Raw genomic sequence first — 115,343 nt, 5'->3', positions numbered from 1 at the left:
GAGCCGGCGGCCTCAAGGACCCCGTCGATGATGGCCCACACCTCGGGCGGCAGTGCCGGGAGACCGGGAAGTGGATTGCTGGGCGCCGCGTTGGGAACCTGGTGAGGTTGTGCGGACGGTGTGGCGGTGCCGCCGATGACCAAAGACTGTTTCGGCTTGGCGAAGCTACGGCAGCTCCAGCCGATCGAGTAATACCCGCTCGGAATGGCTGCCATGGTGACGGTGGTCTGAGCCCGCGGCGAGACCCGGAAGGTGTTGGTCTGGAAATACTTTGGACCGTCGCCGAAGACCTGACACGACACAGATCCGTCGCCCTGGTTGCTCACCGTGAAGACGGCGGTATTCGGGGCCGGGGACGCCACCGCCAGAGTTTCTGACGTGACAGCGGAAGCGTTGCCGGCTGCAAGCGCCAACGCCGCTCCGACGGCGACTGACGCTGTCGCCGCTTTGATTAGCAATTTCATGAAGGGCTCCTTTGAGAGGACGAAAAATCACAATGTGACTTAATTGGATTGGCCAATCTGTCATACGAACGCGCCACTTGAAATGTGGGGAACTGGCAGATGATGGCTGCACGCGACACGCCTGACAGTTGAGTAAACTAATCGACTTCCGATCGAAGAGCTGTACCTGGCCGTCGCACAGTAACGACTCGGTGCGATAAGACCCAAGTAGCGCCACGCCCGGTGTCTTGCGTGGCGTGTTGCAGATGCTAGCGTTAAGCGAAGATATCCGGCTTTCTGGCCGCACCTGCTTGTATTCCTCTGCTCGCTAATGTCTCTGGAAGGCTCGCGTAGAATCCCTTGATTCGCATGGAGCTGACTATTCCGTCTGGCATGCAGCCAATGGAAAACGAGCAGCGCCCCTGGTGCTCCCAGATACCGGCAACGTAAATTCCTTTGGGAGGGTTTCCAAACATTGAAAAGGACATGCCCTGGACTTCGATCTCAGGCTCGATCTGCGCGGGCGCTGATCTTGGTCGCATTGGATCCGGAGTCCTCACCGACATGGAGTCAGCCGCATGCCAGTTCACCTTCGACATTATGTCCGAGAGGAGTGCTGGCTGTAGGACGTGGAACGGCGCATTGGTGTCTATCCATACCCCTGGCATTAGCTTACCTCTTCCAGAATCCACCATGAGAGTTGCACAGCAATCCCGTATTCCGACATTTGCTGCAATTGGTTGCGCCAAACATCCCACTGCCGCCGCCCCGGCCCTTGCATGCCGAACAATCATTTAGTGCGCGAAAACATTTTTCACACGAGCTCATCGACCACTCCTTATGTGCGCGAGAATAGTTCCGTCATAGTAGCTAGAGCAATTTCTCGATCGCCATCGTCCGAACATACGATCCGTTGAAGGTTTGCCGCTTCGCGTGGTCAGGAAGACGTTGTGGTGCAGACTATTCGCGCTTGTTCGGGCGAGAGTCGATCGGGACTGCGAATTGCAAGAATCTGGCCGCGACTGTGAGTAGCGATCTGCGGCATGCGGTGTCGGTGATCTCCGCCGCCGTCGGCCGCGACGAAAGGCATCGCGGTCCCCACCGAGGAACAGGTACTGCGCCTGTTGCGAGACGGGCGTCGCGGAACGTTGAAGAGTGAAGCGCCGCATCCGGTCCCTGAGCGAGGTCCCCGACCGTCGAGACCGGAACCACAACTTCCGTGGCCGGGTCGGCGAGTCTTGGTGCTGGGTGGAGAGCACGATGAGGCCGCTTCCGTACGGGCTCGGCCGGTCGATCGGGGCGCACGTCCGTCGGCCAATCTCAGTGCCGGCGTCACCCACGTCGTACTTCTCGACGGAGGTGAGAAGGACCCGCGGATGAAGCGCGTCCGTGAGCGCGGCCTGCCAGCGATGTCCGGCTCTGAGGTCCTGGCGAAAGAACGCCGCCGATTTATCTGCGAGCGCAGCTGGCGAGGCACGACACACCGCGACGGGCCTGGGTCGCGGGGCAGTCATCGATATGCCGGATTGGTCACTGAAGTTCAGTCTGGACGTCAATTGGAGTGCAGGCACTGACCGCGAGTTCGATGTCGACATTGTCGCGTTCGCCTTGGGTATCGGCGAGCGAGTGGGTTCTGACGACGACTTCGTCTTTTGCATCAACCAGCGAGCGCGGGTTGGGGAGTGACCTTGTCGGTGGACGGAGCCTGCGAGCAGGTGTGCGGCTCGACCTGGTACACATCGACGACGGCGACGTCCAGCGGATAGCGAATGCTGCCGCGATCGATGGGGATGGCACATTCGGAGTTGTCGGCGCGCTCGCCATCGACATGTCGACCGACGATCAGGCTATCGCCTCGTCGGTACTCCATCCGGGCACGACGGAACTAACCAAGCTTGTCGCCGGCGTCAATCGGCGTTAGGCGTGTGGCAGCTACGCGCAGTGGATCAGGGATACGACTGTGGGCTTGCCGAATTGGTCAAGGGGTACGGCGTCGACGTTGAGCCGTGAAGAGTGAGCGGCACAGTCAGTAGGCGCTCATATTGCGACGATGATATGGATTATGGTCCTGCCAAGTTGAGTCACTGCGCCACGATTAGGGTTGGTCGAACTTGCGCGGCAGGATCGCGAAACCCCATCCGCATGCTCTCCGGTGTGGTCCGTGGCCATTGGCGCGATCGTATGACGCGGGCGATGCCTTTAACGTGTAGAGACTAAGAGTTCTGTTGGCGCGAGTAGGAGCAGATGCTGTTCGCGGCGGGCGAAATCGTGACCGCTCTGTCGGAGCAGGCGGCGCGACGAGAATGTGAGTTTCCGATGGCGTCGTACGAGGTCCGAGGACTGTTTGGGTCGACAAGAGCAACCAGCCGTGGCTGATCCCATGGTCAGAGATCTCTACGCCGTGTTGAATGTGTCTGGGCTTCAGGACAAACCGAGGTCGCTCGCCCGTACGTCGGATCCGGGACCGTCCGCGACCGACGGGCCGAGAACGAAAGAGGACGGATGATAACCACGTACGAGGGCATGAATTGCATAGTTGTGCTCGACACCGATTCGCAGACCCTCACGCTGACCCACAGCGGTATGACGACGCCGAAGCACAAGAAGGAGTCCTCACCTTGGGTTATACCTCTCGGCGCCATCGAGTCGATCGAGTGGAAAGAGAAGTCGGCTGTTGCACGCGGGTACATGCGACCACTGCTGGTCAACCGGGTCGGCTGGGCGAAGACGCAGCTCGAGGACGTCAACGCGTTTTTCGCAGGCAAGCAAAAACTGGGTGAGTTCGTCAAACAGGTCGAAGGCGCGCGCAGCTTTTCCGCGAGTGTGGGCGACTTCGATGCTGCGCCGGCAGAGTCGACCGCGCAACGCCTGCAGAAGCGCACCGACGAACTCCAGCGCCGCTCGGACGAACTGAAGGGGCGCTCGGATGTACAACGGTCAGCTCGTCAGACACTGCGGCCCGACGTTCAGGCGGCCAAAGATCGAATGCAGGGCACATTTGGCACGAGTCGGGAGTTCAAAAACCTCGAATCACACCTCTGGGAGGGCGAGACGGTCGAGATGGCTTGTGGCGGCCAGTATGGCAACGGTCAAGGGATTTTGGTCCTCACAAACACCCGCCTCCTGTTCACTTTTCACGGGATCACCTCGCAGACAAATGAAGACTTTCCGTTCAGCAAGATCTCTTCGATTCAATGGTCCGCAGGGATGCTGATGGGCACCGTCACAATCTTCGCGAGTGGTAACAAAGCGGAAATTAACAATGTAAGTAAGTCCGACGGGAAGCCCATCGTCGACCGCGTACGCGGGATCATCAGCGGACAATTTGAGCCCGAACGAGCGGGCGCAGCCCGTACGGCACCTTTGGCGGTTCCGCACGCTGCACCACCTGCGCCGACACCTCCTCCTCCGCCGCCGTCTGTCCCGGCGGGTTGGTATCCAGACTCGTCCAATGCGCTGATTCAGCGGTACTGGGACGGTGCGCAGTGGACCGAGCACACCGCGCCGCGGGCGCCCCAGTAATGACCAACGCGTGCTCCGATCAGGCATTGTGAGGTACCGGGGTGAACGGCGTATTCGTCGCCGGCGTCAGGTGTCTGTCGAAGAATCAGCACTGCAGAGAATCGAGGGATCGAAATGAGGCGTTCCGCAGTCGGAGTTGTCATCCTCGTGGGGTTGAGCGTGAGCGGATGCGCATCGTCCACTCAAGGTGTTGTTGGACTATCTAGTTCTTTCAGCTCGCCCATCGTGTCCGCCGCTTCGTCGGCAGCTCCTCCGGCTGTTCAGGCAGTTGTACCCCAAGTCGTGCCAGAATCCACATTCAGCAAGCCCGCTACAGCTGTGGCGGTCAAGGAAGTTGGCGAGGAGGCAGGGGTTGGCTGCACCAGCGATTTGAAGTCGGACTGCACAGTACTTTTCATCGTCACAGAGCTCGGCTGGGGCTCAGAGGGTTGCAGGCGGCCGGTTGTCGATGGCCAGGCGCACCTCCGTGTCACGATCGAGACCGTAGCCGCGCCTCATATGATCGATGAGCTGGATGCCACTTCGTTCCTCGTCGAGAACTGGGGAACGGTGGATCGAGACGGGTTTGCGAGTTCAGTGGCGCCCGTCGCGGGGTGCGGCCCGGAGCGTGGTCCATTCACTGCACCAGTTGAGGCCGGACTGAACCAGCGAAGCTGGGCCGTTTTCAGCGTTCCGGCAGGGGCTCCGACGCTCTATCTCGCGCCCCCATCCACCGGCGGGCGTTGGGAATGGAACATTCCCCCGGCACAGTGATTGGCGACCGCCGATAACGGCCACGAACATTCACTCGGCTCGCGTGGTCGGCGGGAATTCCAGGCCGTAAACGGCAACGCTACGAGTCACCGGCGTCCACCGTCAGGCGCAGAATGTTTAATCGCGTTTAACTTGGGTACGTTCGTCACCGAATTGAAGGAGTGATCGCGCTTGGCTTTTCATCCACCCGGACCACAAGCCGCTCCAGGCTGGTACCCGGACCCCGGTGCGCCGGTAATGCGGTGGTGGGACGGCCAGAATTGGACCTCGCACACCCAACCGTTGCAGAACCAGGCGCCAGTGCCCGAATGGCAACCTGTTGGCGCCGCGAGAAGCCGGACCGGCACCCGCGTCGGAATCATCGGCGCGGTCGTCGTGCTGGTCATTGCAGCGCTGGTCGCAGTGTCGATCTTCGCACTGAACGACGACAGCGAGACGACGGCCAGCGATGACCGACCGCCAGTCGCCGACAACGGCCTGCCATTGGCCGGTGATCCGTGGGCGCAGTCGCAACAGGTCGACCTCATCGAAATCGGTGACCCGCCGGAGTTTCCGGCGAGTCTGGACCAGTGGTCTTTGACGCAGTCGTGGGACGTCACACAACGGGCATTCGAGAATCAGGAGACACCCATACCAGGTCCTGACTTCAGTACCTTCCCAGCCACGATGAACGGCTGCGACAATCAGCGGTTCCTCGTTCGATGGCGGGTGCTCAATCCGAATGCGACGGTGGTTGCTTCGCTCGCCGACGCCAACGGAACCGCGGTCAACAACGCCACGGGCTCGTCGGGTCGAATGGATTCAGATGGCTGCCTCACACCGCAGTTCGAGTTTGCCGAAAGTAGTGACGCGTCGAATCTGACGGACATCGCGGTCTCGGTGCAACGCTGGAGCCCGGCCCCCTGACCTCAGCCGACGTCGTGCGCCGCGAACCGTCTTGAGAGGGAGGCATCTTCGCCATGACTTTTGAGCCACCACGGGCGACGCCGGGATGGTACCCAGACCCGCAGTCCGCGGGAATGCGCTGGTGGGACGGACGCAATTGGACTCAGCACCACTCCCCGCCACCAGAACCCCTATCGCCGCCACCCCCGACGTACAGCTATCCGGTCGCGGAACAGAATGCATCTACGGCCGGATACGCAGTCCCACTCCCGGATCCGTATCGGCGCGCCTACCGCAGTCGACTGGTGACGCGGCTCATCGGTGCGGTGCTGGTCGCGCTGGTGTCTGGCTTTCTGGTCGCAGGGGTGTTGAATAACGCGATCGCGGTCGTGGACGGCAGCGATGAGTCCGAGGTTTACGTCGGACTGTTCGTGCTTCCAGTCCTGTTGGCTGGTTTCTGGTACCTCGCGAAGCTGGCAGCAGGCGGCGTCGCCACCTATGCGGTCTACTCCGGCCAAAGCGACCCTCGCGTCACGAAACGCACGACTATAGCGGTCGGGAGCATCATCGCTGGACTGGTGGCGATTGTTCTTGTCGTGGTCGCTCAGTTCAATGCCGGTCCGACAATTTCCGGGTCTGAGCTGCAATCAGAGCTTCGGGGAAATCTGGCCGCGGCAGAAGGCTCGCCTGTCATCGTGAGCACCATACGGTGTCCGGCATCGAGGGATTACGGAGACGGAGACCAGGCTCGCTGTACCGCGTCTACCGGAACCGGTAGTGCCGTCGTCTTCCTGGTGACTGTCATGCGCGACGACGGGGAATGGCACTACACCGTCGACGTCGAATAGGGGTTCGGCCTTGGCGTGGGCCGGCCGTGAATAGAGGACTTCGCGCAAGGACTTTGATGTGCGAGACGCGTGTCGCGCCGCTGCATACTGATCGGATGGTTCTTGCGCCAGTCGTGCACCGTCAGTTGCAGTGCGCGCACTGCGTCGGGATCGGTCGCCGACCGCGACTTCGTGCCCGAGAAGGACGACGTGGTCGTCGAACGCTGAAATGCAGCTGGCGCGATCTCGCTGGGCAAGACCAGACGCAGAGAGCTCGGGTACAGCGCCACGGGGGGAACCCGCTGTTCTCGACTACCCGCAATCCGTGGAACCTCGATCTGACGCCCGGGGGATCGTCGGCGGGGTCTGCGGCGGCGTTGGCGGCTGGGATCGAGCCGTTCGCGCTGGAGATCGTGGGTCGGGCGGTAGCGTCGCTGCAGAATGTTTTGGGGTGTCACGTGACGGAGGCGCATCCCGGGTGGCCGGAGCCGGGCAATGAGTTCACGGCGTTGATCATTTGTTCAGCGGGTAACAGCAGTCATAGCCTGTCGACTAAAAAGGTCTAGCGGTTAACAGAGTCGCGACGAGCAATACCGCTGTGAAGCGAACACGCCAGCGTCAATTTCATATCGAGAATTTTAGAAATCGACGCCGAATGCTCCTCCCAATTCTGTGTCGAGGATTACTCGTCGGACTGCTGCTTCGTACCAGTTGCTATCGAGTATTTCGGCGGGCACATCATTTGTATTTAGAGTGGCGATATATTGACCCTGGGACTGCTCAACGGTTTGATTTGCCAAGTTAAGTGCTCCGGCAACCTGGCGTGGGTCGACACCGTCAAACACCACAGAGTCATGAATCAAGAACTGTGGGTGATGATTTTGTCTACTCTCTCGCATAAGCGTGAGATCGAAGGCGAATAGTTGCATTTTAGTCACGCCGCTGCTGGAAGAGCCTGAGACTTTAGTTGCGAACTTATAACCTAGCTTATCGACGTCAACAGTTATCGATGCTGACCGCCCGTACAGATCATTTATTATCTCGCCGAACCGCGCATTGACTGTGTCCAGAAAAGCGCGATCGCTGTTCAATCCTTCGCGTGCGTCGCGTCGGAACGTCGCCTGACGGACGCCCAATGCGTCTTTTGCGGCGTTGACGCTCCTCACGAGCTCGATTGCCTCTTCCGTCGATACTAGCCGCGATTCCGCTTCATTTACGCGACGTTGGAGTTCCAGCAGGTCTTCTAAACCGCCACCGCTCGATATTTGCCGCAGCAACTCGCGGCGGTAAGCGTGCATGCGGTCGATCTCGGGCTGGCGCTCCAAGATGCTTATCTCGAGTCGACCAATTTCCGATTCAATGAAACGCCGTCTATTCATCGATATCGATCGGTGGAATGATTCCACTTGGTCATACCGGCGAAGAGCGCCCTCCGAAAACACGAGTCCGAGCTCGCGATAGATCTCACCGAGCGCAAGTTGTTCGCTCGTATCGTCTAGCTCGCCGGTTTCCTCGAGAGAATCTCGGTATAGCGCTAGTAATCGTTGATCGGAGATTTGTTTGTCTGACATCTCGGTCAGATTCTTGGCGAGAACATTTGATTCCGTGATTGTGCCTTGGGGATCGTCCAATACCGTGAAATTCGCTGCTCGTCTCTTTACATCTTGAAGTTCGCGTTCCAGTTCCGCGCGCCTAAGAAGGAGGTCTGACTCGTCGTCCATTAATCCGGGAACAAGTTGAACCTCCCGCGCGTAGCTAAGTGCAGCGAATGCATCAGCGTCCCGCTCCATTCGCGACATTTCTTGCGTGTATCGCCAATTGAGACCGAGGAGAAATGCCACGTGCTGTCGGCTGCTCCACGCGGGCTGCTGGGCCATGATTTTGGTTGGGTCCCGAGGCGCATCTAATCGAATGACATACGAAAGCAGTGTCCTAGCCGAAATCCCGTGCGCGCCGGGAGGGAATACTTCGGTGAGGCCGAACAAGCCTAATCCCAGAAGAAACTTCCAATCGGGGAGTGAAATTGTGTTATCCTCGCGCATCAACTCCTGAATTGCTTCATGCGGCGAACTGTTGGCGAAATCAACAGCAATGCGGCTTCCGCCTTTGGCGTCGCGTGATGCAAAAATTCGGGAACCAAGTAGATCAAACTCCAAGGTAAATGACCAGCCGGCCTCCGCTAGAGTCTTAAACGAGCTAGGGCGTGCCGATCCCAGGCAGTAGTTGATGGCTTGGAGTATGCTCGTTTTTCCCCGCGCGTTGCGACTGTGCTGAGAAGTAGCATTCGGGTCGCGTTCGGCAACAATTAGATTGATACCTTGGACGAATCTGACGGGCGTAAACTCTGACTTATTTGAGCTAATCCTCCAAAGCATCGATTTGCCTCCTTTTAATAATGTTGTCGCCGTCCAGCTCGACTATCTCCAGAGCGTAGAGGGTGTCCAACATGAGTACGAATCTATTAAACGAGACGGTGGGAAACGCGACTCTGCATCGCAGCCAACATTGCGCTACCGGACTATTGTCCGATATATTGGCGTAGAGTTTCTCCGCTTGCGTCAGGAGAGCGTGTTCGACACTAACGTGTTTACTGGGAAGTAGAAGGCTCATGCTCGAATATTTCGCATATGGAAAATAGATGTACGACTACAGCGAGCGATGCAGCCTGCACCTCTGGGGTTAGCCGCGGGCCGCATTGTGCATAGGTAGTTCCTACTATGTTTGAAAAAAGATCATCCCCCGAAACGCCCTCTGCCACACCACTATAGTAGACTGCTCTGAATCTCGACGTTAAACGGTTTGAAAAACCAAGTACGATCTGATCCATCATTGATAGGAATTTTCTGACCTCTCTGTCCTGAGCCATGCCCAGCTCGATAAAAGATCGAGTCAGAGGGCCAAGGTCATTGATTTCGACCTTTTCATAGATCTCAATTGCTTCCTCGATTTCATCAATTTCCCCATCGGCGACGTCCACTCCCATTACCAACCCGTCGCACACCATCTGAAGTTCCTTATATCCAACTGTTCCCATGGCGTATTCAGCGGCGCGGTCCATTGCGTCTTCATGTGACTTTTTAGTCTTACGGAGCCAATCTGTGGTATGAAAGGAGAGTTGCGAATCGATAGCGTCATGGTGGTCTCCGCACAGCAGTATTAGGTTCGACGAGGACCTACGTTCGGCACTTGTCATCGACGGATCGTACCGGGGTCCTTCGGGGCTTGCAGCTGTAATATGACCAACCTTCGCTGTATTCTTATCAAGATCATGATTGTCTCGACTAGCAACAACTAAGGGCTTGCCGCAGTTGTCATATGCACACCGGCCACCGCTACGCCCAAATAGCATTCTGACCTGGCTCTGGAGCGGATCCTTCTCGCGGTTGCTCAAACCTGCACCCCGCCTGTCGTGGCAGCCACCGTACTACCAGGCGGCGAATACTTCGATCGGCGACGGCCGACAGATTTGAGTCCGCGGTGCGATGCCTCGAGTGAAAACCCCAATACGAGGACGGGAGTAGAATCGCAACGTGCATGTTGGTAGTCGAATCCGGAGTAAGAGGATACGAGTATTTCGGCAGATTCTCCCCGAGCGGGGTGGGAGAGAGAATTCTTGTATGCCGCATGATCTCGTCTACGTGAACGTTGCAAAAGTATCTCTTCGGGTCGGTGCTTGACAGCGTAGCTGGGATGCAGAAGGGCTCTTTGCCGCTCGCCGTTGGCAGGGGGACAGTCTTCGCTCGTTCCGATAGATGCACTCGGTCGAGGTTTGGCGCCTGAATGGTGGCGGATTTCTGGACGCGCTGGCACTTGGTTGTCGGAGCTGATGCAAATCACGGAACAAGCACCCGAAACAATTGCTGAGTTTCGGCATCTGTTGACAGCAAGGTCATTCCACGCATCCCCCGAGTTAGTAACACTTTGTATGTGTTCCGGATAGCCCGACTGAACCCCTCTGGGTTGCTCCTTTTGACCTGGCTGTCGTGATTGTACTCAGGTCTGGCCTCCCAGTGATCGGTACGCCACACCAAGTCCGGTCCGAAGATGACACCGCCGTAGTCGTATTCGAAACCTTGTGCTGTGTAGACGCATCCGACTTGGTTGAAGCCGGCAGGGTCTGACGCCCAGTAGGGCGTTCCAGGTGCACCGTCGTGCGAGGTTGGTTTCTTGTTATTCCATGGGCGTTTCCAGTCGCCGATCACGACGTCGTCGACGAGACCGCCGCCCTTCACCGGATCGCTCCAAGTCCAGCAGTAGCCGGCGGCAATCCGAGCCGAGTAGCCTTCGTCGAGAAGAGATCGCAGTTGGTGTTCGACGAGTGATGGAGACTCCGAGACGCGTACTGCGAACGCTTCGTCGCCGGTCCACTTGATTGGGCCGCCAGGCTCGAGGCCCAGCAGTCGGAGGACCCAATTCTCGTAGGCGCGGCTGCCGCCACATCGGAACTGTCCGTCGAGCGAGACCATCCGGACTTTGCAGCCCATGCGCTCGGCGGCGCCGCTGATATCCGAGACGGTGCCCCGCTCGGACGGGCGCACTACCTGGAACTCGTCGAGCAGGAAGACGGGAACGCGCGCCGCATCGATGAGCTCTTCGACCTGCGGGCGTCCTGTGCGGAGCGCCGCTTTCGTGTAACGGTTGGTCGAGGTTTCTTTGACTCGATGAGCTTCATCGTTGATGAGCACGTCGATCTCGTTGGGTTCGGCATCAATGAATTGGTTGTAATACTTGAACATCTGCTTGACCCGCGGTGCGCGAGCGCCTGCCACCCGCCGCAGAGTCATGGTGAATGCTGACGACCCGGTGGCATGCAGGGCGGTGCGGCCACGCCGGGACAGCTCTCCGAGCAAGCTCAGTGCGATGACTGACTTCCCCGAGCCAGGCCCACCGGTAACGATGATGACTTCCTTTGTGTTCGACCGGTACGACTCGTCAACAGCGCGCAACACCAACGAGTACGCGGTCTGCTGCTCGTCGAGAAGAACGAACTGCTCACGGCGTTGGACTTCGTCCGCGGCCAGGGCCATGAGCTGCTTACTGGGCCGAACGGCCGACGAGAGCAACTGGTCGGCAGCGTCGGCACCAGGCTCAGCCGTAAGCATGCTCTGGAAGTACTTGAGCAGTTCACCGCGTCGTTGCCCGGTGAACAAGCGTCCGGTGTCGGACTGGGGGAGCGTCCAGAGGTCCTGAATGTCCGCGTCGGTGGCGTTGTGCAGGTACGCGACACCCGCAAGCTGGTCGGTGCTTCCGCCGAGCGTCGCGATGAAGTCGCTCAGGTGCTCGCAGTAACGGCGAACTTGCTCGACCGGGTGTAGTCGTTCGCCGGCTCCATCGAGCAGGACGACGTCGTCAGTGCCCGCAAGAATCGATGCGCTGCTCCACTGCTTGAGCTCGACGACAACGTAGGACGGCAGCCCGGTCTTAGGGTGAACTCCACACACGACCGCATCAGCACGCTTGCTGGTCAGCGGCAACTGGTATTCGACGAGAAGCTCTGCCTTTTCGAGACCGGCATCGACAAGGTCACCGGCCAGGACTGCAAGGCTCCGATCCCAGGAGCGAACCTCAGCAGGGGACGGGTTGTAGCCGATCTGGAAACGGAACTGTTCGGTCAAGACGGGTACGAGACTCCCGGACTCGATCTGAGATCGAACACCAGCGACAGAGTTGCGGTACAACGGCAAGACGGCTCCAGGAAGGCATGAAAGTCTTCCCGCACGGGTGGAGCCTTGTCGTATAGACGCATGCTGTCGGGCCGAAGCGGATTACTGGTCGATCGTATATGCCTCGGCGAACTTTTAACGGTGGGCTCGCACGTGTGCCGAACCCAGGTCGGCGGAGCACCGGAGGGCAGAGTCCGGATTGAGTCTTTCGCCTTGCGCGATCGCGGTGCACCCGAGTTCTGTGCTGAATTACTTGGCATCTAGACGGGTTCTACGTGGGCAACCGACTCAGTCTTGAGTCGACAGAACCACATCGAGCCACGTCGTTGAGTAGGGACGCCCAGGCAACCAGTCCGTAGGGAGTAGCTGTTCGACGGCGACTTCGTCCAGCCAAACTGGAGCCGGTAGCCGTTGGACTCGAGCGAGCAGATAGTGGTCCCCCCGTGGGTCCGGGTAGCCAAGGTGAGCCAGGGCTTCACCGGTGGCGCTTTCCCAATCACCGGTTCTTTCGAAGAGTGCAAACCGAAAGCCATCGTCCTGGGGGCTGTATAGCAGCAGCAGAGGCCCGTCGAGTTCCCTTTCGCCACGTCCTATTGCGCCTCGTCGGTTACCTGACCGCAGGTTGTAAAGGCCAACCCGACTGATCCATTCCCATTGGGCGTCCGAGCGGACGTAACCGAGAAGAACGCCTGTGTCAGCCGGCGGTAGCTCTCCAACCGGAGAACCCGCCGCAGGTCGATTTGTTCCGTCTTCCGCGTATGCCCGCGCGGCCCAATACGTTGCGCGGCGACGTCTGGTTCCGGACGCAGCGACATGCTCGATCGCTCGCGTCACGAAATCCACAAGGACGGCGGTGTCATCTCCGCTTGCATGAGGTCTGAGAGGGAATGCTCCGAGCCCAGGAAGGAACTCATCCTTTCCGAAAGTGAACTCAGCGGGCGTCGAACCAGGAAACAAAACGTACGATCCTGCCGAGTCTCGAATCGCGTCCCGATACGCATGCATCTTCAGCAGGTCTGTGCGCTTGCTCGTGCCGCTGGAACGCTCTGACTCCTCTTCCTCGTCCACATCTCCGGTCACGAATGGAGTTGACCAGTCGACCCGGTACTTGGCGTCGAAGTGCAGCCACACTTCTTCGCCGCCCGGCGTGTGCACGAGGAGGCTTGCGTCGGGCCGCATTGGCCGGGTCCAGCTCGTCTTTCTGAACTCCTTGTTAAAGAAGAGATCAACGAGCACTTTTTCGCCTGCTACATCGGCTTTGAACTTTAACCGCGTCGCGGCTCCAGCTTTCAGAACCAGTGACATTCCTGTACTTGAGGGCCGGAAAAGTTCTGCGGTGATCTCGCGATCGCCGCATGCTGTTGCGACGGCACTGGCGAGCTTCACAAAAGTCCAGTACTCGTACAGCGTTGCAATGCTTTTCCGTGACACGAGAAGCGGATCGTCAAGGTCCAGTGCCAGCCCGACGGTTCCTTCTACCAGCGCCCATGCGGCGTACAGTTGGCGGTACCCTTCGCGTCGCCGCAGAACTTGGTTATCACCCGGGAATACTGAGAGCCGAGCAACCTGTCGGAACAGGGGTGCAGTCAAGAACTCGTCGAGAAGTGTCACGACCTCTCGCGCCTGCTCCACGCCGCGTCTCTTTGCGGCACCACCAAGTGCGTCAGCCTGCAAGACGACCGCGGCCGCGATGGCTCGCCAGCGCTCGAGCACGAAACGGACGAACCGATTCGCGATGGTGTCCACAGTTTCCTCGGTTCGCTCAACAAGCAATGTGCGAGGCATCGAGGGAAGCCGGCCCCGCGGTGTCGCGACCCGGGGCCCGGGCCTCCCGAGCTGGCTCCCGAGCCGGGAAGAACCGGGCAACGGTCGACCCGGGGAGCGTGGTTCAAGGTGCGATTCCCATGCCCGATGCGGGTCGCCGAAGATGTGGCCGATGGCCCATGCGAGATCTGACCCCACCAGCAAGGATTGAAGAACAGCGAATTGCTGGTACAGCAACCGGGGCGACCCGCCTGTTGCGCTGCCAAACTGCCCGGAGCTCGGAGCAAATCCCTGATGCATCGCCTCTACGGCGAGTTCCGCCAGATCCGCCAGCATTCGTCCAAACGCCTGCTCGTCGGAGAACTTTGCGCTGCGTACATCGAAGCGCCCCCGCAGTACTGCCCCGGAAACAGTGGTGACGGTGACCGAGACGACGCCGACGGACTCACCTGGGACGAGTCGTCCACTCACCCTGGATGCGTCGTCGCTATCGAACAGCTCTGCGGGTTCGACTCGTTCTACATCGTCAGCGACATCGATCTTGAATCGATAGACGGCGGCCTCACTGACAATCAAGGATCCGTCCCGAGCGCTCAGCTCGGGACCGACGTGTGAACTCGGAAGACGTGACACGACCAGCTCGCCGCGCATGTCGTCCGCGGCGCTTAGCTGGACTACTGCTGAATCCACGGCTAGTCCGTAAAGCTGACGAACTGGTTGATCTCAGCCGAGCGCAGCATGCGCCGAAGTTTTGCCGCACTGAGAGGCAGGGCAGCCGTTGCTGGGTCTACGGACGAGAATTCTCGACTCCCGTCCGGTGCGACCGCAAAGGCCGCCAATACCTTCAAGACTGGCTCAGCTCGGCGACGAGAACCGTGAATCTTCGGCAGGATCTTGCGAAGAACGATGTGATCGAGGGCCCGATCGCGGCCGTTGAGGCCCAGCTGCTCGAGAGCTGCGGCGTATCGCAAGCTCTCGTAGAAGACTCGATGCCCGAATTCGTCGTCAGTATCAGTGAGTCGCCCGTGCAAGTCGCGTAGTGCAGTCGCGATCGGCGGTCCTGATTTGTTATGCCGTTGCCACGTGTCATCCAGGACGAGCTCGACTAGTCCGCGAAGATGGGGGACCTCGCCGGGAAGGATTGCGCTCGGTCGCACGACGTCATCGGCCAGATCTTCAGTTTCTGTGCGGATCTCGAATGTCGTCGCTCGGTCTAGGACCTTGGGGGAGAACTGGTATGTGGTTTCATCGACGTTTACGGTCCCGATCACGAAGACGTTGCGTGGCAGCGCAATAAGCCGGTCATCCAGGTCTCGGAGGCGCCACTCACCATCGGGTCCGAGGGTGAGGTTAGGGAGGATGGCATCGCGGGATTCGAGACCAGATAGGAAGTCTGAGAAGTACCTTTCGACGTGCGCCAGGTTCATTTCGTCCAGCAGCAAGAGATGAGGCATGTCGGGGTCTTCGGCGGCACCCAGCAGGAACCGTAGGGTGTCGGGAACGAACCAGGCTGCTCGGCCATCTAGTGGTGGGCGAAGGGCGTCTTCGTAGCCGAACAGAGCTTCCGGACCAGTCCAGTCTGGACGGACCGCTACGGGTAGAAAGCGCCGACCACCGGGTCCGGATCCGAACCACTCACCGAGCCGTAATGCCAACTGTGTCTTACCGCTACCAGACATACCTGCGAGAATCACGAAGGGCTTAGTCACCAACGCCGCAAGGAGAGCGACGACTGGATCACCGTGGCCGGTGGGTACACGGAGACCGGATGAGTCCACTGCCAGTCGAAATGCGGTGAATATGTCCTGAAGCGAGGAGACATCGATGGGGTCGACGGTGGGTGGCCGCAAGTCTTTAATATTGCTGTCGGACAACTCGAGGACGGCATCAAGGTCGCGAAGAATCTCTGCATCTTCAGGCACGGATCCCCGCTCGTAAAACTTATGAACAATGGTGCTGGCGGCGTAGTCGCGAGCAAGAGTTCCCTCGCCGAGGTAGATCGAGTCATCGAATGCAAAGGAACGGTCGGTTAGCTCATTCGTGGCCAGCGCTCTCACCCGGGTGGCTGTCGCAGCTAGTTCCTTCAGCATGTGGTCTTTCCCGGACTTCTTAAGCTCTTGAGTACCCTGCGCCACAGTCACATAGATACCGGACATGTCCTCTCGAAAGAGTAGTACCGGATACACACCACTTTGCGTCGACGAGGTGATGCGCCCGTCCAGCAAGGCGATCCAGGGGGCTGCGGCCCAGTTACCTTGCCCGGCCGAGTATTTCACTTTGACGTTGGGGCGGGCCGAAAGCGGCCCGCTTTGTGCGATGTGCTGCTCGAGCGAGCGGAGCGTCGCGACGACTGGATGCGACCCGCCGAACTTCTCGAGCTTTGCGTCGCCGTACTCAGCCATAAAACTCTCGAGAAGGTTCTGGAGAACCGATTCGCCCTCTGTGGTGCGCAGTACGACGTCGAACCCAGCAGGTTGGTACGCGCTGCGAAGCTGAACGCCCCCGTTAAACTCGGTGTTCTTCAGGGTGCCCTCGTCTGGGTGGTCGAGGCCGTACGCGACTCCTGCGATCGCCTTCGGGTCGTACTCCCGCCCGTCGACCACAAGGGCGTAGGCCGTAGCGCGACCGAACCCGTGTTTGCTGAGGAACGCGTCTCGACCAAGCTCGTCGTACTCAGCGATCGCTCGCTCGATTGCATCCCGCGAGAGAACACCAAGAGCCATTAGATCGATCCCATCCTGAGCATGTTGGCATCTTATGCGGGCAATGGTGGAACCCCCGTTGGGCGCGCCACCCGGTCAGGTTTGAGGCGGGTAGTCATCTCGGTCGCGGTGTAGGTCGTATGGATGACATTTCCTGGTCTGACCTCGAAATTTCAAGAACTTGCCGATCTTCACGCACACGGAATCATCGACGCAGAAGAGTTCAAGGCCGTGAAGCAAGCGGCAATTGCGAGGATTGCTTAGCGATCGACGACGCGTCACGACGTGAGCTGCGACTGTTCCTATGGTTGGCGACCTCTAGGTATTCCCGCCGACACAGGCCGGCCTAGGATTTATCGCACGCTATACCATCCCCGTCGCCATCTAGTCCCGGTCGGTACCCCGGCTCTCCTGCGGAAATCGGCGCTGCGCCTGCAGCTTTCGCAGCTGCGCAGTTGGGATAGTAGACGGATGCCGGGACGTCCACCACCGGCGGCGGTGGGGGAGGCGGTGTGTATTCCAGGGTCGGAGGCGGAGGTGTGTACACGGGAGTCGATGTGCGGGGCACGGCGGGAGCTCGGGTTTGGACGGGTTCAGGGGTCGCGGTCGTGGTTGTGGTGGTAACTGGCGCGACCGCCCCACAGCCGGTCAGAACCCGGGTGATCGCTTCCTTCTCCGGCTGCGTCACCCACAGGCCGTAGGCGGCCTTCACGTCGACCTGGTGTCCCACGTAGCTGCATCGATAGGTCTTGTTGGGAGGCAACCACGTTGCGGCATCACCGTCGCCTTTTTGCTGATTGGTCGGCCCATCTGTCGCCTGCAGATTGCGCGGATCGTTTGCGAGGTCAGCCCGCTTCTCAGGAGTCAACTGTTGAGCACCGGTCTGCCAGGCGTTGGACAGTGCCACAACGTGATCGATCTGAGCCTTCTCTGATGTTCCCTCTCCGCGGACGAAAGCAATTGATGTCTTCGTGTACGGGTCGTTGAGGGTGCCGGCATCCACGGTGCACCCGTTCGAGCCTGGCTTGATGGTGGAGTTGACCAGATCGCGCCGCAGAATGTCGTTGCGGGTGTCGCAGCCGTTGTGGCCGCTCTCCACGTTGACGTCGTCGGTCCAGGTCTCGCCGAACATTGCCCGGTCATAACCGGTTTTCGGTGCTCGGCCCTTGACGGCGAGTGTGTTGAGTTTCGCGAGCGCTGCGTTCGCGGCGACTGCGGTGTCAACGGAAGCGAGAGGGGCGGGTGCCTTGGCTGCCGACTCGGAGGTGGCAGTGGTTGTAGGCGGCGTGGTCATAGCGGATGTCGAGCTTTTCGCGGCGGCTTTTGTGGAGTCCTCGCTTTGGGACCCGGCAACAGCGAACACCGCGACCACAGCCACCAGCAGCGCCGCGCTGCCCGCAATCCACGGCCACCGCTTCTTCCTCGGCGGCTGAGGGTAAGGCGAGCCGCTGGACGGCCGATCCCAGCTCGATGGCATCTGGAAGGGGTCGGACATTGCGGTGCCTTTCGAAGTGAAAACCGTTTGCTAGCAGCATGGTTCCCCCGCAGGACCAAATTCTTACATAGTTATAGCACTGTGGGTCAATTGACCCGAAATTCCGGGTGGCTGTCACATAAGCCCGCTAATGTCATGCGCAAGCGATTGGAACGTCGGTGCCACTCCACGTCCGTCGTCGAGCATTCACCTGTACGAGCGGAGGAAGAACATGTCGGTGAGCCTGGGCAAAGGCGGAAACGTATCTCTGAGCAAGCAAGCTCCGAACCTGACAGCGGTCAGTGTCGGGCTCGGCTGGGACGTCAGAGAAACGTCCGGCGTCGACTTCGACCTCGATGCCAGTGCCATTGCAGTTGACTCGAACCGTAAAGTCCTCAACGACTCGTTCTTCGTGTTTTACAACAACCTGCGCTCGCCCGACGGCGCGATCGAGCACACCGGCGACAACCGGACCGGCGAAGGCGACGGTGACGACGAACTGATCAACATCGACCTGCGTGCCCTGACTCCCGAGGTGCAATCGATCCAGTTCCCCGTCACCATCTACGACGCCGACAACCTGGGCCAGAACTTCGGCCAGGTGCTCAACGCCTTCATCCGGGTGATCGATCGCGCAGACGGCCGTGAGCTGGCCCGATTTGACCTCAGTGAAGATGCGTCGACCGAAACTGCCATGGTTTTCGGCGAGATCTACCGCCGCGACGATGAATGGAAGTTTCGGGCGATCGGACAGGGTTACGCCTCCGGACTCGCCGGTATCGCACGCGACTTCGGCGTGAACGTCGGCTGACGGAGCGGGGACGAAGAGCAGGCAGGCGCGTGTCGGACCGAAATGTTTGAATGCGTTGCGAGGCTTGCGGAGTCAGTGTCGTTCGTTCGAACTACGGACACAGGGGCACCTCACCTGAAAACATAGGAAGGTTGTCTCCGATTTTGGCTCTTTCGGACAGGACTCTTGAGCGAAGAATTTGAGACATAATCAAGTGGTTTCCAGTGGTTAATATCCTGCATTCACAGGAGTTGACGTTCATACCAGCACGTGAAAGAGGCATTGTGGCCGCACCATTCGACCCTTTCGGATCAGGCGGTACGCCTGGTCCGAGTTCCGGCCCCGGAGCCTCTCGTCACGCACCGCAAACACCGTTCGGTCAAGGGTCGTCGCGTCCCGGAACATTAGAGGTCGCCGGGCCGCCCGCCGGTCTGCTCTTTGCTGCGGGCGCGGTAGCGCTGGTGGGCCTAGTCGTGGGCATCATCGGGCGATCCGGTTGGCTGTCGATTGTGGGTTGGACGCTGTCTGGGCCGATTGCCATCGGCATCCTGGCCGCGTTCACACTCGCCGACACCAAGCGTCGCTCTGCTCCGATCTACACCAGCCCTGGCTGGACTAAGTTGACGTACGGGGTGGTCATCGCGATTTCGATCATCGGAATCGTCGTCGGCGCCTTGGGCTTCGCATTCTGGGTGGGACGTCTGTGAGCGGGATCGTGGGTCGGCTTGGGGGTGTACTGGGTCTGTTCTTCTGCATCGCTGCACTGACGGTGGCTCTGGCCCCTCCTGCCGGCGCAGACGACGGTGACGGTGCCAACCGGTTTGGCGCCTGTCTGGCTGCCCAGCGATCGGGTCAGATCCTGCTGATGATCGACGAGTCGGCGAGCCTGCAGACCTCAGATCCCGACGCCGCCCGCGTGACGGCAGCCAAGTATCTGACCGAGCAGCTGGCGCGATTCGCAGAGGATTCAGGTGTTCAGGTCGAGGTCGCGGTATCCGGGTTCTCTGACCAGTATCGCAACGTGCTCGGCTGGACGACTCTCGATGAGTCGTCGCTGCCGAACGTGGAGACGAGCCTCGACGGCTTCCGCACCCGCAACGGTGGTTTGGACACCGACTACTGGCTCGCGTTGGACGGCGCACGGTCGCAGTTCTCAGAGCCGTCCGGCGAGACCGGTGGCCAAGAGTGCCGCGCAGTCGCCTGGTTCTCCGACGGCAAGCTGGACTTCAGCCCGCGCGGTGGGGTGGACAAGCCCTACGCGCCTGGGGTCGACTTCAGCAATCAAGCAGGCGTTGACCAGGGCGTTGCGGCCGCGACGGAGAGCATCTGCCGATCCGGTGGGCTGGCTGACCAGCTCCGGTCGTCGGGAATCGTGACCTTCGGTATCGGCCTTGCCCCCGAAGGGTCATCGGCAGCGGACTTCGACTTGATGAGGTCCATTGCCACCGGCGTCCCGTCGCCCAACGCGTGCGGCGATCTGACCGCACCCATTCCAGGTGACTTCTACCTGGCTCAAGACATCGACGACCTGCTGTTCGCGTTTGATGCATTCAGCACACCCGGCCAGGCGCCGCTGGAATCAGAAGCAATCGTTTGTGCGCGAGTGGTGTGCGAAGAGGGTAAACACCGGTTCGTCCTCGACCGCTCAGTCGGGAACGTCAACGTTCTGGCCACTGCCGACGGCACCGATCTCGTACCCACCCTCGTCTCGCCGAACGGCAGTCTTCTGCCTCTGGACAACCGCAGCGGCGGAACCGGCGACCTGGGCGGGGTCACCATCGACTACAGCTGGCCGTCGCCGAAGACGGTGTCGTTTGAGATGAGCAACGTGCAGGCACCGCAATGGCAAGGCGTGTGGGCACTGGCGTTCGTTGACCCGAACGGTGCATCCGGGGCTCGCAGCAAGTCGAACATTCACATCTCGGGCAACCTGTTCCCCGCTTGGGATCGCGATCCCAACACTCGGCTCCACAGCGACGATATCGATGTGCCGGTGACGTTCAGCATTGTCGATGGTCAGAACGCCCCGGTCGACCCCGAGGATCTGCTCGGTAAGGCCACCTACTCGGCGACGCTTGTCGACAAGGACGGCAAGAGCTACCCGATCGTGTCCGACGTCCCCAAGGACTCGATCGGCGATCCAGTGACCATGGATCTCGAGGGAGTGCCGCCGGGCGGCGCAATCATGCGGCTGTCGCTGGCCATCACCACCGCCGACGCCACCGCGACCAACGGAAGACGCGTGCCGGGAACGGCCCTGACTCCCCGGTCGGTGGACATCCCCGTGACCATCGATCCGCCGGTGGGCTTCCCGTCCCTCGGTTCGAAGATCGATTTCGGAACCGTCGAGGGTTCCGGCAGCTTCGACACATCTCTGACGGTGACCGGCCCCGGCTGCGTCTGGCTTCCGCAAGAGCCGGGCGCTCAAGTCGTAGCCGCTCCTGATGGCGTTGACGGACTGTCTGTCACCTCGTCGGCAACCTCTGCGGAAAACTGCGTGCAGCTGAAGGAAGGGCAAGAGGCCAAGCTGCCGCTGACCCTCGACGTACCCAATGAGGCCAACGGTGTCGTCAACGGAACCGTCCAGGTGATGGTGTCCCCGCCGGACGAGGCCGATCGGGCCGTAGCGGTGCAGGTTCCGTTCACCGCTGACCTGCAGAAGCCGCTGAACACCAGCAACTTCCTGATCGCTCTCATCGTGGCGCTCATCCTGGGACCTGGCGTACCGCTCCTGCTGCTCTATCTGGCGAAGTGGTTCACCGCACGGATACCGGCCAGAGCGCTTCGTGCACAGCAGATCCCGGTGACTGTCAACGGTGGGTCCGTCTTGCGGGACGGTCAACCGTTCGCGATCAGAGACCGTGACCTGGTAGAGCTGGTCCGAGGCCTGGACAAACCTGCGCGGCGCCTGGACCTGGGCGGCATCGAACTGCGCACCCGTACCGGCTTGTCGCCGCTCGGCGCCGGATTCGTGGTCGCCAAGGCTGCGGGACGTTCGGGTGCGGGCAGCAAGTCTCCCGCGATGCATGGCAAGACCCCGGACGCTCGGCTGCCTCTTGCCATCCACAACAGCTGGTTCGTCCTGCACGACCCCGCGGGGCCGGCAGACAGAGCGACGGTTGTCCTGCTCGCCGGCGGCGATGCCGGTCCGCAACAGGTGAACTCTCTTGTCGAGGACATGATGCGGCACCTGCCTCGCACCCTCGAGGAGCTGCGGTCGCGGGCCAGTGTGGAGGCGCCGGCCGGTTCGAGTGGTCAGCCACCGGCCCAGCCACAGTCTTTCAATCCGTTCGGTGGCTCGGGGCCCGCTCCCGGTCCGCAGCAGTCCGGTGACCCGTTCGGATCATCGAACCGGCCGCAAGCAGGCGATCCGTTCGGTGGGCAGCCGCGATCGGGACCGCCGCAGACGCCACCACCAAGGTCCGGACCGCCACCGGGGAACACCCCCAGGCCTCCGGACGAACCATTCGATCCATTCAGTCGCTGAAGCCGACAACAACGCTATGAAGGGCTAGAAGAGTATGAGGAGATTTCTGGTTGTCGGCTGCGGTGGCTCAGGAGGCGCAACGCTGGCGTACATGATGGACCAGCTGCGTTCGGACCTGGCTGCTCACGGCGTCACACAGATCCCGGCCGGTTGGCAGTTCGTGCACCTCGATGTGCCGACCGCGCCGTCCCCCGGACCTGATGGGCTCGGAAACGTACGCGATCAGGGTGGTGCCTACGTCGGCACCGGGCCCCAGAGCGACAGCTACAAGGTGTTGGACAACGCCATCTCTCAGCGCTTGGCTTCCGGCGGCTCGCTGGACAGTCTCGCCACCTGGGCTCCGCGCGAGCCGAGCTCGGTGCACACCCCGCTGAGCACCGGCGCCGGTCAGTACCGCGCGTTGGGTCGCATGATCACGCTGAGCCGGGTCGCCAAGGTGCGGGAAGAGCTGCAGCACAGCTGGGATCGCCTCTTCCGGGTCGAGACCGAAAGCGAGATGCGCCGACTGGACATCCCGGGATCGGGCAAATATGACGCCGGCGAGAGCCCCGTGGTGCTGGTGGTGTCTTCGATGGCCGGCGGCGCCGGTGCCTCGATGGCTCTCGACATCTGCCGCATCCTGACGCTGATCCCGGGTGTCGACCCGCGGCTCATGGGTGTCTTCATGGTTGCTCCGGACATCTTCGACAGCCTCGACTCCTCAGCGATCACCGGTGTGCGCGCCAACGCCTTGGCGATGCTCGGCGAGATCGTTGCCAGCCAGACCGGAGCCGCCCGCGAACACGACGTCTCCATCCTTCGCGCCCTCGGCCAGCAAAACGGTGAAGGCGAACTGATTCCGTTCGCCCGAGTGTTCCCGGTCGGTCGCTACGTCGGCGCTGAGCGCACGCTGTTCGGCGACGGATCGCCCGAAGCCGTATACCGCGGTCTCGGCCGCGGACTGTCGGCGCTCATGATGAGTAAGTCGGCGACCCAACAGTTCGTCGAATGGGACCTGTCGAACGGCGGCGGCACCGCCGGCACTCGTGAGTTCATCGGCTGGGGCAACGGCCAGTGGGACAACCTGCCGTGGGGCTCGTTCGGGTTCGCCAGCCTCAGCATGGGCCGGGACCGTTACGCGGAGTACTCGGCGCAACGCCTGGCCCGCAGCAGTGCTGAACGCCTTTTGCGCGGACACCTCCAGCCAGGCAACCCTGCGTCCGACGACGAGCAGGCAGCCTCCATCCTGGACAGTCAGTGGCCGAACATCTGCGCTGAACTCCAGCTGCCGGTCACTGCCGGTGAAGCTGTTGTCGGGCAGTGGGTGACCCAGACCGTCCTGCCTCGTCAGGACGTGATGGGGATGTCGGCGCAGGTTGTCAACACCAACCTGCGCGGATACATCGACGAGCGTGACGGGGCGAACGCCGGACATTGGGTCTCGAGTGTGCACCACGCACTCTCGGACCGTCGGCAGGCGTTGCTGGACGGAAGCCACGAGCAGGCTTACTCCTGGAGTTACCGCTGGCACGTCACCTTCGCGCAGCGACTCGAGGGCGTGACCACGAGAGCCATTGCGCAGCTCGGCCTTCCGTATGCCACGGCACTGGTGAAGCGGGTCTCGCAGTACATGCAGAACGTGGTGCTTCCGAGCGCCCAGGATCTCGCGAAGTATGGTCCGTCCGATGTGACCGACCTGCCCGATGAGGTGACCAGCACCCTCAACGGTTTGCGCGGAAACCTGACGAGCACCTCGGAGATCCTCGCCCGCGTACTCGAGGGCAGTCAGCGAACCATCGAACGCCAGATCTACGCATCGCTGTCGAACATAGTGAGCACCGCGGCAGGAGCCATGGTGAGCGAGGTCTTCGACCCGCTGATCGACGCGCTCAACGAGTCGCACACCCTGCTACGCACCGCAGCGGGTGAGCCCATCCGCGATGTCGGTTTGGCACGTCTGCAGACCGACGAGTACGCGGCATGGCCGTCCGACTCCGACGCCTGGGTCTCAGATCGATTCTCCGAAGCCAACAACGAAGTGATGCTGACCAGTTCCGCCGACTTCAAACAGCGCTACGAGGTCGACCTGCCATTGGCGGTCGGTGCCTCCAACGCTGGAGTTCGGCAGTTTGGTGAAGCGGTGGCCCGGGCGACCACCCACGCAATCACCGGTTACTGGGTGACCAACGACGGAAGCCACGCGCCGGCAGAAGATCAGCCGGTGGTGGAGCGGACCGCCGAATGGAAGTCGCGGGCTTTTGTGACCGACCCCGCGAGCGGTGAGTCAAGAATCTCCGCGCCTGCGCGATTCGACGTACATGTGCGGCCCGCTGAATTGCTCGAACGTTCGCGAAAGTTCGTGGCGCGGACGGGGGAGTCGTTCGATCGCTTCTGCCGGGTCTCGCTGCGGGAGTATCTGACCGGCGTCGGTGAGCCTGAGTCCGAGCTGGCTCGCCGCCACCACGACATCGTCGCCAAGTTCGGTGAGGCGATCAACCTCGCTCGTCCGCTGGCCAGCGTCAACGAGCAGGCCATGCAGGCGATCCATAACACCCAGCAGATGAGCTACCGCTTCAAGTTCTCTGCCGTTCCTTTCAAGGGCTTGCGGGTGGCGGACGAGTTGGCATCGGCCTTGAACGAGTACTCGCGCATCGACAACAAGACCAAAGATGTTCTGGCTCGCGCACTCACGGACGAGTCGAAGATCAAGCGCGTCGACATCTTCGGGTCGTACCCGAACTACTCGCCACTGGCGTTCAACTCGGTTCTCGAGCCGGCAGCGCGACAGTGGCTCGGTGCGTCTCCCTCTCAGCGCCAGGCTTTCTGGCGCATGCGACGGTCGCGACCGTTGGCCGCGTCGCTGCCGATGCACCCGAATGAGCGTCGCGCGATGGTCGCAGGCTGGACCCTCGGCCGGGCGATCGGACAGATCTCCGTGCCGCCGGAACCGTACGTCGAGGCAGCACGCGTCTGGGACGGCGAGACCAGCACGTGGCGTGATTTCCCCAACCCATTGCTGACCCCGCCCTCGCAGTTCACCGCCGCGTACGACTGGATGCCTGCGGTTCTCGAGTCGATACTGCTCGCGATGGCGCAGTCTCACGAGCCGCCGGTGATGTCGTCCATGCTGCCGTACCGCGCCCTCCGTCGCATCTACGATGCGTCACCCGAGGATGAGGTGTCGGGCGTGCACGGGCTGACCGCCCGGACGCACCTGACGCGATGGCTCCGAAGCGGCGACACCGGGACAGGTTTGGCGTCAGCAGTCGAGGACTCGGGACCCGGCGTGTCGATCGACGAACGCGCGGAGAAGCTGCGGGCGTATCTCCAGAACAGCCGCGACTTCGCCGGGACGCACTACTTGCCGCCGGGGGCCCGGCCCGAGGTCGGACTGCCGCCCGCTGACGGCGGTGGTGTGTTCTCGGTGATCACTGTCCGCGAACAAGCATCGAGTACGCCGATCTTCCGCGACCTGGCGTCGGACGTGTACTGGGCCACGACCCGGATCATCGACATGATCGATGGGTGCGCCGACCAGGCCAAGCGACCGGAGTCCGTGGCACCGGGACAACCCATCGCTCCTTCGGGCGCGGCGAAGTCGTTTGAGGTTCCCAAGGGAGGGACGATCTGAGATGGCTGCAGTAACCGTTTTCATCGCGCCGCATGGCACTGCGGACGGAGTGCTCAGCGCGCTGTCGGATTTGTCGGCGGCAGCGTTGGTCGATCCCTTTGTCTGGGTGGCGGAATCGGCGACAACCGATGCCGCCCTGACGATCCACGAGGGGCGCGCCTACGACACCACCGTGCAGCAGGTGCTCTCGACTCAGCGCATCGATCTGCTGCGGATCTGTGTCCTGGTGCCGCTCGTCGGTGGTCCGGTAGCCGCGTCATCTGGTCAAGAACGACGCATCTCCGATCTCCTCGCGTCGACGTCCGGGGGTGCTCGAATCGTTCGGGTTCGTTGCCTGATCGCGCGGCCCGGAACGATAGCTGCTCAGTCGCCGGAGGTACTGGATGGCTGGCATAACATCCTCATCGCGCCTGAAGACGCGCAGGGCCCGGGCATGGGCCACATCCAGCTCGACCCGTCCACTGATCCCGTGGAAATCGGGCGGCACTGTGCGCCGGCGGTGGCCTCTCTTCTTGGGCTGTGGACAGGGCTCGACCACCGGCCGCTCGACAACTCTCCGGTGCTTCCGGGCCAAGTGATCAGACTCGCACGCTCGTTCTACCGCAAGCTCGACACCTCCGCTGCCGAGGATTCGTTGCGTGCACAGGTGCTGGCTCAGAACGGCTCGTTGCCCTTGCCGAGCGACCAACGTTCGACAGTCGTCTATATCCAAGATGTGGCGCTGGCCGCGCGGACGATGTCGGATAGCCTGTGGCACAAGTTCTCGTCGGTGCTCCATGGTCCGCGGATGCCCTACGAGGCGGAGGCCTCGTCCGAGATCGGCGTGTGGGCCGCCATCAAGATGTTCTTCTCCTTCATGGGTGCAGCGCTGCGCAATGCCCCGTCGGCTTGGTACAACCAGCTCGTCGACGGGATCTCCACCGGCATTGCTTCGACCGTGCACAGGACCATCTTCGGCGCTGCACCATCGGCGTACGACGTGGTGGCCCGCGGACGGACACCGGAAGGCGGTATCGCCGATTGGAGCGAGATCGGCTCAGCCTCCGGACAATTGAGCAGCGTGCTGGCCGATCCATCTGAGGGGCGAACCCACAACGCCTCCGCAGATCTGTCGAACCTGTGGCAGGACTACGCGCGTGCTGCTCTGACACTCGCCGATGGCGGAGCTCGTTCAGCAGATCTCGCGCCCGTGCAGGTCGGTGCGAACCGGGGCATCATCAGCCGATCGGCTGACGTGGTTCCTGGCCCAGCGCAGCGCTTCACTAGGCTCTCCGGAATCGTGGGGGCAACCATCGGTGTCGACGGTGTCGACGCGACGGATGCACTGGGCATCCTGCAGCTACGCCAGAAGTTGTCTGAGGAGGAGCAGAAAGCGAACCTTGGTCTGGAGGCACGGCGCGCCGCCTCCGACCTGGACAACTGGCACCGGGAAACCTCCGGTAGCTTCGGCGTTCAGGTCGGCCGACGGCTCGCGGACAGTTTCGTCTCCACGTTCGGCGAAGTGCAAAACCTCTTGCAACGGCTCCGAGACGCGCAGGCACCGCCACCTCAACCCACCAACAAGCATGGAAAACTCGCACGAGTCATTCAATTTGCTGCGCTGCTGTTCGTTCTGGTGGCAGCGTTGCTCGTCTGGCTGGTCATACGCGGGTCCGTTGACTGGTGGCTGGCCGCAGCGATCTTCGTTGTCATCCTCGTCGTGGCGGTAGTCGTCGGCGCGATTTCATTTATCCGGAGTCAACGAGACCTCTTCCAGCAACTGAACAGACGCAAGTCTGTCGTCTCGCAGCAAGAGGTCGATCGGCAGAACCTCCGCACCGGGCTCCGTGATCTGGAACGGCTGTCTCAGGCCTACAGCCAGTACCTGTCATGGAGCAGGGCGTTGGGAACCTTCCTAGCGCAGCCGCTGGGTCCCGATCTGGCAAACAGCAAGGCCGACCCACGGGTCGCATGGGGTCTACCGATGTCGGTGGCGGTGGGCTCTGCCCGTCCAGTGGCAGAGCAGGTTTCCACCACTGCCGAGTACGTGCGCCAAGATCTCTTCGGGCTCGGGTGGTTGACCGAATCGTGGGAAGGGCTCGTCGACAACGCGGCACCTGCCGCGGGACGCGCCGAAAGAGATGTCGATGCGGAGGTCAGTCGTTTGTGGACGGCGCCAGGCCAGGGGTCGGGGTCACCCTTGGATCGCTGGTCGTCCGCTCTGTTCAACGGGACCATCACTTCTACCGGTGCCGACCTCGTCTGGAATCGGGCACGCAACAATCTCATGGGACCTAAAGCAGAGTTGGTGCAACGACTGGTCGGAACCGTCGATATCCCAGCTGTGGGTTCGGGTCGCTCGGTCAACATCGCCGATTTCCTGTGTCAGATAGACCGGCAGACCCCGCCGACCGGAAACTTCGACCGAAAGATACTGACCGATCTGGCGACGACTTCTGGCGCCGCCGAGGTCAAGGAAGACATCAGGACGTCAGCCCGCAATGGCATTGGAATCGTCTGTGCCGCAACGCAGCTGTCGGGTGCGCTGTCGATCGACAACCTTACGCTGGATGCTCACCCTCGTGCGGACTTCGGGTGGAATGAGCAAGTACCCGAGATGCCTTCGGAACACAGGGCGCAGGTCGAACCGCGGACCGAGAATCAGCGGTTTGCTCCGCCGACAATGGGTGATGGGCTCGGATTCTGATGGCTAACACAAAACAGGAGAAGCGCGAAGCCGCGCTGTTCGAGTGGGTCGCCGCGGCCAGTGCCGCCGGACACGACGTGCCCTCGTCCGATGAGTTGACAACGATAGCGGCGAATCCAGACGTCGTGGGTGCAGCCACTGAAGGGCCTACCCTGGCGTGGAAGGCAACGATCGAGTACATCCTGCATCAGGTCAAGTTCGGGCTCGATCCGTTTGCGGTCGTTCAGAACTTGCCGCAGGAACTGTTGACGCCCGCTGAGATTGCGGCCCCGGCGAGGCACAGCCGGGGGCGCGAAAGCGTGTCCAGTCGGTCCGCCGGCTCGCTTCGACGTCCGTCGCGGACACCGGACGAAGAGCCTGCGCAGCCCCCGACACCCGAACCTGACCCTGTTGCTGCGCTGATGGATTGGCGCTCCCGCAGGATCGCTGACGGCGTCGAAGCGGCAGGCGCCATCAAAGATGCCACGCTGCGGACATTGGTCCAGCGAAAATTCATCTCGCAGGAGCAGATCCGTAAGCAGTTGCCGGGAGCAGATTCGCAGATGGCAGCGGAGATCGCGGGAGTCCTGGCGAAGTTCTTCCCATCGGAGACATCGCCTGCAAGCCCGACAGCGAACAACGAGGCGACACCTGCAACGCAGCCGAGTGAGCCCGTGAATCCCGCCCGTGCCGATGCTGTGTCGGCATCACCCGAGCCGGCCGTCATAAACGAGCAGGCCGAGACGCCCCCCGATCAGGGGCTGGGTCTCACCCATGCTGACTTCTGCGAATACGAGTACGGCGAGAACCCGATCGAACCGGGCGCGGTGACCATTACGCGCGGTCCCGGTGGCCACCGTCTGACGTGGGAGCCGTACCTCACCTCGCCGGAAGACGCGGTCATCTACCGGGTTGTTGCCAACGAGGACGTCTTTCCACACAAGCCTGAGGCGGGAGAGCTACTGCTCGCGACCACCAGTGTCGAGTACGAAGATCCTCGGTTCTTGACGTCCGCCGTTCGTACCTACCAGGTCTGGTGCCATGTCGGTGTCGATGAGCGAGCAGCCCGCTACCAGCAACCCGTCTTGGTCGCTGCCGGCGAGGTGGTCAGTCCGGTCGAGGACTTCAAACTCACCGAAGACGAAGGCCGGGTCATCGCGCAGTGGAATGTCTTCCCCGGAACGCGTTCGGTGCGGGTGTACCGCGTCCCGCTCAGCGGTGGTTCCCGAGGTATCAATGATCCGCGCCACGAGATCTTGACCAGCGAACCCAACCTGACGGGCTTCGTCGACGCCGAGGTGTCGCGCGGTGAGACGTACTTGTACCGCGCGATGGCGGAAGTAACGGTCGGTAGCACTGTCCGACTTGCCAACTCGGTGCAAAAAGAGATTCAGGTGTCGGTCGTACTCAAACCGGTACTCGACGTGCAGATAACGATGAGCACTGAACGCGCCGGCGAGTTCGAGCTTCGGTGGTCCACGCCGCCGACCGGGCGGGTGTCGATCTATCGAAGCCACACCGCTCCGCCTGCCGATCTCGAGGGGTCGGAGATGCAGGTGGATGCGCTGTCGCTGCAGGGCCTCGACGAGACCGCGCAGCTGAAACACCCGGTGGTGGCTGCAGATGCTGCGTCTTCTCGGATGGCCGGTGTGCCATGGCCCAGCAGCTGGGACCGAACGTATTTCACCCCGGTGACGATCTTCGGTAACAAGGCAAAAATCGGTGCCGTCAAGGTCCAGACGCGTCCGGTCGCGGCGGTCACAGATGCGCGGATCATCGAGCGATTTGATGCACAGATCGTCTCGTTCGGGTGGCCGGCGGCAGCAGCGAGCGTACTGGCCTGGGTTGCACCTCGATCATTACCCGCCGAGCAGGCGATTGCAGGACGCCCTGACGAAGAGATTCATCTACGCCAGCACCGGCGAGACGGCGGTCTCACTTTTAGCCGGGAGCTGCCCGCCGGCTGCATGGTCTACCTCGTGCCGGTCGCGTATTCAGGCGGAGAGCAGATACGCGGGGAGCACATTGGTATTTCGTACCCTGGCCTGACCCGCGTTCGCTACTCGTTACCAACGGTGCATGAGGGCGCGGAGGGCCGCGTTGTCGCCGTCAATTTTGCGACCGCCGTCGATCTGGACACCCCACCACCATTTGTTCTGGTGCACAACCCCGAACGCTTTCCCCTCGGTCCCCATGACGGTCAGACCGTCAAGCTGATTGCGCCGCACACGCAGCACGTCGCTTGGCAGATCGTTGTGGACCGACTTGTGAAGGGTCACGCGGACACTGGTTGGCGTGCTCGGCTGCCAATGGACTCTGGGTTCGTCCGACTATTTGCTGACACGGGCGCAGTCCAAACCTTAGTGGACGACGCTAATGCCTTCCCAGTGCGCAGAATCGCGTTGGCTGATCCGCCGCTCGACTCGCTGAGGCTTGAGCCACCAGTCGGCCCGCAGTTGTGACGGCCGGTGTGTTCGGAGAGAGAGAACCGGCCGGCGCACCCGCGGTCGGGCGATACGGGCAGCTGATCTACACCTCGTTCGACGACGGTTCCGGATCCGGTGGTGGCTGGCAGGTCAAGGATCAGGTCGGCGATCTGACCAGGTCGGAGGTGGATGCCCTGACCTCGCGGATTGTGACCAAGTTCGACGTTGATCCGCTCCTACCGCAGTACCCGACACCCGCAGACATAGAGGGCCGTCCCGCGCGGCTTGCTTACGACTCGATATGTCCGGGCGTGGGTGCCTATTGGCACACCGTGGACGCAGGCACGGACGGATCGGGTAGACCCGGAAATGTGTTCGCGCACGTCGTATTCGACGATGCGTTCTCTTCACAGCCGGCATTGCGACCGATTGAACTGTGGGATTCGCCGGACTGGTTGCGCCCGTATGGACCTCAAAAAGTTCGTGCCGCGGAGTTGCCCGGTGATCATCTGCTTCGGCCGGGTGATGTGATCACTGTCGACAGCACCCTGCACTTTCTGTTGGATCCGGACGTGTACCGCCTCGGTCTGTACCAGGTGTTGCTGGACGCTGTCTATGACGCGATGACGGGCGGCCGTTCAGTTGTCCTCCTGACCGACCCCGCTGACGCAGCACGATGGATCGGTGCGGTCAGCTACTTCATGTCCCCGGGAACGGCTCGACGATTCTCCTGGAGCACCTACGACAAACCCGATCTGGCGTTGGCTGATGCCAAGAGGCGAGTGCACCTGATCTGCGTCCCGCGCGAGTATGCCGAACTGCCCGCTGCGGACTGGATTGTGATCGACGCAGAGGAAGATCCTCAGCTCGGTGCGCTCGGCGGTGCGGGTCATGCATTGGCCAAGTCGATGTTCCCGGTGGCGGTGTCGCCGTGGTCGTTGCTGGCGCAGGCCGCCCTCGTCGATGCGCGCATCGCGAGTCGGGTGATCGAGCTGCAGGACGACATCGCTCGCGAGGTCGGTGACCGGGAGTTGTCGCCGGTGTGGCCGCTGGCCATCGCGGCCCGCACACTGCAGCTCGGGGATATCGAACTCGAGTCGGCGCAAGCAGCCACGGACGATCATCCCGCGCACCTGGGGAGCTCCGAACGCCTTCTCGAGCTCGTCGACGATCTCTACGTCGCCAATGCCCCCCAGACTCCCGATGACGCGTTGCGTCGGCTGTCCAGGATCCGGTACTCGGGAGGCAGTCAGTCACGTGCCGCAGAGCGACTGGTGATCTGTGCCCTCCGCGACGGTGCCTGGATCGCGTCACCTGACATCCAGTTGGACCTGGTGCCGCATTGGCACAACGTTGAGATCGATCGTCTCACGGGTGCGCTCGAGTCCTGGATGCAGGAGATACAGCGTACGGCGTCGGCGCCACCGCATTCCGATTCGGAGCATCTTGTTCTCACCGTGCTGCGTGCAGGTGAGCTTCTTATGCGACTGGCGCGTCGGGGACCCGAACTGGACGAGGTGTTGTTGCGTCTGGCGGACATAATCGAAATGGCGAAGATCGACTTCCTACGCGACCGGCCGCGTGTCCACGCGTTCATCTCTACTGTTCAGAACATATCGAAGGAGACACTGGCCGCTGTCCTGCTGCCGGTTCTCGCCTCCGAGATCCGCGCACCGGAAGGCCTGGATCTTGCTGTCTGGCTGTGGATTTTTGGCGATCAAGGCAATCTTGATGTCCAAGGAGCAGCGGAAGCGCCGGCTTTCGGGGTTCCGAATCGAGGCCTTCTCCCGCTGTACATCACGGCACTGCTGGAGAGCCCCGAGGTCACCGACATACCCCGAGCGCGCAGGTCCGACCTGGCTCATCTCGGTGTGACCGCGGTTCACGCCCTCCAAGCGTCGTCCGACGAAGAACCCGTCGTCGAGGTCGAACGACTGACGCGGCACTACACCATGAACGTTGAGCAGTTGGACCGCCTCATCGCTCAATCGCGCCTCCGGATCACACCGTCAACTGCCTTCCAGCATGTCTTCTACTCGCCACCATCGGCGGCGCTCAACCGGGTTTTGGATTACGTCTGTCACTATCCGCTGCGCGAACCCGTGCCGATGGATGAGCTGTCGGCGTTGGTTGTCGCCGGCGCACGTGTTCGAGCTGCATCGACGTGGACGGACTTCGAAAAACATTGGGCACTAACACTCATGGATTCCGAGGTGAAACGCCTGGTTGAAGAACTCGAACCCGAAGTGTATGGCCACCTCGACGAAGATTTGTGTGTTCCGCTCGGTGCCCTGTTTGTCGCCGCGCAGTCCCGATCGCGCCCCTGGGCAAGCGGGGAGACAGTCGCGAAGCAGCAGCTGGCGCTGCGTCTACAACCGCTCCAGCCACAGCTGGTGCAATGGCTGGAACGCCTGATCGCTCGCGAGGTCATCGATATCGCCTGGGTAGCCGGCGAGTCGATGCGCTCGCGTATGGGGTCTGACCTTGCCCCGACAGCGTTGTTTGCACGGCCAGATGAGAGTGCCGGTGGTTCGTGGATGGATAGCGTGATCGCCGGTCGACTGGAGAACAGCGACTATCGCGGACCGACCAGCGTCGAGGCTTTGCGGGACGCCCTCTGGATCTCTGTCAAAGACCTGACGGCACCGGCCGCTGAGCGCTTCTTTCTCGAATACCGTTCCGCCGGAAAAGATTGGCTCCGCGAGCGTGGGTTGCTGACCCGCGACACCCAACGTTCTCGATTCTCTTTGACCCACCGAGAGGACAACACCTGATGGTGACTTTTGTACTTGATGGAACGAGCTCAGCTCAGCTACCGCGACGGCCTCTGGCTGTAACTATGTCGGTGGCGGGTGTCACTGGCGGTGCTGAGCTGGTCGCCAGGCGTGATGGTTCGATCGACCCGTCGGTGGTCGTGCACAGCCCGGGCATGCTGATCGTTCCGCGGGTGGACCATGATGTCGTGATCTCGGCGGTGCCGGCGGGGTCGCAATCAACCTTCGCGCAGGGGACTGTTCTGCACGTCACCGTCGGTCTGGACAGCTCGCGCGAGATTGACCCCGACCGAGCACAGCTGACTCCACGGGACGTCTCCGGACTGAGCGCTATCGAATTGGCAACCATCAGTCCTGCGGGTGCCGAGCAGATTTCGGTGACGACGCGACTGATCCGTCCTGAGTTGCCACTGAGTCCTCTCGCGAGGCGCGCCAGAGCGGCGGCGCGCAGTGCACTCGGGGTGGACCAACTGCCGTCAGACCGCCAGTTGGAGGTCGTCGTACTCGTTGACTCGAGCCTCTCTATGGGCTCGCTGATCTCGGACGGGAGCGTGAGCGCTGCGGTCGACCTCGCCAAGGGGGTCGCGGCAGTGTTGTCGGCGGGAGCGCCTGTGCGCGCAGTTCTCGCGGGGCAGACGCTCACCGAGGTGAGCGTGGACAACGATGACTCGACCTCCGCGTTCCAAGCGGCGGTGGCTGCTACCGGGCTCGGCGTCGGCGCCACCCTGACCGAACCTGTTGTTGCGCAGAACGGGGCTCAGCTGACGATCGCGGTCACTGACGCTCCTGCGCAGGTCGCATCGAGGGGTCTGAGTACTCAGTTGGTCCTCTCACCGTCCCGAGCGGCCCTCGCCGACCCCAACTTCGTCGGTGCCGTCTCGCCGCCACCACGCCAGGGCGAGAGCGCTGTCGACCGCCTGCTGTCTGAGCCGGGGCTGGTCGACGACGTTGTCGGACGTCTGTTGGCGGTGCTCCAAGTGAGGAAAACGCTGTGAGTAAGTGCCCCCGTTGCTTCAATCCGCTGGTGCCTGACTGGTTCGCCTGGACGGAAGCGAAACCGACGACGCTCGAGAATGACGAACGCGCAACTGCTTTCAGCGGCCGGCAGGTTCGCATGGGGAAGACCTGTGAGCTGCGGCGTCCGCAAGATGCCCCGCTCAGCTGGGTGCCGGAGGCCCAATGGCCGGAGTCTCAACTCGGCGGGCCGGTTGCGGAGATATGCCCGATCTGTCACTACGAATTGCCGTACATGTGGCGCTGGGGCACGACGACATGCGTGGTGATGGCCGGAGCGAGAGCGACCGGAAAGACCGTCTACATCGCGGTCCTCATCAAGCAGTTGCAGAAACATGCCGAGCGGTTGAACAGAATCGTCGAGCCCGCGAACAAGCAGACCGCTGAAGTGTACGAGAACTATTACGAGCGGCCACTATTCGAAGAACGCGGCATACTCGGGTCGACGCCTTCGGCGTCGACAGAGGGCAGCCACCAGCATGAGCCCCTGATTTTCACGCTTGGCACCTGGAACGATGTCAAGCACTATCTGGTCATTCGGGACGTGGCCGGCGAGGATCTCGAGAATGCCAACGTCGAAGGTTTCTCTTGGCAGTTCTTTTCCGCCGCCGACGCAGTCCTGTTCATGTTTGACCCGCTCAAGGTCGATGAGATCCGACACCAGCTGCAAGATTTGGTACCTATGCAGTCAAATCAGGGCGGCGACCCGCGAACGGTCCTGCGGACAGTGATGGGTCTGCTCGGCAACGGAACTCCCAAGCTTGCGGTGATCCTGTCGAAGTTCGACGCACTGCAGGCGCTACAGAACGTCAAGGGCAGCGACTGGGGCAGCATCATGACGAATGCGGGTGCGGCATTCTCGCGGGATCCGAGCCTGCGAGCAGCCCCGTACGACGAGGCCGACGGGCAGTTGTTGGACGCAGAAGTGAGTAGTCTTCTCCAGAAGCTCGACGCCGGCCCATTGCTGAGGAATCTCGAGAATCCGAGAACGGGTCTGCGCTACGCGAACAGATTCTTCGCAGTGTCTGCACTCGGTGAATCACCCGTCGGAGCAAGGCTTCACGCCAACGGCATCACACCGTTCCGATGCATGGATCCGGTTCGGTGGGTGTTGGCTGATCTGGGAGTGCTGTGAGCTTCGCGTGCGCTCCTAACGTGACCTCGATGGTCGCCGAGCGGTGGGCAGCAGCGTTGGCGCCGGTCCTTCGCCCGGGCGAGGAAATCTTGGCCTTCGTAAGGATCGCGCGATTTGAACCGCAGACAGAAGCGCTCGCTGTCACAGATTTTCGACTGATCGGGTTCGAGAGCTTCTCCATGGAACCTAGGCGAATTGTGTTGGAGGCGGCTGTGGGGGACATCCAGGCCATCGATATTGCCCCCGGACCCAAGACGCTGTTGGTGACGACATCAGCGGGGAGAGTCAATTTTGGGGCGGTCAGTCGGGAAGAAGCCAGGTTTCTGCGGCCCTATATTGACTATCTGGTAGAGGCTTCGGCCGGCGGTCTGGATGAACTCCCACGCATTTCACACGAAGTCCGCGCGCCACAGCCCGTGAGCGCCAATCAGCCGGTTCTAGCCGACCGTCGGCCGGTGAAGAAGCGACGCAGGTCGCTCACGCGTGTTTATGGAAGTCCCATGGATGACGGTTCCTGGAGCGTCATCCGTGACCTCTGCGGTCCCGACGAAAACCCGTGGATGATCGTCAACAATGCAGGTGTTGGTTTCCTGGCGGCGTTCGACGATCGACTGTTGATCTCCAAGTCGCAAGCAAATCTCGGAGGTCGAGGGCACCTCACCACGCGATTTCTGTATTCGGAGATAATCAGAATTGACCTCTCCGTCGGTATCGTGAATGACGTACTCGAAGTGCATACGTGGCGCAATCGCGATGCAGCGGAGTTGAACCGGGCCAATACCCTGCCGTTGCCGAAGGAGCTCCAAGACAAGGTGCGGTTAGACCTGGACGATTTGCGCCGTAGGGCTTCTGACGCGAATCGTCCACCGGTGTCGATGTGGAAGCCTCCGCTGAAACCGCGCGTGGTTGAACCCAAGACCAAACCGGCCGACGGTTTGGTCTCCGAGATTCGAAGCCTGGCTGATCTTTACACCCAGGGTTTGATCACCGACGAAGAGTTCGGCGAAGCGAAGAGGGCCGTGATTGCCTCTCACACCCGAAACTGATTGGCGTGCCATGTTGACAAAGTTGGACAGACCTTTCAATGGACAGGAACGTCTATCGGCGAAGCGGGTAGCGCTGTGAGCTATGTCTGCCCACCCAGAGTCAAGGTCAAAACCGCAGCGCGATGGGCGAACGCTCTCGCGCCACTTCTGTATCCGGGAGAGCAGATATGGGCGTTCGCGCGGGTTACTCGGTTCAAGCCGACCACCGAAGGCATCGCCATCACCAATCAGCGCGTGCTGGGGTTTATGAGCATCGCCCTGGCGACGAAACATATTGTGTTCTCGGCTTCGGCCCGGGAGATCATCAAGTTCGATACCCCGATCAATCTTGGGTCCCGCAAATTGGTGGTGACAACCCGCTACGGCGACGTCGACTTCGGGAGTGTACGTAATGACGAGGTGGGTTTCGTCAGGCACTATATCGAGTACTTGTTGGAGGCAACAGCGGAGGTGCCGAGTCCTGCTGCCAGCGCCCCGCTACCGGTACTCAACACCGGGGAGCCGGCACCGACCAACCTTTCACTGCGTCTGCACGGCGCACCGATCGACGATCGCGACAAGAAGCTGATCGTGGATCATTCGGGACCTGTAGAAGAACCCTGGTTGATCATTCATAGTGGCGGTTCAGGATTTCTGGCAGCGTTCGAAGATCGTCTGCTCGTGTCTACGGACATTGCGTCGACGCAGGGTGGCGTCCGGACGACTACGGTGTTTTCCTTCGTCAGCATCAAGACGATCGAGTACATCCCGGGAGACGTGAATGACGTCATCGCGGTGCTCACCTGGGGTCGACGTGATGATGCTGATCTGTCCAATCGACTTGAAATGCCGAAGAAGTTGCGCGACGGGGCGTTGCAAAACCTTCACGAGCTCAGGCGCCGGGTGTCCAACCTGGACGGGCCGCCTGTATCCATGTGGAAACCGCCGCTCCCGCCGCGTGTCGTAGCGGCGCCGCCACCCGGTAGTGGCCTGGTGACGGAACTGCAGAAACTGGCCGATCTTCACGCTCAAGGACTCATCGACGATGACGAGTTCAAAGAAGCCAAGCGCGCAGTCATCGCCGCGCATGCAAAATAAGCCGGTCGGCACTGCATGTCGTCCGCGTCGGGCTAGTAATTCTTCACCAAACTTCGCCTGGCACTGAGCATTTACCGGTGTATTTGGTCAGACCTATACCGCGGTTGGACTTCTTACTCCGCCCCACGGGACCATTGCGGGGCTCTTGCACCCAGTTGCCTGAGATGTCGAGACCGGGCATGTTCTCGCTGCCGGGTTCGCTGTACCGGGTCTCGCCGTCGACGGTCAGGACGCCATCCTGAACGTCAATGTGGGCGATGGTCGCCCAGTACGAGTCTCGACTGTTGCCGACATAGACCAGAATCTCGTCCGCGTCGGGCCCAGGTAGTCCATTGGCTGCGGCTCGGCCGTAGCGAATCGCCACCCGCGGCTTCCCGAACTCGTCGATGGCTCCGGTCCCGTTGTCGACGCTCTGATAGACGTTGACCAGGAGGTCACCGTTCTCGTTGGGCTTCACCCAGACCTGTTCTGTAGCGGGCTTGTTCCCGTTACCTGGTCCTTTGCTGTCGCCGGAATGCTGGATGTAAGGCCAGACGTCGAGACTCCCACGATGTCGCGACTCACCGCTGATGACGACGTACTTGTTCGTCTCCTCATTTCGACAGAAGAAGTACACGTCCAAGTCGCCGTATCCGTACCGTCTGACCTCGCCGTTTGGTCCGTACACGGCGTCCCGTCCGTCCCATTCCAAGCCGACGGTGAGCACCCAGCTCGGATCACCCTGGCTCTTTCTGAGGTCGATCCGAGCGGTCTTGTCGTACGAGTTCTTGTCGAGCGACACTTTCACTTTGGAAAAGTTGATCGGCGAGGCGGGCGGTGTCTGACTCGGCCGAGCCTGAGGAGGAGGTGGAGGTGCCGGGACAGCTGTAGGTTGCGGGCTGGGTTCGTCGACGACGATCCCGTGTTCGGTCGCGAAGGCGGCGAGACCTTGGCTGTACCCCTGGCCGATTGCATCGAGACGCCAACCAGCTCCGCGCCGGTAGAGCCCCACGACTTGGAGCACCGTCTCGACCGATAGTCCGTCAGGTACGAAGGTGAACGCCTGCGCGTTTCCGCGGATGTCGACCGACAGCGAGCCGGCTACGCGGCCGAACTGTGCATTCTGCGCTTCGGTGCTGCCGGTGATCACCACTCGGTGGACGTCGGCAGGAACCGCCGCCAAGTCGACGGTGATCGACTCGTCCGAGATCAGCGAGACACCGTGCGCCGTCGGGTTGTTGAAGAACACGAAGTCATTGTCAGACCGTACTTTTCCTGATTGATCCAGCAGGACAGCCGCGATGTCGACAATGCCGCGAACACCGGAACCACTCAGAGTGATGGTGTATCTGCTGTCCGACAGATCCGACTTCGAACCTTTCGAAACCACGGTCACGAGCGCACCTCACTTGTCGATGTCCACCGAGTTGCTGTCATGGTTGGGGCTGTCCGACGTCGTCGCACAACGGTCCGGTGATGTAGCCCTGCTCGCAGCCGTGCTGAGTCTGGATCTCCCCGCTCGTGGGCTCCTCGCCGCAGATTGTTCCGCAACGCTCGAACCCACTGATCACTCCGTCGCCGTTCTGGTCTTGGCTGCCGGTAGGTGGTACGTAGGTATCGCAGGACGCTTCGTAACCGGTGGTGCCGTCTGAGTAGAGGGCGGTACCGGATTGGTAAAGCGAGAGGTCCCCGCACACAAACGTGATCGGGGCAGGCGGAGGCGGTTCGGTGGACGGCGGCGCGACGGTTGACGTCGCCGGCGGCGGTGCGGCAGTCGTGGACTCCGTGACCGCGGTCTCTGACGAGATCGCGGTCACGGAACTACTCGTAGACGTTTCGGTTTCGTCTGCAGCGCTGCTGCATCCAGCAGTGAGCAGGACGAAACTTGCGGCGACAGCCAGGAGGGTGGAGGAACGCATCGTCGCCTAGCAGGGGCTGGGTTCGCCGATTTTGACGACGGAGAGAACGGCGTCGCCCTCGGTGATTGGAGTACCTGGTTCGGGCGTTTGGCCGACGACCACCCAATTGCTGTCATTGACCTGCATCCGACCCTCTCCGGTGGCGTCTTCGCTTCGCGAGAAGAAGACGCCGTTGTCCTGAATCAGGTTTTGGGCGGCCTGCAGGTTCATGCACACCACAGCTGGCATGATTCCGCCTGCCGGAGCGGCCGATGTGGTTGCGGGCGCAACCGGCGCCGGTGCTGAAGTCGACGTGCCGGCCGGAGGAGCAGTGGTCGTGGGCTGAACGGTCACCGTGCTCGGCGGGGCGGTCACCGTCGAGACTGACGAGGTTGCCGCTGTGGACTCCTTGTCATCGGAGCATCCGGAAATTGCTGCAATCAACATCAAGGCGGCGATCGCGCTGATCCCGCTGAGGATCGACAGTCTCTTCGACTTCATCGGCGACTGGGGCTTCTTCCAGGTCGACTGACTGTCATCACGTGTGGACCGTGACAGCTGTCCTGAGTTCTGGCCGATGTCCGAAGAGGACGGAGGCTGTGTGGTCATGATGATGAATCCTTCTGTTGGTTGATCGAGCAGCGAAGAGATCGCCGCGTTGGGGTTGGTCGGCGTTGAAGCATGAGCAGCACGCGTGAGTCAGCGATTAGGTATCAATCAGACGGGCGACGAGGCGCGCCGAAGAGCTAAAAGACGGCGGAGCATCACGAACCTTTCGGAGAATCTGTGAGGTGCTTTGACTACCAGCACGTTTCACCGAACGTTCAGGAGCGTCAGCTAGTTATAGCAAGAAGCTACGACAGTGTTACCGATGATTGTAAAAGAACTTTTCGGTCAGTCCGCGCTGTTGAGATATGCCGAGGTAGGAGCACGCCGGACATGGCTTTCGTTACCCTAGCGAAGGGCCTAACCGGCCGGGTAGCGACCGCCGTTTGTGGGAGAGCTGACCCATTCGGTCTCAGGCCAGAAGCGGGATTCATCAGACCCAGTCACTCGCTGCGCCTCTGGCTTCGTTCCAATCAAAGTCTGAGCGCGTCGTGTGAATGTCTCTGACCGCGTTCCAGATCGGTGTCCCCGTCGGCTGGGTTGCGTACAGTCCGCGAGCAGCAGCGGCAGTTCTGTCGAATTGGCACGGCCAGTCGATCGACTGGGCCAACGCATCCAGCCTCTCGCGTCCGCGATCGAGCGCTGCGAATACATGCAGCGGCGCGGGGAGAAGACTCGACTTGTTTGAGTTGCAGCGCGGACAAGCCAAAACGAGGTTCGCCAGACCGTCGATTCCCACACGCGACCAGGGGAGAACGTGATCGACATGCGCACCGGTACTGACTGCGGCATCGCAATAGAAACACCTCTGACCGAACTCAGCCGTCAGCACTACTCGCGCGCGGTCGAGCGAAATGCGGTCGATGCCGAATAGGTGGCCAGGAAGATCGGGTACGTCCTGATCAAGGAAGTGATTCAGCTTGCGCACATCGTTAACCCACGCGATTTGTAGTGCCGGCTTCAGTAGCGCCGACAATCGGGCCAACGCGAAGCACACGCCCGGAAACAGTCGAAGTGCGTTGCCGTGGTCAGCGACCGCCTTGGCAGAGATATTGTCGCGCATCCAGGTGTCGTCGTAGAGGAAGCATTCATGTACCAGGTCGCTGCCGACCCGCTGAAGGCGAAGCAGCGGCTGTTGAACCAGCGTCATTCGCACAAGGTCACGCGTGGCGAGAAACTTCGCGCCCCCGCGACGGCGTGCGACCTCCAGTGTGACGTCTCCGGACGGGGAGGTCACTTGTTTCAGGTCGCGCACCGCATCAGGGATCCTCGCAACCTTCTGAGATGTCTGTTTCAAATAGTGGCCATCGAGGTCGCGAACCTGTCGCCAGTAAAGCGCAATCACTCGTTCGGCGAGGTCATCGAGATCGACGTCTACGGCAGCGTCTCGTTCGCCGGGTGCGTGCTCGACTGCGAACTCGAGTAAAGCGAGCAGTGTCGCGAGTTTGTATGTTGCGGTGCGTCTACCGCTTTCAAGCACACTCATCAGTTGCTGGCCGAGGGCCAACGGATCGCGGGAGTCGAGGTCGTGCACTTCTCGACGTTAGACCACATGGCCGCCGGAGGTTCCGTGATCGGCCCCGCGTCGCCCGGAGCGGCGATACCGTGGGGTTGCCATGTCTCAGCAGAATGACCTCACCGACTACTTCGCGGCGCCGACCTACAGCCGCGAGGAAGTTCTTGCATCGCCGTATCCGGTTCCACCGGAGGCCGGTGTCTACGGATGGTGGTTCAAGACGTTGCCCGCGGACATCGACGTGTCGCAGTGCGTTCACCGCGACGAACTGGTATTGCTTTACGTTGGCATCAGTCCCAGCAAGCCGCCGGCCGTCGGCAAGGCCAGCAAGCAGAACATCCGGCGTCGGGTCAAGCTGCACTACGCAGGTGACGCATCGGTGTCGACATTGCGAAAGTCGCTCGGATGCTTGCTAACCGAGGAGCTGGGAATCGAGCTTAGACGTGTTGGCACCTCTGAACGTCTGAAGTTCGGCCAGGGAGAGACTCGGCTGTCGGAGTGGATGGCCGAGAATGCGCTCGTCTCTTGGGTCACTCACCCAGAGCCTTGGCTGTTGGAGGATGAACTGATCGAGACGCAAGATCTGCCGCTGAACATTGATGGTGCCGCCAACCCGTTCACCCCTGTCCTTCGCGCGACTCGTAGGGGCGCTGTGGCACGGGCCAGAGCCCTCCCGGTCGTGCCGTAACCGGCTGCAGAGCGCTTCTCGACCTGTGACCGGCTAACGAACCTCATCCAACCGACTCGTCAGCACCACCAACCGCAACGCCTCACGCAGGCTTTTCACCGTCGTCGACCACGCCTTCTCCTCATGCTCACACGCAGCCGCTTCCTCTTCATCTTCGCGGCTGAGCGCGTCGTAGATCGAACTGCGCCAGGACAATTCCTGCTCCTCACTCACCCGCAGATACTGGAGGATAGCGTCGCGGTCGAACTCGCAGATGGTCGCGATCTCGTGCGGCGACAGGCGACCGTGCTCGGTGTCGTCGAGCTGTAGGATGACCATCAGGCCCGCCGGCAGGGTGTCGCCGGAGCCATCGACGGCCGCGCCGGCTTCGGCGACCACCTCCTTAATCTCACCGGACCCATCGGTCAGGAAGTCAAACCACTTGATTAGCGTCGACCGCAACACCGCATCAGCGAAGACAGTCGCATCCATCCGGATCGCCACCCGGACGTGGCCGTCATGGAGGACGAACTTGATGTCCGGCCACTTACACGAGTAGGCCATAAGGGCTTCGCTCGCCGCCGCTGAGTCCCGTACCTCCACAGCGAGGTTCGTGAACATCTCGATGGTCGGATCGCCGGAATCGACGCACAGCCACGAGGTCTCGCCGTTCACCGTGAAGACCACGTCACCGTCGTCGTCCTTGTTCGGCGTGGAACCGGTCATGCGCTCGAGTGCGGCGTCGACGAGATCGCGCAAGTGAGACTGACCGGTCGGTTTGACAGCGACAACGGGTGCCGGCGCAGGCGTCTCATGAACCGTGAGAAGAAAGCTGGGGTGCACCACCTGCCACAGTTCCTGCATGACGACGGTGGCCGCGTTGACCACCAGTTCGATCTCGTCGCGAGGACGCTCGACCTCGCATTCGTCCTCGCAGATGGAGTCCCACTCGAGCTCCATGAGCAGCGAGAGTTCGTCATCGTCGATCTCTCGATCCTGCGCGAGCAGGGTCGGACCGAGTACGCACCGCACCTCATCGTCATCGGTGACCGTGAACAGGGCAGCAGGCCCGCTGCCGTCCAGGGTGGCGTCGGCCGCACTCACTCGCACCGTATCCAGGGCCTGCAGTCCGGTCAGCCGGGTCGCCAGCTCATCACGGAATGCTGCCCATCCATCGGCGGCGGAAGCGTCGAAGTCGAAGATGTTGGACATCGGGCACCTCCCTCTCTGTTGTCTCGTAGGTAAAGGGTAGCGAGGGGGTCTGACATTGATGAGCGGACAACACGCCCGCTCGATAGTGTGTTCGAAACGACACCCGTGTAAGTAAATCGGCAGTCGCGCAACGGATTTCATTGTCAGACCCCCTCGCTACTTTTTCCTCGTTGCTGACGGCCACTTCCCGGCTGTCGACGAAGAAGAGATCGGATCCGTGATGTACACGATGGACGAGGCACCCCAGGCCACCAGGCCGACGTTGAGCGAGCGCGAGGTCGAGGTCCTGCGGACCTGGTTGATCTGCGATACCAAAGAGGAGGCCGGCCGCGCGTTGTTCATCGGTGCCGCGACGGTCAGCACCCACATCGCCCGTGTCCGCGGCAAGTACGACGCCGCGGGCCGTCCGGCCAACACCAAGGCCGCGCTGCTGGCACGGGCTCTGCAAGACGGTTTGATCACCGTCGACGAGCTGTGACAATGAGCGACCTATACGAGTACTACGCCGTCGGCGCGCCGCGGCCGCGGAGTCGGCCGGTGCTCACGGCGGTGTCGAGTCCCGGTGCGGTCGGCGCTGTGGCGGCCGTGTGCGTGACTGCCGCGTTGGTGGCGGCTTCGATGCTGCACCTCGGCTTCCTGCTCGCCGGGGCATTCCTCGCAGTGATCGTCCTTGCCGCCGGCGCATGGCTTCGTGAGGGCGTGGAGAACGAACAGGCCTCCGGCAAAAGGCTTCTGGTGGAGTCGGGGTATCTCGTTACCTCTGCAGAGGTTTCGGAGTGTGACAAGAAGGACCGCAAGCCCGTCGAGAAGGCGCGGTCGGCAGTCGCGGTGATCACCTCGTCGGAAGCAGCAACCGGAGGGTGGCTCGGCGACGTCGACTTCACCGCCGACCTGTTCTGGATCGCGTCATCCGCTGTCGACGCCAGCGCGATGCAGGAGCTGATCAACAAACTCAAAGCGTCCAAGAGGGCGTCGGACAAGCATGCTGTGTCGGCCGGCAAAGCGTGGCTGGACGTCCGTCGGAAGAAAATCGACGAACGGGTCAAGCTCCTAGAAGATGCTGCCAAACATGCACGCGCTGTTGACGAAAGACTGAAGCGTCAACAGGAGACCGCAGAGCGTCTAACCCTGCGTGACGAGGAATCGGCGCGCATAGCCGGACTCCGGACACGCCTGATGGGAAGTGAGCAGCCAAACTTGGTGGAGCCGGGCACCGAGGCCGTGGAGGCGATTCGTGCCAGGGCTGAGGCGTTCTACGATGTCGACGCCATCAACCGGCGTGTGGCCGGTGACGACGTCGTCGACACCGGCGGCGTTCTCGGATGGCTTCGCCGAAGGCTGTGATCCGATCGTATGATAGGCCGTGGACCTGCGGCGCTTTACGCTCAGACACATGCGATTTGAGCTCAAACCGCAGCACGTTGCGGGAGCTCTGGCGGTGCTGTTCATCCTTCCCGTGCTCTACATCTTCATGGTTCAAGGTGTGGAGTCGTCGACGGAGTATTCGATCAGCTACTCGACAGGGGAGACGAGCACCGACTCCTCCAGCAATCTGGGCAGTCAGATCGGTAAAGCTCTCCCGTGGTTCATCTTTGCGTTGATCTTTGGTGCCATCGAGCTATGGGCTCGCAAGACCAAAGCAGGTTGGCCTCCGGCAGTGCTTAGCGCTCTGGCCGGATTGCGTCAACCGGCCACGAATCCTTCTCCCGGCGGCGCCATGCGATTCAACCCACCACCGAATTGGCCTCCCGCTCCTGCCGGCTGGACACCCGCGCCGGGGTGGCAGCCCGACGCCCACTGGCCTCCAGCCCCGGCCGGCTGGCCGCTGTGGGTGCAAGAACCGGCCGCCGGTGGCCCCATCGCCCCGCCGCCCTTCCCACCTCGTGGCTGACGCTTTGAACTCAGCCATATTGACCAGCACAGATGACCAGACCTCCAGGACAACCGTTCGGCGATCATCCTGATCCTGGCGACCGGTGCGGTCGCTGCGTACATGATTTCAGACCGCTCGGACGCGAATGCTGACACCGCCGGTCCATCGACCACCACTGTCGCCGTGGCAGCGGATGTGACACCCGGCCGTGCCACGCAGGAGCCAGCGGTACCTGAGGTACCGGCCAGTACGAACCCAGGTGAACCGCGTCGGATCCATCACGTGCACCGGAGTCGACGCTGCGACGATCGCCTGTTCCGACGACATCGCGGGCACCGGTTTCACTCTCTCGGAGAGCGACCTCGAGGTATCGGCTCCTGACCTGCAACGCCTGGCCGGCGCGCTGCAACAGCCCGGACTACGCCAGTATCCGTCCCGAGCACACCGATCTGCGCGGCAGTTCAGGAGGGCATCCACTCCACCCGGGTATCGGAATCCCCGGTGTTTCTACACGACAGCGGGCTCGATGCGCCGCTCGACCCGCATAGCCATTCCCCGCCTCGGAACTTGATTGTCACGCTGCGTGATTGCTGTGCAACCGTCTCGTCGATCCCGGACTGCATCAGGGCCTCACCGAAGTCGCACGTCATCGGGCCGAAGACGGTGAGCATCCCGGTTCGCTGGTTGAAGTCCGTGAGCCCGCAGACTTCTTGACTTCCCTGAGCCTCCGTCGTCGGAACTGTGGTCGTGGTGCTCTTGGTAGCTGGGCGTGGTGCGGGTCGTGAAAGAGGTGTCAACGGCTCGATCAGGGTTAGACGCGGTGCTAGCAGTGGGTCGAAGTAGACGTCATGGATCTCGTCGTTCTCGTCATGCGGACCGTAGTCGGAAAAGATCGGATGTCCGGTCCCTCCGGCGATCTTGCCGTTTTCGCAGTCTATTCCTCCGCTCGCGTCGATACCACCGTCACCTACAGCAGACCCGAGCCGTAGCGTTCCGATGGCTTCGTCGAGGTAGCTCGCTTTGTCGTATTCCAACGAGTCGGTGAGGCTGCCCGTGAATTCGGCCCCGTCACAGACCCCTTGGACATTCTGGAGCAGGTTGTAGAAATCGTCCGCACTGTCGGCGTACTGGCCCCTGGCGTTGGTCGCCTCAATCATCAGGGCTCGCAAGTCGCTCATTCTCACGGTCGGCCCGTTCGGATCCCACGGTAGGTGCTCGCGGGTGAGGGTGCCTGGCTCGACGTACCCCTCATCCTCGTACATAGCGATCCGAGCGTCGAAGTACTCATCAGTCCCGTATTGAAGCGTCGAAGGTCCGTCACGGTTGGCGCCTGTCGGCAGCGCGAATCCATCGCCGTTCTCGTTACTACCGCATGCAGCGAGCGTAAGCATCAGAGATAGAACTATCGCGGCAATCGAAGCCTGCCAGGGTGCGCGCACAATCGGATCCGTCCTCTTCTCGGCAATCTGAAACTGCACTCGCGGAACAACTTAACACCGCAGTTTCGAATTGGCGCCGGTGTGAATACGTTCGTACCACGGCGCGATGGACAAGTCTTTGAGCACCGAACTACCTTGGTCGCGATCACAATCCTTGATCCCAAATCGATTTGCAGATAGTAGCTTCCGAGAAGTTCGTACGTTCGTATGACGAGCTGAGCTTCTTCCAGCTTGTTACGGTGTGACGCTATGGAAACGGACGGCGTGGTGACTCAAGACGGACCGTCACGCAGCGGGTTCCGTGTGCTGAGCAGCGGTCGGTGACCAGTGGACACAAACCAGCCCCCGGCCGAGCCGGACCGGGGCCAGTACCCCAGCCAGCGGCAACGCCGCACCGCTGACGCACAGCCAGGGCCGGCTGCAGACGGTCCGCCGCCCATCCGTCCTCTCCCAAACCCGCAAGCTGCAACGACCTCGCAACCCACACAGCCGGAGTCGAATCCGCAGCCCCTGTCGCAACCCGTCCCACAGTGGTCGCAGACAGGGCCGCCACCGCGAACACAAGCGGCGCCTGCCGGTCCGCCGCATCAGTTCGGACCGCCGGCGCAATTTTCACCCTCGCAGCCCTCGCAACCGTTCCCACCCCAGGGCCATCCGTTTCCGCCGCCGGCCCCCGACCGTCCTTCGCGCAAGGAACGTCGCCGCCAGGCCAAAGAGGCGAAGGCCGCGGCCGCGCACATCGCGACTCCACCAACCGTCTCCGGTGACCCAGACGGCATTGAACAAACTTCGCGTCCATCGAAAGCCAAACGTCGGTTGTGGATCGCTGCCGCAGTTCTGTTGACCGTCGTAGCGCTTGTCGGTGCTGGGACCACGCTCGGGTACTACGCCCAGAACGAGTGGGCGAGTCGGCAGTCCCTCCCGGCGCCCACCATCATCACGGCCCCGGTACCGGCATATCAGGAGAACGCCGAGGTGTTGATGCCGGACGTCCGTGGACTCGACGAGGCCGCCGCGCGGCAGCTATTGATCGATGCCGGAATTCCCGCGGGTGACGTCACCACGACCACCGAACCAGCTGCCGGTGCCGAAGGCAGTGTATTCGACCAGTCTCCCGCTTCCGGTACCGCGAATCCAGAAGGCGTACAGCTGGTCTTGGCGGCCGAGGCCCGTATGCCAGACATCGCGAACATGAACGGGCAGCAGCTGTCGGTCGAGTTGCAGAAGCTCGGTGCTCAAGTGGAGATCCAGCAGCGATATCAGGCCGGTGCCACCGCAGGGAACGTCGTCGCGTCTACGCCGGCAACCGGAGAGCCGTTGCCCGACGAGGTGATCCTGGTCGTCGCAGAACCAGGCTCCTCGGTGTACTTGGGCAACCTCGATGCCGTGAGCAGCGGATGTTCCACCGGTGCAGTCTCGCTCAATGGCAAAGACTTTCAGAATTCCCTCTCGTGCACCGCCGGTTCCCGCGAGGCGAACAAGTATGAGTGGGTGACCAAACGGGCCGCAGATCAGCTGACAGCCACGGTTGGGATCGCCGATGACGAGGATGCCGACGGGCGGGCCAAGGTGGATATCTTCGCCGACGGACGTCTGGTGTCGTCCGTTGTCGCAGCGTATGGCACAACGGTGCCGCTGAACGCTCCGATCAGTGGCGCGCTGCGGATCAGCGTAGTGGTGTCCGAGGTGGGCGGCGAAGACACGCCGCAGGCCGTGCTCGGCGATGCGAGAGTGGTCGGGAGCACTGATGCCATGGCCCGGATACGAGAGAACTGATGGCACTGAGCGCCGTAGGTCGGGGACGGCCTCGGGTCCGCGCACTCACTCTGCTCTTGGTGTTCGCGGTCCTCGTCGGCATGTCCGGGCCCTATCCGTCGATGTTCGGCGGTGTGCCGACCGCGTCGGCGGCCCCGGATTCGTCACCCGCTCCTGTGTCGAGCGGTCCGGTGCCCATCGTCATCGTGTTCGACCTGTCGAGTTCGATGACGGAGACCGACGGCGCCGGAACTGTGAAACTGTCGGGCGCCAAGCGCTCGCTCAAGGCACTCGTCGATCGGCAGCCACCCAACACCGAGATGGGATTGTGGACGTACCCGACCGCGGCGGACTCGTGTTCGCCGGGCGGCTTCGTGTACGGATCGGGACTGCAGAATGTGGCGGACCCCTCGACGCTGTCGGCGACGATCGACGGTCTGTCCGCCAACGGAGGCACCCCCACGGGCGATGCCCTGCGATCGGCGGCGGATGCGGTCCGCGACCAGGGCCGCACCGCAGCTACATTCGTGCTGGTCTCCGACGGCGAGAGTAACTGTGACACCGACCCTTGCGATGTCGCGAAGACTATCTCCGCGGAAGGTTTCGACATCACCGTGCAGGCCATGGGATTCCAGATCTCCGACGCCGGTCGAGAAGAGCTCGAATGCATTGCCGAAGCAACGCAAGGTGCGTACTACGACGTCGCCGACAGCGACGAGCTGAGCGCCAAACTCAGTGAACTGTCGGTGCCGGCGATCGACGTTGCGGTGACCGCGGCGGCCACCGCCCCGTCGGGCGGTATGACGACGCTGTCCGCGGTGGTCACCAACACGTCGGCGCAGACGATCGAAGACGTCATGGTCGGCTTGCAGTTCAAGTTCGGCGACGACGGCAAAGGCATTCTGCCTGCGGTGATCCCGCCGAGATTCCGCTTGGGCACACTGGCTCCGGGTGCCACCGCTACCCGGTCCTGGGACGTGTCCACCACTGCCCGCGGTGTCGCGGGCACCATGAACTGGTCGGTGGGCGCCTGGGGTGCCACCACGTTGCCGGTGCGCAAGAGCGGCACCATCACGGTCACCGACGACCTCGAGGCCGCCGCAGGAGGGGACCTGCTGAAGGGCATTACAAACTCCGATCACCCCGCGCTGGTGATGGGCGACTCGTTCTCCTCGGGGGAGGGCACTCGCCAGTACCTGAGTAAGGACGACGATCACAGCGAGCTGTGCCACCGCTCGGACACGCAGTACGTGAGCCAGTTGATGACGACGGCAAAGAACAAGAACGTGACCAACATCGCCTGCAGCGGTGCGATCATGGTCGATCTCATCTCGCCCCAACTCTCCGACAAAGAACCTTGGCGTACCAGCAAGGGGCAGATCCAGATGCTGGACAAGGCGAAAGCTCCCTCCGCGGTGTTCATGACCATGGGCGGCAACGACATCGGCTTCGGGCCCCTTGCCACGAGCTGCATCACCTCGCTTCCCGTGCCGGGTGCGCCGGGATGCGACGAGGACGAGGAGATCCGCACGTCGGTCAACGATGGCATGGTGGTGCTCAACGGGCTCGATCGGTACTACACCAACATCTTCCGGACCGCGAACAGCGACGGAAAGAGGAACGCCCGCAAGGGTGCCGTCGCACCGGTGATCGTGGTCGCCTATCCGGAGGTGACCCCGCCGAGCTCGCGGGCGCGAGGATGCACCCAGATCGGACTGGACTACGGCGAACTGACCTACATCAACGAAACCGTCCGGGCACTCAACACGAAAATTCGCGACGAGGTGAACGAGGCCTGGGACAAAGGTTCCGAGGTCTACTTCGCCGGCAGCACCGCCAACGCGTTCATGCCCGACCACACCATCTGTGACAGCGACCCGTACGCGAACCCACCGAGCTTGGACGAAATGACCGAGGTTGCCGAGTTCGGTGTCGGAGCCTTCATCACCTCCTCGGCCAACGGACGTCTCAACGAGTTGGTGCACCCGAATGTCAACGGTCACGGCGCATTGGCGGCAAGCATCGTGTCCTGGTCAACCCAGCCTGAGCTCACCAAACGTCCGGCCTACGACAGCGTGCCCAAGCCCACCTTCAACCTGTCCGGTGGCCATCAGGAACCTGATCAACGAATGGACGTCTCGACCAATGAGACGGCGCGGAACACGATCGTGGTGGCAGGCGACGTTGTCGAAACCGTGATCAAGGAGGCCACCCTCGGCCGTTTCCGGCCAATCCGGTGGCTCTTCCGATCAGAACCCCAGCTGCTCGCCACGGGCTATACCGCCGAAGACGGCAGTGCCGCCGCGACCATCGTCATCCCGGAAAACACCCCGTCCGGGGTCCACCACCTCACGATCAGCAGTACCGGTGCGGACGGACAGCCATGGACCAACGACATCGAGATCCGCGTGAAAGCACCGATGCCCTGGTGGTATTGGGGCCTGGCCGCAGCAACCGGTCTCTGCGTTCTCGGCGCCCTGGTGGCGCTGTGGCGGGCGAGGCGGTTCCGGTGAACGGTGTACGGTCACGCGCAGGGGTGCTGAGACTACGCGGACGTCATCGCCCGGGTTCCCAGCGTCGGCTTCGCCGAGTACAGCAGAATTGCTGGGTGACATGGCGAAATGACAGGAAGGGTTGATCGCAGACGCTCAGGCCGCTGCCCTGGAAACCCTCAAGGCCCTCAGATCGAATCCCGGACTGCATCTTCGCGAAAGCGATGATCGCCGAACGGGGCGGCGACATCGGGTACTTCAACGGTCCGAACGGGCAATCCTGGGCATGCGGCAGCGGCGACATCCTCGCCGACTACGAGTGCTACTCAACGGCAGGCCCAGAGCGGTTCAAGTGGGAGTCCAGCTGATTCTCACCACGAGGGCCAGGATCTGCTGTCAGTTCGAGCTACCAGCCGCCTTGGAGAAGGCACAGCACCACCACGTCACTGCCGCTGCCCGTTCGGATCCATTGCCCCGGGCACGTTGACGAATCGTTGGTGATACTCGAGACTTTGTTGGTGGCGTAACTGGTCGAACACGTGGCCGTTGTCGCCTTGAGTGCGCGCGAGCCGTCTGTGTTCGTCGTTCCGAGATACTCGACGTGCAAACAATCTCCGACCTCCGCATTTCGGATCACCGCAGAGGTACCGACTGCTGTCGTCAGCGGCGGGGTGTACACCGTCGTGGTAGGAGTTGACGTCTCGTAGTCCGCGCTCGCAGAACTTTCAGTGGCCGAATTGAACGCTGCGATGAGAACGATCCACGTCGCCACCGCAATCGCAGTCAACGTGTACCCGATGACCAACCCGCTGACGGCGAGTCCACGACCGCGTTGACCGGTCCTCGCGATCTGATGGATCGCGAGGTGGCCGAACACGACACCGAGTGGTGCGAACACGAAGCTGCTGAACAGCGCCGAGATGGCCAGCGGGTTGCTTCCCTCTGAGGGTGGTGCCTGGGGATACAGGCCGCCGGCGGCGATCGGGCCTGAAGGTGCGAGTTGCCCAGGGCCGGAATAACTGCGGGGCGACGTATGGAAGTATCCGCCGGTCTGAAAGGCCGCGTCAGGTCGCGAACGGGTGCTCGCATCGAGAATCCAGGCGAGCAGAATTCCCACCATCACCGGCCAGAGATCAGAGATGGCGAATCCCCACCAGTGCCGAAGCATCGGATAGGCCCAATTGCTGCCCTCTTCTGAAATCCAGATGATCCAGGTCCACAGGGCAGATGCGCCCGTCGAGAGTGGAACGGCCAGCAACCAGAGCGCGCCCCGGCGCCGAGCAATGCCCCATGCGGTCACCGCACCTACGGGTGGTACGACTGCCATCGCGTAAAGCCACACGTCGTAACCGATTGACGAGAGGTCCGCGAAAATGAGGAGATAGTTCATCCCGATCATGATCGCCAGGGTGAGAACCGCGATGAGAGTGGCAGCGAGTCGACGGCCCGGTCGGGCTCGTACAAGAACAGCGACGACCAACACCAAGGTCGGGAGCGACCAGAGCAGTGGCCCGAATACGTCTTGTGCAGTCCCTGCCAGATGCTGCGACGCAGTGTCGTTGATCCAGTACAAGCCTATGACAGGGAGCAGAAACGCGGCACTGGCGAGTGCCCCGAGAAAGCTGTTGGGGGTGGCGGTCGACCCAGGAGGCTGTTGTTGCCAACCGGTTGGCGGCTGCGATGGCCAGATCGGTGGCGGCGGTGCCTGGTGGAAAGGGATCGGGGCCTGGCCGGGCGGGTTGTTCGGTGCTTCGTGCACTGGCGACGCCGACTCTGCGCGCGGCGGTACGCCACCCTCGACGGGTGTCCTCGGCTGCGGTAGCGAAGGAACCACCATTGTGCGGGTGGGCGATTCGGCCGCGCGGTTCTGCGGGGCAACTGGTTGACCCGGTTGTGCGGCGGGAGGTGATTGTGGCGGTGACGATTTCAGCAGGCTGAACGGCGATGGATCGCCCCCTGGGCTCGCTGCAGGCGGTGCGGCCGAAGGGGGCGCGAACGAGTCAGGCGGACTCGGCGCCGGGGCGTGTTGCTGCTGGGGGACAGGCGGGGGGAAATATGGAGAGCCCGGCGGCGCAGGCGCGAACGTGACGGTGCTCGACATCCGAACGACGAATCGTGCCATCACGACAGTGATGAATCCGTACGCGGCAACGAGTGCCACGAAGATGAGCAGTTGCAGTGCGAGGACGACGGGACTTTCGAGGTGCTCACCGGTCCATCTCGTGGCGGCTTGGTCAGTGGACAGTCGTGCGATTGACCCCCAGACGCCACCCAGGGACATCAGCGTGGCCACCAACGCGATGCCCCACGTCGCGAAGTTGTGGGCGAGTTTGGTTCCGAGCGCGATGAAGACGTAACCCAACAGGGTCCACAGACCATAGAGGATCAAGGTGATCGCGAACGAGGACGTCGTGAGATTGAGAATGATGCTCACGACGAAGACCGCGGCGTAGGAGAAGCAGACGAAGATGTCGGCCTGGGTGGCCCGCAGGTGCGCGAAACCCGGCCCCCGAATCAGATCACCGCTCATGCCTCGAAACATCAATCGTTCGACACCACGACCCGGATTCATCGCACCTACCTGAGCTGAGCCACAATCCGGCACGGCGCCGGTGGTTGCATGGTCTCAGAGAAGGCCACGGCTATTCGTACTCCGAACGTATGGCTTTGTGTAGTACGAACATACGAATGGTCCGGCGTCACTGAGTTCGGCCCCCGAGCACGTGAGTAGCGGGCTTCGAGTTCCATATGTTCGCATTACACAACGCGACGAGAGATCGTGCGAGCCTGTAATAGTCCCTCCGGCACAGGTGAAAACCTGGACAGTGAACGCTATTGCGGCCAAATAGCGCGTTTTCTGAGGCTGTAGGTCAGAATGTGCGCATGCATTGTGATGGGCGGCTTGCTCGGTGAGCGGTCGTGGAATTCTTCGGGTGGGTGTGATCGACGACCATGAGTCGGTCGTCGAAGGGCTGCGCACGATCATCGAGGAGGGCGACAACATGACCTTCGTCGGGGGTGCGGAGACGGTGGAGCAGTTGTTGCAGAGGGTCGATCGCATGGATCTGGCGGTACTGGACCTGAGGTTGGCGGATGGATCGTCGCCGCATTCCAATGTGACGCGACTGCGCAAGGAGCGGATCGAGTCCCTCGTTTACACGTCGGGCGATGAGCCCTTTCTGGTACGGGAAGCCGCGGCGGCGGGTGTACTCGGGGTCATCCGGAAATCGGCTCGCAAGGCCGAGATCCAAGAAGCTATCCGAGTCGCCGGTTCCGGACGGCAAGTGGCATCGGTGGATTGGGCCGCCGCGCTGGATTCCGATCCGGGATTCGTCGATCTGTCGCCGCGGCTTCGTCAGGTGCTGGAGTTGTACGCATCAGGCGAACCGACCGCGCGGGTGGCGAAAGAAACAGGCTTGTCGGCAGATACTGTCAGCGACTACGTCGACCGCATTCGGCGCAAGTACCGCGATGCCGGCAGGCCGGCACCGACAAAGACAGACCTGTACAAACGAGCAATTGAGGACGGATGGTTACCGCTTCCGCGTCGTTTCCGTCGGTAGTCGAGACCGGCGACGATGCGCAGCCGGCCGGTCACCGCATCCTTCAGCTGTTCTCGCTGTTCGTGGGCGGCGGCTACCTGTTCTATCTGGTGTTGGTCGTCGGCAACATAGGCCAGTCACTGGGTGTCATGGCCGCCTGGTGGACGATTACTGCGCTTATTCTGATCTTCGGGACGGGCCTGGCCATGGGGGCTTTCGCCCTCCGGAGCAGCACTGCGACCCTGCGGAGAACGGCGGCGATCGTAGCGATCGGATACGTGATCGCCTTGGCGTTGTGGCCGCTGGCGTGGGATGGCGGACTGATCGCCAGCGAGCGTGGCATGTGGTTTTCCCAATTCAGTGGACTGCCTGCGATCGTCGCGGCGGCTGCGTGGCGGGCGCGTTGGGCGTTCGCCTATCTCGCGGGCGTCACCGTCGTCGTTCAGACGATCAACCACGAGGTGCGGGCGCCGGAGTTCAACGGACCGGTGTTGCCAGAGATCGCCTGGGCCTTCGCCTTCTGCATGATTCCGTTCGCCGCGGCGGTGATGGGTATCCGTACTGCGGGGATCCTCGATGCCACCAGGGAATCGGCCTACGCCGCCGCAGCCCAGGCCGCGGCGACGCAGGCGAGGGCGTTGGAGCGAACACGGTTCGATGCCCTCACCCACGACGGCGTGATGTCGACTTTGCTCGGCGCCTCACGCCAGGGCGCCTCCGAGCGGTTGGCGCAGCAAGCCGAACGCACCATGGCCGACATGGACAACTATGACGGCCAACCGTCTGGGGAGGATGCCCCGTCGGCGAATGCGACGGTCGCTCAGTTGCGTGGTGCGGTCGTTGACGCCGATCCGACTGTGACCCTGGATGTCACTCGCTCCGACGACGCGGAGTCGTATCCGCTGGAGGTGGTTCTCACTATCGCGGCGGCCACCTCAGAAGCGGTCCGCAACAGCGTCCACCACGCCGGCGACAACGCCAGCCGAGTGGTCGTGGCCGTCCTCGAGGCCGACTCGCTTCGCGTCGACGTCCTCGACGACGGTGTCGGGTTCGACCCCCGCAGCGTGCCACCGCAGCGCCTGGGAATTGCAGTGAGCATCCGGGGGCGTCTCGCCGTACTCGACGGGGGAAGTGCGACGGTCGACTCCCACCCCGGACGCGGAACCCGGATAGGCATCTCCTGGACGCGGTCCCGATGACCACCACCAGTCGCGAGGCGCCTCGCGACATCACGGCGATCCTGGGCATGCACACTCCAGCAGCCAAAGGTGTTGTCGCGGTGTATATCGTCGCCATCACGATCGTCGCTTTCGAAACACGGCAGGGGATAACGACGTTCTGGCCGATCGCGCTTGGGCTCGTCGTACTGGCTGCCGGGACCATCGGACTCATCACCGTCCCCGGCGATCCGCTGCCCGTACCCGCAACGATCTGCATGGCCTCGGCCGGTGCGATCGCCTCGGCCCTGATGCTGTGGGTCATGCCCGTGCCGCTCGAGGTTCCGCTGCAGGCGTGGACCCACGGAGCCGGCACCACGATCCTGTGTTTCATGTCGGTGCGGGGGCGGTGGATCAGCGCGTGGTGGGGGCTGTTTGCCATGGCTGTGGTCTATGGACTGTGGGGCGCGTTGACAGACCAGGGATTCGTGTTCGGCGCGGTCATGGTCGCCATCGATGGCGGGCCGCTGGCGATGGCCACGCTGCTCTCATTCACACTGCGCCCCAGCGGAAAAGCGGTCTTCGCGCTGCGTGACGCCGCCACCGCACGCATCTCGGCGCTGTCGGCGGCCCAAGCGGCAGCAGAGGAGCGCGACGCTCGGCTGCGTCAACTCGACGAAGTAGCGCGTCCTCTGCTGGAACGCATCGCAACCGCCGAACAGTTCACCGCCGAGGAGTCCGAGACCTTCGAATTGGTGGAGGCGAATCTGCGTGACCGGCTTCGGGCGCCCGCGCTGACCACCCCAGACATCGATGTCGCAGCCCGGGTGGCGAGAACCCGCGGGGTCGAGGTCGTTCTCATTGATGACCGCGGCATGGATGCGACGCCGGAGGACGTCAAGGGCGCGGTTCGTGCCAGAATCGCCGAGACTCTCAGCGCCGCGGAGAACGGCGACGTCTGTGTTCGAGTGCTCCCACCCGGCCGCGCGGCACTGGCATCGATTTACATCCACGACAGCATCGGAACGCGTCGTATCACTTTCGATCACGAGGGTGCCGAAGTTCAGAACTAGTCTGCTTCTTGTTGCCGCCGCTAACGGTGCCCCCAGCTCGGGTGGCCCCCGAGTGCCCGTCTATCGGATGCCGGCAAATGGCAATAACTTCGAGATCAGACCGATAGTCGATCTGGCGGCTGTCGACGAACACGATCGGACCACTGTGCACACGATGACCCAAGCTGTTGCCGACCCCGCGGCCGTCCCCACACTGAGTGCCAGGGAGGTCGAAGTTCTGCGCACCTGGTTGATTTGCGACTCGAAAGAAGCCACCGCCCGCGCTCTGTACATCAGCGGGGCGACGGTCAGCACGCACATCACCCGGATTCGCGACAAGTATGACGCGGTCGGCCGACCGGCGGCAACGAAGGCGTCGCTGCTCGCGAGGGCGCTGCAGGATGGGTTGATCGGGGTCGACGAGCTCTGACCTTGTTCCATCGCAGACCCACCTGACCTCGTTCGAGCGGGTCGCGACGGACGCTTCTGCCGGATCGCGGCATGGCCGTAGTCGTCTGCCAATCACATTCGCAATTCCTGTGAGAGCCTGACAACTCTGCGTGCGATTCCGTCGATGGGAAGTAGTGACATCGACGATGTATTCGGCAGCAGACTAGGTTTAGAGATTCAGTCGTGACGAATTGGTTGTAGTCGCAGTCGTAGATTCGATCGATTTGGACGAGCCGAGGTCCTGCGCGGAGTACCGATTAGCGGCAGAACGAGTGAGGTCTTCGATCGATTCGAGTTTGCTGAACAGGGCGGCGCGGCGTGAGCCGAGATCGTCCACAAATCCGTCGAAGCCAGACTTCGCCAGTTCCGAGAATCCGCCGGAACATTCGGCGATAGCCTGATCGCAGCTTCTGATCTGCGCATTCGATGCGTAGTTCCGACTGGCTCCTGGATAAGTTATCGTCCTGAAGACAGTTTGGGGGAACTGGTGAAACGTTGCGCAGGCAGAGCGCGAGTGGTTGCCGTCCTGCTGATTGCGATGTTCGCGCTGGCTGGTTGTCCTGCGGGGGAGCCGGTGACCGGGGAAAAAGAATCGGCTGTTTCCGCAGACCGTAACGCAGAACTGAACCTACGACTCGAGAGTTTGCCTAATCTCGAGCAGGTCACCGTCCAGTACGTGGCCCTCACCTCGCGGATCGCCGCTGCCGTCACGGAGGTGGTACCCGAATTGATCTGGGAAGAGGGGCAACGTGTCGGAAAGATGTCATGCCCAGGTGAGTTGGCGGGCAGTGAAGGGTTCGTGATCTCCACGACCATGTTGGTTTCAGACGTTCCGATTCCTTCAGATAAATGGGCGCCGGCCTTGGTTGCGGCGCAGACGATCGCGGCCGAGGGTGGGCTAGCGAAACTGACAGTCCGTCAGGACCAACCCGACAACCACGATGTAATGCTCAATGGCGCCGACGGGGCATCGTTGACCTTCGGTAGTCGCAAAGCCGCTCTCATTTCGATGACGACGCCGTGCAGGTTAGAAGACCGGCGTGACAGCTAAGTAGGCGACTAGGTCCCGGGGGGGCAACAGTGGATCTGACAATGATTGACCGTTGGGATACAGGCGCATTGGATACACTGGCCGATTCGCTCGGTAAACGCACAACAGCGATGTCAGAGGTCGAGACCGGTCTGCGGGTGGCCGGTCCGCTTCCGGGTTGGTTCGGTGAAGGTGCGAACGCCGGCCGTGAGCTTCACCGTTTGACCGCAGATAGTCTCCTGGATGAGGCCGCCGTACTCGATGCTGCCCGACAGCTCGCTGTCGAACCGTCTGCCGCACAGGCAGCGAACATCGATTCGGATGCAAAACGAATCTTCACTGCGATTCGCGAAGGCATCATCACCGCCGGAGACGCCACAACCATAGATCAAGCCGGCGAAACCGGCGCAAAGCACGAAGCTCTGCGCGAAGAAACACTGAAACAATTGGATTTGGATGGACGAAAAGACGACACCGTATCGACAATATCGTGGTTGGGCTACGAACCGCCGAGTGGCGACGGCAGTCGTCCTCCGTTCTACGAATTTACAGAAGCGGGACAGCAAGATAGGGCAAAAGACGGCGCCGATGACCTCAACGAGTTCTATCGCACCCTCGACGTCGCCTCGACAAAGGATGATCCGCACATTGTTGCATTCGGACATTCCTACGGGTCCGTCACACAGGGGCTCGCCCTACAGGATGGTCCTCACACGGTAGATGACGCCGTATTCTACGGATCGCCCGGTTTCGCGGCAGAGGACGAGCCAGAGCTCGGGCTGCGGCAGGGACATGGGTTCGTCATGGAGGGTTCCGACGACGACATACGGTTCGTCAAGTCGAGGGGTGTTGTTGATTTCAACGGACCGAATCCGACTGAGACGCGGCTGGTTCAGCTGGCTACAGGTGAGTACGTAGCTCCAGATGGGACGCGGCACGATGCATCTCGGAGTCATGCCGAGTATGGCCGAGACGGCTCGAATGGTGAATTGAGGACCCGGGCTACAACCTTGCGCTCGTACTCGCTGGGCTACCGCAGCTGGCTGTGCCGCGGTGACCCAATCGGTCCAATCGGCGCTGATTACGAATATCTCAAGGAACTGCGGTACGTCTTTGCACCGGTATGGAGCCCTTGCGAGGATAGTCTGTGATCTGATCGTACGATTGGCCGCGCACCACGTGCGCTTTACGCTCAGACGCATGCGATTTCAGCTCAAACCGCAGCACGTTGCGGGAGCTTTGGCGGTGTTGTTCATGCTTCCCGTGTTCTACATCTTCGTGGTTCAAGGTGTGGAGTCGTCGACGGAGTACTCGGTCAACTACTCGACGGGGGAGTCGAGCACCGAATCGTCCGACAACTTCGGCAGCCAGATCGGAAAAGCACTGCCTTGGTTCATCTTCGCGCTGATCTTCGGTGCCATCGAGTTCTGGGCTCGCAAGACCAACGCCGGATGGCCACCCGCAGTGCGTAGCGCACTGGCCGGTTTACGGCAGCCGTATCCACAGGCCGGCCCGCCGCCGGGACCCGCGATGCGCTTCAACCCACCACCGAACTGGCCACCCGCACCCGCGGGCTGGACACCCGGTCCGGGCTGGGCACCTGACGCCACCTGGCCGGAGCCCCCGCCCGGTTGGCCGCTCTGGGTGCAGGAACCGCCCACCGGGGGTTGGGTGCCTCCGCAGCAGCCATCTTTCCCGCCTCGTGCCTGACACTAAGCGCCGCAACGGAATAGTTGGCGCTCATCGATGACCAAGCCGTCAGGACAACCCTCTCCGAGACACACGCACGGGAGCCCTTCCGCCAACTCGCGAACCGTCCTCATCCTCGCGATCATTGCGATCGTTCTGATCCTGCTCACGGGTGCCGTTGCCGCGTTCATAATCCTCGATCGGTCGGACGACACCGCCGACGCAGCAGCATCGTCGACCACGACGGTGACCGAGACCGCCGGCACCACGTCAGTCCCGGCCGTTCAGAGTCCTGCGCCAGCGCCGGCGGTTCCGGCCAGCAGTAATCCGAGCTTCCAATCGGCGGACGGCGAAGTGGTCTGCGAGATCGGGACGCAGCCGGCGGGCACGTGGGGCGGATCGCCAGATCCGCCCGCCGTTGCCTGCCTGGCCTTCGACTACACCGGACCGGGGGTGCAAGTCGCACCCTGTCCGTCGAACCTGCCGACCAGACAGGGCGGGGTTGCAATCACTCCCGGCGGCACCGTGGTTCGAACACTGTGTACCGGTGGCCAACCATGGCGGAACTATCCGTCTGACGACTTCCCGGTTCTCGCTGCGGGCCAGGTGAATCGCGTCGGATCCATTACCTGCACCGGAATAGACGCCGCCACCATCGCATGCTCTGACGACACCGCAGGCACGGGGTTCACCCTGTCGGAAAGCAACCTCGACGAATCGGCGCGGTCAGCACCCGCGGTTCCGCACACAGGGGTGCCGGAACCAGCCGGAGGCAGTGAACATACCGGGATCTGGCAGCGCAAGGGTGCGAAGGTCACGTTGAACCCCGGCGGCTCCGGCGAGTTCCACTTGAACAGCGGTGCAATGAACTCGGTGACCTACGCGATCACCTGGACCGGCTCACCTTCGAGAGTAGACATGACTATCACGGGCCGGACCGCGTCGTCGGGCTCCATGGAATACGTCATGGGGCCTGGCGACGTGGTGACCGGAACCGTGAACAGCGGCGAGATGACCATGACAGGCCTCAAGACCACCAGCGGACCGCACTCGTTCGCCGTCTGCAACGCACAAACCCTCGACGCCGGGGGTTGTCAGCGATGAGCGCGGCGTGATCAATCAGCACTGACTAGTTCGATTCCCACTTGAAACGCTCAGGACCACCGGTGGAATAGCATTCGTACTCGGCGAGGATGTCTCCGCTGCCGCAGGCCCAACCCGGTCCGGATCCGTCGGGATTGCCGAAATAACCGATCTTTCCGTTGCGATCGGCGATCACCGCCTGAGCGAACGCGCAGGTGAGACCCCCGCCCATGATTGTCACCGTTCCGGTCTGCCCTTCCACTGAGGCGGTGCAGACCGCGGGTTGCGGTGTGGGGCTGGGAGCGGCAGGTTCCTGAGGTGCATTGCCGGGTGTCACCACCCTGACCGTGCCTCCGTTTGGGCCGAGACAGTCGACCACGTACCCCCGCCGCTCCTCCTCGGCTGCTCCCAGAATCCCGCATTCCCAATCACCCATCTGCGCGCCCTTGTCGCCGCGTTGGGTGCGTGGGTCGTCGAGGTACCGCACGATGAGTGGAACAGCCAAGCCGCAGACCATTTCGCCGGATGTGACGACTCGCAGCGCGGGGTTGTCCGGTAGCGGACCGCAGTCGGTCGGTCCTGTCACAATCGGCGCGACCGCCGACGACGTGGTGGTGGCTGCGGTTGCTGTCGTGGTGCTGGTTGTGGGAAGCGTGAACGATCTGTTGCTGCCGCTGGTTTCGTAGTCGTCGTTGCCGCATCCCGCACCCACCGCGGTGAACGCCGCAACACATAATATCGCGGCCAGTTTTCGTGCAAGGTTCATCAGTTCTCCTTGATGCGAGGCGGTATCGCTCAGTGCATCTGAAGGAGTCGGCTAGCGGCAGAGCCCGAACACATGATTTGCTGTCGGACGTTCGTATGAACTTTTCGAAGGCGGCGCTTGGTGGGTGGGTTTCGTCCTGACCACGGACCCAGGAGTCGACTGTTGCCGGTCCTCTCACACCAATGGTCGTTGCCGACACGCCGCGACGTCTCCGCCGCGGTGACATCAGTGTCGCCGCGGTAGGCCGGCTGGACACAGCTATCGTGCCACTGATCCGCCCCGAAATAGCTGACCCGCGTGTGGAACCCGCTGCTCACTTCTGACGTCCAAGTTGTCGGGGGTGGCAGTGGACACTGAGTTGAGTCGTTCGGGAGTGTCGGACGTGGTGCGGTTCGTAGCTGGAGTGATCTTGGGGATGGCAGCCATCGCCGTCATCTGGCTTGTGATCTCATTTGTGCCGGTGCTGTGGGCGTTCGCCCTGATGATCGGATGCCTGTGTTGCATCGGTGCGGGAGTGTGGGGCTACCGCACCTTTGACGGCGACCCGGTGGCAGTGGGGGTCATTGCCATCGGAATCGTCGTAGCCGCACTGTCGGTGGCTCGCTGAATGCAAACCCGAGAGGGTCTACGTCTCGCAGGCCACCCCGTCGCCGTCGCGGTCGAGTTTGCTGCTGTACCCGGGCTGGCCCGCGTAGATCGGGGCAGCACCCGCAGCGCGTACCGCAGAACAGTTCGCGTAGGAGACCGACGGCGAATCGACGACGGCCGGCGGGGTGTAGACCGGCTCGGGTGGAGGGGTGTAGGCGGGTGCCGGGGGAGGCGTGTTCGCCGGACGGACCGGTGCCGGAGTCGACGTTCTCGGAATCGGGGTGGCGGTCTCGGTTGTGGCCACGGCAGGTGCTTCGGGCATCGTCGCACCGCAGGAGCTGAGAACGCGTGCGATGGCGTCCTTCTCGGCCTGCGTGACCCACAGCTGGTATGCGGACTTCACGTCGACCTGCCGGGCTACATACGTGCAGCGGTACGACTTGCTCGGCGGCAACCACGTCGCGGCGTCACCGTCGCTCTTCTGCTGATTGGTCGGTCCGTCGGTGGCCTGCAGGTTGCGAGGATCATTGGCGAAGTCGATGCGCTTGGCGGGGCTGAGCTGCTGGGCGCCCTTTTGCCACGCATCCGACAGCGCGACCACGTGGTCGATCTGAACTGCGCTCGAGGTGTCCTGGCCACGGACAAAGTTGATGGAGGTGCCGGTGTACGGGTCGGCAAGAATGCCGGTCTGCACCGCGCATCCGTTGGAACCCGCCTTGAAGGCGATCTGGGTCAGGTCGCGGCGCAGGATGTCGTTGCGGGTGTCGCAGCCGTTGCGTCCGCCTTCGACGGAGACGGCGTCGGTCCAGGCCTCGCCGAACTGGGCACGGTCGTACCCGGTCTTGGGTGCGCGGCCTTTGACGTCCAACGCGTTCAGCTTGGTCATTGCGATGTTGGCACCAGGAGCGGCGGTCACCTGCGCGACGGGCGTCGCGACCGGAAGCACCTTGTCAGTGGTGGTCGGCGGCACGGTGACCGTCATGGTGGTGGTGCTAGCAGGCGCGGGTGCTGTGTCAGCGACGGTGGCCGGCTTCTCGTCCTCTGTCATCGCGCCAATGGCGCCGAACGCCACCAGGACTGCGACCAGCCCTCCGGCCACCCACGGCCACCTGCGCTTCTTCGGGGGCTGCGGCGTCGGTGGGCGGTCCCAGTTGGTGGGCATGGCAAACGGATCAGGCATGGCGGAGGGGTGGCCTTTCACGGTGAGCCGCGAGGGGGAGTTGCGGCGCTCAGCCGGATATAGCTGTCCGGCCCCGGAGTGTTACCAAAGTCCATCGATCGATGGACAATCGAACCATGATGCACCCAGAGACGATGTCAGGCGGCGGGCAGTACAACGAGCACTCGACGGCGCAATTGAGCGCCGCTGAACGTGCCTTTCCGCTGCTTCGCCAGGCAGCCGCAGAAGCGCCACCGACCTCTGACGGGCTGCTGACACTCGCCGACTACGGATGCTCGGAGGGCCGGAACTCGTTGGCTCCCATGCGCGCCGCAATCGAGGAAATACGCCGCGCGCACCCAGTTGAAACGCCCATCAATGTGGTCCACACCGACCTCCCACAGAACGACTTCAGCTCGCTCTTCGCCACTGTCGCAGACGATCCGGGCACCTACGCCGGACCCGATGTCTTCACCGGTGCGGTCGGGCAATCGTTCTACCAGCACATACTTCCGCCACGATCTGTCTCGCTCGGTTGGAGCTCCATTGCGCTGCACTGGCTCAGCGCAGCTCCGGGGCCGATCGACGGGATCTGGTACACCGACGGGACGCAGGCACAGCGTGACCAATGGTCGCGGCAGGCGGGCGACGACTGGGCCCGATTCCTCGACGCCAGGGGACTCGAGTTACTGCCGGGGGCGCGACTGATCATCGTGGTCGGGTCGGCCGATGCGTCCGGCAACAGCGGGGCCGAAAGTGTGATGACAACCCTCCGGCGAATCGCAGACGACATGGCTGAGGCCGGACGCCTGCCGAAGACATCGCTCACCCCGATCCCGGCGTGGTATCGCACCGCCGCCGAGTGGCAGGCGCCATTCCCGCACTCCGACTTCACCCTTGATCACTTTGACGAAGTCGTCCTGGGAGATCCGATCGCCGAACAGAACGCGGACGGCGACCGTGCGCAGTACGCGCGCGACGTCGCCGAAGCCATCCGGGTGTCGTTCGGTCCGTCACTGCTTGCTGCCATCCCGCGTGAAGACCGCGCGGCGGTCGAGCACGAACTGTTCACCGAACGCCTGACTGCCGCCATCGGCGAGGACGCAGCGGTCGGCTTCGACTGGAAGCTGGCGATCATGGTGCTCACCAAGACTGCCGCCGCCTAACGATCCGCCGAGAACCTCACCGCCGCCCGAACCTGCGCGGCCACAGACCGTCCAGCCCCCAGCGGCCACCGATGCATCACATACTCAGCCGCCTGGTCGACACTGAGCTGACGGCTCGAATTACCAGTCCGCAACCAGAACTCGGTGGTCGCGTTCTTCGTCGCAGGCTTGAGATACACCGGTCTCGGCGACGGCGGGCACGTGACCCGGCAGACCTGCCGCTCACCGTCAGCGGTGGGTACCGCCTCGATCGAGACCTCGACGATGGCCGCCGTGCTCTGACCTAGCGTCGTGGTCAGGAAATCCCGCAACCACAGCTCGAACCGGTCGGCGTCAGGGTGGCGCAGCGTCTTGAAGTCAGGATCAAGGCCGAGCGGTGTGCCGTCGTCGTCAACCCCGATGACCAGGGTGCCGCCGTCGCCATTGAGGAACGCCGAGACGGTCTTGACGATGACCTGTTCCATCTTGGCGTCCCTCTCACCGGTGTGAAGATTGACCCGCGCAGTCGATTTGAACTCGACGCCCGCTGACTCACCGGCGGCGAGCAGTGTCGCCAGCGACGCGTGTTCAGCCTTCTGGAAGTGCGCTGCGACAGCGGCATAGACGGCTACACCCGCGATCGAACTGGCCAGCGCGAGCACAACGGTGAGAACGCTCCACACCTTGAGGTCGCGATCGAGAGCCCCGGCGATGTAGAGGCCCACCGCTGAGCCGAGGATCGAGAGGAACATGCCGGTGGTGGCGTTGAGGCGGGCCCGATGCCGCAGCAGCCACCGCGCAACCGAGCTGAACACCCACGCGAGCAGCAGGACGATGACCAACGCCGTTGCGGTCGCCCACAACGGGTCGGCGATGTGGAGCGTGGTCTCGATCGGAGCGTTTTCTTCTCGCACGGGGGACAGTATCCCTGAGGCGTCCCGCGCTCCGCGGAGCGCCGTTAGGCAGCTGTCGATTGGGCGCGTTGCGCGGTGCGCCATTCCCATGCGGCGTAGAGGACTTCGGTGGTGTAACCGAGGTTGAGCCGTCCGCCGCCGACGGGTACGACGGCGTCGGGCGCGATGGTGCTGTCGGGTTGCCAGCCGCCGGGAGACCGCGTTGATGGGGCGGTCTCGATCAGCGAGCCATCGGCGCGGTGAAAGGTGAATTGCTGATGTCCGCGCGGGGTGATTGCGAACTCGCCGCTGTGGAGTGCCCGGTGATGGGTGGAGCACAACAGGATCAAATTGTCTGTGTCAGTGGTTCCGCCGTGGCGCCAGTACCGAACGTGGTGGGCGTGCAGGTGCCGAGTGCGGCCGCAGCCGGGGTGTCGGCATCCGCGATCTCGCTCGAACAGGATTCGGCCCATTGCTCTGGTGGGTAATCGGCGTTTGCGACCCCAGGACATGACCACATCTCGTGTGCCGGTGGGATGTGTGACGGTGCGGGTGGATCCGCCGCAGGCCGCTTCATCGACATCGATGTCGAACAAGGCCGGACCACTGTCGAGGTGCGGATCCTTTTCAGCGTTGTCGGCATCGGTGTGGATGACGATTTCGGCGCCGGGAGCGAATTCCGGCATGTCGATCACGGTCGCGGCAGTGTCGGCCATAGCGACGACGGCTTCGGCGATGTTGGAGGGCACGTGTCGCCAGAGGTCGGCTTTCGCTGGTGTCGTGCCAGGAGGCGTGCCGTGGGTGATGTCGCTGGGGAGATCGGGGTCAGTGCTGGTTCGGGTGCGTTCGTACTCGCTGCGCACTACGCCGGCGAGGAACCGGGCGCCGTCGACCGGTCGCAGTCGCATGGTCACCGAGAGGGTTCCGTCATCGTTCCACCTCCAGCGAGCTGTGGAATCGGCTCGGCGTGTGGTCTCGTCGTCTCGGCGATCAACGTGTTTGATGGTGCTGACGAGGTGTTCGACCTGCGCCGCTGTTGCTGACAGGGCCACGTTCAGGAGTTCCTGTTCACGGCCGGGTGTGGCGACGCGGGTCAGCGCCCGAACTTTTGAGTAGGAGAGTCGTCCGTGCGCGAAGGCGGTGTGCAGTTTGGGCAGCGCTACCAGTGCGTGCGCGATCCGCAGGTGTTCTTGGGCAGCGCGAATGGAGAGTCCGGTCCGCCAGGAGAGCCAGTGGGCGCAGGACCGGATGCCTTCGCCGTTCCACGCACCGCGTTTGTCGAACTCGACGAGCAGGTCAAGGAACTGTGCAGTCATCGCTGCGATCTGACTGGCGTATCCGACGACCCGCTCAGCGAGTTGATCGTCAGATAACCCTGCCGGACTGGCTTTGTCGAACATGTTCGGTGACTGCTTCGACGACCCAAAGTGCTGTGGATTGATTGCGCTGACCGACATTCTTGCCCCCAGGAATAGCCGTGATTCGATAGTGGTCTGACAATATCGGGACCCACCGACAATCCGGTTGTGCAAACTCGCGCTTGCGATCTTGGCCTGCGCCTGTCACTCTGGGAAACATGACTACAGGAAAGGCGGATTCCGCCACCACCGCGTGAGCGCCGCATTCAGGTCTCCGATTCTCGGGGCCGATGAGTTATTCGAGTTCGATCCCGATCACCAACGCACCATCGCTGCCGTCCACGCGGAGTGGCTCGCTGCTGCGCTGGCTACCGGCCCCAGCGACCGACCGACTGCGGAAGCGGCTGTGTCACAGCTGTATCGGTTGGCCGGACACCCAGAACCAGAGTTCGTATGGGTGCCCTCTCCGCCCGCGGCGTCTGGTCTGATCACCGCACAGGGGTTATCCGCAGATGGCCCCTTCTTCACGGGCAACCGACAGTCGGCGCACGCCGGCATCGCGGCGGTCATCAACGAGTCGAAGCGCCGCATGGAAACCCGAGTCAGCCCACCACGACCTCCACGGCGACATGGGTGGTGGCAACCGCAGCCGCCTCCTGAAGTAGAGTCCGAACCGAGAGCGCAAGCACGCCAACAGATCTGCGACCCATTGAAGACCACGGTGACCGACGGTATCGCGGTGGGAATCCGCACGATCACACCATCGATCGCCGGTTACGTCACCTGGTACGGACAGCACGAAGCGCCGTGGCTCGCGCACTACGACGGTTGTCGACGGCTCGGCCTCGTGGAATATTCTTCCGCGGACGTCGAGGTCCTCGACATCCACTGCGAGATAGCCCATTCCACAGGCTGGTGGTGGCCCTTCGATACCGTCTGTGTCATGGCCGAACGGCCGATCGCGCTGCACACCGCACCCACGCCCGACGCCCGGTTCGGCCAACGCCGACTGCATCACCGGGACGACCCGGCGATCGCATTCGCTGACGGGCACGAGGTGTACGCCGTGAACGGCACCATCATCCCCAAATGGGTGATCACCGATCCGACCGTCGAGCGAATCAATCACGAACGGAACATCGAGATCCGGCGCAGCGCCATCGAACGTATTGGCTGGGAGACCTACATCGATGAGGCCAACCTCAAACTGGTTGACCAGGCCGATGACCCCGGGAACGACGCGGGCACGTTGGCGCTGTACGCAACCCCGCCGACCGTGCGGCCACACGGACGAATCCTGCTTGTTGTGAACGGTTCTCGGGAACGCGACGGCACCAGACGACGTTACGGACTGCCGGTGCCCGACGGCACATCCTCCGCACTCGATGCCGCCGGCTGGACCTACGGCATTAAAGGAACCGACTACGCGCAACTCGCACGCCGCACGTGAACACCACACCCCATCAAGATTACCTCGCGACAACACAACCCCAGGTGACCGATATGAAATCCACTATGACCCTGTCCGATCTCACCACCTACACGGGCCTCGACGTCTTCGACTATCTCGACAAGCAAGTGTCGATCCCGGTGGTCGACGGCCTGCAAGCCCAGGGCGACCTTCTCGTCGTGCCTGCTGACCTGCTCCCGATGGTCATGGCGTTCGCAGACGCGCGCCCCGAGCAGGTGCCGCGGTCGGGAATCGAACTGCTGCGCAGCGCAGCTGGAGGTAACCCGCACAGTCTTGTCGCCGAAGAGGGCCACTGCACATGGACGTCTCGACTGTTCGACCCCCGACGCCTCGCGCTCGGCATTGTCGAGACACGGGTGATCGCCTACCTGATCCACCCCGAGCACGGCGCCACCGGACTAGCACCCGGGCGCTACGTGATCGGTCGGCAGCGGGAGTTCGACATGAGCATCCCGCAGACCAGATTGCGCGCATTCGCCAGCGTCTCCACGACGGGTGCTCGCTTCGTCGCCGACTAGCGAACAGGCGCGCCAGCCTGGCCTCGCCGATGGGTTCGCGACAGGGGCGGTGGCCGATCACTGCTCAGCCGGGCCGCTGTCCCCGTACTCCTCGATGATCCCGTCGAGGATGGCTTGGATGCGGTCGGCGTGGGTCTCGACGGGACTGACTGTGTCAGGCCAGTCCGCCACTTCGGTCAGCATCCAGTCGACCCACGAGATGATGTGGGTGAAGTGTCCGACCATGTACTTCGCCGACATCGCCAACACGTGCTGGCGACCGGGAAACGAACCGGCGCCGGGTGTCTTGATGAGCCGAGCATTGGCGACGAACACCTGGCGCTTCATCTCCGCCTGAGCGCGCACCGTCCGCAGGGTGTTCCGGAGATCGTCGATGGACCCCAGATCGGCCACGCATACCCGAAGTAGGCCTTCGAACTCCATGGTCGAGGCTTTGGTCTCGGTCGCCATCCACTCGGTGATGGCGGCCCGGCCTTCAGGGGTGATGGAGTAGATGGTGCGGCTGCGCTTGGTTCCAGTGGGCTCGCTTCGGGCCGTCACCAGGCCACGTTCCACCAGCTTCTTGGGGGCGTTGTAGCGCTGGCGGTCGGCCCGGGGGACGATCTCGGACATACCTCGGCCGATTTGTTCGGCTATCTCATACGCCGACCAGTCCTGGGCGGCCAGGATGCCGAGGATGGCGTACGACATCGTGTTGAGGTCGCCCTGTGGCACAGCAACCTCTCCTTAGAACTGCGAACAACATTGACGCGGCCGACAGCTTAACAACGTGGTGATGGGTGCCCGACACCGCGTCGGGCACCCATTCACCACTGGTTGAGCAGGTACTATCCGCCGCTGGTGTCGTCGGCGACTTCGTCGACGTCACTCGCGGTGTCCGGGGCCGGAACGTTGTAGACGAACGGTACGAGCTTCGAGGCGACCGCGGCCGCGGCGGCGTTGCCGTCGATGGTGGGCGCGAGGTTGGCCCACACCACCATGGTCACGTCGTTGATGGGGTCGTAACCCATGAACGAGTTGTATCCCGGCATCTCGCCGATGTGTCCGTACAGCGGACCCATCTGCGCGATCCCGTAGCCGTATCCCGCGCCGTCGGGCTTGGCCGGATCGGTCGGCTGCACACTGTCGATCCGCAGCTTCTGCGTCGCCTCGTTGAGCAGTTCTCCCGAGCCCATTGCCTTGACCCAGGTGGCCAGGTCGTTGGCGGTCGCGATGCCCTGCCCGGCCGACCACGTCCATGATGGGTTGTCGTTGGTCGTCACGCGCGGCTGCACGGTCCCGGCCTCGATGGCCGCGATCCGCTCCGGTGACAGCGCCGGTTCGTCCAGCGTTTCGACGTTGCCGCTGTAGGAGTAGCCACTGGCGTACGGCGCCGGGATGGACGTGTCGGTGTTGGCGGGGAACGAGCTGCCGGTCATGTTCAGCTTGCTGAAGAACCGGTCCTGGAAGATTTGCGCGATGGGCTTGCCTTCCAGCTTCTCGGCGATGAGTCCGAGCAGGACCGTATTGGTGTTGGAGTAGTGATATCCGGTGCCCGGTGGGAAGTAAGGGGGATTGGACAGTCCGAGAGCCACCAATTCTTCTGGTTGCCAGACCTTTTGGGGGTCGTTGTCGAGGGCTTCGTTGAGGGTGAGCGTCTCGGTGTAGTTGTACAGCCCACTGCGCATGTCGAGGAGCTGACCGATCGTGATGTTCGCACCGTTGGGGACGTCGGGACGGTACTTGCTGACCGGGTCGTCGATAGCGATCTTGCCCTCCTGCACCAACTGCATGATCGCGGTGCCGGTCCAGGTCTTGGTGTTCGAGCCGATGCGCACCTTGGTGTCGAGGGTGGGCGCGTCCTTGGAGTCGCTGGAGACGGTGCCGAACGACTTGACGTACTCGCCCTGCGGGGTGCGGATCAGCACCATCATACCGATCTCGCGGTATTCCGTCGCCATGTCGTCGATGAGCTTGTCCATGGCGGCGGTGTCAAATGGCACGAGTGCGCCGGACGACGATCCGCCCGAGCTCGGCGAACCACTGGCCGTCGACGAACTCGCGGAATCCGACGAATCGTCCGACGAGCAGGCGGTGGCGACCAGCGCTGCGGACAACATCACGGCCAGCGCCGCGAATCGAGCACCGTGCGGCCGACGCCTGCGTTCGGCTCGGGGGACTGCTCCACCTGGGGACATGGCGTTTCTCCTTGGATGTGGTTGTGTTGCAACTTCTGACATGGCGACTTCCGACCTCATTGTGGCGCTCGGGTGAAGATCCCGAGCCCGTCCTTGTCGAGATATTCGATGGTCAGCGAGGACGCCGGCCCGGCCCCGGTGAACTCTGCACCTGTTGGGCCCGCTGAGTTTTCGCCGATCGGTGCGAACCAGAAGGTGTCGCCCTGGTAGTGGGTGAGCGGGTAGCTCTGCTGCAGATCCCGGCCGATCTTGATGACCAGGTTATTGCCCTCGGCAACCACCTCGGCCGGACCGTAGAACGGGCTGGTGTATTTGCCGATGTAGTCGCTGGTCGGTCGGGCGGGGGGCGCATCGGCCGGCGGGTTGGCGTAATCGACTTCGGAACGTCCGGCATTGATCACCATTTCGAATTGTCCCGCGATGAACGGCGCCCAGTCCACCGTCAGCTTCCCGTTGCTCACGTAGTCGAGGAACTCGGCCGTCAATGTCTCCGCCACCCCGACCGGCGCGGTATTGGCCAGGACGACGATGCCGAGCTGTTCACTGGGCAGCATCTTGACGTCGGTGCTGGCGCCGAGCGCGAAGGCGCCGGCGTGTCCGATCTGTACGCGGCCGTGCGCGTCGGTGTCGACGTTGAATCCGATGCCGTAGAAACTGTCTCGCGCACCAGGGGTGGTAGATGGGTGCGAGAACGAGTGGGCCTGGTGGGTGAACTGCAGCTCCTCGGCGTCGACGACCTGCTGCCCGTCGAACATGCCGTCGGCCAGTTCCATCTGGACCCACTTGGCCATGTCGTCGACCGACGACATCGCGCCGCCGGCGGGAGCCTGTTCCGCGGGGTTGCTGACGTACTCCGCCGCCCAGGTCTTGGCGTCGGCGTCGGTGAGCTGGTGGTTGAATGCGCGGTTGGGAGAGTTGAGCCATTCGTCGTACCGGGAGGTGGTGTTCTCCATCCCGAGCGGTTCGTAGATCGCCTGCTCGGACAAGTCTGCCCACGACATTCCCGTGGCGTTCGCTGCGGCATTCCCGGCGATCGAAAAACCATAGTTGGTGTAGTCGTAGTGGTCGCGGAAGCGGTACAGCGGAACCTGATTGAGTCGGCTGATCGTTTCTGGATACGAATAACCCAGGTCTTCAAGCAGGTCACCGGCATGGTCGGGCAGACCCGAGCGGTGTGACATCAGATCGGTGTAGGTCGCGTTCGCGGTGACGTAGGGATCGGAGACGGCAAACCCCGGCTCGAATGTCTTCACCGGGTCATCCCACTTGATCTTCCCGTCGCCGACGACGGTTGCCACCACACTCGAGGCCAGCGGCTTCGACACCGACGCCAACTGGAACATGGTGCTGGTGTCCACCTTGCCGGGCTCGCCTACCTTTTTGACGCCGAAACCTCTGGCGTACAGGACTTCACCTTCGTAGACCACCGCGACCGCGACGCCGGGGGCTCCGGTGTCAGTCATGATTTTTTCGACATAGCCGTCGAGTTGGTCGATGGCCGAGTCGACGCCGGCCCGGTCGATCTGCGGTGCCGGCACGCTCGGTGGGACCTCGGCCAACGAGGTGGATGAGGATTCGTCCGACGACGAGCACGCGGAGAGTGTCAGTGCGACGGCCATGCCGAAAACCACTGCAGTGGTGGCGTATACCCTTGATCGGCGCCGATGAGGAAACGCGGTGTGCGATAAGACCATGATGCTCCGTCTGAGCGGTCCCATGACGCGGTGGCGTCCGGGCTGGTGTCCGACGCCTGTCAGTCCTCGGTCGAGGTGGGTGCAATCACCATAGCGCGTTCGGATGCAAAATGCAGTATGCAAGTTGCACTAATTCTGAGGTAGATTACGTAGAGCGCCGGCTGCGGCGCCCCGAAATATCGAAGGTGGTTCCATGCCAGTGCGACGTCGACGGACACACGCAGCCAGAACTTTCCTCGCGGTCGGGGTGGTCTCGGGCCTGCTGCTGACGGCCGCGTGCTCCGGTGACTCGTCGGACGACTCCGACTCGAAACCTGCGCAGGGGCAGCAGATCCCGGCCGATGCCACGGCGATCATGGAGACCGACCCGTATACGGCGGCGCGGTGGTCCTACCTGGTGGTCGACCCCGAGACCGACGAGGTCATCTACAGCAACCAGGCCGACACGTTCATGTTCTTGGCGTCGCAGACCAAGCACTTCACCGTCGGAACGGTGTTCAACGATCTGGGAGTCGACCAGACCGTCACCACCCCCGTCTACGCGACGGCGGCACCGGCGAACGGGACCCTGACCGGCGACCTGGTGCTCGTCGGATCAGGCGACCTGGCACTCGGCGGTCGCAACGCCGACCAAGGCAAGTTCGACTTCGCCACCGACGGTATCGACCACGTGTACGCCGATGCCCTGCCCGGAGCTGTTCTCGCGCCCGGCAACCCGCTGGCCGGACTCGATTCCATGGCCGAACAGGTTGCGGCCGCAGGGGTTACGCGCATCGACGGAGACGTCCTCGTCGACCCGCGGCTCTGGGAAACCTACGACACCGTCGAGGGACTGGTGCCGTCGATCTTCGTCAACGACAACCTCGTCGACATCCAAGCCCAGCCCGGTGAGCCGGGACAGCCGGCCACGATCCAGATGCTGCCGGGCAACGGACTGTTCACCATCGACAACCAGGTGACCACCGGCGCCGCCGACAGCGACTCCACCCTCAAAGTGGCCGCCGACGAGGCGAATCCGACGCTGTTGCATGTGACCGGCTCGGTCCCGGCAGGCAAGACCTCCCTGACCGTGTACCGCATCGAAGACGCGTCGAGCTGGGCCCGCCAGCTGTTCGTCGAAGCGTTGCAGCGCAAGGGCATCACAGTCAGCTCGACGTCGAAGTCGAACAACGATGCCGCACTGCCGGTGCAGGGGAGCTACCAGGAGAACCTGCGGTTGGCGGCGCTCGAATCGGCGCCACTCGGTGAATCGGGCGGCATGATCCTGGCGACCAGCTACAACACCGGGGCCAACACCTTCGTCTGCCTGCTGGCGGTGAAGGCCGGATCTGATCAATGCGAAGACGGCCTGCCCGCGGTCCGCGATCTGGCCACCGAGGCAGGCGTGCCGGCCTCGGATTTCGTGATCATGGACGGCCAGGGCGGCGACCCGTCGTCCGCGACGCCCACTGCCGTGGCCACCTGGCTCAAATGGGTCAGCGATCAGCCGTGGGCCGAGACCTTCTGGAGCGGGCAGCCGATCCTCGGAGAACGCGGGTCGCTGTCCGGAGTCGGGGTGGACAGCCCGGCCAAGGGGAAAGTGATCGGCAAGACGTCGACCTCCGCTGACGTCGAACCGGGTACAGAACGCCTCGTCATCACCACACAGGGTCTGTCCGGCTACCTCGACGTGGGAGACGGCAAGCGATTGCTGTTCGTGACGGCCGTGAGCAACGCGGTCTTCCCCGACCTGCCGCGCGGGGTGTTCCAGGTTGGCGACGACGTCGGCATGGTCGCGGCGGCGTTCCAGCAGGCGCAGCAGAAGTAGGTCGCGCAAGCGGGGATCAGACTGGGACAACCTCGAGTAGGTCTTCGAGTCCCGCGAAATCAGCGGGGTTGCGAGTGAACAGGCGCGCATCGTGCGCATGTCCGTTGCCGCGCACCATTTTCGTCCCCCTGAGCACCCGCCGAGGGAAGATTCCCCTCGGTGACCGTCCCAGGGGCCGAATGTGGTGGCCTCCGGGTCCGACGCGGCATGACAGACCCCCAGTAACCCCGGCGAGAAGCGCTCGATCAGTGCGCGTCGGCCGCCTTCTTCTTCCGCTTCGGGATCACGTGCATGATCGCCACGATGATCGCGCCGAGAATCAGGCCGACGACCGCGGACACGGTGGTGCCGAGGATCCAGGAGAGTACGCCGCCGAACCAGCCGTGGACGAGTTCTTTGCCCCAGTGTTCGAGGTGGTGGAGTTGGTCGGCCGGCCAGTGGAAGCCTGCCTCGCCGAGGTTGACGAGCAGGATGTGTCCGCCCACCCAGAGCATCGCGGCGATCCCGACGACCGTGAGGATGCTCATCAGTTTGGGCATTGCCGAGACGAGTCCGCGGCCGATCTTCTGGCTCGCCGTGGACTTGCGCTTGGCCAACGCCAGGCCGAAGTCGTCCATCTTGACGATCAATGCGACCACACCGTAGACGAGTGCGGTGATGAGGAACGCCACGGCGATCAGCACCAGGAGCCGGGTGACGAAGGGTTCGTCCTCGACCGATGACAGCGAGATGATCATGATCTCCGCCGACAGGATCAGGTCGGTGCGGATAGCGCCGCTGACCATCGTCTTCTCGAACGCCGGCCCGCGTTCGGTGGGTTCTTCGGCGGCAGCGTGACCCCCGCCGAGCGCTTCGTAGACCTTCTCGGCGCCCTCGTAACAGAGGAACGTACCGCCGACGATCAGTAGGTACGGCAACGCTCCCGGCAGGAACTGGCTCAGCAACATCGCCACCGGGAGGATGATCAGTAGCTTGTTGCGGATCGACCCGAGAGCGATCTTGCCGATGATCGGCAGTTCCCGGTCAGGGGAGAACCCGTGGACGTAGCGGGGCGTGACCGCGGCATCATCGACCACCACACCGGTCGCCTTCACACTCGCCTTACCGGCGGCGGCAGCGACATCGTCGAGCGTCGCCGCAGCGGCACGCGTGATCGCCGCTACGTCATCCAACAGTGCGACCAGACCACCAGCCATTGCAGACGCCTCCTTGGATCGACGGTTCCGTGTTCAGAACAGTATGTCGTGGTTGTCCAATTGACGGGAGGGAGGGCGGGTGCCGTTCAGTCGGACGGGTTGAGGATGAGCAGCGTCATGGCCGCCGGTTCTGATGCGGTCAGCGCGTGACGGACCCGGGTTTTGATATGGACAGCTGTACCCGGGACCAACTGCGTAGTGATGCCGTCGATCTCGAGGTCGATGATGCCGCGCTGGCCGACGAGCAGGATGGGTTTGGGCGCACTGTGTTCGCGCATGGCCTGCCCGGGTTTGAACACGATACGGACCACGGCCGCGCCGTCGGTCCGCGCGACCTTGTGAATGGACGGTGCTGACCCGTCCACCGTTGCATCGAGATCGGCCAGGTTGTCGAGGATCGTGAACGCGGGGTCGGTACTAGGTGTGTCCGTGGTCTCCATCGCTCCACTATGCGCTGGAGCGGATCCGCGGCTGGGCCTTACGACCGCGCGGCGACGCTCCAACATGCCGCGGTGTAGCGCACATCAGTGCCATCGGAGAACGCCGTGAACGCATCAGACAATCGGTCGACCACATGCGCTCGAGTCGTCTCGTCAACGGTGGGCAACGAAACCCCCACCCGACCAAACGTCGTGACGTACTGCAGCATGTCGCCGGTGGGCAGACTGAGTTCGACGTCGAGCGGTTCGATGGTGATGTCCCGCCAACCGCTCGATTCGAGGATCGGCGTGACGAGTTCGGGATCGGCAAAGGCGAACTGTCCGGGTGTGGTCGGAAGGCTGGGTGGTCGCGGCGGTAGGTCCGGCAGTAGTGAGGCGGTCGCGCGTTCGGCAGCCACCATGATGTCGTTGTCGTCAGGGTTGCGCCACACGATCATTCGCAAGTGCGCGCCGTCGGCCGAGGCTCGGTGCATGTTGCCGAACGCCGCTGCCGGATCGCTGAAGAACATGACCCCGAACCGGGAGACGATGGTGTCGAACGGTATGCCCGAGAACTGATGGGTCTGTACGTCGGCGGCGGCGAAGTCCGCTGATGCGCCCTCGCTGGCGGCACGCTCTCGAGCGAGAGCGATCATTGGTTCGGAGATGTCGACGCCGACAGCGTGGCCGGTGATCGCGCGGCTCACGGCCAATGTTGTGCTCCCGGTGCCGCATCCGACGTCGAGAACCTGTTGACCGGACACCTCGTCGACGCACCGGACCAGGATCTGCTCGAACGGTCTGTACAACCGATCGAGCAGATCCTGATTGTCGATCCAGGCGCGCCCGGACGGGCCGTTCCAGCGGGCCGCCTGCTCGGCGGCGATCTGCTCGTTGTCGGCCACGCCCGGTCGCCGACTACTTGGTGATGTCCACCGGCTCGTCCTCCACCGGCCGGCTCGCTATCTGCTGAGTCTTCTTGTACAGCCAGGCGATGACGAGGACGAACAGGATCACACCGAGGTACTCGGATGTCTTCAGGAAGTTGTCGCCGACGATCGCGAGCGGGCTGTCGTCGCCCGTTGCCGCGACGATCCCGGCGAAGACGACACCGAACAGGCTCTCGCCGACGATCAGACCGGTGGCCAGCAACACGCCCATGCGCTTCTTGCGTTCGACGTCGCCGCCGGACTTGTCGGCCCACTTGTTGTAGAAGGTGCCCAGGATCGCGCCGATCGGGATGACCAGGGTCAGTGAGATCGGCAGGTACATGCCCATTCCCACGGCCAGCGGGGGCAGCCGGAACTTGCTGTTGGTGGTTCGGGTCAGCACCTCGTCAATGATGATGATGCCGATCCCGATGAGGGCGCCGACGCCGATGAGATTCCAGTCGAGGTCGCCGCCGAACACGCCCTTGGCCAGCGACGAGATCAGTGCGGCCTGCGGTGCGGCCAACGCGTCGTCGGTGGCGCCGGGGGCTCCGACGAATCCGAAGGCGGTCTGCATGAGCTGCAGGATCGGGGGGATCACCGCGGACCCGAAGATGACGCCGATGATCAACGCCACCTGCTGTTTCCACGGTGTCGCGCCGACGAGCTGGCCGGTCTTGAGGTCCTGCAGGTTGTCGTTGGAGATCGTGGCCACGCCGAAGATCACCGCGGACACGAACAACGTGAACGCGATCAGTGCCGTGTTCTGGGCGTCGTCGGCGTCGCCGTAGACCATCTTGATCAGCAGTGCGGCGATGATGACGACGAGGATGCCGACGCCGGAGATCGGGCTGTTGGACGAACCGATGAGGCCGGCCATGTAGCCACAGACCGCCGCGACGACGAGTCCGATCACGAACACCAGGATGATGCTGACCGCGATGATGCCGGTCGCCGTGCCGTGGAGTGCGGTGTCGTGGACGAAGTCCCAGAGGAGCAGCCCGATCGGGATGAGCGCGACGACGATGACCAAGCCGACGTACTGGATCGGGATGTCCTGCTCGGTGATGTCGACCGACTTGCCGCCCTTGCGTGCACGCGCCGACACCATGGCGTTCTTGATGCCCTTGACGATCGGGCCGATGATCTTGAGGAGGGTCCAGATCGCGGCGACGGCGATTGCTCCGGCACCGACAAAGCGGACGTCGGCGGAGAAGATGCTGCTGACCCCGTCGAGAATATCTTCACCGGCGGGGAGGGCGCCGTTGCTCTGGATCGGAAGGATGATGCCGAACGAGATGACCAGGCCGACGAGCATGGCGATGCCGACGGTGAGACCCACCAGGTGTCCGACACCGATGAGGGCGAGCGACAGGCTTGCGCCCCACATCGTTCCGCCGGCACCAACCTTGATGGCTCCGGCGAGCGAGTTGCTGATCACCTTCAGCGCCGCCAGCAATGAATAGGCGGCGGCCACGACGGAGCCGATCAGGATGATCCGCAGGCCGCCCTTGTTCTCGTTGGCGCCGGTGGTGGTGTCGCCGACGCGCAGGACCTCTGCGGCCGCGACGCCTTCTGGGTAAGGCAGATCAGATCCCGTCACCAACGCTCGGCGCAGGGGGATCGAATACATGACGCCGAGGATTCCGCCGATGGCGCAGACGGCGACGGTGATCCAGTAGGGGAACCCGGTCCACCACCCGACCATGATCAGGCCTGGGAGCACGAAGATGATGGCCGAGAGCGTGCCTGCTGCCGACGCGATCGTCTGGACGATGTTGTTCTCGACGATCGAGTGGTTCTTGAAATACCGCAGGATGCTCATCGAGATGACCGCGGCGGGAATGGCGGTGGCAAACGTCAGTCCGACCTTGAGGCCGAGGTAGACGTTCGCAGCCGTGAACACCAGGGTGATCAGTCCGCCGAGGATGACTCCTCGCAGGGTCAGCTCCCGTAGACCGGGCGCCCTCTTCTCGACCTTGACCGAACCGTCTGTCGTCATTGCGGTAACCCCTCACCCCGAACGGGACTCGTGCCTGGCGCCGTCGGGATCCGGCGTTTGGAGACTGGATTACTTTAAGTCCCATGCTTCACACCGCGCATCAATTCGCGAGGCCGGCCGTGTCGAAGCAGGTAAAATCGGACATTTCTGTGTGCGAAGCCAACTTACGGCGACATCAGTGCGGATTGTGGGTGCTGCTCAAGATCGCGACGACGACTCCGGCGACTACCAAGATCGTGACGAGGCAGGCCATGATCACGGCCAGGCGACGTCGGTGCTTGGCCGCGGCGTTGATGCCGACTCCGATCCCGACCAGGATCGCTGCGGAGTACAGCGAGATCCCGAGGGTCAGGGCCTCCGGCGAGATGTCCAGGCCGGCAGCGAGAGGCGTGGGTGTGGTCATGAGGTCAGTAGATCATTGTGGCCGCTGGGGAGCTGCTGACGGCGGCGGTCACCGAGACCAACCTGGGAGTTCTGGCGTTGTCCACTGTTCGAGCGACCATCGCGCCCGGTGTTTCTGGATATCGTGTGACGCTATGCAGCCATCACAGGAACCCTGGCAGCCCTACCAGGGCCCGGACCACTACGGCGTCACCCCGCCGCCGGTGAATTGGCAGCAGGGATACGGATATCCCCAGCAGTACCCGATGCAGTATCCGGTAGCCCGTCCGACCAATGGACTGGCGGTCGGTGCGCTCGTCGCGAGTCTGGTGTTCGCGCCGCTGGGCATCGTCCTCGGCCACATCGCGCTGAGCCAGATCAAGAAGACCGGCGAGGAGGGCCGCGGGTTGGCCATCGCCGGAACCGTGATCGGCTACGTGCTGACGGTCATCGGCATCATCACCTGGATCGTCATCATCGCGTTCATCAACGCGGTCAACGACTACGAGTACGACGACGAGTACGACTACTACTCATCGCTCGGGTCCTCGTCGGAATCGACCACAGTTGTCGTCGCCGGTGGCGACGACGCGTTCAGCGGTCCCTCCGATGTGCGACAGGTGCTCGCCCTCGGCGTCTGACTCACGCAGTGAGCGGGCCGACGACGGTGGTGTCGTCGCTATCGTGGATCGCATGAACTCTGCGCAAGGCCCCGGGCAGCCTGGTAAGGGTCCGAGGAGCCCGGAGTCCGGGCCGATGAGCGGACTGACGCTCAGTGCGATGGTCGCGAGCATCATCTTCGGGCCACTGGGCATCGTTCTCGGACACATGGCCCTGCGGCAGATCAAGAAGACCGGCGAAGAAGGGCGGGGAGTGGCACTGGCCGCGACGGTGATCGGTTACATCATGACTGCCGCGGGCATTCTCAGCATCGTCATCGCGCTCACGTTCTGGAACTCGCTCGACGACGATGCCCCGGTGAACGGGTCGAATCCGGTGTCGGAGTCGCTTGTCGGAGGTCCGGGCTAGCCTCCTTCGTGAGTTGCCCATGGGGAGTGGGCGGCCAACTTCATAGGGGGAAACATGTCAGCAGGGGTGGACGTTCGGGTCGATACGCTGGGGAGCGCGTTGCGATCGGACTTGGGAGATCATGCTATGTGGTTCAGGCCGCGTCGATATCCGGATTCGTTGGCGCTGAGCATCATCGACGCCATTTTCTCGACCGGCGCGCGGTATGCGACTGTCGAGAACATCCTCGATCGGTACATTGCCTACCGGGATGGGCAAGGTGGTGACGCCACCGGCGATGGCGCACCCGAACTGCTCGCGACCTTCGCGGAGGTCGGAAGTCCGGGGGCGTGGGCTCAGGACATCGGCAATCGCCGGCCTACGTCCACCACACCCGGCGCGCCGCTGAAGGCTGACGCTGTCAAAGAAGCCGCGACCAGACTGCTCGCGGCGGGTATCGCAACGTCGGAAGACTTTCGGACTGCAGCAGATTCGGACGCGCTTCATGTGGTGCGGTCCGCGTGGCGGGAAGTGCCCGGTCAGCGGTCGGGCTTCACCTGGGCCTACCTTCAGCTGTTGGTCGGCATTTCGGCGTTACGGGTGGACAGCGTCTTCGCGGCGTACATCGCACGAGTGCTCGATGTTTCCGTGGACGACGTCGACGATGGGCTGGTGTGGGAGTTGATCGCGGAGGTGGCGCGCCGTAACGAGTGGGACGAGCAGGACATCCCGATGGCGATCTGGCGAGCCGAACAGCGGGCGAGGAGTATCGGTAGCCGCTGAGCCCGGTCTTCATCTCCGCCGGATGGTGACTGGCCGGGCCTTCGCTGTACGTTCCTCGAGGTGCCCGGCCGGTGTCCCGGCTGTTCCTGTGCTAGTCGTACGAAGATATGAACCTTCAAATCGAATGGGCATCAACATGATTCCTGGTCCACAATGTCGAGGTGCTCAAGGCTTCCAATAAACCTTATTCGGCGAGAAGACTGTTCGTCGCCATGATCGCCGTCGGTGGCGTGGCCGTCACAGCGTCCTGTGGTGGTGCGGCCGCTGAGAACCCCGCCGTGTCGAGTTCCCGCGAAGTACCGTCGATCCCGGCGGCTCCGGTGCCGCAGGAGATCGTGCTCACGTTCGTCGGAGACAACATCCTCGGCACCGACACCAATTTCGCGACGGCGACGAGTCTGCCCACGCTGTGGGCCGAGAGTGGCAACGATCCCAATTACTTCTTCCAGAACACCAAGAGTCTGTTCGCCTCCGACGATCTGACCATCGCGAACCTCGAGGTCGCGTTCACGACGTCGTCGGACAAGATCGACAAGGGGCCGGGGGAGGTCTATCACTTCAAAGGTGATCCGGCATTGGTGGGCACGCTCACCGCCGGTGACATCGAAGCGGTGACGGTGAGCAACAACCACACCGGCGACTTCGGGCAGCAAGGTTTCGACGACACCGTCGCGACGTTGGAAGGCGCCGACATCGACTACTTCGGTGAGGGTTTCAAGTACCTCACGGAGCTGAAGGGGCTCACGGTCGGCTTTGTCGGCTACCAGGCGTGGACTGATTCGGACGAGTTGCGTGCCGAGATCGCAGGCGACTTCGCCGACCTCCGCGCGCAGGGCGCTGACGCGATCGTCCCCTACTTTCATTGGGGCATCGAATCGACACCCGAACCGTACGATGTGCAAACCGCGCTGGCGCACTTTGCCATCGACTCCGGTGCAGCCATGGTCATCGGCAGCCATCCGCACGTGATCCAGTCCATGGAGGTCTACAACGGAAAACTGATCGCGTACTCCCTGGCGAACTTCGCGTTCGGTGGGAACAGCAACCCGACAGACAAGCGCACCTTCATCTTGCAGACGCGACTGCACACTCTCGGTGACTCTGTGAACAGTGTCGACTTCCGAGCGATACCCACCCGGATATCGCGCACGGAGAGCTTCAACGATTACGTTCCCACGCCGTACCCGTCCCCCGAAAAGGAAGAGGTGCTGGGCTACCTGAACAGCCTGTCGCCGACCTTTGGCGGTCGAATCTCGGCGGAGTTCGGCCCGGTTACCGGAGCGTGATCGGTCAATAAACCGTTACATCGCACAATGTTTGATTGTTGGTACTAACGATGACCCCAGTACTGGGGCCACCGCGGCTTCAGTTGGTGACTGTCCGACTTCGCCGATAAAGTCTTCGCAACTGGCAGCTGGCACACCGCCGCGAAGAAGATCGGATTCGCATGTACACCATGACCCCGGACCCTGTTGTCGACGCTTTACCCTCTCCGACACTCAGTGCCCGCGAAATCGAGGTTCTCCGGACCTGGTTCACGTGCGACTCGAAAAACGAAGCCGCCCGGTTGCTGTTCATCACCGCTGCGACGGTCAACACGCACATCGCGCGGATCCGCGACAAGTACGACGCTGTCGGTCGCCCCGGAGCCACGAAGTCGGCGCTGCTTGCCCGCGCACTGCAAGATGGACTCGTCACTGTGGAGGAGCTGTAGTCCTCAGCGGACGGATTTGCTCAGCTGACGGCAGGCGGAGCAAATTCAACGAATCAGTGACGTGAGCGGTCGATCTTTCGCGACCGCCGGTGATGCATCTGTTGCTTCTTCGTTTCGCTGCGGGAGTCACGACGCCGCCGATACCCAGCGATGCCTGAAATCCAGCACCTGCGAGAGTAATTCGAAAGTCGTGGTGGTGGTGAACGACAACCAGGTCGTGTTGGCGAGCCAGGACCGCAGTCAGGAGGTGGTTCGCGCCTACCGCGCGGTGTCGTCCCTGGCCAGCAAGAACTCGCTGTACGTCGAAGGCCGATCTCCAGTGCTCGTCGTCCGCGGCGAGGTACTCGTAAGCGAGACGACGGTTGTCCCCAACCTGTTCGTACTCGTCGGGTGTCCTGGCTGAATACATCGCTTCGGCGTCGAGACCCGCCCACGTCGCCGCCTGGCCGCTGGCGATCAACGGGGCCACTTGTGATGCGACCTGTGGACTCCGCATGCGCGCGGCCGCGCTGGTGTCGATCATGTACCGGGCGACTACCGCCATACCTGATCCCTGATGTCCTTGTCTGCCGTCGGTTCCATCCCGCCGTCTGACAGCCATTCGATTTCCCGCGCACGCGCAGACGTTTCGGCCGCATGACGCAATGCTGCGCGGACCGTATCGGAGACGCCGGCGGTCCCCAACTCGAGTTGGGCAGCCGCCAGCAGTTCGTCGTCGAGCTCGATCAGGCGTTTGGTCATGGGACTCCATGCGTATATAGAAAGAGCTAAATCAGTAGATATCTGATTCGCCGGAGCTCGCGACCATGAGTATCGGACGGAACCGCCTTCGGCTGGGGTCCACGACGTTCGAACCACCATGCTTCAGACTGATCCCCATGACTGAGCAGGATGCAGATAGAAAGCCGTTTTTTGGCTGGCAACTGGCGGGCGACTCCAAGGTCATCGCCCCGCATGAGCGACTGAGTTGGCCGAAGACCGTAGGTATCGGGTTGCAGCACGTAGTGGCCATGTTCGGTGCCACTTTCCTAGTGCCCGTGCTCACGGGATTTCCGCCGGCGACGACGCTGCTGTTCTCCGGCGTCGGCACCATCTTGTTCCTCCTGATCACCCGTAATCAGCTTCCCAGCTACCTCGGGTCGAGCTTTGCCATCATCGCGCCCGTGCTGGCCGCGACCGCGTCGCACGGCCAGGGGTCGGCGCTGGGCGGCATCGTCCTGGTCGGTGCGCTGCTGATCCTGATCGGTGTGGTGGTCCACTTCGCCGGGACGGGCTGGATCCACGCGCTCATGCCCCCGATCGTCACCGGCACGATCGTGGCGCTGATCGGTCTGAATCTGGCGCCGACCGCGAAGACGAACTACGAGCAGGACGCCCTCACCGCGACAGTGGTGCTGGTGCTGCTGATCGCGTCGCTGGTCCTGTTCAAGGGACTGATCGGCCGGCTCGCCATCTTCGTCAGTGTGGTGCTCGGGTACGTCTTCGCGCTGGTGCGCGACAAGGTCGACACCGACCCCATCGGTGCTGCCGACTGGATCGGCTTTCCGGACTTCCAATCGCCGACCTTCCACCTGTCGGTGCTGCCGATGTTCCTGCCCGTGGTGCTCGTCCTGGTGGTCGAGAACATCGGGCACGTCAAGTCCATCAACACCATGACCGGACTGAACTACGACAAGAAGATCGGCCGCGCGCTCGCGGCCGACGGTCTGGCGACCGTGCTTGCCGGTAGCGGCGGCGGTTCTGCCACAACCACATACGCCGAGAACATCGGTGTCATGGCCGCCACGAAGGTCTACTCGACGGCTGCGTACTGGGTCGCCGGTGTCGCGGCGATCCTGCTGGGGCTCTCACCCAAGGTCGGTGCAGTGATCGCGTCGGTGCCACCGGGTGTGCTCGGTGGTGTGACGACCGCTCTGTACGGCTTGGTCGGCATCCTGGGTGTGCACATCTGGGTGACCAACAAGGTCGACTTCTCCAAGCCGGTCAACCAGTTCACCGCCGCGATCGCGCTGGTGATCGGCATCGCCGACTTCTCCTGGACTGTCGGCGATCTGAGCTTCGGTGGTATCGCGCTCGGCGCCATCGCAGCGTTGCTGATCTACCACGTCATGCGAGTGGTCGGCGGCTGGCGGGGGACGGTGGTCGTCGACAAGGCGGATGCGGACTCACCGCACTGACTTGGTGACCTGGCTGATGTTGAATTGCCAACGCTCCACGATGTGGAAGCCCAGCCGGGCCGGCACCCGGTAGGCGTACGTCTTCCCAAAAGGGATGCCCGGGGCGATCTGTGGCCCGACGTCGCGGTCGCCGAGTGCAGGGTCCCGTTCGGCGATCGTCCAGATGACGGAACACGCGTTGATCTTGTCGCGGATCAGGTGCGGGGCGATGTTGTCGTCCCACAGCTTTCCTTGGTCGCGGCCAGGCTTGCCGAGGCCGACATCGACCAGCTGGTCGTAGGCATCCGGACGGGCCGACAGCAGCGGTCGAATAGGTCCTGGTTCCCAGGAGACGTTGTCGTCGAGGAGCAGGCAGTCACCTGGAGAGGACTGTGCGGCAATGGTGTCGGCGACCTGGCTGTAGTCCATCTTGAACTTGGCGTAGTCGCCGCGTTGGGTGATCCAGTTGGGAACGGCGGCGACGGCGAAGACCAGCAGCAGCGCGGCAATCGGCGCCGGCTTCCGGGCGACCGTCACGACGCTGACGCCCACCAGCAGGGCCGCGGCGGGAGCTGTGAACGAGAGGTACCGGTCGACGTAGATCGGTTGAGAGACGATGGAGTACACCAGCAGACCGACGGTGGGGACGAGCATCCACACCACAGAGATCACGGCGGTCTCGGCCTGCCCGTCGAACGACACCACCTCCCGTCGCCGCAGATACAGGAACGCCGCGACCGCGACGACGACGTAGGCGAGAACCCCGAACAGAACCGAAAAGTCGAAGTACTGCGTGAGCAGCACGTTCCCGAACGTCCGGCGGTCGAGAGGGTCGATCCAACTGAGTTGCCCGGACTGGGCTCGCATGAACACCAGGTACGGGGCGAGCACGACGATCGCGGCGGTGGTGGAGATCGCCCAGGATCGCAGGACGAGCCGAGGGGCGCCGAGCATGACCAGCGTGCACAGGTGCACCCCGACCAGCATCAGCAGGTGGATGTTGATCAAGACGGCGAACACCACGACGACCGCGTACAGCGCCCACAGCCACCGGGAGGTCCGTCGCGCGGCCACCACGAGGATGACGGTCACCCATACCGACGCGAGGGTCGCCAATGCGTAGGGTCGAGCTTCGATCCCCGCCGACGTGATCCGCGGCAACACCGCAAAGATCACTCCCGCGCTGAGCGCCACGGAGCGCGTGGACAACAGTCGCCCCAGCGTCACCACCCCTGCGGCCGCGGCTCCGACCGCGAGGCTGCTGGGTATCCGCGCCGACAGTTCCGTGTACGGGAAGATGTCGAACCACCCGTGCATCAGCAGGTAGTAGAACGTGTGCGCGGAGTCGGTGGAGGACACGAGGTCGAACAGTTCCGGCAACGGCCTGGTCGACGCCGAGATGGTCGCCGCCTCGTCGTACCAGAACGACGGGTTCGCCGATCCGACGATGCTGACGACCAGCGCCAACACCGCGATGGAGATCGTGTCGATCACCGGCGGGCGACGGAGCAGAAAGCTCCGCGCGGTCGGAGACGCAGTGTCGGTCGTCAGGGCGCTTCTCCGTCCGAAGGTCGTGGCGAGTGGTCGCCATCGTCTCACGGCCGCCGATGGCCGAACGACAATGGCGGGTGGTTGATACCTCACGTCGGACCATCAGCTCGTGGACCCCTGGGGCCAGTGGCTGCGCTCGGTGGCTGGATACCGACCGAAATCGTCCCCGGCGATGACCACGGCGCCGTTCTCTTCGATCGTCGCTGAACCGTAGATGTCGTCCCTGCTCCAGATCTGGAACCTGTACTCGATCATCTGGCTACTACCGGCGATCGATCTTCTCGCGGCCACCGGTCAGGTCGGCAGTCTCGGCGGCCACCCGTCCAGCCACCCACCCTCGCGTGTTCGTGATCGAGTGCTTCACCGGGGTGGTGGCCGGGAACAGCTCGTCGAACACGGTACCGACGGCCTCGGTGCGCTCTGCCATGATCGGGACCAATGCAGTGCCGTAGTCGCCCGAAGCCGCTCGAGCGGCGCGTTCGCGTGCCTGCACCAGGCGTTCGCCGATTCGGGCGGCATAGGCGAGCAGGAAGGAACGGCGGAAGCTCGGTATCCGACTGTCGGCATCTGCGCCGGCCTCCGTCATCGCGCGGGCACTTTGCACCAGCAGTGATGTGAACAGCAGGTCGCAGAGGTCGAGGTCGACGGGCATACCGACGATCGTGATCAGGCCATAATCCTTCAACCAGATCGACCGGACGCCATTCGCCCGTGAAACGGCCTGGAGAAGGGACGATTTCGCCTCGGGGTAGGGGTTCTCGATCAACAGGCGCCGCGAGCTCACCTGATCGCTCAGCGAGATCTGCTCGCGTGCATCGAGTACTGCGTTGTCGATGGCGTAGCGGGTCATCAGGTCCTGTGCCTTGGCTGACAATGCCTCCGCCTCTGCAGCGTACGAGGTGGACTCGGCTTTCGCGAGGAGACCACGGATCGTGTTGAGCACCTTGGAGTCTGGCTTTTTCGATGGTGCTGTAACCGTCGAACCCCATTCCGTGGGGACGGGCATCAACGGTGTCAGCGGACCCAGGCGGTTGATGAAACCGGTCATCGTCAAGACGGCCGCCCAACCTTCGGATGCGGAGTGGTCTTCGGTCAGGCGCCAGTGCGTGAACGCGTCTGCTCCTGTCGCCGACGGGGTGCATCCCAACTCGTCCAGCTGACCGACCCATGCGCTCGGAGCGGTGGTTCGGGCGGACGTCCGGTGGGCGTGCACGTGAACCAGGTCGATGGCGAGCCTGGTGGGCGACGCCCCCAGTTCGCGGCGCAGGACATGGACCAGTTCTGCGGGTTGCCAGCCGCGGCTGAACACCTGGTCGATCGAGTGGTCGAGGAATAGGCCGATGTCACCGGAAATCACTGCTGCACTGGCATTTTCGCGACGAATAAGATGGGTGATCACCCTACTCAGGACAAGCGAGTCTGCGCCTCGGCCGGATAGGCATGCGATGCCGGTCCGGATCAGGTCATAGTTGGACTGTCGTGGGTCTTCGCGGGTGTACGCGGCGTGGTTGTGAAGCTGGTTGCGTTGACGTGACGCGCGGCGGCGTCGGCTGTTGCGGCTCAAAATGTCCCCCCGGATGCCTGAGCAGGCGACGTGGTGTCGCACTGGGTCAGACGCTAGAACAGAGGTCTGACAGGACCCGGGAGCCGGCGATCGGGGGGGGGGGGTATCGGCTCAGAACGTGTAGACCCGCTCGGCGTTCGCTGCGTAGAACCGCTCCTGTTCGTGCTCCGCGGCGGTACCGATGATCGATCCGAGCGATTCTCGCAGCTGCGCGTAGTCACCTGCCATGTGTTCGATGGGAATGTTGCTCCCAAAAGCGACGCGGTCCCAGCCGAACACGTCGATGGCCTTCTCGATCCAGGGGCGCAGCGCCGCCTCGGATAGGTCGCGGGTTGTCATGCCGAGCCCGGAGATCTTGCACAGCGCATTCGTCTCGGCGGCGTAGGAGCTGATTGCAAGTTCCCATGCCGACCGCGAGAACGGGTCTGTTCCGGCGGGCCACCCGGTGTGTTCGATGACCACGTCGAGCTCGGGATAACGTCGCAGGATCTCGACCCAGTCGGCGGCCGTGTCGGGGTGCGAGGACACCTCGAAGATGAAGTTGTGTGCCTGCAGCCACGAGAGCACGGTCTTGGCGGCCTCCGAGCCGGGTTCGAGGCCATACAGGACCCGGACACCGCGAAACCGCGATGAGGCCGCCTGGCGTTCGAGATCGGTCATGAGCTTGCCTGCGTCCAGGGTGGGGTCCACGGATCCGATGAGGACCAGGTCGAGGTCGTTCTCACCGGCGTAGGCGTCGATCCATTCGGTCTCGTCGAGGTAGCTTCCGGGTGTGGTGACCGCGGAGACATGAACGAACTTGGTGACCCCGAAATCACCTGCTGCCGTGCGGTAGTCGCCGATGAGGAAGTCCCGGTACAGGTCTGTGTCGACGCTGGTGGCGAAGTCCTCCAAGCCCGGGTACCAGTCACGTCTGGAGACTTCCCACAGGTGGACGTGTGCGTCGACGATGTGTGTGGGCATAGGGTGCCTCCTCGACTACAGACGGCTCGCGGACGTGGCGAGATTGACTTCGAGCACGGTGCCGCTGGTGTAGCCGGGGTCGTTTACCAGATACATCACGGCGCGGGTGACGTCTTCGGGTTCGAGCCACGGAATCCCGAGTGGACTCAACGCGGCGAATCGAGGCGTGGCGTCGTCGATCGTGGGGGAGTCGATATCGGGACAGAAGACGCCGAACGTATTGGGATTCATCACCATCGGGGTGTTGACAGTCGTGGGACAGACGACGTTGGCCGTGATCCCGAACGGACCGTTCTCGATGGCGACAGTCTTGATGAGGCCGATGATGCCCCATTTGCTCGCGCCGTAGTGTCCGAGGTTCGCCATGCCGCTCCGCCCAGCGCCGGATGAGATGGCGATGATCCGGCCGAAGCCCGCCGAGGACATCGTCGGCAGCACGGAGCGGATGCAGTTGAAGGTGCCCGTGAGGTTGGTGTCGATCATGTCGCGCCAGACCTCGTCGCTGATCTCGGCGACCGTGGAGAACCCGCAGATGCCTGCATTCGCGATCAGGATCTCGACGCCGCCGAGGTCGACGACCGTGCGTTGTACGAGGTCGTCGACGGCCTCGCTGTCGCGGACGTCGACCACGGTCGCGGTGGCGACGCCGCCCTCGCTGCGGATCAAGTCGACGGTGGCGTCGAGGTCTTCCTCGGTCGGCATGTCGTAAGGGACGGTTCGGATCTGATCTGCGATGTCGGCGACCACGACGTGCGCACCCGCTGCGGCCAGGGCGCGAGCATGCGCGCGTCCCTGCCCGCGGGCGCCGCCGGTGACGATGGCGACCCGTCCGTCCAGCTCACGTGCCACGGTCGGTCCTCTCCACGCACTGATCAGCCCGGCTCTCGTCAACGTAACAAGACTCCGAGGGCAGGTGGCGCAGAATCTGCAATCTGCGCCCCGCAGCGCTCGGGTCGCCAAGTTGTCCCCAGGAGAAACCGGCGAACCGGCTCCGGGGGAGCAACCGTATGGCCAAGGTGGTCGCGACCAGTGATGGTCGAGGCGCGGGAAAAACTCTAGACGTCCTTCCGAAGACTGCAAGCCACGACCAGCGGCCAGATCAGATTCGCTGTCACACAGATTCGTTCGGAAATGCCCAACAGGTCGCCTCCCTGGGTCTCGTAGAGCACCCAGCCGAACAAGACGAGCAACACGCCTGCCGCAGTGACCGAGGGCACCGGACGCAGTGAACGCGGTGCGGACGATGACCTCGACAGCGCGGTCAACGGCCACACGGCATACAACCCCAGGTTGCCGCCGGCCACGATGAGATGGGCACCCTCGTTCACATCCACAGGTATGAGGGCAACCAGGACACCGCACGTCCCGGCGATCACCAGGGTCACTTGCGCTACGGAGCGCACACCGGACAGCCCGAGGCCTGTCACGACTGTCAACGCACCGCTCGACCCGATACCCAGCGTCATCAACCAGCCGCCGGAGTCGATCGTCGCAAGGTCGCTGATCGTCTGCCGCACGGCGTCGTAGCTGTCAGGGGCCAGGATCCCAGCGACGATTGTGGTCGCCACCAGCACAACGGGAGCTGCGGCGGCAGAACGCAGAGCCGACGTACGCACTCCTGGCCGCTCCGTCATGGAACTCCTCGGTCGCTGCAGGGACATTCCCGTACGACCACCAACGGTACGGAACCCGCTGTGTCAGGAACGTCCACCGGTCTGAGATTCGGGCCAGTTGAACAGCTTGCCTTCCGCGATCCGGGTGATAGCACGGTCGTCGGCGAGTTCGTCTCTCCTCTCGGGATGAGCAGCGTAATGGTGCAGTAGCCAGAAGGTGGCGTCGTCGCCGATCGAAAATCGTCGGAGGTCGAGCTTTGTGAACCCTCTCCGATTGTTGAAGGTGACCACTGTGAGGTGAATCCACTGGTTGTTCATGTACGACGGTGCCTGCGCTTTTAACGAGGCGACGTCGCTCCAGCCGAAAGTGACCCGGCGAGACCCCATGGTGTACGTGACCGTCGTCGGGGTGAGGTGCAGCGCCCCATACCGACGACCATTGACGAAGCACACGGCGAGTGTGTAGGTGCACCCCACCGCGCAGACGGCCAGCACGATCGGAAAACCGACACGCTGGTCGGGTGTGAGGGGAACGTCCAGTCGTTCGGTGACAACACCACTCACGAATACGGTGGTGCACACTGCCAGGACGATGTGAAGGGTCATCATGTTCGTATCGTGGTAGCGAGACAGGAAGACTGTTGTTGAGCCCTTGGCCTGCCTAATCCGTTTCCGGCAGGGTGCATTGACGCGGGCGCGCATCTCTACGACTATCGAGGCAAAGCCCAGGGCGCCGATCGTGGCGGCCGAAAAGTAGAACGACACTCTCCATGGATCGAGGTCGATGGTCGCCCGGATGCAGTGGTAACCCCAAAAGCCCGCCATCGCAATGAACGTCACCAGGCCGAGGGGTTCAATCGGGCTGCTCTTGGATTCCCAGCCGCGGGGAAGTGGTGGTTCTAGCGGCATAGGTTCTCTCCGACCGCAGCGCCGATGGCGCCGAAGACCCAGCTGCCACCGACAGAACCGCCTGCTGCAAGAAGCGGCCCGCCGAATCTCGCGCCTATCGCGCCCAAACCGATACTTCCGCCCGTCGACATGGTTCCGGATATCCCTGCGACGCAGGCATCCTGGGCGTTCGCGGCTGAGAACGTGTCGTACAGCGTCGTCCCGATACCGATCGCCGGCCCGGCGAACTTGGCGCCGACACCCACCTTTTTGCTCAAATCTTCTGTGAGCCCCGGCAGGGCCCCCTTCTGTGTGACGTGCGTGTCGATGCCGGTCATCGCTCCGCCGACGAGAGTGGGGATCGGATGCGTGAAGAACGTCGAATCTTTGTCGATCTGGGCGGAACGGCCGTCTCTTGTTGTCACGGAACCGCTGCGGAAACCATCGGCGTACTGGTGGAAGGACGCCGTCGTGCCGTCCGCCCAGGACACCTCGGTGTGGCGGTCGCCGTCGAACTCCTCCCACGACCTCGTGTCCGACACCTGGCGGCCGGACGGGTCGAAGTGCGTCACCGACACCTCGTCCAATCGGAAGGTAGGTCCCGACTGTCCCTTGTAGCCCTGCGAGTTCCACACCGTGGTGACGTGCTTGCTGCCGTCCTGCATGGTGATGGTGCTGGTCTTGTTCCCGTTGCTGTCCAGGGCGAGTTCGGTTGTCTCGCGAACCGTCACCGCGGCGTCCTCGTTGCGGATCTGCTGCTGTTGCAGTAGTCCCTGAGCGGTCGCCGGGCTCGGCACCTCGTCGGCTGGGGCCGTGATCCCAGGCATCCCCGGGACGGGTACGCCGGCGACCTTGATCTCGGGCATGACGAAGCCGTAAGCGCGGGCGGTCACCACGAGCGCGTTGGCCAATGCGTCGTCGGCGGTATCAACGCTCGTCAACAGTTGATTGACGGCACTCTGATTGTGTTCCTGCTGCGTGCGCAGAGCCTTTGCCTTCTCGGCGGTCATCGGGATCGGCCGGATGAGAACCACCCATTGATCGGTGACCCACAGGTCGCCGCGTTCGATGTCGCCCACACCGGCGAGGAGCGCATCCTTCGCGTGACCGAACGGATAGGACTGAGTGTTCAGCGTGGTGCCGATCCCGTCCGAGTAATCGGAGATCGTGGCTCCCATTCGTGCTGCACGCCTGAACATTTCTTCGGCCGCGTCGTGCGAGGTTCCGCTCCAGGCCTGCATCTCCGGCAGCATGGCGCAGGCCGTGGAGACGGCGGCGACCGCGTCTTCGACGATCTGTCCCGCTGTTGTGATCGCATGGCCGGTCCCGGGCAGGGTGGCGATGTCCCAGCCGCTCAGACGATTCCGTGTTGGAAGCATGATCACGCCTTCCAGAGCGCAGCGAAGTCCTCCGCGAGGTCGTCATCGGTCACCACGAACGAGTCTCCGGCACCGCGAACGGCAAGACCCATCATGTCCACGGATGTGGCGTGACCATGGACCAGGACTCCCAGGTGTGCGCCGACCAACTTCGCTGCCCACTGAGAGGTCGACCCGGCGATACTGTCGCACCCGCATGCCGCCACCGCGCCAAGGTTGGCGTCGGTGATTGCGGTACCGGCCAGATCGACTCGGTCTGCGAACGTTTTGAGCGCGACAGGATCTACATCCATTGTTCAACTCCCCCGTGTTGATTTCTCCTCTATGAGACGCAGCGCTGTCCGGTCCGGTTCCGTCGAGAGCAACAGGCTGCAGTGCACCGGGATCGGACGTGGCTTTGGTGGTGAGAGTCGGGGACACTGGCGGCATGGCTTCCGAAAGCGAGAAGAAACCGAGCAGTGCCGCTCTGACGGACAAGATCCGCGAGCTGCTCAACGCACGGTCGGCGGACTCGAGTATCTGCCCGTCCGACGTCGCCCGCGCGATGAGTCCCGACGACTGGCGGCCATTGATGGATCCGGTGCGCGAGGCGGCTGGTGCGATGGTCGATGCCGGTGAAGTCGAGATCACCCAGAAGGGTGAAGTCGTCGACCTGGGGACCGTGCGAGGACCGATCCGGATTCGCTGGCCACGCTGACCGCGGAATCTGCTCCACTTCTAGCAACCTGCTCCGGTTTCAGGGCCCTGGAAGTGGAGCGGATTGCTAGAAGTGGAGCAGATTGCGCTGTGGGGTCAGGGTTTTGGCTTCTGGGCGGCAAGCATCCGCTCTCGGAGGCTGTCATAGATCGGCGGTGCGCCCGCGAGCTGCGCGACCAGGACGGCGGCGGCGGTCGCCGCGATCATCGGCACCGTGACGGACGTCGTGGCGGTCATCTCGATGACGATGACGACCCCGGTGATGGGTGCCCGGACGACGGCACCGAAGAACGCCGCCATCCCGACCAAAGCCATCCCGATCGTCAGCGTCGAATCAACCCCCGGGACAAACACATCCGCGATGCCGACGAACAACACGCCCCAGAGCGCGCCGACCGCCAGCAGCGGCGCGAACAGTCCGCCGGGTGTCGCCGAGGCGTAAGAGAGCGGGCCCGCGATCAGACGCACGGCGAGATACCCGGCGATCACCGGGAGTGCAACGGACCCGCCGCCGATCAGCTTCTGCGCCAGGGTGTCGCCGCCGCCGGCAGTCAGCGGATCGACCGCCAACAGCGCCCCGATGACAGCGCCGATCGCCGCGGCTTTCACGAACGCCGGGACACGGCGCACTCGGCCGACCAGTTCGAGCAGCCCCATGATCACGCGGTTGTAGAAGATTCCCAGAACACCGGTCAGCAGACCGAAGACGACGAAGACGGGCAGCAGCACGATCGAGGGGGAGTCGACCGGTCCGACGAGGAAGTCCGGTCGATCGCCCATGATGATGCGCGAGCATCCGACACCCACCGCAACAGCGAGCAACGTCGGGATGACGGTCCGGAGCCGAACGGACTTGGTCACCTCTTCGAAGACGAAGAGTGCGCCACCGACGGGTGCGTTGAAGGCGACGGCCAATCCGGCCCCGGCCACGGAGGTCTGCATCAAACGCATGTCGTCGTCATCGAGACGAGCGCGGCGACCGGCCTCGGCGCCGATGGTGGCACCCATGTGGACGGTCGGTCCCTCGCGACCCAGGATCATTCCGGAGCCGATCGAGAGCAGACCACCGATGAACTTCGCGGGCAACACCCGTAGCGGCGGCGGACCCGCCTCACCCCGGGAGACGGCCTCGACGTGCTGGATGCCGCTACCGGCGGCGAGTGGGATTTGCCGGACTATCAGAGCGGCCAGCGCCGCTCCGGTCGCGGTGATGGCGATGGGTATGAGCCAACCGGGTCCGGGCAGGTCATGGGCCCACCGAAGCATCTCGACACGCCATTCGTCGGCTTCGCGAAGGCACCATCGAAAGGCGCCGCCGATGAAGCCGATGGCGACGCCGGCAGCGATGGCCAAGCCACACAGCGTCATGATTCCGCGCATCGATTCGCCGGCCCGAGCTGACGCCTCTGAAGGCTCCGCCATCTTCACTCCCCAAGCGGCCGACGAACACCCGCATCACCCGATGCGCGGTATCTGTAGTTGTATCAAGTGGTGCACCTGAGTGACCGATGAGCAGAAGGGCAAACCTATGACCTCGCCGTACCCGGTGCCGCAACCGGAACCGCCGCCGCGGGGTCCTTCGCGTGTGGTGATAGGTCTGCTGATCGCACTCGCCGTGCTCGTGACCGTCGGCCTGGCGGTCGTCGCCATCGGGATCGTCATGGAAAACGACGGGACCGCGAACCGCGGGAAATCCACGGTCACGGTGGTCCAGACCCCTGCATCGACTCCGCAGAGTCCCGCTGTCACCCCGAGCCAGTCGTCCACCACCCCGGCGACCACGACGACGAAACCCACTCGCTCCTCGGCCGGACTGTTCGACAACGCGCCGCTCTCGCCGGGCCTGTGCCAGACAAACGGACTGTGCCGGTTGTCGAGTCCGACGGGCAATTTCATGTGTTACATCGATGCCGCGCGTGCCACGTGCACGGCGCCGCGGGGCGAAAAGCTCATCAACGGGCAGACGGTCAACGCGATCTCGGTTGACGAAGCGGGGAACACCGAGCTCGCGACACTGTCTGCGGGATCGGAGAAACTCCTCGACAGACCCGAGATCGGCAAGCACGTCTTCCCGTACGGAAATCAGGTGACCGCGTTCGGATTCACCTGTGCCGTGGGCGAATCTACGGGAGTCAGTTGCCGGCAGGACAGCAGCGGCAAGGGATTCAGTGTGACGAGGCAAGACTATTTCTTCTTCTGATCCGCACGTATTGGATGATCCGGTAGCGGCTTCCCTCAACGGCTTTCACGCGCACCTCGCCGAGAAGGCGGGCCGGGTGCAGCGTTACCCGGCTGATGTCTCGCCCTTCATGGCTGTGCCGGCGGATCCGACATCGCAGGATTGGGCGAACGCGCTGGCGCTGATCGGGGCGGGGCACGCGATCGTCTTCGCGCCGTCGCCACTGACCCCGTCGATCCCCGCTGTGTCGCAGAGTCTGGGGCTGGTCCAGATGGTCGCGCGTGATGTCGCAGGTGCCCTCGACCCCGAGGTGGAGCAACTGACGTATGCGGACGTCCCCGAGATCCTCGCGCTCACAGCGCTGACGAAACCCGGCCCGTTCCTCGACCGCACGATCGAACTCGGCAACTACTACGGTCTGCGCGCCGAAGGACAACTGGTCGCGATGGCCGGGGAACGGATGCGGGCGCCGGGCTGGACCGAGATCAGTGCCATCTGCACCGCGCCCGAGCATCGCGGCAAAGGGTTGTCGGTGCGGCTGATTCGTACCCTCGTACATCACATCAACGCGAGGGGTGAGCAGGTCTTCCTGCACGCTGTCGAGACGAATCCGGCCATCGGACTCTACGAGTCACTGGGGTTCGAGGTGAGACGTCGCCTCGTCGGGATATCCCTCTCTGCGCCGACCTGACGCAGGTGACGAGTAGGCCTGCGCGACTCTGGCCGGCCGCTCACGGTCTCCCAGCTGATGGCACAGTCGTGGGGTGACGACTTTCGATCAATCAGGGACATACGTGGTGATCGGGGCGACCGGCGCGCAGGGCGGCGCCGTCGCGGCAGCCTTGCTGAGCCGGGGCCTGGCGGTCCGGGCTGTGGTGCGGCGGCCGGATTCGGCAGGTGCGCTCCGACTGGCCGAGCGTGGTGCAGCGCTGGCCGCGGCCGATCTCGATGATGCGCAATCACTGGCCGCCGCGTTCGCGGGTGCCGCCGGCGTGTTCGCCCTGACGACCCCGTTCGAGCGCGGTCCGGAGGAAGAGGTGACGCAGGGGCGCTCGATCATCGAGGCCGCGTCGAGCGCGGGCGTCGGACATCTGGTGTTTTCGTCCGTCGCCAGTGCCGACCAGCACACCGGGGTCCCGCACTTCGAGAGCAAGGTGATCGTGGAGGCCGAACTGGCTGCGTCCGGGATTGCGCACACGATCGTCGGACCGACGTACTTCTACGACAATCTGCTCGGCGGCATCGACCAGGTCAAGCAGGGGGTACTGGACTTGCCTGTGCCGCCGGACGTCCCTCTGCAGCAGTTGTCGCGTCGCGATCTCGGTGAGTTCGTCGCAACCGTGTTCGCCGATCCGCAGCGTTTCCTCGGTGTGCGCATCGACATCGCCTCCGACAACCCGACGCCGACGCAGATGGCCGCGTCCTTGAGTCGCCGCCTGGGGCGAGAGGTGCGGCTACACAGTGGCGATCCGTCCCAGATCGAGTCCCCGGACATGCGGGCGATGTTCGGGTTTCTCGCGGCAACCGGGTATTCCGCCGACCTGTCCGGTCTCCGGGAGAGTTATCCCGAAGTGGGCTGGCAGTCCTTCGACGCCTGGGTCGACGAAGCGCTGTGAGCTCCTGGTAGGTGCGTATCAGGGCACTTGGACGAAGGCTGCGCGTGGCTCGATCTAGAGTCGTGGGATGACGTTGCGAAGTTCCTGGGCCGAAGACAGTCGGCTACCCGGGGATCAGGTGGCGCCGGTGCTGCGCTCGCTCCTGGCCGACCCGTCGTCGCTCGACGATGGGCAATGGGCCACCCTGTTGGGTGCTCAGGGCGCTGAGCTGGATGAACTCTGCGCCGTCGCCGATTCTGCCCGTCGCGACGTGGTCGGCGACGAGCTGACGTTCGTGGCCAACCGCAATCTGGAAACCGGTGCGGTGGTCGGGTCGGCCGCAGCGGCGTCGCTGGAGGATCTCGTCGCCGAGGCCTGGACGCTCGGTGCGACCGAGATCTGCATGCAGGGGCCGGTGCCGCAGTCCGAGCCGGCAGATGCCTATCTCGAATTGGTCCGGAGGATCAGAGCCACGGCCCCCGATCTGCACGTGCATGCCTACCGGGTGCCCGAGGTCCGGGACGCGGCGGAAAGGCTGGGCGTCACGCCCCGCGAATTCCTGGAGGCGGCACGCGACGTCGGTGTCGGGACGGTGCCGGGTACCGCCGCGCAGGTGCTCGACGACGAGGTGCGGGAAGTCCTGTCCCCGGGTGGACTGTCGGTGGCGGAGTGGGTCGAGACCATCACCACTGCGCACGACGTCGGTCTCCGATCGACCGCGACGATGCTGTACGGCCATGTCGAACAACCGGCGCAGCAGATCGCGCACCTGCGACTGCTCGTCGACATCCAACGCCGCACCGGTGGGTTCACCGAATTGATTCTGATGCCGCTGCTCCCCGAGAACGCTCCGCCGCATCTGCGCGCCCAAGCGGTGCGCGGACCCTCGTTGGACGAGACGCGGGCCCTGCACGCGGTGGCTCGGCTGCTGACCGTCGGCGCCATCGATCACCTGCAGGCCGCGTGGACCAAACTCGATGACGTCGCGCTGGAGGCCGTGCTGCGCGGCGGTGCCGACGACGTCGGAGGCGTCCTGATCGACGGCAGCCTGAGGCCGGACGCCGGACCCGAGAGTGGGAGGCAACTGGTGCCCGCTCATGTAGGTGAGCTGGCCGCGGCGCTGGGTCGGACAACACGTCAGCGCACCACTCTGTACGAGACCGCCCCCGACGAGCGACAGACCGTGCTCCAGAAAGTGTTCGCGTGAGCGGGCCGTTGCCCGAGTACGTCGACGTCGCGATCGTCGGCGCCGGATTCGCCGGACTGGGTATGGCCATCCGTACCGCCAGACGCGGAAGCGAGAGCTTCGTGATTCTCGAACGTGGTGACTCCGTGGGCGGCACCTGGCGCGACAACAGGTATCCGGGCGTCTCCTGTGACGTGCCTGCGCACGTGTACTCGTACTCGTTCCGGCCACCGGGGGATTGGGATTCTCTGTTCGCCGAAGGCGCCGCGATCCACAACTATCTCGAGCAGGCGGCCACCGACGAGGGAATCCGTCCCCACCTGCACTTGAACGTCGACGTCACCGAGACCCGCTGGTTGCCCGACGAACTCTGCTGGTCGGTGTCGAGCACCGCCGGCGAGCTGCGCGCGCGGGTGCTCGTCGTCGCCGTCGGGCGCCTGGCGAACCCCATGGTGCCGGAGTTCGACGGCGTCGAATCGTTCCCCGGCAAGGTCTTTCACACCGCTCAGTGGGACAGTCAGGCGCCGATCGACGGCGCCCGCGTCGGAGTGGTGGGGACCGGTGCCTCATCGGTTCAGCTCGTTCCGGAGCTCGCACGGCGGGCAGGGGAGTTGGTGGTCTTCTCGCGCTCGGCGCCCTACGTCGTCCCACGCGGTGATCGGGAATACAGCCCCGCCGAGCGAGAACATCTGCGCGTCAAGGCGAATGCGGATCGGTTGCGGGCGGAATTGTTCGAGGAGGCCGACAAGGCGTTCGCCCAGAGACGCGGTCTGCACCCTGCCATCGACGAGATCCGCGACCGCGCGCTCGGTCATCTCCACTCGCAGGTGAGCGACCCCGGTCTGCGCGCCGACCTCACTCCGCACTACGAAATCGGTTGCAAGCGAATACTGCTCAGCGACGAGTTCTTCCCGACCATGACCAGACCGCACGTCACGCTCGAGCCGTCGGCGCTGGCGAAGTTCGATGGATCGCGGGCAGTGGCCGCCAGTGGAAAGTCGTTCGAGCTGGACACGGTGGTGTTGGCGACGGGATTCGAGGCCGCGCGCCCGGAGTTCGCCACCAGGATCGTGGGTGTCGGCGGGGAACGCCTCTCGGAGCACTGGCAGGCGGGCATGGTGTCGTACGCGTCGACCGCCGTCAGCGGTTACCCGAACATGTTCGTACTGGACGGGCCCAACGCCGCGCTGGGCCACAACTCGGCGATCTTCATGATCGAGACGCAGATCGACTACGTGCTCGGTGCAATGGATCACCTGACCGCGGGTGGCCCGATCGCCCTCGAGGTGATGGCAGCGGCCGAACAGGCCTACACCCGGGAGATCGACGAGCGTAGCGCGTCGACGGTCTGGCTCAGTGGCTGCAGCAGTTGGTATCTCGATCCACTCAGCCGCCGGCTCACGCTGCTGTGGCCGGGTACCGGGCAGTCCTTCCGCGACCGCAACGGGACGTTCGACCCGTACCATTACGAGCGGGTCTGGGCTCCGGACTGGGTGGACCTTCCGGTCAGCTGAGCCCAACGGCGGGATCGGCTGTCACGTTTCGGCGAGCTGTCTCGTCTCCCTGGTAGCGGCGCATCCGGCGTCGGCACAGGGAGGAGCACACAGTGGCACGGATTCCGGCAGTAACTCCAGGTCAGGCGGGCTTCATGGTCAGGGGAACCTATCGATACGCGGCCCGCAGATTCGGTTCGGTGCCTGAGCCGATGGCGGTGTACGCGCATCACCCCGGCTTGTTGATGGCTTTCGGGGTCAGCGAGACCGCGGTCGAGAAGGCGTCGACGGCGTTGCCCGCGAACATCCGGGAAATCGCGGTGTATCGCGTGGCCTGGACCGTCGGCTGCTCGTGGTGCGTGGACTTCGGGGCCATGTTGCAGCGTCTCGATGATCTCGATGTCGATCGACTCGAACACATCGCCGACTATCAGACCTCACCGCTGTACAGCGACGACGAACGCGCCGTGATCGCCTACGCGGATGCGATGACCGCGACGCCGATGACGGCGACGGACGAGCAGGTCGCCGATCTTCAGGAACGGTTCGGGAACAAGGGTGTCATCGAGGTCACCTACCAGATCGGGCTGGAGAACCAGCGCGCCCGGGTCAACGCAGCGCTGGGCATCACCGATCAGGGCTTCTCCACCGACTCCTGCCGGGTGCCGTGGGCCGATGAGGCGGGTTCGACGAGCTGATCTGGCTGTATCGCAGCAAGTTTGGCCGGATCAGCGATGTCGTAGATGGCCGCCACACGACCTTCTTTGACGACGTAGCTGATGGCGCGGGGAGGTGAGGCCCGGCGGCCGCCGAGGGCCTCCCACCCGCTGCTGTACGACCCGAGTTCGCCGTTGATCCGGACCGGGATCTGGTCGGTCAGGGTGTCGGCACCGTCGTACCGCCGCACCAGGCCGAACAAGAATCGGGCGACACCGACAGCGCCTCGGATCGGTTTGACGGCGGTCGGCGCAGTGCGGTTCGCGTCGCCGACGATCATCGCCTCGGGATCAAGCGCTGCGACAACAGCATCCATATCACCGGACAGCAACGCCGTAACCAGGCGACCGATGGCCTCGGCTTGTTCGGAGTCCGGTACCGGGGCCGGTGCGGTCGCGACGATCCGCCGGGCACGGGAGGCGAGTTGTCGGGCGGCGGGCACCTCGATGCCCAAGATCTCCGCGACCTCGGCGAACGGCACAGCGAACCCGTCGTGCATGACAAAAGCCACTCTCATTGCGGGACTCAGGGTTTCCAGGACAACCATTGCCGCATACCGACTGTCTTCGGTGGTGATCACGGACTGCAGGGGGTCGCCGGACCCGATGCTGTACGGCGTCACGATCGGCTCCGGAAGCCACTGGCCCACATAGCGCTCCCGACGCGCGGCGGCGGACTTCAGCCTGTCCAGGCAGATCCGGCCGACGACCGTCGAGAGCCATGCACCCAGGTCGTCTATTTGTTCGCTATCGCTGTGGGACAGTCGAATCCACGACTCCTGCACGGCATCCTCGGCGTCGGCGAGACTGCCGGTGGTGCGATAGGCCACCGCCAGCAGCCGTCCGCGTTCAGCTTCGAATCGATCCGCGAGCGAAACCATGCTGTTGATGGTAGTTCCGTACGCCCCTGAGGGCGAGGCCCGTGACCCCGCCCTCAGGCGCAAGCGGCTACTTGTTGCCGAAGTAGCTGACGTCGTCGTTGCCGATGAGGTCGGGAACGGTCCAGCCGTCGAGGTCGTACTCGGCCAGGCACTGTTCGGCGAGACCCTTCATCTGATCCACGCCGCCACGGTTCTGGGCTGCGAACAGCAGTTCGGCCTTGACGTTCTCGTGGTTACCCGAGTAGTTCCGTTCATACAGTTCGTGGCGTCCCCCGAACTCCGAGCCGATCGAATCCCACAGTGCCTTCATCACTTTGACGCGATCGACTGCGGTGATACCGTCCGAGCCGCGGACGTACTTGTCGAGGTAGGGCCGAACGTCAGGGCTGTTGAAGTCGGCGGAACTCGACGGCAGGTAGATCAAACCAGAGGCGACATCTTGTTCGATGATCTCCTTGATGCGTGGGTAGCCCTGCATCATGAACATCCGGTAGGTGAGGCCGTATTCGAGCCTGGGGATGACGGTGTCGCCGATCCACGGTTCGGGGTTGTGGGCCATCGCGTCGGTGAGGGTCCAGAACAGGTTGCGCCAGCCGATGACCTCACCGACTCTGGTTTGCACGCCACGAAACCCTCCGGACCCGGTGGCGTCGAGGGCTTTCATCAGCAGGCCCGCGATGAAGTCGAGTTTGACGGCAAGGCGGGTGCAACCCTGGAAGGTGAAGCGCGGCAGGAATCCTGACTGTGGGAAGAACGCGTTGATCTTCTCGACGTCGCCGTACATGAAGACGTTCTCCCAGGGCACCAGCACTTTGTCGAAGATGAAGATGGTGTCGTTCTCGTCCATCCGACTCGACAGCGGGTAGTCGAAGGGCGTGCCCATCACCGCGGCGTTCTGGGTGTAGGACGACCGGCAGATCAGTTTCACGCCTGGCGCATCCATCGGCACCGTGCAGATCAGCGCGAACTGCTTCTTCTTGATGGGCAATCCGTAGTGTGCGATGAAGTTGTAGTTGGTGATTGCGGACCCGGTGGCGACGACCTTGGCGCCGGAGACGATGAGGCCGGCGTCGGTTTCCTTCTCCACCTTCATGAACACGTCACCGACCTCGTCGGGCGGCAACTGACGGTCGACCGGCGGATTGATGATGGCGTGGTTCCAGTACAGGACCTTCTCCTGCGACTCGCGGTACCACCGCTCGGCGTTGGCCTGGAACGGTGAATACAGCTCTTTGTTGGCGTGCAGGGTGCCGAGAAAGCTGGCCTTGTAGTCGGGTGAACGTCCCATCCAGCCATAGGTCTTGCGGGCCCAGGTCGCGATGGCGTCGCGCTCTTTGATGAGGTCGGCCGAACTGGTCGAGGCCTTGAAGAACGGCATGGTCACGCCGCCGTTGCCGGTGTCGGTGGGAACGGTCACCTTGTCGACGTCGGGTCCGGTGTGCATGGAGTCGTACAAACGCGCGGTCATCCGGATGGGGTTGCGGAATGCCACATGGGTGGTGACGTCTTTGACGCGTTCGCCGTGGAGCCAGATCTCGCGGTCGTCACGCAGCGACTCGATGTACTCATCGCCCGTCATCGGACGCGACGCAAAGTTCTTGGTGTGGTTGGCCGGGTGGTCGGCGGCCGGGTTCACCTGCAGGGGATCGACCTGCAGCGGTGCGTTCTCGCGGTCTTCGACGGTGGTCATGATGTCTCCTTTATCGAGGGGTTGGGTTCAGGTGAGCTGAATTGAGATGTAGGGGAACGAAGCTGGTGTCGGCGTCGAACCATCCGCGATGTGGGTCGTCCATCGATCCCAGCCATGCCGAGCTGGCCGATGTCGGTCCGAGGTCGTGAAAAGCGCTGCGGTAGTAGAGCAGCGGCTTCTTGTCGGTGGTTTCGGCATCGACGATCTCGCCGATGAAGATGAGGTGATCACCGCCGTCGTACTCTGCCCAGGACGTGCAGGACAGTGTGGCGGCCGCCCCGCACAGGACGGGAGCGGTGGGTCCGTCCGCCCAGACCGGACCGGGCTCGCCTGGGCGGCCTGCGAAATGCATGGCGATGTCCACCTGGTCGGCCGCGAGAATGTTCACCGCGAACGGTGCGCCGCTGAGAAACCCGCATGCCTTCGACTTTCGGGTCATGGTGACCTGGCACAAACGCGGTTGCATCGAGATCGCGGTGAACGCGGTGACCGTGGCCCCGTGGGGTTCACCGTCGGCGTTTGTGCAGGTGATGACCGTGACGCCACTGGCAAACTGGCCGAAAATGTTTCGCACGCTGCCTTTGTCCATTGATAACGCCTCCTTTCGGATCGCCAGAATGTGGTGTAGAACACTATTGCGACCCGGCGGCCAAGCCGCGATCCGCCAAACGCGAACTCCATCCGGCAAACGCGGCGAGAATCGAAGGGTCGGGTCACGGAGCTCGAGGAGGTGTGCCGAAGATGCAGAATCACGCCGCCGCGGGCCGTTCACCTGACTGGGATGAAGCGTCAGAGGCGGTGTCGGGCGCCTACTTCCCCCACGTGCTGACACCCCTGAGCAAGGGCAGTAACGCCGAAGACGTGGTGGTGAACACCGTCGATCTCGGCCCGATCAGGATTGCTCGAATCGGTTGGGGCGCAGAGGTGTCTGTCGAGACCGATCATCCGGGTGCATACGCCATCAACATCCCGCTCCGCGGCAGACTGGAGTCGCGCACTGCCCGTGACAGTGTGGTGTCCACACCGGGGCTCGCAACGGTCAATCCGCCGGACACCCCGACACTCATCACCCGGTGGAGTAGCGCCTGCACGATCGTCGGGGTCCGGATCGACCGTGACCACCTGCACCGCGAGCTCAACCGGACGATGGCGCGCCCTGACGTCCGGTTGCCCGCTCAGATCGACCTCCGAGGATCCGCGGGGGCTGGTTGGTTGCGGATGGTGCGCGCGATCCATGCAGAGGCCGATGACGACGAGTTGTGGCAGAACCCGCTTGTCGCGCAGCAGCTTTCCGGCGCTTTGACCACTGCGCTCGTGCTCGCTGCCGTCGGGGACTCGGAGGCGGACCAGCAGCAGATCCGGCCGAGGATCGTCACGAGGGTCGTCGATGCGATCCACGCAGACCCCAGCCGGGCGTGGACAGCCGCGGATATGGCAGATGCCGCCGGCGTGAGCGTGCGCCGGCTGCAAGAGGGGTTTCGTGAATACGTGGGTATGAGTCCTCGCGAGTACCTCAATGACGTGCGGCTCGCTCGGGTCAACCGCGAGTTGAACGATCCAGGTGCCGGCACGTCGGTGACCGACGCCGCGATGAAGTGGGGTTTCACTCACACCGGCCGGTTCGCAGCGACTTATCGTCGCAAGTACGGCGAGAGTCCGTCGGACACGTTGCGCCACCCCTGACCCCCGCCTGCAGCTGATCACTTGACAAGCCGTGTGACTGGGCGCACAGTGGTTGTACGCAATGCGACATTTGAGTACGCAATGCGTACAACGACCAACTGGCAGCCCGGCCACTCCCGCTCACCAGGAGATGAACATGACCACCACCGAAATCCAGAACCCCACCGCAGCGGGTTCCGGCTCCGCAGCCACCGACAAGTTCAAGAACGAACGAGTCAGCGCGGACACGTCGCCCGAGCGGGTTGCAGCCATCGCCAAGGACGCGCTCGCGGCGCTGAACCAGGTCATCCTCGATCATGGCGTCACCTACCCCGAGTACCGGGTGCTCAAGCAGTGGCTCATCGACGTCGGCGAGGGTGGCGAGTGGCCGCTGTTCCTCGACGTGTTCATCGAGCACTCCGTCGAAGAGGTGCTCGCCCGGAGCCGCAAGGGCACCAAGGGCAGCATCGAGGGGCCGTACTACGTCGCCGACGCGCCGGAACTGCCGTCGGTGTCGACGCTGCCGATGCGTGATGTCGATCGGAAGGAGACCGCACTGGTCTTCAGCGGTCAGGTCACCGACCTCGACGGCAACGGCCTGGGCAGTGCCGTCATCGAACTGTGGCACGCCGACGCCGACGGCTACTACTCGCAGTTCGCCGATCACCTACCCGAGTGGAACCTGCGCGGCAAGATCATCACCGACTCCGAGGGTCGCTACGAGATCACCACCATTCAGCCTGCGCCATACCAGATCCCGACCGATGGCCCCACCGGTGCCTTCATCGAGGCGCAGAACGGCCACCCGTGGCGCCCCGCTCATCTACACCTCATCGTGTCGGCGGCCGGAAAAGAGTCGGTGACCACCCAGCTGTACTTCGATGGTGGGGAATGGCTCGACAGCGACGTTGCGACGGCCACGAAGCCGGAGCTGATCCTGTCGCCGACCGCAGGCGACGACGGCAAAAACCATGTGACCTACAACTTCACGCTTGACCCGGCGGGGGAGTAGACGGTCGTGCCCGATCTCAAGATCGTCGATGTCGAGACCCGCATCATCGACGTACCTCTGGTCCGTTCTCACAAGTTCGCGACCACATCGATGGATGCACAACCGATCCTGTTGGTGTCCATCAGAACCGATGGCGGAGTGATCGGGCGCGGCGAAGGTGTGGTCCCCGGTGGCCCGTGGTGGGGCGGCGAGTCCGTCGAGACGATGAAGTCGATCGTCGACCGCTACATCGCCCCGGTCCTGTTGGGCCGCAAGGTCGACGACGTCACCGGCATCATGCTCGACATCGAACGGGTGGTCGCGCAGGCGCGGTTCGCCAAGGCTGCCGTCGAGATCGCGCTCCACGATGCGTGGGCGCGCTGCCTCGGTCTGCCGGTCCATGCGCTGATCGGCGGTGCATTCCGGAACAGCGTCGACGTCACGTGGGCACTCGGTGCGGCGCCCGTGGCCGAGATCCTCGACGAAGCGCGAGAGAAACTAGACAGTCGAATGCACTACAGCTTCAAACTGAAGATGGGTGCTCTCGATCCCGAAGTCGATACGCAGCGAATCCTCGACATCGTCGAAGGTCTGGACGGGCGTGCTGGTGTCCGCGTCGACGTCAACGCGCGCTGGGATCGCTTCACCGCGCTGAAGTACCTGCCGCGCTTGGCTGATGGTGGCGTCGAACTCATCGAGCAACCCACCCCGGGCGAACAGATCGAGGTGCTCGCCGAGCTGAATCGCCTGCTCCCGATTCCTGTGATGGCCGACGAGAGTGTGTCGACGCCTCATGACGCTCTCGAGGTGGTGCGCCAGGGAGCGGCCGATGTGATCGCGATCAAGACCACCAAATGTGGTGGGCTGGCGAAGAGCCGAGAGATCGCGGCCATCGCCAAATCGGCAGGTATCGCGTGCCACGGTGCCACGTCGATCGAAGGGCCCATCGGCACCGCCGCCTCGATCCATTTCGCATGCAGTGAACCGGGTATCAACTTCGGCACCGAACTCTTTGGCCCTCTGCTGTTTTCCGTCGAACTGCTGCAGGAACCGTTGCGTTACGCTGATGGAAAGGTCCATCTTCCCGAGGGGCCGGGACTCGGTGTCGAACTCGACATGGACATGGTGGACAAGCTCACCCGGGCCTGATTTCCTCAACTCGCGAAAGGCATGACCCAGTGGCACTGTTTCACGTACGCATGGACGTCGACATCCCGCGTGACCTCGATCCCGATATCCGGGCCGAGACTCTTGCGCGGGAGAAGAAGTACTCCCAGGACCTCCAGCATTCGGGGAAGTGGGTGCACATCTGGCGCGTCACGGGAAAGTTCAGCAACATCAGCATCTTTGACGTCGAAACTCCGGACGAGCTCCACGAACTCTTGTGGAACCTCCCGCTGTTCCCGTTCATGACGATCGATGTGACCCCGTTGAACAAGCACGCGTCGTCAATCAAGTAGCCCCGCCTTCCACGCAAACCCAGGTGTTTTAGGCAAACCCAGTTGCTGCAACGCCTGGGTTTGCCTGCAATGCCTGGGTTTGCGCGGTCAGATGACTCCGGCGCGGGCGAGCGCCTTCCTGATCCTCGCGCGGAGGACCTGGGGCTTCTTGAAGTCGTCCCAGATCCACCGCACCACGATCAGGCCTTCTTCGCGCAGACGGTCTTCACGGATCTGTTCTCGGATGACGACGTCCGAGGCGGTCTCGCCGGGGTGTCGATCCTTCTGGTACTTAACCGTGCCGTCGAATTCGCCGACGACCTCTCCGCCCCAGTCGAAGTCGACCCGGGCGATGAGTTGTCCACACTCGTCCCGATACTCGGTCTGTAGTGCCGGAAGTGGAATGTCGCACCACTCGATCATCAGAGCCCGGCTGAGGGACTCACCCACCGATTCCGAGCTGGCATCGGCAACGTCGAATGCTCGACGGAGCGTCGCAATCCCTTTGGTCCCCGTGAAGCGCTGGGCGATGGATCTGAGCTCGCTGCGGATCACACCCAGGCGCAAGGCATGATCGAGGACCGCGACAGCTTGGGCGAACGTGCCCTGGCGCGCGACGTCACAGGCAGTCAGTGCCAGCTTGGTGAGTAGCACGCCGTCGACCACGGATTGATCATCGGGGCGGCTGGTCTGGACGCGAAGGTTGTCGTACCGGTTTACGGTGAACCTGTGGATGGACCCCAAGTCTGTGGATGAAACGCAAACCCACGTGTTCCGGGCAAACCCAGGTGCTGCAACACCTGGGTTTGCCTGAAACTACTGGGTTTGGGGAACGAGGATGGGGGCGGCGGTGGCGGATTCGACTTCTTCGAAGGTGACACCGGGGGCGAGTTCGACGAGACGAAGGCCGTCGGGGGTCACATCGAGTACCGCGAGATCGGTGATGATCCTTTGCACACAGGCTTTTCCGGTCAGGGGCAGGGTGCAGACGTCGAGGATCTTGGGGGCGCCTGTGCGGGTGACGTGCTCCATCATCACGATGACCTTGCGGGCACCGTGGACCAGGTCCATCGCGCCGCCCATGCCCTTGACCATCTGGCCGGGGACCATCCAGTTGGCGAGGTCGCCGGCGGCGCTGACCTGCATCGCGCCGAGCACCGCGACATCGACGTGGCCACCGCGGATCATCGCGAAGGAATCGGCCGAGTCGAAGTAGGAGGCACCGGGATTGACGGTGATCGTCTCCTTGCCGGCGTTGATCAGCTCGGGGTCGAGTTCATCTTCGGTGGGGTAGGGGCCTACTCCCAAAACGCCGTTCTCCGAATGTAGTTCGACGGAGATGTCGGCCGACAGATAGTTGGGGACCAGTGTGGGCATGCCGATGCCGAGGTTGACGTACTGGCCGTCTTCGAGCTCCAGCGCCACCCGCGCGGCCATCTCTTCGCGTGTCAAACTCATGCGCGCACAGTCCTTTTCTCGATGCCGACCTCGACCTTGCCCACATGGACGACCCGCTGTACATGGATGCCGGGGGTGTGGACCTGATCGGGATCGATCTCGCCGGGCTCGACCAGTTCTTCGACCTGAGCGATGGTGATCCGACCGGCGGTTGCAGCCGGCGGATTGAAGTTGCGGGCACTGCGACGGTAGACCAGGTTGCCGTGGCGGTCGCCTTTCCAGGCGTGTACCAGCGCGAAGTCGGTGACGATGCCCTGTTCCAAAACGTAAGCGAAGCCGCCGAACTCGCGGGTCTCCTTCGGGGGGCTCGCGACGAGCACTCCACCCGAGCCGTCGTACCGCAGCGGCAGGCCGCCATCGGCGACCGGGGTGCCGACGCCTGCGGGGGTGAAGAAGGCGGGTATTCCAGCTCCGCCCGCGCGCATCCGCTCGGCGAGGGTGCCCTGAGGCGTGAGTTCGACCTCGAGTTCACCCGAGAGGTACTGCCGCGCGAACTCTTCGTTCGATCCGACATACGACGAGATCGTGCGGCGAATCCGATGCTCTGCCAACAGCAGCCCGAGTCCGAACCCGTTGGTGCCGCAGTTGTTGCTGACGGTCTCGAGGTTGGTTGCACCCTGGTCGAGGACGGCGCGGATCAAGACTTCCGGCACGCCGACCAGGCCGAACCCGCCGACGGCGAGCGAGGCGCCATCGGGGATGTCGGCAACCGCTGCCGCTGCTGAGGTGATCACTTTGTCGAGCATGTGGACAGGGTACCCACGTGTACGGGTATAGTACAAGTGTACGGAGAGCGTACGGATCGAGCGATGGAGGTAGAAATGACGTACGAACTGGCCGGCAGTGTCGGCGGCAGCGAAACCTCGCAGCAGACGATCGTGTTCTTGGGATCGTTGGGCTCCGATCGATCCATGTGGCAGCCACAGATGGCTGACCTCGGATCTGACCACCGAGTCATTGCTCTTGACGTGCGGGGGCACGGTGAGTCGCCTGCTCCGGCCGGTCCGTATACCGTCCCCGACCTGGCGGACGACGTGCTGACAACTCTTGTCGCGCTCGGTGCGGGAACCGTTCACCTCGTGGGTTTGTCACTGGGGGGAGCGATCGCCCAGCAGATCGCGGTCGCGGCGCCAGAGCGGGTGTCCACCATGACCCTGCTGTGCACTTCGGCCCGTTTCGGCGATCCGCAGCCCTGGCTCGACCGGGCTGCCACCGTGCGGTCCTCGGGTACGTCGGCCATCGCCGATGCGGTCGTCGACAGATGGTTCACCCTCGGATTGGCCGACGAGGACAGGGATCTGGTCGACCGTGCGCGAGAGATGGTGAAGAACACCGATGACGAGGGTTACGCCTCGTGCTGTGAGGCGTTGGCGCAGTGGGACTCCCGTCCGCACCTACCGTCTGTCACCACCCCGACACTGGCGATCGCGGGTGCCCAGGATCCGGCCACGCCGCCGGAACACCTGCAGGACATCGCTGCCCTGGTGCCGGGTGCGAGCATCAAGATCCTGGACCCCGGCGCACATCTGGTCAATCTCGAACAGGCGACCGTGGTCTCGTCGCTGATCCGAGAGCATGTGGCGACCCGATGACCGGTGCGTCCGGTGACCACGTCCAGTCGCTGGCCCGGGGACTGGCGGTCATCCGCGCCTTCGATGTCGACCGTCCTCGCCAGACCGTCAGCGAGGTCGCTGCGCGAACCGAACTCTCGCGTCCGGCCGCGCGGAGGTTTCTGCTGACCCTTCATGACCTCGGCTATGTCGGTACGGACGGCACCGCGTTCTGGCTGACGCCGCGCGTTCTCGACCTCGGATACAGCTATCTGTCGTCCCTCTCACTCCCGGAGGTCGCGGGTCCGCATCTGGAGGCGCTGGCGGCGCGTGTCCACGAGTCCGCATCTGTCTCTATCCTCGACGGTGACGACGTGGTCTACGTTGCCCGCGTTCCGGTCAGCCGGATCATGACGGTCTCGATCACGATCGGCACCCGATTCCCGGCCTACGTCACCTCGATGGGGCGGGTGCTCCTCGCCGCACTGAGCGACGCCGATCTCAGCGCGCACCTGGACAGGGTCACCCCGCGGCCGCTGACCGCCCACACCAAGGTCGCGACGGTAGATCTGCGCGAATCCATCCGAGCTGCGGGCGAACAGGGCTTCTGCATCGTCGACGGCGAATTGGAGGCCGGTCTACGCTCGCTCGCTGCCCCGATCCACGGCAGAGACGGGTCAGTGATCGCGGCAGTGAACATCTCGACCCAGTCCGTGCGCTACAGCCTGGACGCGATCCGCAACGACCTGGTCCCAGAACTTCTGCGCACCGCCGCCGCCATCACCGGTGACATCGCCCGCACCACCCACTGAAGAATCTGAAGGAGAACACCCATGCCCGAAGCCGTGATCTGCGAACCGCTGCGAACCCCGGTAGGCCGTTTCGGCGGAATCTTCAAAGACGTTGCGCCACAGACGTTGGCAGCGGCGGTGATCCGCGAGATCGTCACCCGAACGGGCGTCTCTGGCGACCAGATCGACGACGTGATCCTCGGTCAGGCAACGCCGAACGGTGAGGCGCCGGCGATCGGCCGGATCGCTGCACTCGACGCCGGACTGGGTATCGATGTGCCGGGCCTGCAGGTCGATCGACGGTGTGGATCCGGACTTCAGGCGGTGCTGCAAGCCTGTATGCAGGTGGCCACCGGGGCGAGCGACCTCATCCTCGCCGGGGGAGCGGAGTCGATGAGTCAGGCCGAGTTCTACACCGACGCGATCCGGTGGGGGGTCAAAGGAGCCGGCGTCGAATTGCAGGATCGGCTGGCTCGCGGGCGGGTGACCGCCGGTGGGGTCAACTATCCGGTACCCGGCGGCATGATCGAGACCGCCGAAAACCTGCGCGCCGAGTTCGGCATCAGCCGAGCCGACCAGGACGCGCTGGCGGTGCAGTCGCACCAGCGGGCCGTGGCTGCGCAGGACAGCGGGATCTTCGACCAGGAGATCGTGGGCATCGAGGTACCGCAGCGTAGAAGTGACCCGCAGCTGGTGACCGTGGACGAACACCCCCGCCGCGACACGAACGTGGAGTCGCTTGCGAAGCTCCGGCCGATCCGCGTCGCGATCGACCCCGACTCCACCGTCACCGCCGGCAACGCGAGTGGCCAGAACGACGGTGCCGCGCTGTGTATCGTGACGACCCCCGAAAAGGCCAAGGAGCTCGGCCTTCGTCCGATCGCGCGGTTGGCCTCGTGGGCCGTCAGCGGAGTCGAACCGTCGCGTATGGGCATCGGCCCGGTGCCCGCGGTGGAAAAGACGCTGGGTCGCCTGAACCTGACCCTCGACGACATGGACGTCATCGAACTCAACGAAGCCTTTGCAGCACAGGCGCTTGCGGTCCTACAGAGCCTCAAGATCGAGGCCGATGATCAGCGCGTCAACCCGAACGGGTCGGGCATCTCGCTGGGGCATCCGGTCGGCGCGACCGGCGCTCGCATCCTGGCGACGCTGCTCCGCGAACTCGATCGGCGCGACGCCCGATGGGGCCTGGAGACGATGTGCATCGGCGGCGGGCAGGGCCTCGCGGCAGTGTTCGAACGGATCGCCTGACAGAACAGGTGGATGTGCGCCGGATCAGCCCGCGATCGAGGCGTGCATCTCCCACACGATCACTTCTGCGTCGGTGTCGGTGGTCAGCTGCTGGCCCCCGCCGCCGCGTACCCGGACCGCGTCGCCTTCACCCAGCAGTCCGACGCCTTCCATCGAGGCCTCGCCACGGGCGACGAACACGTGCAGCAGCGGTGCGTCCGGCAGCGTCACGGGGGTCTGACCCGCCTGCATCCGGGCGACGTGCATCGCGGCGTACTTGTTCTTGATGCGGATGGCGGAGTGGTCGACATACTCAGGCATGCCGGTCGCCACGGGAACCAAACCGCCCGAGAGCAATTCGTGATCGATCTCGAGTTGTTCGTAGCCGGGTGTGATTCCCGATTCATCGGGCACGACCCACATCTGGATGAAGTGCACCGGGTCGTCGTGCTTGGCATGGCCACCGGTGACGCCGTCCAGACGCCACGAATCATTCTTCTCCGAGTGCATGATCCCGGTGCCTGCGCTCATCCGCTGGGCGAGGCCGGGATAGATGACGCCGTTGTGTCCCATCGAATCCTGATGTACGAGCGACCCCTGGAGCACCCAGGTGACGATCTCCATGTCCCGGTGAGGGTGGGTGTCGAATCCCTGACCGGGCACCACGATGTCGTCGTTGTTGACCATGAGAACACCGTGGTGGGTGTTGCGCTCGTCGTAGTGATGGCCGAACGAGAAGGAGTGTTTGGAGTCGAGCCAACCGGCGTTGGTCTTGAACCGGTTGTCGGCACGCCGTACGTCGAACTGTGCGGAGGTGGTCGGGGCAGTCATCGCAAAAGGACCTTTCGGGGAACTGACGTGTCAGAGGACGTGGTGGCCGTACATCTCGCCGAGGGGGTCGGCGATCAACTCGAGGCGTGCACCGTCGGGGTCACGGAAGTAGAGGGACACATCGCTGTGTTCGATCAGTTCCACACCGGCGTCGATGAGTTTGGTGCGTAGCGCTTCCCATCGGGTGGGTTCGACGCTGATGGCGACGTGATGGAGACCGCCGAGTACTTCCTGGTACGGCCCGACGTCGAGGCCGGGGAAGTCGAAGAACGCCAGCAGGTTTCCGTTGCCGATGTCGAAGAAGAAGTGGGACGAACCGGGATAGTCGCGGTTCTCGATGAGTTCGGTCAGTGGGAACTCGAGGATGTCCTGATAGAACCGCACGGTCTGTTCGACGTCACTGCTGACGAGAGCGGTGTGGTGGAGGCCCCGCGCGGACGAGGCGCGCCGGGTCTCTGCCGGCTTGAGATGCTCGGCGCGGATGCGGTCACGCTGCTCGGCGAAATCCTGGGAACGCTTGTCCTCAGCTGCAGTGGTCATGCGTGCTCCTCGTTAAGAATCCAAGTAGTTGCTTTGTCAACGACTTGAACTTAGCCCTAGGTAATTGCGTTGTCAACTACTTTGGTTATGCTCGTCTGGTGGACGACACCCGATGGCTCAGCGACGCCGAACACCAGGCCTGGCGGGCCTACCTCGACGGCACCCGTTTGTTGCTGCGGACGCTCGACCAGCAGCTCACCCGCGACGCCGACATGTCGTTCACGGACTTCGAGATCCTGGTGATCCTCTCCGAGGCGCCGGAGCGGCGCCTGCGCATGCGCGAGCTGGCCGACGCCATGACCACCACCCGCGGCGGCGCGACCCGTGCGTGCGGACGGCTGGTTACGGCCGGGTGGGTGCGCCGGGTGGAGTGTGAGGACGACAAGCGCGGCATGATGGCCGAGCTGACCGAGGAGGGAGCCGACAAACTGGCCGCCGTCAGTCCCGGCCACGTGGCCGAGGTCCGCAAGCGGATGTTCGACCACCTCAGCCCCCGCGACGTCGCAGTACTCGGACGGGTGTTCGACGAGATGCGGGAACAGATGCTCGACACCCCGGATGATCGACACTGACTGGTTGATCCTTCAACGACAAGGGCGACACCCTCGGTCGACCTCGCCGTGTCGGCCGTCCGCTATGCGTACGGTGTAACCGCAGCGATGAGGGGGTGAGCGGTGACCGACAGCACCGATGAGGCGGCGCGCACCGACCGCGACCGCGACTACATCCAGAGCATCGAGCGGGGATTCGCGGTACTCCTGGCGTTCGATGCGAGTCGTCCGAATCCCACGCT

At 63.1% G+C, this 115,343-nt stretch carries 108 protein-coding genes (3 of these 108 cut by a window edge); 61 read left to right on the top strand and 47 right to left on the bottom strand.

Features of this window, described 5'->3' with window-relative positions; translation table 11 throughout:
- Positions 1 to 31 carry the 3' end of a substrate-binding domain-containing protein gene (locus J3S28_RS28900; protein WP_372436062.1) on the top strand. 680 nt of this gene lie to the left of the window's left edge, so only the last 31 of its 711 coding nucleotides appear in the window; the start codon falls outside the window, past its left edge; its stop codon occupies positions 29 to 31.
- On the opposite strand, the gene J3S28_RS22335 is transcribed toward J3S28_RS28900, so the two are convergent.
- On the bottom strand, positions 1 to 464 hold the 5' portion of the coding sequence (locus tag J3S28_RS22335) for a hypothetical protein (protein WP_207843033.1). Its footprint begins 7 nt before the window's first position; 464 of the gene's 471 nt are visible here — the first part of the coding sequence; its start codon is at positions 462 to 464; its stop codon lies beyond the left edge, outside the window. The genes J3S28_RS28900 and J3S28_RS22335 overlap by 38 nt on opposite strands.
- A 1,636-nt stretch (positions 465 to 2,100) precedes the next feature.
- Positions 2,101 to 2,313, bottom strand: a complete 213-nt coding sequence (locus J3S28_RS22330) for a hypothetical protein (protein ID WP_207843032.1) — start codon at positions 2,311 to 2,313, stop codon at positions 2,101 to 2,103.
- Between the two features lie 632 nt (positions 2,314 to 2,945).
- Here J3S28_RS22330 and J3S28_RS28475 point away from each other — a divergent pair.
- The 5 genes from J3S28_RS28475 (at position 2,946) to J3S28_RS22310 (ending at position 6,996) form a co-directional block, all read left to right on the top strand.
- Positions 2,946 to 3,965, top strand: coding sequence for a DUF2510 domain-containing protein (locus tag J3S28_RS28475; protein ID WP_237341925.1), 1,020 nt, complete (start codon positions 2,946 to 2,948; stop codon positions 3,963 to 3,965).
- A 924-nt stretch (positions 3,966 to 4,889) separates the two neighbouring features.
- Positions 4,890 to 5,624 carry a DUF2510 domain-containing protein gene (locus J3S28_RS22320; RefSeq protein ID WP_207843031.1) on the top strand — a complete coding sequence of 245 codons (735 nt, stop codon included), beginning with the start codon at positions 4,890 to 4,892 and terminating at the stop codon, positions 5,622 to 5,624.
- Positions 5,625 to 5,677: 53 nt separating this feature from the next.
- Positions 5,678 to 6,451 carry a DUF2510 domain-containing protein gene (locus J3S28_RS22315; protein ID WP_207843030.1) on the top strand — a complete coding sequence of 258 codons (774 nt, stop codon included), beginning with the start codon at positions 5,678 to 5,680 and terminating at the stop codon, positions 6,449 to 6,451.
- A gap of 69 nt (positions 6,452 to 6,520) precedes the next feature.
- Positions 6,521 to 6,658, top strand: a complete 138-nt coding sequence (locus J3S28_RS28825) for a hypothetical protein (protein WP_307797342.1) — start codon at positions 6,521 to 6,523, stop codon at positions 6,656 to 6,658.
- Positions 6,601 to 6,996: an amidase family protein gene (locus J3S28_RS22310; protein ID WP_307797340.1), complete on the top strand. Its 396-nt coding sequence runs from the start codon at positions 6,601 to 6,603 to the stop codon at positions 6,994 to 6,996. Before J3S28_RS28825 ends, J3S28_RS22310 begins: the two co-directional genes overlap by 58 nt.
- A gap of 72 nt (positions 6,997 to 7,068) precedes the next feature.
- Here J3S28_RS22310 and J3S28_RS22305 read toward each other — a convergent pair whose 3' ends face one another.
- From J3S28_RS22305 to J3S28_RS22280, 7 genes are all read right to left on the bottom strand, one after another.
- Positions 7,069 to 8,805, bottom strand: a complete 1,737-nt coding sequence (locus tag J3S28_RS22305; protein WP_207843028.1) for a DUF2326 domain-containing protein — start codon at positions 8,803 to 8,805, stop codon at positions 7,069 to 7,071.
- On the bottom strand, positions 8,789 to 9,040 hold the full coding sequence (locus J3S28_RS28895; protein ID WP_372436058.1) for an ABC-three component system middle component 6: 252 nt from the start codon (positions 9,038 to 9,040) through the stop codon (positions 8,789 to 8,791). The genes J3S28_RS22305 and J3S28_RS28895 overlap by 17 nt, the downstream gene beginning before the upstream one ends.
- The gene (locus J3S28_RS22300) at positions 9,018 to 9,623 is read right to left on the bottom strand and encodes an ABC-three component system protein (RefSeq protein ID WP_207843026.1); all 606 of its coding nucleotides are present in this window, start codon (positions 9,621 to 9,623) and stop codon (positions 9,018 to 9,020) included. The genes J3S28_RS28895 and J3S28_RS22300 overlap by 23 nt, the downstream gene beginning before the upstream one ends.
- A 640-nt stretch (positions 9,624 to 10,263) precedes the next feature.
- On the bottom strand, positions 10,264 to 12,114 hold the full coding sequence (locus tag J3S28_RS22295; RefSeq protein WP_207843025.1) for a DNA/RNA helicase domain-containing protein: 1,851 nt from the start codon (positions 12,112 to 12,114) through the stop codon (positions 10,264 to 10,266).
- A 267-nt stretch (positions 12,115 to 12,381) separates the two neighbouring features.
- Positions 12,382 to 14,508: a DUF2357 domain-containing protein gene (locus J3S28_RS22290; protein ID WP_237341965.1), complete on the bottom strand. Its 2,127-nt coding sequence runs from the start codon at positions 14,506 to 14,508 to the stop codon at positions 12,382 to 12,384.
- 41 nt (positions 14,509 to 14,549) lie between these two features.
- The gene (locus J3S28_RS22285; RefSeq protein WP_504970637.1) at positions 14,550 to 16,580 is read right to left on the bottom strand and encodes an MrcB family domain-containing protein; all 2,031 of its coding nucleotides are present in this window, start codon (positions 16,578 to 16,580) and stop codon (positions 14,550 to 14,552) included.
- A gap of 325 nt (positions 16,581 to 16,905) precedes the next feature.
- Positions 16,906 to 18,054, bottom strand: a complete 1,149-nt coding sequence (locus J3S28_RS22280) for a GmrSD restriction endonuclease domain-containing protein (protein ID WP_237341922.1) — start codon at positions 18,052 to 18,054, stop codon at positions 16,906 to 16,908.
- Positions 18,055 to 18,265: 211 nt separating this feature from the next.
- Between J3S28_RS22280 and J3S28_RS22275 the strand changes: the two genes are divergently transcribed.
- From J3S28_RS22275 to J3S28_RS28820, 11 genes are all read left to right on the top strand, one after another.
- Positions 18,266 to 18,844: a TerD family protein gene (locus tag J3S28_RS22275; RefSeq protein ID WP_207843022.1), complete on the top strand. Its 579-nt coding sequence runs from the start codon at positions 18,266 to 18,268 to the stop codon at positions 18,842 to 18,844.
- Between the two features lie 440 nt (positions 18,845 to 19,284).
- Complete coding sequence (locus tag J3S28_RS22270) at positions 19,285 to 19,530, top strand: hypothetical protein (RefSeq protein WP_207843021.1); 246 nt, start codon at positions 19,285 to 19,287, stop codon at positions 19,528 to 19,530.
- Positions 19,527 to 22,310: a vWA domain-containing protein gene (locus J3S28_RS22265; protein WP_307797335.1), complete on the top strand. Its 2,784-nt coding sequence runs from the start codon at positions 19,527 to 19,529 to the stop codon at positions 22,308 to 22,310. The genes J3S28_RS22270 and J3S28_RS22265 overlap by 4 nt, the downstream gene beginning before the upstream one ends.
- Before the next feature lie 34 nt (positions 22,311 to 22,344).
- Complete coding sequence (locus tag J3S28_RS22260; protein WP_207843020.1) at positions 22,345 to 25,920, top strand: tubulin-like doman-containing protein; 3,576 nt, start codon at positions 22,345 to 22,347, stop codon at positions 25,918 to 25,920.
- Position 25,921: 1 nt separating this feature from the next.
- On the top strand, positions 25,922 to 28,606 hold the full coding sequence (locus J3S28_RS22255; RefSeq protein WP_207843019.1) for a hypothetical protein: 2,685 nt from the start codon (positions 25,922 to 25,924) through the stop codon (positions 28,604 to 28,606).
- Positions 28,606 to 31,047 (top strand): SaeA-related protein, encoded by a 2,442-nt coding sequence (locus tag J3S28_RS22250; RefSeq protein ID WP_207843018.1) that lies wholly within the window; start codon positions 28,606 to 28,608, stop codon positions 31,045 to 31,047. The genes J3S28_RS22255 and J3S28_RS22250 overlap by 1 nt, the downstream gene beginning before the upstream one ends.
- Before the next feature lie 8 nt (positions 31,048 to 31,055).
- Positions 31,056 to 33,785 (top strand): GAP1-N2 domain-containing protein, encoded by a 2,730-nt coding sequence (locus tag J3S28_RS22245; RefSeq protein WP_207843016.1) that lies wholly within the window; start codon positions 31,056 to 31,058, stop codon positions 33,783 to 33,785.
- A 71-nt stretch (positions 33,786 to 33,856) separates the two neighbouring features.
- Positions 33,857 to 34,780: a hypothetical protein gene (locus tag J3S28_RS22240; protein WP_207843014.1), complete on the top strand. Its 924-nt coding sequence runs from the start codon at positions 33,857 to 33,859 to the stop codon at positions 34,778 to 34,780.
- Entirely contained in the window at positions 34,777 to 35,934 is a 1,158-nt protein-coding gene (locus tag J3S28_RS22235; RefSeq protein WP_207843012.1) for a TRAFAC clade GTPase domain-containing protein, read from the top strand. Before J3S28_RS22240 ends, J3S28_RS22235 begins: the two co-directional genes overlap by 4 nt.
- 29 nt (positions 35,935 to 35,963) lie before the next feature.
- Positions 35,964 to 36,980, top strand: a complete 1,017-nt coding sequence (locus J3S28_RS22230) for an SHOCT domain-containing protein (protein WP_207843011.1) — start codon at positions 35,964 to 35,966, stop codon at positions 36,978 to 36,980.
- Positions 36,981 to 37,055: 75 nt separating this feature from the next.
- A complete protein-coding gene (locus J3S28_RS28820) occupies positions 37,056 to 38,057 on the top strand; it encodes an SHOCT domain-containing protein (protein WP_207843009.1) in 1,002 nt (333 codons plus the stop codon).
- 43 nt (positions 38,058 to 38,100) lie between these two features.
- Here J3S28_RS28820 and J3S28_RS22220 read toward each other — a convergent pair whose 3' ends face one another.
- From J3S28_RS22220 to J3S28_RS28465, 3 genes are all read right to left on the bottom strand, one after another.
- A complete protein-coding gene (locus J3S28_RS22220) occupies positions 38,101 to 39,432 on the bottom strand; it encodes a TerD family protein (protein WP_207843006.1) in 1,332 nt (443 codons plus the stop codon).
- A 37-nt stretch (positions 39,433 to 39,469) separates the two neighbouring features.
- Positions 39,470 to 39,853, bottom strand: coding sequence for a hypothetical protein (locus tag J3S28_RS22215; protein WP_237341921.1), 384 nt, complete (start codon positions 39,851 to 39,853; stop codon positions 39,470 to 39,472).
- A gap of 108 nt (positions 39,854 to 39,961) precedes the next feature.
- The gene (locus J3S28_RS28465; protein WP_237341920.1) at positions 39,962 to 40,165 is read right to left on the bottom strand and encodes a PASTA domain-containing protein; all 204 of its coding nucleotides are present in this window, start codon (positions 40,163 to 40,165) and stop codon (positions 39,962 to 39,964) included.
- Between the two features lie 169 nt (positions 40,166 to 40,334).
- Between J3S28_RS28465 and J3S28_RS28640 the strand changes: the two genes are divergently transcribed.
- Positions 40,335 to 40,466: a hypothetical protein gene (locus J3S28_RS28640; protein WP_272874232.1), complete on the top strand. Its 132-nt coding sequence runs from the start codon at positions 40,335 to 40,337 to the stop codon at positions 40,464 to 40,466.
- A gap of 507 nt (positions 40,467 to 40,973) precedes the next feature.
- On the opposite strand, the gene J3S28_RS22205 is transcribed toward J3S28_RS28640, so the two are convergent.
- Positions 40,974 to 42,074, bottom strand: coding sequence for an HNH endonuclease (locus J3S28_RS22205; protein WP_307797333.1), 1,101 nt, complete (start codon positions 42,072 to 42,074; stop codon positions 40,974 to 40,976).
- An 82-nt stretch (positions 42,075 to 42,156) separates the two neighbouring features.
- Here J3S28_RS22205 and J3S28_RS22200 point away from each other — a divergent pair, with 82 nt between their 5' ends.
- Positions 42,157 to 42,744 (top strand): GIY-YIG nuclease family protein, encoded by a 588-nt coding sequence (locus J3S28_RS22200; RefSeq protein WP_207843004.1) that lies wholly within the window; start codon positions 42,157 to 42,159, stop codon positions 42,742 to 42,744.
- 33 nt (positions 42,745 to 42,777) lie between these two features.
- On the opposite strand, the gene J3S28_RS22195 is transcribed toward J3S28_RS22200, so the two are convergent.
- Positions 42,778 to 43,935, bottom strand: coding sequence for a T3SS (YopN, CesT) and YbjN peptide-binding chaperone 1 (locus tag J3S28_RS22195; RefSeq protein WP_207843001.1), 1,158 nt, complete (start codon positions 43,933 to 43,935; stop codon positions 42,778 to 42,780).
- A gap of 220 nt (positions 43,936 to 44,155) precedes the next feature.
- Here J3S28_RS22195 and J3S28_RS22190 point away from each other — a divergent pair, with 220 nt between their 5' ends.
- The 3 genes from J3S28_RS22190 to J3S28_RS22180 are packed head-to-tail and all read left to right on the top strand — an operon-like array spanning position 44,156 to position 45,826.
- Positions 44,156 to 44,413 carry a LuxR C-terminal-related transcriptional regulator gene (locus J3S28_RS22190; protein ID WP_237341959.1) on the top strand — a complete coding sequence of 86 codons (258 nt, stop codon included), beginning with the start codon at positions 44,156 to 44,158 and terminating at the stop codon, positions 44,411 to 44,413.
- A gap of 2 nt (positions 44,414 to 44,415) precedes the next feature.
- Complete coding sequence (locus tag J3S28_RS22185) at positions 44,416 to 45,279, top strand: hypothetical protein (protein WP_207842999.1); 864 nt, start codon at positions 44,416 to 44,418, stop codon at positions 45,277 to 45,279.
- 49 nt (positions 45,280 to 45,328) lie between these two features.
- A complete protein-coding gene (locus tag J3S28_RS22180) occupies positions 45,329 to 45,826 on the top strand; it encodes a hypothetical protein (RefSeq protein WP_207842997.1) in 498 nt (165 codons plus the stop codon).
- Positions 45,827 to 46,269: 443 nt separating this feature from the next.
- On the opposite strand, the gene J3S28_RS22175 is transcribed toward J3S28_RS22180, so the two are convergent.
- Entirely contained in the window at positions 46,270 to 47,199 is a 930-nt protein-coding gene (locus tag J3S28_RS22175; RefSeq protein ID WP_207842996.1) for a hypothetical protein, read from the bottom strand.
- Between the two features lie 888 nt (positions 47,200 to 48,087).
- Here J3S28_RS22175 and J3S28_RS22170 point away from each other — a divergent pair.
- The 3 genes from J3S28_RS22170 to J3S28_RS22160 all read left to right on the top strand — a co-directional run bounded on the left by J3S28_RS22170 (position 48,088) and on the right by J3S28_RS22160 (position 51,862).
- The gene (locus J3S28_RS22170; RefSeq protein ID WP_207842993.1) at positions 48,088 to 49,023 is read left to right on the top strand and encodes a PASTA domain-containing protein; all 936 of its coding nucleotides are present in this window, start codon (positions 48,088 to 48,090) and stop codon (positions 49,021 to 49,023) included.
- Positions 49,023 to 51,515 carry a VWA domain-containing protein gene (locus tag J3S28_RS22165; protein ID WP_207842991.1) on the top strand — a complete coding sequence of 831 codons (2,493 nt, stop codon included), beginning with the start codon at positions 49,023 to 49,025 and terminating at the stop codon, positions 51,513 to 51,515. The genes J3S28_RS22170 and J3S28_RS22165 overlap by 1 nt, the downstream gene beginning before the upstream one ends.
- A gap of 203 nt (positions 51,516 to 51,718) precedes the next feature.
- Positions 51,719 to 51,862, top strand: coding sequence for a hypothetical protein (locus J3S28_RS22160; protein WP_207842989.1), 144 nt, complete (start codon positions 51,719 to 51,721; stop codon positions 51,860 to 51,862).
- A gap of 38 nt (positions 51,863 to 51,900) precedes the next feature.
- On the opposite strand, the gene J3S28_RS22155 is transcribed toward J3S28_RS22160, so the two are convergent.
- A complete protein-coding gene (locus J3S28_RS22155) occupies positions 51,901 to 54,024 on the bottom strand; it encodes a DUF4190 domain-containing protein (RefSeq protein WP_207842987.1) in 2,124 nt (707 codons plus the stop codon).
- Between the two features lie 394 nt (positions 54,025 to 54,418).
- On the opposite strand from J3S28_RS22155, the gene J3S28_RS22150 reads away from it, so the two are divergent.
- From J3S28_RS22150 to J3S28_RS22115, 8 genes are all read left to right on the top strand, one after another.
- A complete protein-coding gene (locus tag J3S28_RS22150) occupies positions 54,419 to 55,057 on the top strand; it encodes a response regulator (RefSeq protein WP_372436061.1) in 639 nt (212 codons plus the stop codon).
- A complete protein-coding gene (locus J3S28_RS22145) occupies positions 55,024 to 56,235 on the top strand; it encodes a sensor histidine kinase (RefSeq protein WP_207842983.1) in 1,212 nt (403 codons plus the stop codon). The genes J3S28_RS22150 and J3S28_RS22145 overlap by 34 nt, the downstream gene beginning before the upstream one ends.
- Complete coding sequence (locus tag J3S28_RS22140) at positions 56,232 to 57,266, top strand: DUF8320 family protein (protein WP_207842982.1); 1,035 nt, start codon at positions 56,232 to 56,234, stop codon at positions 57,264 to 57,266. Before J3S28_RS22145 ends, J3S28_RS22140 begins: the two co-directional genes overlap by 4 nt.
- Positions 57,267 to 57,420: 154 nt before the next feature.
- Positions 57,421 to 57,675, top strand: a complete 255-nt coding sequence (locus J3S28_RS28460; RefSeq protein WP_372436057.1) for a LuxR C-terminal-related transcriptional regulator — start codon at positions 57,421 to 57,423, stop codon at positions 57,673 to 57,675.
- 507 nt (positions 57,676 to 58,182) lie between these two features.
- A complete protein-coding gene (locus J3S28_RS22130; RefSeq protein WP_207842981.1) occupies positions 58,183 to 58,746 on the top strand; it encodes an LppA family lipoprotein in 564 nt (187 codons plus the stop codon).
- Between the two features lie 41 nt (positions 58,747 to 58,787).
- Positions 58,788 to 59,876, top strand: coding sequence for an alpha/beta hydrolase (locus J3S28_RS22125; protein ID WP_237341919.1), 1,089 nt, complete (start codon positions 58,788 to 58,790; stop codon positions 59,874 to 59,876).
- Between the two features lie 49 nt (positions 59,877 to 59,925).
- Entirely contained in the window at positions 59,926 to 60,435 is a 510-nt protein-coding gene (locus tag J3S28_RS22120; RefSeq protein ID WP_207842980.1) for a hypothetical protein, read from the top strand.
- Between the two features lie 36 nt (positions 60,436 to 60,471).
- Positions 60,472 to 61,518 (top strand): hypothetical protein, encoded by a 1,047-nt coding sequence (locus J3S28_RS22115; RefSeq protein ID WP_207842979.1) that lies wholly within the window; start codon positions 60,472 to 60,474, stop codon positions 61,516 to 61,518.
- A gap of 25 nt (positions 61,519 to 61,543) precedes the next feature.
- Here J3S28_RS22115 and J3S28_RS22110 read toward each other — a convergent pair whose 3' ends face one another.
- On the bottom strand, positions 61,544 to 62,263 hold the full coding sequence (locus J3S28_RS22110; protein WP_207842978.1) for a hypothetical protein: 720 nt from the start codon (positions 62,261 to 62,263) through the stop codon (positions 61,544 to 61,546).
- Between the two features lie 340 nt (positions 62,264 to 62,603).
- Here J3S28_RS22110 and J3S28_RS22105 point away from each other — a divergent pair, with 340 nt between their 5' ends.
- On the top strand, positions 62,604 to 62,870 hold the full coding sequence (locus tag J3S28_RS22105; RefSeq protein WP_207842977.1) for a hypothetical protein: 267 nt from the start codon (positions 62,604 to 62,606) through the stop codon (positions 62,868 to 62,870).
- Positions 62,871 to 62,888: 18 nt separating this feature from the next.
- Here the strand turns inward: J3S28_RS22105 and J3S28_RS22100 are convergent, their stop codons facing one another.
- Positions 62,889 to 64,031 (bottom strand): GmrSD restriction endonuclease domain-containing protein, encoded by a 1,143-nt coding sequence (locus J3S28_RS22100; protein ID WP_372436056.1) that lies wholly within the window; start codon positions 64,029 to 64,031, stop codon positions 62,889 to 62,891.
- 116 nt (positions 64,032 to 64,147) lie between these two features.
- Between J3S28_RS22100 and J3S28_RS22095 the strand changes: the two genes are divergently transcribed.
- The gene (locus J3S28_RS22095; protein WP_207842976.1) at positions 64,148 to 65,176 is read left to right on the top strand and encodes a class I SAM-dependent methyltransferase; all 1,029 of its coding nucleotides are present in this window, start codon (positions 64,148 to 64,150) and stop codon (positions 65,174 to 65,176) included.
- Here the strand turns inward: J3S28_RS22095 and J3S28_RS22090 are convergent.
- A complete protein-coding gene (locus tag J3S28_RS22090; protein WP_307797330.1) occupies positions 65,173 to 66,069 on the bottom strand; it encodes an AlbA family DNA-binding domain-containing protein in 897 nt (298 codons plus the stop codon). The two genes, J3S28_RS22095 and J3S28_RS22090, sit on opposite strands and share 4 nt — an antisense overlap.
- Positions 66,070 to 66,113: 44 nt before the next feature.
- Positions 66,114 to 67,448 (bottom strand): HNH endonuclease, encoded by a 1,335-nt coding sequence (locus J3S28_RS22085; protein ID WP_237341918.1) that lies wholly within the window; start codon positions 67,446 to 67,448, stop codon positions 66,114 to 66,116.
- Positions 67,449 to 67,659: 211 nt separating this feature from the next.
- On the opposite strand from J3S28_RS22085, the gene J3S28_RS22080 reads away from it, so the two are divergent.
- Both J3S28_RS22080 and J3S28_RS22075 read left to right on the top strand, forming a co-directional pair.
- Positions 67,660 to 68,856 (top strand): DUF6745 domain-containing protein, encoded by a 1,197-nt coding sequence (locus J3S28_RS22080; protein WP_237341917.1) that lies wholly within the window; start codon positions 67,660 to 67,662, stop codon positions 68,854 to 68,856.
- Between the two features lie 53 nt (positions 68,857 to 68,909).
- The gene (locus tag J3S28_RS22075; protein ID WP_207842974.1) at positions 68,910 to 69,395 is read left to right on the top strand and encodes a DUF8820 family protein; all 486 of its coding nucleotides are present in this window, start codon (positions 68,910 to 68,912) and stop codon (positions 69,393 to 69,395) included.
- 57 nt (positions 69,396 to 69,452) lie between these two features.
- Here J3S28_RS22075 and J3S28_RS22070 read toward each other — a convergent pair whose 3' ends face one another.
- From J3S28_RS22070 to J3S28_RS22060, 3 genes are all read right to left on the bottom strand, one after another.
- Positions 69,453 to 70,109: a PadR family transcriptional regulator gene (locus J3S28_RS22070; RefSeq protein ID WP_207842972.1), complete on the bottom strand. Its 657-nt coding sequence runs from the start codon at positions 70,107 to 70,109 to the stop codon at positions 69,453 to 69,455.
- 113 nt (positions 70,110 to 70,222) lie between these two features.
- The gene (locus tag J3S28_RS22065) at positions 70,223 to 71,572 is read right to left on the bottom strand and encodes a serine hydrolase domain-containing protein (protein ID WP_237341916.1); all 1,350 of its coding nucleotides are present in this window, start codon (positions 71,570 to 71,572) and stop codon (positions 70,223 to 70,225) included.
- 56 nt (positions 71,573 to 71,628) lie between these two features.
- Entirely contained in the window at positions 71,629 to 73,191 is a 1,563-nt protein-coding gene (locus J3S28_RS22060) for a serine hydrolase (RefSeq protein WP_237341915.1), read from the bottom strand.
- A 268-nt stretch (positions 73,192 to 73,459) separates the two neighbouring features.
- On the opposite strand from J3S28_RS22060, the gene J3S28_RS22055 reads away from it, so the two are divergent.
- Entirely contained in the window at positions 73,460 to 75,073 is a 1,614-nt protein-coding gene (locus J3S28_RS22055) for a D-alanyl-D-alanine carboxypeptidase/D-alanyl-D-alanine-endopeptidase (RefSeq protein WP_207842969.1), read from the top strand.
- Between the two features lie 245 nt (positions 75,074 to 75,318).
- Here J3S28_RS22055 and J3S28_RS22050 read toward each other — a convergent pair whose 3' ends face one another.
- From J3S28_RS22050 to J3S28_RS22030, 5 genes are all read right to left on the bottom strand, one after another.
- On the bottom strand, positions 75,319 to 76,269 hold the full coding sequence (locus J3S28_RS22050) for a DUF808 domain-containing protein (RefSeq protein ID WP_207842967.1): 951 nt from the start codon (positions 76,267 to 76,269) through the stop codon (positions 75,319 to 75,321).
- An 86-nt stretch (positions 76,270 to 76,355) separates the two neighbouring features.
- A complete protein-coding gene (locus J3S28_RS22045) occupies positions 76,356 to 76,709 on the bottom strand; it encodes a cupin domain-containing protein (RefSeq protein ID WP_207842966.1) in 354 nt (117 codons plus the stop codon).
- A gap of 38 nt (positions 76,710 to 76,747) precedes the next feature.
- Positions 76,748 to 77,593 (bottom strand): class I SAM-dependent methyltransferase, encoded by an 846-nt coding sequence (locus tag J3S28_RS22040; RefSeq protein ID WP_207842964.1) that lies wholly within the window; start codon positions 77,591 to 77,593, stop codon positions 76,748 to 76,750.
- A gap of 13 nt (positions 77,594 to 77,606) precedes the next feature.
- Positions 77,607 to 79,619, bottom strand: coding sequence for an OPT family oligopeptide transporter (locus J3S28_RS22035; RefSeq protein ID WP_207842963.1), 2,013 nt, complete (start codon positions 79,617 to 79,619; stop codon positions 77,607 to 77,609).
- 175 nt (positions 79,620 to 79,794) lie between these two features.
- The gene (locus tag J3S28_RS22030) at positions 79,795 to 80,022 is read right to left on the bottom strand and encodes a hypothetical protein (protein WP_207842962.1); all 228 of its coding nucleotides are present in this window, start codon (positions 80,020 to 80,022) and stop codon (positions 79,795 to 79,797) included.
- Between the two features lie 133 nt (positions 80,023 to 80,155).
- On the opposite strand from J3S28_RS22030, the gene J3S28_RS22025 reads away from it, so the two are divergent.
- The 6 genes from J3S28_RS22025 to J3S28_RS22000 all read left to right on the top strand — a co-directional run bounded on the left by J3S28_RS22025 (position 80,156) and on the right by J3S28_RS22000 (position 83,908).
- On the top strand, positions 80,156 to 80,641 hold the full coding sequence (locus J3S28_RS22025; protein ID WP_237341914.1) for a DUF4190 domain-containing protein: 486 nt from the start codon (positions 80,156 to 80,158) through the stop codon (positions 80,639 to 80,641).
- Between the two features lie 52 nt (positions 80,642 to 80,693).
- Positions 80,694 to 81,029, top strand: a complete 336-nt coding sequence (locus tag J3S28_RS22020) for a DUF4190 domain-containing protein (RefSeq protein ID WP_207842961.1) — start codon at positions 80,694 to 80,696, stop codon at positions 81,027 to 81,029.
- Positions 81,030 to 81,083: 54 nt separating this feature from the next.
- Positions 81,084 to 81,791, top strand: a complete 708-nt coding sequence (locus J3S28_RS22015) for a DUF8548 family protein (RefSeq protein WP_207842960.1) — start codon at positions 81,084 to 81,086, stop codon at positions 81,789 to 81,791.
- Between the two features lie 161 nt (positions 81,792 to 81,952).
- Positions 81,953 to 83,077, top strand: coding sequence for a CapA family protein (locus J3S28_RS22010; RefSeq protein WP_307797328.1), 1,125 nt, complete (start codon positions 81,953 to 81,955; stop codon positions 83,075 to 83,077).
- 161 nt (positions 83,078 to 83,238) lie between these two features.
- Positions 83,239 to 83,505, top strand: a complete 267-nt coding sequence (locus tag J3S28_RS22005) for a LuxR C-terminal-related transcriptional regulator (protein ID WP_237341912.1) — start codon at positions 83,239 to 83,241, stop codon at positions 83,503 to 83,505.
- A 196-nt stretch (positions 83,506 to 83,701) separates the two neighbouring features.
- Positions 83,702 to 83,908, top strand: a complete 207-nt coding sequence (locus J3S28_RS22000; protein ID WP_207842959.1) for a hypothetical protein — start codon at positions 83,702 to 83,704, stop codon at positions 83,906 to 83,908.
- 131 nt (positions 83,909 to 84,039) lie between these two features.
- On the opposite strand, the gene J3S28_RS21995 is transcribed toward J3S28_RS22000, so the two are convergent.
- Positions 84,040 to 84,246: a DUF2191 domain-containing protein gene (locus J3S28_RS21995; RefSeq protein ID WP_207842958.1), complete on the bottom strand. Its 207-nt coding sequence runs from the start codon at positions 84,244 to 84,246 to the stop codon at positions 84,040 to 84,042.
- 137 nt (positions 84,247 to 84,383) lie between these two features.
- On the opposite strand from J3S28_RS21995, the gene J3S28_RS21990 reads away from it, so the two are divergent.
- Entirely contained in the window at positions 84,384 to 85,682 is a 1,299-nt protein-coding gene (locus J3S28_RS21990; RefSeq protein WP_237341911.1) for a uracil-xanthine permease family protein, read from the top strand.
- On the opposite strand, the gene J3S28_RS21985 is transcribed toward J3S28_RS21990, so the two are convergent.
- The 9 genes from J3S28_RS21985 to J3S28_RS21945 form a co-directional block, all read right to left on the bottom strand.
- Positions 85,671 to 87,155, bottom strand: a complete 1,485-nt coding sequence (locus tag J3S28_RS21985) for a glycosyltransferase family 39 protein (RefSeq protein WP_207842957.1) — start codon at positions 87,153 to 87,155, stop codon at positions 85,671 to 85,673. The two genes, J3S28_RS21990 and J3S28_RS21985, sit on opposite strands and share 12 nt — an antisense overlap.
- A gap of 159 nt (positions 87,156 to 87,314) precedes the next feature.
- Complete coding sequence (locus J3S28_RS21980) at positions 87,315 to 87,467, bottom strand: hypothetical protein (protein ID WP_207842955.1); 153 nt, start codon at positions 87,465 to 87,467, stop codon at positions 87,315 to 87,317.
- Between the two features lie 7 nt (positions 87,468 to 87,474).
- Positions 87,475 to 88,569 carry a DUF2786 domain-containing protein gene (locus J3S28_RS21975; RefSeq protein WP_307797325.1) on the bottom strand — a complete coding sequence of 365 codons (1,095 nt, stop codon included), beginning with the start codon at positions 88,567 to 88,569 and terminating at the stop codon, positions 87,475 to 87,477.
- 318 nt (positions 88,570 to 88,887) lie between these two features.
- A complete protein-coding gene (locus tag J3S28_RS21970) occupies positions 88,888 to 89,739 on the bottom strand; it encodes an amidohydrolase family protein (RefSeq protein ID WP_207842952.1) in 852 nt (283 codons plus the stop codon).
- 15 nt (positions 89,740 to 89,754) lie between these two features.
- A complete protein-coding gene (locus J3S28_RS21965) occupies positions 89,755 to 90,588 on the bottom strand; it encodes a mycofactocin-coupled SDR family oxidoreductase (protein ID WP_207842950.1) in 834 nt (277 codons plus the stop codon).
- Positions 90,589 to 90,794: 206 nt separating this feature from the next.
- Entirely contained in the window at positions 90,795 to 91,373 is a 579-nt protein-coding gene (locus J3S28_RS21960; protein WP_207842948.1) for a DUF998 domain-containing protein, read from the bottom strand.
- A gap of 63 nt (positions 91,374 to 91,436) precedes the next feature.
- Complete coding sequence (locus tag J3S28_RS21955; protein WP_207842946.1) at positions 91,437 to 92,261, bottom strand: hypothetical protein; 825 nt, start codon at positions 92,259 to 92,261, stop codon at positions 91,437 to 91,439.
- Positions 92,252 to 93,619, bottom strand: a complete 1,368-nt coding sequence (locus J3S28_RS21950; protein WP_207842944.1) for a hypothetical protein — start codon at positions 93,617 to 93,619, stop codon at positions 92,252 to 92,254. The genes J3S28_RS21955 and J3S28_RS21950 overlap by 10 nt, the downstream gene beginning before the upstream one ends.
- A gap of 2 nt (positions 93,620 to 93,621) precedes the next feature.
- Positions 93,622 to 93,912: a hypothetical protein gene (locus tag J3S28_RS21945; RefSeq protein WP_207842942.1), complete on the bottom strand. Its 291-nt coding sequence runs from the start codon at positions 93,910 to 93,912 to the stop codon at positions 93,622 to 93,624.
- A gap of 134 nt (positions 93,913 to 94,046) precedes the next feature.
- On the opposite strand from J3S28_RS21945, the gene J3S28_RS21940 reads away from it, so the two are divergent.
- Positions 94,047 to 94,316 (top strand): DUF3253 domain-containing protein, encoded by a 270-nt coding sequence (locus J3S28_RS21940; protein WP_207842940.1) that lies wholly within the window; start codon positions 94,047 to 94,049, stop codon positions 94,314 to 94,316.
- Between the two features lie 95 nt (positions 94,317 to 94,411).
- Here the strand turns inward: J3S28_RS21940 and J3S28_RS21935 are convergent, their stop codons facing one another.
- A complete protein-coding gene (locus tag J3S28_RS21935) occupies positions 94,412 to 95,737 on the bottom strand; it encodes a ClC family H(+)/Cl(-) exchange transporter (protein WP_207842938.1) in 1,326 nt (441 codons plus the stop codon).
- A gap of 79 nt (positions 95,738 to 95,816) precedes the next feature.
- On the opposite strand from J3S28_RS21935, the gene J3S28_RS21930 reads away from it, so the two are divergent.
- The 6 genes from J3S28_RS21930 (at position 95,817) to J3S28_RS21905 (ending at position 101,466) form a co-directional block, all read left to right on the top strand.
- Positions 95,817 to 96,515: a hypothetical protein gene (locus J3S28_RS21930; RefSeq protein WP_207842936.1), complete on the top strand. Its 699-nt coding sequence runs from the start codon at positions 95,817 to 95,819 to the stop codon at positions 96,513 to 96,515.
- A 10-nt stretch (positions 96,516 to 96,525) separates the two neighbouring features.
- Complete coding sequence (locus J3S28_RS21925) at positions 96,526 to 97,185, top strand: GNAT family N-acetyltransferase (RefSeq protein WP_237341910.1); 660 nt, start codon at positions 96,526 to 96,528, stop codon at positions 97,183 to 97,185.
- Positions 97,186 to 97,258: 73 nt separating this feature from the next.
- Positions 97,259 to 98,110 (top strand): NmrA family NAD(P)-binding protein, encoded by an 852-nt coding sequence (locus J3S28_RS21920; RefSeq protein WP_207842934.1) that lies wholly within the window; start codon positions 97,259 to 97,261, stop codon positions 98,108 to 98,110.
- A 67-nt stretch (positions 98,111 to 98,177) separates the two neighbouring features.
- Positions 98,178 to 99,296, top strand: a complete 1,119-nt coding sequence (locus tag J3S28_RS21915; protein ID WP_207842932.1) for an FO synthase — start codon at positions 98,178 to 98,180, stop codon at positions 99,294 to 99,296.
- Entirely contained in the window at positions 99,293 to 100,789 is a 1,497-nt protein-coding gene (locus J3S28_RS21910) for a flavin-containing monooxygenase (RefSeq protein WP_207842930.1), read from the top strand. Before J3S28_RS21915 ends, J3S28_RS21910 begins: the two co-directional genes overlap by 4 nt.
- 92 nt (positions 100,790 to 100,881) lie before the next feature.
- Entirely contained in the window at positions 100,882 to 101,466 is a 585-nt protein-coding gene (locus J3S28_RS21905) for a carboxymuconolactone decarboxylase family protein (RefSeq protein ID WP_207842928.1), read from the top strand.
- Here J3S28_RS21905 and sigJ read toward each other — a convergent pair.
- The 3 genes from sigJ to J3S28_RS21890 form a co-directional block, all read right to left on the bottom strand.
- On the bottom strand, positions 101,403 to 102,365 hold the full coding sequence (gene sigJ / locus J3S28_RS21900) for an RNA polymerase sigma factor SigJ (protein ID WP_207842926.1): 963 nt from the start codon (positions 102,363 to 102,365) through the stop codon (positions 101,403 to 101,405). The two genes, J3S28_RS21905 and sigJ, sit on opposite strands and share 64 nt — an antisense overlap.
- Before the next feature lie 67 nt (positions 102,366 to 102,432).
- Positions 102,433 to 104,055 carry a 4-hydroxyphenylacetate 3-hydroxylase family protein gene (locus tag J3S28_RS21895; protein ID WP_207842924.1) on the bottom strand — a complete coding sequence of 541 codons (1,623 nt, stop codon included), beginning with the start codon at positions 104,053 to 104,055 and terminating at the stop codon, positions 102,433 to 102,435.
- Between the two features lie 10 nt (positions 104,056 to 104,065).
- Entirely contained in the window at positions 104,066 to 104,644 is a 579-nt protein-coding gene (locus J3S28_RS21890) for a flavin reductase family protein (RefSeq protein ID WP_207842922.1), read from the bottom strand.
- Between the two features lie 152 nt (positions 104,645 to 104,796).
- Here J3S28_RS21890 and J3S28_RS21885 point away from each other — a divergent pair, with 152 nt between their 5' ends.
- From J3S28_RS21885 to catC, 4 genes are all read left to right on the top strand, one after another.
- Entirely contained in the window at positions 104,797 to 105,738 is a 942-nt protein-coding gene (locus J3S28_RS21885; protein ID WP_207842920.1) for an AraC family transcriptional regulator, read from the top strand.
- 136 nt (positions 105,739 to 105,874) lie between these two features.
- Positions 105,875 to 106,729 carry a catechol 1,2-dioxygenase gene (catA, locus tag J3S28_RS21880; protein ID WP_207842918.1) on the top strand — a complete coding sequence of 285 codons (855 nt, stop codon included), beginning with the start codon at positions 105,875 to 105,877 and terminating at the stop codon, positions 106,727 to 106,729.
- A 6-nt stretch (positions 106,730 to 106,735) separates the two neighbouring features.
- Complete coding sequence (locus J3S28_RS21875; RefSeq protein ID WP_207842916.1) at positions 106,736 to 107,857, top strand: muconate/chloromuconate family cycloisomerase; 1,122 nt, start codon at positions 106,736 to 106,738, stop codon at positions 107,855 to 107,857.
- 29 nt (positions 107,858 to 107,886) lie between these two features.
- Positions 107,887 to 108,168, top strand: coding sequence for a muconolactone Delta-isomerase (catC, locus tag J3S28_RS21870; RefSeq protein WP_207842914.1), 282 nt, complete (start codon positions 107,887 to 107,889; stop codon positions 108,166 to 108,168).
- A gap of 87 nt (positions 108,169 to 108,255) precedes the next feature.
- Here the strand turns inward: catC and J3S28_RS21865 are convergent, their stop codons facing one another.
- The 3 genes from J3S28_RS21865 to J3S28_RS21855 all read right to left on the bottom strand — a co-directional run bounded on the left by J3S28_RS21865 (position 108,256) and on the right by J3S28_RS21855 (position 110,351).
- Positions 108,256 to 108,813 (bottom strand): hypothetical protein, encoded by a 558-nt coding sequence (locus J3S28_RS21865; RefSeq protein ID WP_207842912.1) that lies wholly within the window; start codon positions 108,811 to 108,813, stop codon positions 108,256 to 108,258.
- Between the two features lie 150 nt (positions 108,814 to 108,963).
- Complete coding sequence (locus J3S28_RS21860) at positions 108,964 to 109,605, bottom strand: CoA transferase subunit B (protein ID WP_207842910.1); 642 nt, start codon at positions 109,603 to 109,605, stop codon at positions 108,964 to 108,966.
- The gene (locus tag J3S28_RS21855) at positions 109,602 to 110,351 is read right to left on the bottom strand and encodes a CoA transferase subunit A (protein ID WP_207842908.1); all 750 of its coding nucleotides are present in this window, start codon (positions 110,349 to 110,351) and stop codon (positions 109,602 to 109,604) included. The genes J3S28_RS21860 and J3S28_RS21855 overlap by 4 nt, the downstream gene beginning before the upstream one ends.
- Positions 110,352 to 110,426: 75 nt before the next feature.
- Between J3S28_RS21855 and pcaD the strand changes: the two genes are divergently transcribed.
- The 3 genes from pcaD to J3S28_RS21840 are packed head-to-tail and all read left to right on the top strand — an operon-like array spanning position 110,427 to position 113,200.
- Complete coding sequence (pcaD, locus tag J3S28_RS21850) at positions 110,427 to 111,197, top strand: 3-oxoadipate enol-lactonase (protein ID WP_207842906.1); 771 nt, start codon at positions 110,427 to 110,429, stop codon at positions 111,195 to 111,197.
- Positions 111,194 to 111,967 carry an IclR family transcriptional regulator domain-containing protein gene (locus J3S28_RS21845; protein WP_207842904.1) on the top strand — a complete coding sequence of 258 codons (774 nt, stop codon included), beginning with the start codon at positions 111,194 to 111,196 and terminating at the stop codon, positions 111,965 to 111,967. The genes pcaD and J3S28_RS21845 overlap by 4 nt, the downstream gene beginning before the upstream one ends.
- A 21-nt stretch (positions 111,968 to 111,988) precedes the next feature.
- Positions 111,989 to 113,200 carry an acetyl-CoA C-acetyltransferase gene (locus J3S28_RS21840; RefSeq protein ID WP_207842902.1) on the top strand — a complete coding sequence of 404 codons (1,212 nt, stop codon included), beginning with the start codon at positions 111,989 to 111,991 and terminating at the stop codon, positions 113,198 to 113,200.
- 24 nt (positions 113,201 to 113,224) lie between these two features.
- Here the strand turns inward: J3S28_RS21840 and J3S28_RS21835 are convergent, their stop codons facing one another.
- Positions 113,225 to 114,010 (bottom strand): pirin family protein, encoded by a 786-nt coding sequence (locus J3S28_RS21835; protein WP_207842900.1) that lies wholly within the window; start codon positions 114,008 to 114,010, stop codon positions 113,225 to 113,227.
- Positions 114,011 to 114,040: 30 nt separating this feature from the next.
- On the bottom strand, positions 114,041 to 114,550 hold the full coding sequence (locus J3S28_RS21830; RefSeq protein ID WP_207842892.1) for a VOC family protein: 510 nt from the start codon (positions 114,548 to 114,550) through the stop codon (positions 114,041 to 114,043).
- 98 nt (positions 114,551 to 114,648) lie between these two features.
- Here J3S28_RS21830 and J3S28_RS21825 point away from each other — a divergent pair, with 98 nt between their 5' ends.
- Both J3S28_RS21825 and J3S28_RS21820 read left to right on the top strand, forming a co-directional pair.
- The gene (locus J3S28_RS21825) at positions 114,649 to 115,122 is read left to right on the top strand and encodes a MarR family winged helix-turn-helix transcriptional regulator (RefSeq protein WP_207842890.1); all 474 of its coding nucleotides are present in this window, start codon (positions 114,649 to 114,651) and stop codon (positions 115,120 to 115,122) included.
- Between the two features lie 102 nt (positions 115,123 to 115,224).
- Positions 115,225 to 115,343, top strand: the 5' portion of a protein-coding gene (locus J3S28_RS21820) for an IclR family transcriptional regulator domain-containing protein (protein WP_207842888.1). 682 nt of this gene lie beyond the right edge of the window; 119 of the gene's 801 nt are visible here — the first part of the coding sequence; the start codon lies at positions 115,225 to 115,227; its stop codon lies beyond the right edge, outside the window.

Source organism: Williamsia soli (assembly GCF_017377795.1).
Taxonomy (GTDB): Bacteria; Actinomycetota; Actinomycetes; order Mycobacteriales; family Mycobacteriaceae; genus Williamsia; species Williamsia soli.
This window is presented reverse-complemented; position numbering and strand designations above follow the sequence as displayed.

What these genes read in the sequence shown, in the direction of transcription:
- J3S28_RS22330 (WP_207843032.1), bottom strand. Translation starts at nt 2,313, where the DNA reads ATGGAGTACCGACGAGGCGATAGCCTGATCGTCGGTCGACATGTCGAT.
- J3S28_RS28475 (WP_237341925.1), top strand. Translation starts at nt 2,946, where the DNA reads ATGATAACCACGTACGAGGGCATGAATTGCATAGTTGTGCTCGACACC.
- J3S28_RS22315 (WP_207843030.1), top strand. Translation starts at nt 5,678, where the DNA reads ATGACTTTTGAGCCACCACGGGCGACGCCGGGATGGTACCCAGACCCG.
- J3S28_RS22305 (WP_207843028.1), bottom strand. Translation starts at nt 8,805, where the DNA reads ATGCTTTGGAGGATTAGCTCAAATAAGTCAGAGTTTACGCCCGTCAGA.
- J3S28_RS28895 (WP_372436058.1), bottom strand. Translation starts at nt 9,040, where the DNA reads ATGAGCCTTCTACTTCCCAGTAAACACGTTAGTGTCGAACACGCTCTC.
- J3S28_RS22300 (WP_207843026.1), bottom strand. Translation starts at nt 9,623, where the DNA reads ATGACAAGTGCCGAACGTAGGTCCTCGTCGAACCTAATACTGCTGTGC.
- J3S28_RS22290 (WP_237341965.1), bottom strand. Translation starts at nt 14,508, where the DNA reads ATGCGCGGCGAGCTGGTCGTGTCACGTCTTCCGAGTTCACACGTCGGT.
- J3S28_RS22285 (WP_504970637.1), bottom strand. Translation starts at nt 16,580, where the DNA reads ATGGCTCTTGGTGTTCTCTCGCGGGATGCAATCGAGCGAGCGATCGCT.
- J3S28_RS22280 (WP_237341922.1), bottom strand. Translation starts at nt 18,054, where the DNA reads ATGTCCGACCCCTTCCAGATGCCATCGAGCTGGGATCGGCCGTCCAGC.
- J3S28_RS22275 (WP_207843022.1), top strand. Translation starts at nt 18,266, where the DNA reads ATGTCGGTGAGCCTGGGCAAAGGCGGAAACGTATCTCTGAGCAAGCAA.
- J3S28_RS22260 (WP_207843020.1), top strand. Translation starts at nt 22,345, where the DNA reads ATGAGGAGATTTCTGGTTGTCGGCTGCGGTGGCTCAGGAGGCGCAACG.
- J3S28_RS22255 (WP_207843019.1), top strand. Translation starts at nt 25,922, where the DNA reads ATGGCTGCAGTAACCGTTTTCATCGCGCCGCATGGCACTGCGGACGGA.
- J3S28_RS22250 (WP_207843018.1), top strand. Translation starts at nt 28,606, where the DNA reads ATGGCTAACACAAAACAGGAGAAGCGCGAAGCCGCGCTGTTCGAGTGG.
- J3S28_RS22230 (WP_207843011.1), top strand. Translation starts at nt 35,964, where the DNA reads ATGGTCGCCGAGCGGTGGGCAGCAGCGTTGGCGCCGGTCCTTCGCCCG.
- J3S28_RS28465 (WP_237341920.1), bottom strand. Translation starts at nt 40,165, where the DNA reads ATGAACCTGCAGGCCGCCCAAAACCTGATTCAGGACAACGGCGTCTTC.
- J3S28_RS22200 (WP_207843004.1), top strand. Translation starts at nt 42,157, where the DNA reads ATGTCTCAGCAGAATGACCTCACCGACTACTTCGCGGCGCCGACCTAC.
- J3S28_RS22195 (WP_207843001.1), bottom strand. Translation starts at nt 43,935, where the DNA reads ATGTCCAACATCTTCGACTTCGACGCTTCCGCCGCCGATGGATGGGCA.
- J3S28_RS22190 (WP_237341959.1), top strand. Translation starts at nt 44,156, where the DNA reads ATGTACACGATGGACGAGGCACCCCAGGCCACCAGGCCGACGTTGAGC.
- J3S28_RS22185 (WP_207842999.1), top strand. Translation starts at nt 44,416, where the DNA reads ATGAGCGACCTATACGAGTACTACGCCGTCGGCGCGCCGCGGCCGCGG.
- J3S28_RS22180 (WP_207842997.1), top strand. Translation starts at nt 45,329, where the DNA reads ATGCGATTTGAGCTCAAACCGCAGCACGTTGCGGGAGCTCTGGCGGTG.
- J3S28_RS22175 (WP_207842996.1), bottom strand. Translation starts at nt 47,199, where the DNA reads ATGCTTACGCTCGCTGCATGCGGTAGTAACGAGAACGGCGATGGATTC.
- J3S28_RS22165 (WP_207842991.1), top strand. Translation starts at nt 49,023, where the DNA reads ATGGCACTGAGCGCCGTAGGTCGGGGACGGCCTCGGGTCCGCGCACTC.
- J3S28_RS22160 (WP_207842989.1), top strand. Translation starts at nt 51,719, where the DNA reads ATGATCGCCGAACGGGGCGGCGACATCGGGTACTTCAACGGTCCGAAC.
- J3S28_RS22155 (WP_207842987.1), bottom strand. Translation starts at nt 54,024, where the DNA reads ATGAGCGGTGATCTGATTCGGGGGCCGGGTTTCGCGCACCTGCGGGCC.
- J3S28_RS22145 (WP_207842983.1), top strand. Translation starts at nt 55,024, where the DNA reads ATGGTTACCGCTTCCGCGTCGTTTCCGTCGGTAGTCGAGACCGGCGAC.
- J3S28_RS22140 (WP_207842982.1), top strand. Translation starts at nt 56,232, where the DNA reads ATGACCACCACCAGTCGCGAGGCGCCTCGCGACATCACGGCGATCCTG.
- J3S28_RS28460 (WP_372436057.1), top strand. Translation starts at nt 57,421, where the DNA reads ATGACCCAAGCTGTTGCCGACCCCGCGGCCGTCCCCACACTGAGTGCC.
- J3S28_RS22125 (WP_237341919.1), top strand. Translation starts at nt 58,788, where the DNA reads ATGATTGACCGTTGGGATACAGGCGCATTGGATACACTGGCCGATTCG.
- J3S28_RS22120 (WP_207842980.1), top strand. Translation starts at nt 59,926, where the DNA reads ATGCGATTTCAGCTCAAACCGCAGCACGTTGCGGGAGCTTTGGCGGTG.
- J3S28_RS22115 (WP_207842979.1), top strand. Translation starts at nt 60,472, where the DNA reads ATGACCAAGCCGTCAGGACAACCCTCTCCGAGACACACGCACGGGAGC.
- J3S28_RS22110 (WP_207842978.1), bottom strand. Translation starts at nt 62,263, where the DNA reads ATGAACCTTGCACGAAAACTGGCCGCGATATTATGTGTTGCGGCGTTC.
- J3S28_RS22100 (WP_372436056.1), bottom strand. Translation starts at nt 64,031, where the DNA reads ATGCCTGATCCGTTTGCCATGCCCACCAACTGGGACCGCCCACCGACG.
- J3S28_RS22095 (WP_207842976.1), top strand. Translation starts at nt 64,148, where the DNA reads ATGATGCACCCAGAGACGATGTCAGGCGGCGGGCAGTACAACGAGCAC.
- J3S28_RS22085 (WP_237341918.1), bottom strand. Translation starts at nt 67,448, where the DNA reads ATGTTCGACAAAGCCAGTCCGGCAGGGTTATCTGACGATCAACTCGCT.
- J3S28_RS22075 (WP_207842974.1), top strand. Translation starts at nt 68,910, where the DNA reads ATGAAATCCACTATGACCCTGTCCGATCTCACCACCTACACGGGCCTC.
- J3S28_RS22065 (WP_237341916.1), bottom strand. Translation starts at nt 71,572, where the DNA reads ATGTCCCCAGGTGGAGCAGTCCCCCGAGCCGAACGCAGGCGTCGGCCG.
- J3S28_RS22060 (WP_237341915.1), bottom strand. Translation starts at nt 73,191, where the DNA reads ATGGCCGTCGCACTGACACTCTCCGCGTGCTCGTCGTCGGACGAATCC.
- J3S28_RS22055 (WP_207842969.1), top strand. Translation starts at nt 73,460, where the DNA reads ATGCCAGTGCGACGTCGACGGACACACGCAGCCAGAACTTTCCTCGCG.
- J3S28_RS22050 (WP_207842967.1), bottom strand. Translation starts at nt 76,269, where the DNA reads ATGGCTGGTGGTCTGGTCGCACTGTTGGATGACGTAGCGGCGATCACG.
- J3S28_RS22045 (WP_207842966.1), bottom strand. Translation starts at nt 76,709, where the DNA reads ATGGAGACCACGGACACACCTAGTACCGACCCCGCGTTCACGATCCTC.
- J3S28_RS22035 (WP_207842963.1), bottom strand. Translation starts at nt 79,619, where the DNA reads ATGACGACAGACGGTTCGGTCAAGGTCGAGAAGAGGGCGCCCGGTCTA.
- J3S28_RS22030 (WP_207842962.1), bottom strand. Translation starts at nt 80,022, where the DNA reads ATGACCACACCCACGCCTCTCGCTGCCGGCCTGGACATCTCGCCGGAG.
- J3S28_RS22025 (WP_237341914.1), top strand. Translation starts at nt 80,156, where the DNA reads ATGCAGCCATCACAGGAACCCTGGCAGCCCTACCAGGGCCCGGACCAC.
- J3S28_RS22020 (WP_207842961.1), top strand. Translation starts at nt 80,694, where the DNA reads ATGAACTCTGCGCAAGGCCCCGGGCAGCCTGGTAAGGGTCCGAGGAGC.
- J3S28_RS22015 (WP_207842960.1), top strand. Translation starts at nt 81,084, where the DNA reads ATGTCAGCAGGGGTGGACGTTCGGGTCGATACGCTGGGGAGCGCGTTG.
- J3S28_RS22005 (WP_237341912.1), top strand. Translation starts at nt 83,239, where the DNA reads ATGTACACCATGACCCCGGACCCTGTTGTCGACGCTTTACCCTCTCCG.
- J3S28_RS21995 (WP_207842958.1), bottom strand. Translation starts at nt 84,246, where the DNA reads ATGACCAAACGCCTGATCGAGCTCGACGACGAACTGCTGGCGGCTGCC.
- J3S28_RS21990 (WP_237341911.1), top strand. Translation starts at nt 84,384, where the DNA reads ATGACTGAGCAGGATGCAGATAGAAAGCCGTTTTTTGGCTGGCAACTG.
- J3S28_RS21980 (WP_207842955.1), bottom strand. Translation starts at nt 87,467, where the DNA reads ATGATCGAGTACAGGTTCCAGATCTGGAGCAGGGACGACATCTACGGT.
- J3S28_RS21970 (WP_207842952.1), bottom strand. Translation starts at nt 89,739, where the DNA reads ATGCCCACACACATCGTCGACGCACACGTCCACCTGTGGGAAGTCTCC.
- J3S28_RS21960 (WP_207842948.1), bottom strand. Translation starts at nt 91,373, where the DNA reads ATGACGGAGCGGCCAGGAGTGCGTACGTCGGCTCTGCGTTCTGCCGCC.
- J3S28_RS21955 (WP_207842946.1), bottom strand. Translation starts at nt 92,261, where the DNA reads ATGCCGCTAGAACCACCACTTCCCCGCGGCTGGGAATCCAAGAGCAGC.
- J3S28_RS21950 (WP_207842944.1), bottom strand. Translation starts at nt 93,619, where the DNA reads ATGCTTCCAACACGGAATCGTCTGAGCGGCTGGGACATCGCCACCCTG.
- J3S28_RS21945 (WP_207842942.1), bottom strand. Translation starts at nt 93,912, where the DNA reads ATGGATGTAGATCCTGTCGCGCTCAAAACGTTCGCAGACCGAGTCGAT.
- J3S28_RS21940 (WP_207842940.1), top strand. Translation starts at nt 94,047, where the DNA reads ATGGCTTCCGAAAGCGAGAAGAAACCGAGCAGTGCCGCTCTGACGGAC.
- J3S28_RS21935 (WP_207842938.1), bottom strand. Translation starts at nt 95,737, where the DNA reads ATGGCGGAGCCTTCAGAGGCGTCAGCTCGGGCCGGCGAATCGATGCGC.
- J3S28_RS21915 (WP_207842932.1), top strand. Translation starts at nt 98,178, where the DNA reads ATGACGTTGCGAAGTTCCTGGGCCGAAGACAGTCGGCTACCCGGGGAT.
- sigJ (WP_207842926.1), bottom strand. Translation starts at nt 102,365, where the DNA reads ATGGTTTCGCTCGCGGATCGATTCGAAGCTGAACGCGGACGGCTGCTG.
- J3S28_RS21895 (WP_207842924.1), bottom strand. Translation starts at nt 104,055, where the DNA reads ATGACCACCGTCGAAGACCGCGAGAACGCACCGCTGCAGGTCGATCCC.
- J3S28_RS21890 (WP_207842922.1), bottom strand. Translation starts at nt 104,644, where the DNA reads ATGGACAAAGGCAGCGTGCGAAACATTTTCGGCCAGTTTGCCAGTGGC.
- J3S28_RS21885 (WP_207842920.1), top strand. Translation starts at nt 104,797, where the DNA reads ATGCAGAATCACGCCGCCGCGGGCCGTTCACCTGACTGGGATGAAGCG.
- catA (WP_207842918.1), top strand. Translation starts at nt 105,875, where the DNA reads ATGACCACCACCGAAATCCAGAACCCCACCGCAGCGGGTTCCGGCTCC.
- J3S28_RS21860 (WP_207842910.1), bottom strand. Translation starts at nt 109,605, where the DNA reads ATGAGTTTGACACGCGAAGAGATGGCCGCGCGGGTGGCGCTGGAGCTC.
- J3S28_RS21855 (WP_207842908.1), bottom strand. Translation starts at nt 110,351, where the DNA reads ATGCTCGACAAAGTGATCACCTCAGCAGCGGCAGCGGTTGCCGACATC.
- pcaD (WP_207842906.1), top strand. Translation starts at nt 110,427, where the DNA reads ATGACGTACGAACTGGCCGGCAGTGTCGGCGGCAGCGAAACCTCGCAG.
- J3S28_RS21845 (WP_207842904.1), top strand. Translation starts at nt 111,194, where the DNA reads ATGACCGGTGCGTCCGGTGACCACGTCCAGTCGCTGGCCCGGGGACTG.
- J3S28_RS21840 (WP_207842902.1), top strand. Translation starts at nt 111,989, where the DNA reads ATGCCCGAAGCCGTGATCTGCGAACCGCTGCGAACCCCGGTAGGCCGT.
- J3S28_RS21835 (WP_207842900.1), bottom strand. Translation starts at nt 114,010, where the DNA reads ATGACTGCCCCGACCACCTCCGCACAGTTCGACGTACGGCGTGCCGAC.
- J3S28_RS21830 (WP_207842892.1), bottom strand. Translation starts at nt 114,550, where the DNA reads ATGACCACTGCAGCTGAGGACAAGCGTTCCCAGGATTTCGCCGAGCAG.